Raw genomic sequence first — 115,343 nt, forward strand, 5'->3', positions numbered from 1 at the left:
TCTTAATAATTATTATAAATTCAATAGAAATACTGCTCTGAATTTTCAACTATTCATCTCACTTTTATATTTAAATATGTAATAGAAGAAATACTATTTGTTTTATTCCTAGGCTCTGTTTATTATTAGGAAGATTATTTAGTTTACCTTGATGGAAAATATCATGTCTGAATTAACAAAAACTCTATTAAATATCCGCAGCCTTCGTGCGTTCTCACGTGAATTAACTCTTGAGCAACTTGAAGAAGCGCTAGACAAGCTGACTATTGTTGTACAAGAGCGTCAAGAGTCTGAAGCTGAAGAGCGTGCTGCTAAAGCAGAGCAAGAAGCTAAGCTTTCTGCTATTGCTGAACAAATTGCAAAAGACGGAATTGATGTTGCCGATCTTATTGCTGCACTTTCTGGTGAAGCAAAATCTAAAACAACAAAAGCTAAACGCGCTCCTCGCCCAGCGAAATACAAATACGTAGACGCAAACGGCGACGAGAAGACTTGGACAGGTCAAGGCCGTACGCCTTCAGCTATCCAAGAACAGCTAGATGCTGGTAAATCTCTAGAAGAGTTTGCTATCTAAACATTTAGTTTACTTAGTGAGTAATCAATTACACGCTAAGCGATAGAATTAATATTTAAGTCGACCAAAGTATTATTTACGACTTCAATATATTCAGAAACAAAAAAGGCTCCTTTCGGAGCCTTTTTTATATTTGTACTATCAGTATTAGAAACCAACTGATACTGATAGTACTACTGATTAAAGAAAGTAACTTATCTTTCCCAGTACGCTTCTTCTAGGCTATCTTCTCTTTCAGGAAGGCCACGAGATAAACGTGGAGAGTGTTGAACCAACACTTCATAGCTAGCACGGTTAGAATATTTACAAACTTGTGAGAACGAAGAGTACGTCAAGAATGAATGTTGGTGTTTACTTGAGTTTGGCACGTTTTCTTTGTGGTACTTATTAGCAGCCATATCATGTAATAAAGCTGATAACGCAGCATCACCTGCACCATTGGTATTTTTGATCTTTTCTGGTCCACCCATGTATGGCGCAATGTGCGAATACACTTTAGTTGGGTTTTCACATAAATCTTTATGCGCAGGACGGCTAAATTCAAAACGGTTGAATTCCGCAATTGAACCTGGAAGTAAAGGCAGTGACGTTTCACGCTTAGCTGCATCTTCTGTATAACCAGCCATAAATAGGCCAACAGGTCCCGCAGTACATAGAACAAGGTCTACCCAGTCTAGCGCTTTATCTGATGCAGCCAGTGGATCGCTTTCACCCGTTAACGCTTCAGCTTCGTCTTCATTCATTGCAACAACCGTTACGTGTTGCTCAAGGAAATCTTTCCAGAATTCTGGATCATCTTGAATAACGAACTTAGTACCTAGTGTAAGAACGACTGGCACATCGTATTTCTTCGCGTATTCGATCGCTTTCATTGTTGCTTCAGGCATCGGGTCGCCTGGCTTACAGCGAACTAAATAAGCCGTTAAAACTAAAGCAGAAGCACTTTTGAAGATTTTTTCAGGAATGCTTTCTGGTTTTAATTGGTTCATTTGTCCTTCGCTAATTGCGAAAGTACGTTCACCGTCTTCTGTAATTAATGCAAAGCAGCGACCAATTGCGCCATCTACCCCTTGTAAATGGTTCAGATCCATTCTGCTTGATGTATTACATAAATAGCGATAACCGTAACTACCAATCTTAATATCTTGGCTCATTACACCTAACAGTGTAGAACGGTCATCCGCTAGCACTGAATAGTTGTGTAATGTGTTACCAATTGTGCCACCAGCGTATTCATTGGTAATCAGGCACTGCTCTTTTAATTCTTGATACAAAGATTCAGCGGCTGCGTCGCCAATAACCAGTGAATGTCCCTTGCTCAAACCATACTTCTCAATAAGTTCAGAACTCACCTTTGCTTCAATATCCACCAATGTTTGGTCAATACCGATAATATGAGTGCGTGACATTCTTTTACTGCTTTGAGCTTGGCTCACTAGAGGATCACGAGCGTGAACCGGAAAGTAGTGCTTTGATTTACGTTGTCCAGGGAATTTCATAGGGCTAGTCTAAGTCAAGGGGAAATAGGTGGCGGATTCTACCGCGCTATATTTAACGCGGCAATCTTTCAAACTATAGCAAACGTTTGCTGAAGGTTTTTTTTATTCGCCTTCCATAAAGCTTAAATCAGGCAGCATGCCCAAATGCTCTGCGTAACGTTTTTGATTAAACTCCGCGCCGTTTTTCATAACGTCAAATACTTCAATTGCCAGTGCACATGCCATAGCCGCAATTGCTTCTTCACGTGGAGTGCCTGTCATCATTAAACGCATCAACGTCTCTTTCACTTTCACTGGTTCGCCATCTTCAAGCTGGTTCTCGATGATCTCAATCAGCTCTTCTTCTTGCATAAATTCATTTTGTTCAGACATTTTTTTATCTCAGGTCTTGGATTTCGAGCGACTATGCCACATATACTTCTGACATCATAGCGACTCACCTCGCTCTCATGCGATTCTCTAACAAAGTCAGCGCACTATTTGTGCAAATGAAACTGTGATTCCGGTCTCGGATCTGTCACGGCGTTTCTCTTTCTGTTAGAATCTGCGACCAAGTAATAGTAACGGTGTTTAGACATGTCAGATATCAGCTCTGGAAACAGCGAAAAGAAAGTAATTGTCGGTATGTCCGGCGGTGTAGATTCGTCAGTATCGGCGTATCTTCTTCAGCAACAAGGCTATCAGGTAGAAGGCCTTTTCATGAAAAACTGGGAAGAAGACGATAACGAAGAATACTGCACGGCAGCTGAAGATCTTGCTGATGCTCAAGCGGTATGTGACAAACTAGGTATCCACCTTCACACTATCAACTTTGCTGCAGAATACTGGGACAACGTATTCGAATACTTCCTTGAAGAGTACAAAGCAGGTCGTACACCTAACCCAGATATTCTTTGTAACAAAGAAATCAAATTTAAAGCATTCTTAGAGTTTGCGGATGAAGTGCTAGACGCAGACTACATTGCGATGGGTCACTACGTTCGTCGTACTTTCCCAACTCAAGAAGAGCTTGATGCTGGCGTAAAACCAGAAATGCTACGCGGTCTAGACAGCAACAAAGACCAAAGTTATTTCCTATACACGCTAAGCTCAGATCAAGTGGCACGCAGCCTATTCCCTGTCGGTGAATTAGAGAAGCCAGAAGTGCGACGTATTGCTGAAGAGCAAGACTTGATCACAGCTAAGAAGAAAGATTCAACAGGCATCTGCTTTATCGGTGAGCGCAAGTTCACTGAGTTCCTAGGCAAATACCTACCAGCACAACCGGGTAACATCGAAACACCTGAAGGCCAAGTGATTGGTCAACACCAAGGTTTGATGTACCACACGCTAGGTCAGCGTAAAGGCCTTCATATTGGCGGCACTAAAGGTGGTGGCGGTAACGAAGAACCATGGTTTGTTGGTGAAAAAGACCTTAAGCGTAATGTACTTATCGCAGTACAAGGTAAAGACCACCCTCTTCTGAAATCAGAAGGCTTGATCGCATCTCAACTTCATTGGGTAAATCGCACACCAATTACTGAAGTTATGACATGCACGGTAAAAACACGTTACCGTCAAACAGATATTCCTTGTACAATCATCCCAATTGATGATGAGAACATTAAGGTTATTTTTGATGAGCCACAAATCGCAGTGACCCCAGGTCAATCTGCAGTGTTCTACCAAGGCGAAGTATGTCTTGGTGGTGGTATCATCGAAAAGCGCATCTAATCAATCAAACGACAAACGATAGAAGACAACTAGGAGTTACTACGTGGCTAATACACTTTATGACCGTACTATTGCTTTCGCCGGAATTTGCCAAGCTGTGGCTTTGGTTCAACAAGTAGCGAAAGACGGCCATTGTGATAAAGATGCCTTTGAAGCTTCACTCAGTGCCATTTTAAATACCAACCCATCGAATACCGTGGGCGTATTTGGACGTGAAGCGAACCTAAAGCTTGGCCTTGAGTGCTTAGTAAAAGGTATCGATAGTACTCCAGCAGGTAGCGATATCACGCGTTACATCATCAGCTTGATGGCGCTTGAGCGTAAGCTGTCTTCTCGCAACGACTCTATGTCTCAGCTTGGTGACCGCATTCAAACTGCAGAGCGCCAAACTGAACACTTTGATCTGTTTGACGAGCAAATGATCAGCAACCTTGCAAGTATCTACCTTGATGTCGTCAGCCCTATCGGCCCTCGCATTCAGGTTTCTGGTACTCCGTCTGTACTTCAGCAGACATCGAGCCAACATAAGGTTCGCGCACTGCTTCTATCAGGGATTCGAAGCGCTGTGTTATGGCGTCAAGTTGGCGGTAAACGTCGCCACCTTATCTTCGGTCGTAAGAAGATGATCGAGCAGGCTCAAATCCTACTAGCTCGAATGTAGTTTATTAGCTCGCGCCTCGTCGCGAGCTTGTTTTTTGTATCAACACAACTCTCACGCAAACGATTGCGCAATGTGCGTGACAATTGAGATTGTTACTGGTATAAACCTCTCAAAATTTAGAAAACTCAATTCAGGAGAACACCATGGAACTGTCAGCATTGACTGCTGTTTCACCAGTAGACGGCCGTTACGGAAGTAAGACTATTGCATTACGCAGCATCTTTAGTGAGTTTGGACTACTAAAGTACCGCTCTATCGTTGAAATTCGTTGGTTACAAAAGCTTGCAGCAACTGATGCAATCAAAGAAGTACCAGCGTTCAGTGCAGAAGCTAACCAGTTTCTTGATGAACTAGCCGCTAACTTCAGCGAAGAAGATGCTCTACGTATCAAAGAGATCGAGCGCACGACTAACCACGACGTTAAAGCGGTTGAGTACTTCTTGAAAGAGAAAGTTGCTGGCGTTCCTGAACTTCACGCTGTAAACGAATTTATTCACTTTGCATGTACTTCTGAAGACATCAACAACACCTCTCACGCGCTTATGCTTAAAGAAGCTCGTGACACAGTGATTCTTCCAGAAATCCGTAACGTAATTGATGCTATCAAAGCACTTGCGAACGAGTACCGTGATATTCCATTACTGTCTCGTACACACGGTCAGCCAGCTTCTCCTTCTACTATGGGTAAAGAGATGGCTAACGTTGCGTACCGTATGGAACGTCAATACAAGCAAATCGAAAACGTTGAGATCCTAGCGAAAATCAACGGTGCTGTAGGTAACTACAACGCACACCTTTCTGCATACCCAGAAGTTGAATGGCACCAGTTTAGCGAAGAGTTCATCACTGAATCTCTTGGCGTAACTTGGAACCCGTACACAACTCAAATCGAACCTCACGATTACATCGCTGAGCTATTCGATGCAATTGCTCGTTTCAACACTATCCTTCTAGACTTCGACCGTGACGTTTGGGGCTACATCGCTCTTGGTCACTTCAAGCAGAAGACTATTGCTGGCGAAATCGGTTCTTCGACAATGCCGCATAAAGTTAACCCAATTGACTTCGAAAACTCTGAAGGCAACCTTGGTCTAGCGAACGCAGTATTCAGCCACCTTGCACAAAAACTTCCAGTTTCTCGCTGGCAGCGTGACCTTACTGACTCTACGGTTCTTCGTAACCTAGGTGTGGGTGTTGGCTACGCAATCATTGCATACACTTCGACTCTGAAAGGTATTAGCAAGCTTGAAGTTAACCGCGCTGCGCTACTTGCTGAACTAGACAAGAACTGGGAAGTATTGGCTGAACCAGTACAAACAGTAATGCGTCGTTACGGCATCGAAAAACCATACGAGAAGCTAAAAGAGCTAACTCGTGGTAAACGTGTAGATGGCGAAGGCATGCGTGCATTCATCGATGGTCTTGAGATCCCTGAAGACGAGAAAGTTCGCCTGAAAGAGATGACTCCAGCGAACTACATCGGCCAAGCAATCGAGCTAACTGACAAACTGTAAGGTTCGAATTTCGAATCACAGAATAGACTAAGGCTTCCCATGTGGAAGCCTTTTTGTTGAGCGGAACAAAGTGTATTGAGCACAAGAGACGTCAGCAAAATAATACAAAGCAACCCAGTATCATTACCCTACTCATCTCAATCCGTGCGATATCAACCAATCAATATCGTAATGCTTCATCACCAGTAACCCTCTATCGCCAGACACCTATTCCTCGAATACTTACTGTCTTAGATGCCAAGATCAAAAAAGACCTCCCGAAGGAAGCCTTTCAAATGTATCTTGTCGATTAGCGACTGAAGAATACGTAGCGATTACATGTTACGTAGAGAAGCAATACGCTTGTCTAGCGGCGGGTGGCTCATTAGAAGCTCTGTTAGAGACTTCTTACCGTTGATACCAAATGCCATCATAGAACCTTCTAGTTGTGGCTCATGGCTCACCTTTAGACGCTCTAGCGCTGCAATCATCTTCTCTTTACCAACCAAGTGCGCAGCACCTGCATCAGCATGGAACTCACGGTGGCGGCTGTACCACATGGTAATGAAGCTCGCTAGGAAACCAAATACCAGTTCCAGCACCATAGACACACCAAAGTACACCATCATGTTGCTGCCACCCTCTTCTTCGTTGTCATTCGACGCAACAATGTTGGCGATGAAACGAGATAGGAAGATAACGAACGTGTTCACAACACCTTGCATTAGGGTCATCGTCACCATATCGCCGTTTGCGATGTGGCTAACTTCATGCGCTAATACCGCTTCAGCTTCGTCACGTGTCATGTTGTGCAGAAGGCCTGTTGATACCGCTACCAATGAATCGTCACGCTTAGCACCTGTTGCGAATGCGTTGATGTCTGGCGAATCGTAGATCGCCACTGTTGGCATACCAATACCAACTTGTTGAGCTTGACGGCTTACCGTCTCCATCAACCAATGTTCTGTTTCATTACGTGGGCTCTCAATGACCATGCCGCCAACTGAGCGTAGCGCCATTTTCTTTGACATCATTAATGAAATGAATGAGCCGCCAAAACCAAATACCGCAGCCATTAACAGCAAGCCTGAGAGGCTTCCTGGTTGCATACCTGTAACTGCGTATACAATATTAAGAACAACACTTAGTACCAATACAACCGCAAGGTTGGTTGCAAGGAACAACATTACTCGCTTCATTACTTATCTCCGCATGAAAGCTGTTTTTATAAAACTTATTGTTATAGACAAGGCAGACAGCAATTTATTCCAACCTTGAGACTTATACTTACTTATACATATAGTCTTAGATTAAGAAAACAAGGTTAAGCATTAAATTGCAACATTTGATTACGGGAGTGGTTCATTTCTCAATCGTCCATTAGACCTAAGTAGTATGGTTAACCACCAACGATCCGTTTAGAGTGTCAGTCAATTACTGTATTGGCTAGTTCATGGAACAAAAGGAAAGGATCATGGTTGAAGGTACTAACACTCAAATGGCTATCGATTTACTGTGCTGTCACCTAGGGATTACTGAAGAAGAAGCAAAGAAACAGATCGGTATTCTTACGCCACAAGCAGCGCAAACCAATATAACAGAGACACAACAAGCACTAATGGGACTTACAAAAGAACATTGATCCCAAGCTTAACTCTACACAGGCTTAAAATAGCAAAAGGGCTGCAATCGCAGCCCTTTTCTTATTTCTCGTATAACTTGAGAATTAAAGCTCAAGCAATGGCTGTACATTAATGTACTTGCCAATATTCTTAGACTTCGCTTTTGGGACGTAAGGGATCTCACCTAACTTTGGTGCACCTAGCTTATCTTCAAGCATCGCAATAATATCAGCGTAATGTTCAGTGCCTGGATTAATACGGTTTGCTACCCAACCAACTAAGTTTAGTCCGTCAGCACGAATCGCTTCAGCAGTTAGCAGTGCGTGGCTCAAACAACCAAGCTTAATACCCACAGTCAGTACCACTGGAAGCTGCTCTTTTTTAACCCAGCTAGACAAGTATTCATCATCTGAAACCGGTACACGCCAACCACCAGCACCTTCAACTAACACGATGTCAGAGTTTTGCTTATGCTCTTCCAGCTTTGCAGATAATACGGCTTCATCAATCACCACGCCGTCATGCTTAGCAGCGATGTGAGGCGATGATGGTAGCAACAACGCGTATGGATTGACGTCTTCGTAAGCAATATCTTGCGTCGCCGCTTCTTGAAGATGCAGTGCATCACTATTACGTAGTCCTTCAGGGGATTTTTCACTCCCTGCAGCAACTGGCTTGTAACCAATTGTTGATAAATCTTGTGCGGCCAAAGCTTGAAGAATCGCTTTTGAAACCACAGTTTTTCCCACTTCGGTATCCGTACCTGCAATGAATAATGCATCAATCATAATTGAATAACCCCTAAACAAACTTGATATGTTGCTGGTAAGAAACCTTGATGGTTCTTAAACTCTCGATATTCCCGATCAACAAGCTGCAACATGCGACGACTTGTTAAACCTTGTGAGCGACCACTTACGTGATTAGCGCCGATACCTTTAAGGTCGCGCATCAGTTCAAACGCAGTGTCGTACCAAACGGTGATGGTGGGCAAGTCTAGTTGATGAACGGTACAGCTAGATTGCGCTAACGCAATTTTTACCTTATTGATTGTAATAAAATGGTTAACGTGTTGATGTGCGTCAATTTTGGACCACGACTTTTTCAGTTCAAACAGCGACCCATCAAGCAAAGTTGAGAAAATAACACGCCCACCAGCCGCTGTAACACGCTTCATCTCTCTCAAAGGCGACGACAAATCGTCACACCATTGCAACGCAAGGCTAGAGAAAACGATGTCAAAGCACCCATCTTCAAACGGCAATTGTTCGGCATCGGCTTGTTGATATAAAGATACAGATGCACCACACCGCTTCTCTGCTGTTGCTAGCATTCCAACAGAAAGATCAGCGCAAACCACTTCGGCGCCTCGTTTTACAAGTTGCTCGGAGAAATAGCCAGTACCACAACCTAGATCCAGCACCTTAAAGCCTGACAGATCGCTGGGTAATTTATCCAGTAATCGGTGGCCAACATCGCGTTGAAATTCAGCGTGTTTGTCATAGGTTGTTGCCGCTTTACCAAAGGCTTCGGCAATCGCACTCTTATCTTGGCCAACGTAATTATGCACTACTGCTTCTTGTGACATTTACTGAGCCTCTTTATTTGATTCAAAGCTTGGATGGATACCCGGTTCAGTGCTTAAGTCGATGTTTCGTTCAATGGCTTGATGCAACGACCTGGTTAACTGGAGAATCTGTTTTGGGCTATGGTTAGCTGTTAACGTGATTCGTAATCGAGCAGTTCCAGCAGGTATGGCTGGCGGCCTTATTGCGGTCACCCAAACTTGGTTTTGCTTTAACTCTTCAGCTATTGATAATGCCGCTTGTGCTTCACCTATCACAAATGGCTTAATCGGAGTCTGAGTATCCACAAAGCCTTTCAAGCCGCTCACCTGCTCTGCATAGAGAGACCCTAACTCAGTCAGCTTTTCTCGGCGCCACTCTTGAGTTTGAATCATCTGACACGCATGAGATAAAGCCACCGCTTGTGAAGGTGGCATCGCCGTCGAGTACACATGATGACGAGCAAACTGAGTTAAGTAATCACCCACTTCTGACGAACAAAGAATCGCAGCACCAGAAACGCCAAATGCTTTGCCAAAGGTCACCACCAAAATATCGGGGGAGATTTGTGCTGCACTGCAACTCCCAGCTCCTTTATCACCTAATACGCCGATACCGTGGGCATCATCAACCGCCAACCAACTGTCGTATTGATGAGTCAGGTTAGATATCTGGCTGAGAGGCGCTTGATCGCCGTCCATGCTGAATACGCCCTCAGTGACGACCAAGGATTGTAGAGATCGGCTTAATAGAGACTCTAGATGCTGCGTGTCGTTGTGTTTAAAGCGTTTCATGGTTGCATGAGAAAGCATCCCCGCTTCCATCAAAGAGGCGTGATTAAGCTTGTCTTGCAGCAGAGAGTCGTCTTTTTCGAGCAGAGAAAACAACAAGGCTTGGTTCGCACTGAAACCAGAACTAAAGAGAATCGCACGTTCAAAGCCCAACCATTCACACAGCTGAGCTTCTAAATTTCTATGAGCAGGACTAAAACCCGTGACCAATGGCGATGCCGCACTGCCAGCACCATAAAGGGAAAGCCCCGCTTGCCACGCCTCTACCAATTCAGGGTCGTTCGCCAAGCCTAGGTAATCATTACTCGAAAAATTAATAAAGCGAGAACCTTCGCAATTAAGCAAAGGACCATTACTGTTTTCGAGCACTTTAAGTTGACGAGTTAGCCCCTGCTCACGGCGTTGAACAAGGGCATCTTTGATACGGGATTTAAACAGTGGCATCGTAGAACATGTCATCTTTCGTTGGACGAGCAGCAACGCGCTCCACTACTTGATCTAACAGTTCGTTTTCTTGAATTTCATCAGGCTTCTGAGCCACTTGTTGGCTGTTGATGCCTAACTTCTTAAACAGCTGCATGTCCGTGTCTTCATCTGGGTTTGGCGTAGTCAGTAGCTTACAACCGTAGAAGATAGAGTTCGCGCCAGCCATGAAGCACATCGCCTGCATATGTTCATTCATATTCTCGCGACCTGCAGATAGACGAACCGCTGACATTGGCATCATGATACGAGCAATCGCAATCAACTTAATGAAGTCAAAAGATTCAACATCATCGACGTTTTCCATCGGTGTGCCTTTCACTTTCACGAGCATGTTGATTGGCACACTCTCAGGGTGTACCGGAAGGTTCGCTAGCTCTACCAGCAGGCCTGCACGGTCATTGGTACTTTCGCCCATACCAATAATGCCACCAGAACAGATCTTCATACCGGCATCACGTACGTGAGATAGCGTATCTAAACGATCTTGGTAAGTACGAGTGGTGATGATGCTGCCGTAAAACTCGGGAGACGTATCAAGGTTATGGTTGTAGTAATCCAAGCCTGCATCCGCTAACTCGCCAGCTTGATCAGGGGTTAACATGCCTAGTGTCATACAGGTTTCTAGACCCATACCTTTCACACCTTTGATCATATCAGTCAAGTGAGGCATATCGCGTTCTTTCGGGTTTTTCCACGCCGCGCCCATACAGAAACGAGTCGAGCCCGCGTTCTTGGCTTTTTGCGCCGCATCCAAAACACGCTCTACTTCCATTAGGCGTTCTTTGTCGACATCCGTTCGGTAGTGAGCACTTTGAGGACAATACTTACAGTCTTCAGGACAAGCACCAGTCTTAATCGATAGAAGCGTACTCACCTGCACGTGGTTGTGCTCTTGGTACTGTCTATGAACCACTTGAGCTTCAAACATTAAATCCATAAACGGTTTTTCAAGCAGTGCTGTTACTTCAGCAACTGTCCAGTCATGACGAACTTCCACGTGTCGATCCTTTTTTATTATTTGATGTTTCATCTCTATCAATAGAGATTGCATTTATGCTTGGCTAGTCTACCGACAAGCTTTAGACTGTCAACATATTGATAATATCAAAAGTTTACATCTGGTTATTTTTTAATCACACCAAGAATGGAAGTTACTATGGATCTCGCCTTTGATCGCCAGCATATCTGGCATCCCTACACATCAACGTTAACACCTCTGACCTGCTACCCAGTCACCAACGCAGACGGTGTTTACCTAGAATTAGAAGGCGGAAAACGAATTATTGATGGTATGTCATCTTGGTGGTCAACCATCCACGGCTACAATCATCCAGAGCTAAACGCTGCAGCTCATAGTCAAATCGATAAGGTTTCACACGTTATGTTTGGTGGCATCACCCACCAGCCCGCTATCGATCTATGTAAGAAGCTTTTGAATCTCGCGCCAAGTAATCTTGAGCATGTATTTTTGGCCGATTCAGGTTCAGTTGCCGTAGAGGTTAGCCTCAAGATGGCATTGCAATATTGGCACGCTAAAGGACAACCTCGTTCAAAGTTCCTCACACTAAGAGATGGCTACCACGGTGATACCTTTGCGGCGATGTCAGTGACCGACCCTGACAATTCGATGCACAGCCTCTACAAAGGCTTTTTGCCGGAACATATTTTCGCTGATTCGCCAAAAACAGGCTTTTGGGATGAGTGGAACTCAAGTGACATCGATAGTTTTAAAGAAAAGCTAGCAGCACACCATCAAGAAGTCGCAGCGGTGATCTTAGAGCCAATCGTTCAAGGGGCTGGTGGCATGCGCATCTACCACCCTGAGTTCCTAAAACAAGTTCGCTTACTGTGTGATGAATTCAACGTATTGCTGATCTTGGATGAGATTGCGACCGGGTTTGGCCGTACAGGGAAACTATTCGCTTGTGAGCATGCCGATGTTCAACCGGACATCTTATGCGTAGGCAAGGCTTTAACTGGTGGTTATATGACATTGTCAGCGACGCTGGCGAGTAAAGAAGTTGCTGACACGGTATGTGGCGGTGAAGCGGGCTGCTTTATGCATGGGCCAACCTTTATGGGCAACCCATTGGCTTGCGCAGTCGGTGCGGCAAGTTTATCCATCATCGAGCAAGGCCATTGGAAAAATCAGACTCAACAGATTGAACAGCTCTTTTCTGAGTTGTTACCACCGTTGCGAGAACATGAACTGGTTAAAGACGTGCGTTGGTTAGGCGCTATTGCCGTCGTTGAAACTCACACACCCGTCGATATGGAAGCCATTCAAGCTCACTTTGTAGAGCAAGGCGTTTGGATCCGTCCGTTTGGTAAGCTAATTTATATGATGCCTCCGTTTATTATCAAACCACAACATATTGAGCAATTGGTCGCTGCTATCGACACTGCATTACAAAATACTCATTGCTTTAAATAAGGCGTTTATTGCTCTAAACAAGAGCGACGATTATTTCTATATATCTTCATTAATAAATCATTTAATTAAACTAAAAGGCCTTACATAAAAGTAAGGCCTTAACTGCTTGAAGGTAACCGTCAGTTTAACGTAATTGGCTATCTTTACTTGCTCGACGGTTAAACAATGAATGTCGATGTGCGTCATGCTCTAATATTGACTGACATTCTATACACAAACGAACGCCTTTGATCGCGCGTCGTCTTTGTTCCGGAATCTCATCACCACACTCATCACAATAACGCAAACCCTCACCACCTCGAAGGTTTCCTCTTACACGAGAGATCTCATCATCAATGGTATTTTGTATTTGCTGGCTGACACTATCGTCACCAGCCCATCCTACGGCCATAAGCCCTCCTCAGTATTTGAACGAGAAAATCTATACCTACCGCGGTAAGAGCATATTATAGCCACATTTAAGGATTGTAATAATTATCAAAATCAATAAAACACTATTACACATAGGTAACAAAAATTATTTATTTCTCGCCACTGCACTATTCTATAGGCAATAAAAAACCCAGCCTGTTGGCTGGGTTTTATAAGTAACCTAATGCTTAATCAATCTAATTAACCGATGTGCGTTACGCCACCCATGTATGGCTGAAGTACTGCTGGGATAGCAATACGGCCATCTGCTTCTTGGTTGTTCTCAAGAATCGCAACCATAGTACGACCAACAGCAAGACCAGAACCGTTTAGTGTGTGCACAAGTTCAGGTTTCTTCTCGCCTTTACGACGGAAACGAGCTTGCATACGACGAGCTTGGAAATCCCACATGTTTGAACAAGATGAGATTTCACGGTAAGTCTCTTGTGCTGGAACCCATACTTCTAAGTCGTAAGTTTTCGCAGCGCCGAAGCCCATGTCACCAGTACATAGAACCACTTTACGGTAAGGAAGCTCTAAAAGTTGAAGTACTTTCTCAGCGTGACCTGTTAGCTCTTCAAGAGCAGCCATAGAGTCTTCTGGCTTAGTAATTTGTACTAGTTCAACTTTGTCGAATTGGTGCATACGGATAAGACCACGAGTGTCACGACCGTAAGAACCTGCTTCAGAACGGAAACATGGAGTGTGAGCTGTCATCTTAAGTGGCAGTTCAGCTTCGTCTGTAATGGTATCGCGAACCATGTTCGTTACCGGTACTTCCGCAGTAGGGATAAGTGATAGCGTCTTAAGAGGAACATCACTTACTTGCTCAGTTAGCGGGCTTGTGTGGAACAAGTCTTCGCCAAACTTAGGAAGTTGACCTGTGCCATATAGGCTATCGTGGTTCACTAGGTACGGTACGTACATTTCTGTGTAGCCGTGCTCATCAGTGTGAAGGTCCAACATGAACTGAGCAATCGCACGGTGTAGACGTGCAAATTTGCCTTTCATCACGATGAAACGAGAACCAGAGATTTTTACTGCGCTAGCAAAATCAAGACCGCCAGACATTTCGCCAAGATCAACGTGATCTTTTACTTCGAAGTCGTAAGTCTTAGGTTGACCCCAACGAGAAACTTCAACGTTATCATCTTCGTCTTTACCTTCTGGCACAGACTCGTCTGGCAGGTTTGGAATAGACATAGTGATTGTTTCTAGATCAGATTGAAGCTCAGCCAGTGCTGCTTTAGCTTGGTCTAGTTCTGCGCCTAAGTTGCCTACTTCAGCAAGGATACGCTCAGCTTCTTCATGGTCGCCTTTTGCTTTCGCTTGACCAATGGACTTCGATCGAGAGTTACGTAACGCTTGTAGCTCTTCAGTTTTCATCTGAAGGGACTTACGTTTTTCTTCAAGTTCACGAATTGTCTCTACATCAAGGGCGAAGCCTCGACGTGCTAATTTTGCCGCTGTTTCATCCAGCTCAGCTCGAAGTAATTTAGAATCCAGCATTGCTAATCCTATGCTTTAGTTATTTGAATATTCAGTAGTTTGTTACTGAATCACTGCTAAACCCCTAAAACTGGTGCTATTTCGACCAATTTATAACGATTTAATTTAAATTTTATGACTAGGTAACGATATCCAAAAAAGACTACTTTTCATAGCGTTTTTGTGGGCTTTTTGCGTCCAAATCCGCCAGATAATCTAGCTTCTCGCCAATTTTGGTCTCTAAGCCTCGTTTTGTTGGGAAATAGTATTGCTTCTCTCCCATTTCAGGAGGCAAGTACTTTTCACCTGCCGCGTAGGCTCCCGGTTCGTCATGAGCATAACGGTATTCTTGTCCGTAGCCCATGTCCTTCATCAAGGTTGTTGGTGCATTTCGCAAATGATGTGGCACTTCGTACTCAGGAAGGTTATGAGCATCGGTTAACGCCTGCTTCCAAGCCGTATAAACCGCATTACTCTTTGGTGCACACGCTAAATAAACAACTGCCTGTGCAATCGCGCGCTCACCTTCCGCTGGCCCAATGCGTGTAAAGCAATCCCAAGCTGACATCGCAACCTGCATGGCACGAGGGTCAGCGTTACCGATATCTTCAGAAGCAATCGCCAGCAAGCGTCTAACGATATACAAAGGATCACAACCCGCAGCAATCATTCGTGCTGACCAGTACAAGGCCGCATCAGGGTTTGAGCCACGAATTGACTTATGAACCGCGGAGATTAGGTCGTACCAAATATCACCCTTGTTATCGAAACGAGCGACTTTCTCACCAGCCACTTCAGCCAACAACTGCAAGGTTATCGCTTTCTCGCCTTTATCGTTGTCTTCTGCCATGTCATACAGCAGTTCAAGGTAGTTAAGCGACATACGCGCGTCGCCGTTAACCAGTTCTGCAAGGCGATCTAAAACATTATCAGCAAAATCAACAGGCACATCACCTAACCCACGTTGCTTATCTTCAATCGCTTGGCGAATGACAAGAGAAATATCATCTGTGTTCAGGGACGTCAGTTTGTAGACACGCGCACGTGACAACAAAGCGTTGTTCAGTTCAAAAGATGGGTTTTCTGTCGTCGCACCAATAAAGGTCACGGTGCCATCTTCGATATGAGGCAGAAAAGCATCTTGCTGACTTTTGTTAAAGCGATGGACTTCGTCCACAAACAGGATGGTTCTGCGCCCTGCTTGCTTGTTCTCGCGCGCTTTTTCAATTGCAATACGAATGTCTTTTACGCCCGAGGTTACCGCCGATACGCGTTCCACTTCAGCATTCGCATAGTTTGCTGCAACTTCGGCTAACGTCGTTTTACCGGTGCCCGGAGGCCCCCACAAAATCATCGAGTGGATATGGCCCGCTTCCAACGCTCTGCGAAGTGGTTTACCTGGGCCTAATATATGCTGCTGACCGATGTACTGTTCGACAGTTTCCGGTCTCATACGAGCAGCAAGGGGACGAAAATCTTCGTCCCCCGCAAAATCTAAGCTGTAATTACTCAATTGCAATCTCTTGATTCGTTGATGGCATTAATGCCTATCGACGTACTACCAAACGATCTGCTTGTTTAGATCAGTTTCTTTGGTCGTCGACCTCGACACCTTCCGGTGCCACAAAAGTAAAGCGGTCTGCTGCAGGTTTACCCAAATCAACATTGCTAAAGGTAAACTCACCTTTTTGACCGTCTTGTTCAATCACATTAAAGCCCTGAACAATGCCCTTTTCGGTGATATTAATCTGGAAGTCGCCCTGATTAGAATCGACAGCAGTTGGCGTTAGCGTGAATTGGTTACCCGTTTGCGCCACATTATAGTTATCCCAATCACTTTCTTGGTTACGTGTAAGCAGGACAAAAGGTGTCTGTGATGTCGCTTGCTCTTGCCAATAAATGCTCACTTGCTCAATGAACGGGCTGTAGTACCACAAGCTTTGGCCATCAGATACCAACAAGTTTTCATCAGGGAACGTGGTCTCCCAGCGGAACAGGCTTGGGCGTGCAATCTCTACCGTGCCCTCACCTTCCATAACAACATCACCATCAGGGCTGGTCACGACTTGTTTAAAGTCAGCGCTGAAGCCTGCGTTTAATGCCAAGCGGCTACTCAACTCTTCTTTCGGAGAAGCAAACACTGAGAAGCTCATAAATAAAAGTGCGAATACTTTTTTCATCAATAATCCTGTTAGAACATAAGTCGGTCATATTTTCGATTTGACCGACTGAATAGTTATGAGTTCCTACCGGAACTAATCTTTTGGTGGCGCTGGTGCTAAGACTTCTCGGTTACCGTTATGACCTGGAGCACTTACGATACCTTGAGCTTCAAGTTGCTCGACAATACGTGCAGCACGGTTGTAGCCAATCTTGAATCGACGCTGTACGCCTGAAACTGAGCCACGACGTGAATGAACAACGTGTTCTACCACTTGATCAAACAGAGGATCGACCTCTTCATCACCTTCCATCTTCTCACCCGGAAGCAAGGTTTCTGGGGTTTGTTCGCCGTTGGTGATTTCATCAATATAGTTTGGCTTACCACGCGCTTTCCAGTTATTCACGACTGCGTGTACATCGTCATCAGATGCAAAGGCACCGTGAACACGAGTTGTATGGCTAGAACCAGGAGGCAAGTAAAGCATATCACCCATGCCCAATAGTGATTCCGCACCACCTTGGTCAAGGATAGTTCGTGAATCCGTTTTAGTTGATACCGTAAAGGCCACACGGGTTGGAATGTTCGCTTTAATAAGACCAGTAATAACATCCACTGATGGACGTTGCGTCGCTAGGATCAAGTGAACACCCGCCGCACGTGCTTTTTGTGCCAAACGTGCAATCAGTTCTTCAACCTTCTTACCAACCACCATGATTAGGTCGGCAAATTCATCAACGATAACCACAATGTAAGGCAGTTTCTCAAGCAATGGCGCTTCTGGGTCCATGCTGTCGCCCGGCTTCCACAGTGGATCGTGAATTGGGTGACCCGCTTCCGCTGCCATCTTAAGCTTATCGTTGTAACCTTTAATGTTACGAACGCCTAATGCTGACATCAGCTTATAACGTCGTTCCATCTCGCCAACACACCAACGAAGGGCGTTCGACGCATCTTTCATGTCGGTTACCACTTCAGACAATAGATGAGGAATACCCTCATAAACCGATAGCTCAAGCATTTTCGGGTCGATCATGATGAAGCGAACATCTTCCGGTGATGCTTTGTAAAGCATACTCAGAATCATTACGTTCACACCTACCGACTTACCAGAACCGGTTGTACCTGCAACCAGAACGTGAGGCATTTTCGATAGATCAGCAATAACGGCTTCACCAGCGATGTCTTGTCCTAGAACCACTGTCGTTGGCGATTTCGCTTCTTGGAACTGAGGGCTAGCAACCACGTCTGAGAAGAATACCGTTTGGCGACTCATATTCGGCAGTTCTAAGCCAACATAAGGTTTACCCGGAATCACTTCTACGACACGTACTGCCAATGCAGAGAGCGAACGCGCTAAGTCCATAGAAAGGCCAGAAATACGGCTTACTTTCACACCTGGAGCCAGATCAAGTTCGAATCGAGTGATTACTGGACCTGGGAAAATGTCGACAACGTCTGCTTTGATCTTGTAGTCCGCTAGCTTAGATTCAACAAGACGAGCAATTGCCTCTAGCGCATCACGGTCAATAAAGGTTTCACGCTTTTCAGGGTGGAATAACAATTCAAGCGTGGGTAATGGCTCAGCAGGCTTAGGTAAATTAACATCTTGTTGAACCAAGAACGGATTCTGCGCCGCTGCCATATTCGCTTGGGCTTCAGAAACAATGCTTTGGAATGCGGCGACATCTTGATCTTGATCTTGATGCGCAGGTTCTTCTTCCGTTACTTCTTCCCAAGGAAGATCAACAGTTGGCTCTAGGTTTTGTGCTGTTGGCTGTTCAGGTTCTGAATGTTCTTCTTGATAAGGGAAAGGTTCAAACTGTTCTTCGATTAATGCTGCGTCAGCTAATTCAGCTTCAGCCTGTTCTGATTCAAGCTCTGAGCCCTGTTGGTAGCTTTGCTCTTCCGTAACATCAAACGGTGAAGGTTGTGCAGAGAAATCGTCTTCCACGGTTGCTTCTGGCTCGCCCATAGGTGAAGCGTATAAAGATTCAGGTTGAACATCTTCAGAACCAAATTCGCCATTTACTTGTGGTGAGCTATCTAATTCTGGTTCAGCACTTCTAAGGTCAGCATGAGCAGGGCCAACTTCTGGTTGTTCGTTCTGCATGTATTGTTGGTAAGCAACCTGAGAATCATGCGCGTCAACCTGATCTTGTTCTGCTAGGTCATCTTCATACATGGCCGCATTTTCTAGCTGCTCTATCGTTGCATTCAACTGTTTAGAGCGCTCAATACCTTCTTCTAGCGGTTCTTCTGGCGCTTGGTAAACAGCTGCTGCAGGGATCGTTTGCTCTGACTCAATTACCGCTTGAGGCTGAACCTGAGGTTCTTCATGAACAGGAGCTTCTTGTTTCGCAGGAGCATCGACAGGCATATGAATATTGTAATGACGCTTCGGCGATGCAGCATTGTCTCGCGCATTTGTCGCCACGTCTGCCGACTCATTGGTCGCAGAAAAACTCATCGCAGGATCTAGCGGATCATGCTCTGTTGATTCTTTGTTGCCTTCTATAGCAGGAACATCGCGGTAAGTTGGCGCTTGATGCTGCTGATGACGTTCTTCGATTAAATCGCGGTCTGCTGATTCTCTTAATTGAGGCTCAAGCAGCTCTTGGTCTTGGCCACGAGCCTTATTAACAGTAGACGTGAAAAATTTGATGGCACATTCACCCAACCATTCCACAATGCTTAGCCAAGAGATACCGGTTAATAGAGTGAAACCAGCACCCCATAAGAAAAGAAGAACCAGCGTACTACCAAGAATATTCAACGTTGGAAGTGCAAGGCTTGTTAAAACGTCACCTACCACGCCACCGGATGAAAAGTACCAGATGTCGTCAAAGTTGATATCCGCTAAACCACAACTCGTAAGAATTAGGATAGTCAGGCCAAGTAAGCGAGTGCCCCACAGCATGAAGTCGATCTGCTCGTCTTCATTACGTTTGCGGAATAAAACCCACGCAGCAACCGTCACTAAGATAGGCAGAGGGTAAGCCAAAGAGCCAAATACGAAGAAAAGCGTATCCGCCAACCAAGCACCTAGGTAGCCACCCGCATTTTGAATGTCACCACCCCACGCCGTTTGCGACCATGATGGGTCTGCAGGACTAAAAGTTAATAACGCAACGGCAAGTAGAATAGAGAAGAGAACACCGAGAATCAGACTGCACTCTTTGAGACGTTGAGAACCACTCAAACGAGGAGACTGAGGCTCTTCACTCGTTTTAATGATTGTTTCTACTTTATTACTGCTCTGCTTGAACATAAACCAACTTAATAATTAAACGGGATAAAAACATCTCGAGCGGCCAAAGCCGCTCGTTTCAATGAAACTACTGTTGATTTAACCATATCAAACAGAAAAACCCAATTCCAGAAAGCAAGAAAGCGGAACAAATGTCCGCTTTCTTTCATTTCACCAATTGTGACTAACGAGTTTTAATCACAAGTTGATTGGTTTGTTTCACTTCTTCCATTACTACGTAAGTTCGAGTGTCGTTTACGCCCGGTAGACGAAGTAACGTATCACCCAGTAGCTTACGGTAAGCACCCATATCAGATACACGTGTTTTTAGAAGATAGTCAAAATCACCCGACACTAAATGACACTCTTGGATGTCATCCAGTTTCTGCACAGCGGTGTTGAATTGTTCGAACACATCTGGCGCACCACGGTTCAACGTAATTTCAACAAACACTAAAAGTGAAGCATCAAGGTACTGTGGGTTCAGCAACGCTGTGTACCCAGTAATGTAACCTTGACGTTCTAAACGACGAACACGTTCAAGACATGGAGTTGGAGAAAGTCCTACTCGTTTTGAGAGTTCAACGTTTGAGATACGACCGTCTTTTTGCAACTCATTAAGAATGTTGCGGTCAATACGATCTAGTTCCTTGGACGGCTTCTTATAATTGTCTGCCATTTTTTATTCCACCTTATTACTTCCTTGCAAAAAAATATACTACAACTTTTTAATATTCAGTATCAAATTTTACCTAAACCTATCTATACTAGATATTAATTCGACAGAATTACCCTACACATAGATAAAACAACCAAAATAAAATGAGGAGTCAGGATGATCATTGGCGTACCTAAGGAAATCAAGAACCACGAATACCGCGTTGGTATGACCCCAGCTAGCGTGAGAGAACTAATCTCACACGGCCACCAAGTTTTTGTAGAAACCAATGCCGGTACTGGTATCGGTTTTTCAGACGATGATTACATCGCTGTAGGCGCATCCATTCTTCCTACTGCTGCTGACGTTTTCGCGAAAGCAGAGATGATTGTAAAGGTTAAAGAACCTCAAGCTGTCGAGCGAGCTATGCTTCGCGAAGGGCAAATATTATTTACCTATTTACACCTTGCACCAGATTTTCCACAAACTGAAGAGCTTATCAAGAGCAAAGCTGTCTGCGTAGCCTATGAGACTGTAACAGATAATATGGGTCGCTTGCCACTATTAGCACCAATGTCTGAAGTAGCTGGTCGTATGTCTATTCAAGCAGGTGCACAAACATTAGAGAAATCTAACGGTGGTTGTGGTCTTCTTCTTGGTGGCGTTCCAGGTGTTGAACCAGCAAAAGTTGTTGTTGTTGGTGGCGGTGTTGTAGGTGCTAACGCAGCACGTATGGCTGTAGGCCTTCGCGCTGATGTTACAATTCTTGACCGTAACGTAGATACACTGCGTCGACTTGATGAAGAATTCCAAGGTCGCGCAAAAGTGGTTTATTCTACTGAAGACGCCATTGAGAAGCATGTTCTAGAAGCAGACCTAGTAATTGGTGCAGTACTAATTCCTGGCGCAGCAGCTCCAAAATTGGTTACAAAAGAGCACATCGCTAAGATGAAGCCAGGTTCAGCAGTTGTTGATGTTGCAATCGACCAAGGCGGTTGTTTCGAGACTTCTCACGCAACCACTCACGCAGACCCAACTTACATTGTTGATGACGTAGTTCACTACTGTGTTGCAAACATGCCTGGCGCTGTTGCTCGTACTTCAACTTACGCACTAAACAATGCAACACTTCCTTACATTGTTAAGCTAGCGAACAAAGGCTACCGCGAAGCACTTCTATCTGATGAAGGCTTCCTAGAAGGTCTAAACGTTATTCACGGTAAAGTAACTTGTAAAGAAGTTGCAGAAAGCTTTGACCTTGAATACGTAGACCCAGCAGAAGCAATCGCAATGTTTAACTAATGATGTAATGACTAACTGAACGCAATAATCTTCTCGTTGAAGCGTTTAGTTAACTCATACACATTAAACAAAAAGCCAGTACGACATTATGTCGCGCTGGCTTTTTTGCATTAATGGATTTAGTTCGTAAAAACACGTAACAGTACGGTTTACCACTAGCGCTCGATTTTAACCCCATGAATCAATAGATTTCTTGGCGTAATACTGCGTTCACAGAACTCTTCAATCGTAGCTTCATAACCTTGCTCTTGCAGATAGATAGCGCGATCTAAAGCCAGCCATATCTCTAATGGTCGTCTAAAGACTTGTTGAACCAAACTCAGCTTTTCCATTTCCCAGAAAAGCGCTTCGCCTTGAATCAAATAAGAGTCAAAATCAATATCTGAGCCCAGCGATAGCTCTTTCACTTCAGATGCCCAACGGCAGAAAGATTCAAAACCCTCAGCTAACTCTGATTTTTTGATGCTCGGTACAGGAATGTATTCGTCAATGTTAAGTTCAGCCTTAAGCAACTGGCTGAAGCCTAGACGATAGCTCATCTCTAGTTGACGATGTCTTTTTACTCTTTCACCACCAGTAACGGTTTCTTGAAGCGGGATTCTCAAGTCGCTCTTACTTAACGTTAATGCTGAGCTTTTCGCGATAGAAGACATCGCTTGATAGTTTTCGTCTCGAATAAGATGATAACAACAAGGAGAAATAGTGACCGCTGGTAGCCCATGTGACACTGACTTTTTAACTAGCTCAACATGAAGATCACCACAAGCATGAAGGGCCACGGCATGTTGGTACGAATTAAACACGTCATCGGCCTTGTCTAAAAACGCATCTCCTTGAACAAAATCCATCGCTAACTTCTGGTCATCCGCAATCTTTTGTCCGCTTTCGCATAACGATTGCTGCCATTCAAAGCTAGTGACTTTTTGATCCGATTGCTGAGATAGGATTCGACCAAGAAAGCCTTTACCAGAACACCATTCGAGCCACTCTTTGCCATGGTGATGGCCTAATGCAGCCTCGCCCATTGCGACAATTTGATGTAGCTTTCGACCAGGAATACCATCAGCAGTACCACGTGGGAGGTCTAAACCAACCAAAGCAGTGTTATCGAACTGGATGTTTTGGGTAGCAGTTTCTAATTCAGGTAGGAAACGAGTCAGTTCCTCAATCAAAAGCTGAGGCTGCTCTTTTAAGGTTTGAATGCTTTCATTATCTAAGCTTTCTAACCAATCAACGAGTGGACGATTGACCTCTTTCCACGGCTGCTGTTGAGTTTGGCATAGGTGAAAAGGCTCTGAACGCCAGTAAATCTGGTGCTCTAGCAAAAATGAATCGAGTATTTTAAATCGTGAATGCATGCTTCCCCCTATGATGCGTGGATTGTAGGGGTAAGAGGTCGAAATGGAAAGGCTCGATAAAGAAAACGAAAACTAAAAGCCCAAAAGAAAAACGGCCTGCAAATACAGGCCGAATAAGAATCTAGATTTACACGACGAGATTAACGAACTGGCAGCTCGATATCTTTAAACATCTCTTCGATCTCTTCATTCGATTTCAAAGAAATAGCTTGCTCAACCACAGGGCGAGTTAAGTGCGGTGCAAAACGCTCCATGAAATCAAACATGTAAGAACGCAAGAAGGTGCCTTTTCTAAAACCAATGCTGGTTGTGCTCGCACCAAATAGATGGCTCGCATCAATCGCAACCAAATCAGTATCTTGCTCGTGGTCAATAGCCATACTTGCAATTACACCAACACCAATGCCCATACGAACGTAGGTTTTAATTACGTCTGCATCGGTCGCAGTAAACACAACACGCGGTGTTAAACCTACTTTGTTAAACGCGGTATCAAGCTCAGAACGGCCAGTGAAACCAAATACATAAGTCACGAGAGAGTAAGCCGCAAGATCTTCGATCGTGATATTACGCTTCTGTGCCAGAGGGTGATCTTTGGTCACGACGATCGAACGGTTCCAGTGGTAACAAGGCAGCATAATCGCATCTTGGTAAAGGTGTAGCGCTTCCGTTGCAATCGCAAAATTCGCTGTACCTTTAGCGACGGCTTCTGACATTTGGCTTGGCGTACCTTGGTGCATGTGAAGCGATACTTTTGGATAGCGCGCCGTGAAACCTTTAATCACATCAGGCAGTGCATAACGAGCTTGAGTATGAGTCGTTGAAATATTCAATGTACCCATCTCTGGATGTGTGTGTTCACCCGCTACCGCTTTAATGCTTTCAACGCGCGCCAAAATCTCTTGAGAGATACGAATGATATCCTCACCCGCTTGGGTAACCTGCGTTAGATGCTTGCCGCTACGCTCAAAAATCTGAATGCCTAGTTCGTCTTCAAGTAATCTAACTTGCTTACTAATGCCAGGCTGAGATGTGTACAAACTCTCTGCTGTAGCTGAAACATTTAGGTTATGGTTTACAACCTCAACAATGTACTTCAGTTGCTGTAACTTCATATCTAACCTCGTAATCCTTTACTCATTTCTGTGCTAACTTATTTGCAAAGAGAGCGTTATAGTCGCGTGTAATATAATTAATAGTTATAACGCTTCGAACACAAAAATGACAGGAAAATTGAGTTTTTCTAGCTTAACAAACAAAAACATCACTAACGCTTTGCAACCCAACCCTCATTCTCATACATTAGTTGGTAAGTTTTGATTGCCGATTTCGCTCAACAAGAGATAATCAGAAATTGCAATTTACGAGTGCCGATACACAATGGAATCGTGTATCCTCTCCAGTTAGCTATAGAAAATAATAAGCAGACTCAAATATATGAATATTGGTTTAATAATCGTCTTAGTAGCCGTTCTTTTGGTGTTAGTTTTAGGCTACAACATCATGCTTCAATATAAAGTTAAGGTAGAAACAGCGAAGAAACAGGAAGCTTCTCGTTATCTAACCATTATTGACGGTACAGAAGAACTGATTGGCAACGCTCATCACATGCCGTTTAGCCAAGATCTTCTTGTATGCTTAAACAATCGAATTCTTGATGCATTAGAAAACATGTATCAACTCGATCCAAAAAATAAGCAGCTTGCCCAACGCATTGAAAGCGTAAAACAACAAATCACTCAGCTAAAAGAGAACTACAAAGGTGGCGAGAGTACCGCTTTCCGCGTACCAAGTAGTGACAAGCAAGCGATCATGATGCTTAAGTTAGTTAAACGCCTGCGTGATACGGTGCGCAACGAGCACAATAAAGGCCGTTTCGAGACTCAAGCTTATGTGGTTGAAAATGCTCGCCTAGAAACAATTCAAATCCGTATTAACATTGAAAATGTTATCAAACGTGCAAACGATTCGATTTCTCGCGGACAACCGGGAACAGCGATTCAGCTATTACGCAAAGGTATTGATGCTTTGGCGACTAAGAACGACTCGTACTCTAATCAAGCCAAAGAAAAGCTTCAACAGATGCTTAACGAGCTTGACCAGAAACGCCAAGACAAAAACGCTCAAGATTTGCAGCAGATGGAATCTAAAGAACGAGAAGACGATATGGATGCCCTCTTCGGTCAGAAGAAGAAATGGTAACAGTCTAACTCAACACTTAAAGGCCGCCTTATTTACATTAAATAGGCGGCCTTTTTTGTAGCTGTTGAATTTCCTTTCTCTGTATAGGGAGATCTCTTGAGCTGTGATAAAATCCCCGCATTATCAACAAACTTTCCCTGACCATGTATCAAGAATTACTCGCTCCAATCCACTCTTTTCTTAAAGCCGAAACGCCAGATTCATGGATAGATGAAGCCAAAAAGCCAGAAAATCTTCACATCATTCTACGCGATCACATGCTGTGTGAACTTAAGGCGGCACAGAGTGCTTTATTCCTTATTCGCAAGTACGCCGTCGATAAAGAAAGCGCGAAGCAACTGAATGAATGGATTTTGCCATACGAGCAATTTGCTTACCGTCGTATCGGAGACTTAGAGTCTCTGCGTGGTAAAAGCAACGTATCCAAGCAAATCACAGCGAAAGAAGGCTGTAATTACGGTGCTGACCTAATCGATAAGATGGTTTTACTGATCAAAGAAGAGCTGCATCACTTCTACCAAGTCATGGAGTTGATGGAGAAGAAAGGCGTGACTTACCAGCCAATCGAGGCGGGTCGTTACGCTAAGGGCTTGATCAAACAAGTTAAGACTTACGAGCCTGATGCTCTGGTTGATAAGCTTATCATCGGTGCGTTTATTGAAGCTCGCTCTTGTGAGCGCTTCGCTAAATTGGCTCCTTTCTTGGAAGAAGACATGGAGAAGTTTTACGTGTCTCTACTTCGTTCAGAAGCTCGCCACTACCAAGATTACCTTGAGCTAGCAGAGCAGATCGCAGGGAAAGATATTTCAGAGCGTATTTCGCATTTTGCTCAAGTAGAAGCTGATCTTATCACTTCAGAAGACAGCGACTTCAAATTCCATAGTGGTGCTCCGGTTTAGGCTCCACACAGAACATTCAGTCCAGTTTAGACTAATCCAGACTAAAAAATTAAGGCCAGCAATTTGCTGGCCTTCTTTATTTATATCTCAATCCAAATATAGACTTAAGCAAGCGTACCGTTGATCTCTGCAAGTACAGCAGCAGGGTCTATCGCTTGCGTAATCGGACGACCAATAACAAGGTAGTCTGAACCTGATTCAATCGCTTTAGAAGGCGTCATGATGCGCTTCTGGTCACCAACATCTGCGCCGACAGGACGAATACCTGGAGTAACTAGCTTGAACTCTTGACCAAGTGCACCTTTAAGCAAAGAAGCCTCTTGTGCAGAACATACAACACCGTCTAAGCCAGAGTTTTTCGTTAGAGAAGCCAAGCGCATCACGTGTTGTTGTGGTTCAAGATCCAGACCGATACCCGCTAAGTCAGATTGCTCCATACTGGTGAGTACCGTTACACCGATTAACAGTGGACGATCTTTGCCATAAGGTTCTAAGATTTCGCGAGAAGCCGTCATCATACGCTCACCGCCACTTGCGTGTACGTTCACCATCCAAACACCCAGTTCAGCGGCAGCACGGACTGCTTTTGAACATGTGTTCGGGATGTCGTGGAATTTAAGGTCTAAAAATACTGAGAAACCACGCTTATGTAATTCACGAACAAATTCAGGGCCAAACAGGGTAAACATCTCTTTGCCCACTTTTAGGCGGCAAGATGCTGGGTCAATTCGATCGACAAAGGCTAACGCATCCGCTTGATTATCATAATCCAAGGCTACAATGATTTTTTGGTCGTTCATTTCATCTCCTAACGCAGTTAACTTTCTAAAAATTTCTAATCACCTAAGCAGGTGATAAATAACAGTCATAAAAATGCAGCCCGAAAGCTGCAATTAATAATTTGGTCTTAAAGTGACCACAAATCTATTCACCATCAAGCCCACGAATAGGCTTGATCGTCCCCCACCCTTTACATGAAGGGCAGTGCCAATACAAAGAGTGTGTCGAGAAACCACACTGACGACAACGGTAATGAGGCTTAACCTTAAGCTGTTCACCAACCATAGATTGAAGTGTGGTTAAGCTGTCTTTTGCTCGGCCTTCTTCTGCTTCCGCTAGGTGGTAATCGATTAATCGATAAAAACCTTTCATGGTTGGATTTTTAACAAGCTGCTTTGTCAGTAACTCTTGAGCAGAGCCTACATCTTCATGGTGAGCAACCAATTGCGCCAGCATCAGTTCGGCAGATACACCGGCTTTCTTCTGAATACACGCTTTGAGGAACTCGACCAATTGAGCTTCTTGTCCAAGCTTGTGGTAACACTCAGCAAGGGTTGGCAACACCTCACTGATAAAATCGATATCTTGTTCAAGTACCGATTCAAGACAATCAATTGTCTTTTGGTAATCTTCGTTCGCTAAGTGGAACTTCCCTAGTGCGATACTTGCGCGAACACATTTAGGGTCTTCAGAAAGCGCCTTCTTAAAATGCTGAAGCGCTTTAGAACGATTACCATCGGCTTGTTCTTGCATTGCAAGCTCACACCAGAAATGCGCGACTGTGGCACGCATCTTCATTTTTTTCTTGCCGAGCTTAACTAAGATATTTCCGTAATGGATAGCCTTGTTCCACTCACGGGTCTGCTGATAAATAGCCACCAACTGCTGTAAAGCGCCCTCTTTATGGTCAGGTTCTTCTACAAGTTGTTCAAAGATTTTTTCAGCGCGATCAAGGAAGCCAGAGACCATGTAGTCTTTAGCTAATTGTTGCAGTGCGAGATTTTTCTGATCGAGGGTAAGCCCCGAACGAGAGATGAGATTTTGGTGAATACGAATAGCGCGGTCGACTTCGCCTCTTGAGCGGAACAAGTTGCCCAAAGCCAAGTGAGTATCGATGGTTTCATTGTCTACTTGAAGCAGTTCAATAAAGTGATCAACCGCTTTGTCAGATTGATCTGACAGTAATAGGTTCAAACCCGTCACGTATTGACGGGAGATCTGGTGTGATTGCTTTTGTTTTTCTTGCTGAGCGTTACGATTACCCATATACCAGCCATAAGCGGCTGCGATGGGCAAAAGTAAGAACAGTAACTCTAACATCAAATATAGCCTTTAAGCTTGAGTATCAGCAGGGACCTGCTTTGATTGCTTATTGAGTTGCTTCTTCAAGCGATGAATTTTTAGCTGAGACCGCATGTGCATATTACCAAAGACTAACCAAGCAAGGGCGAAGCCTGAAACGAATACAACACCTAATAAACTTGATAGGTGGAAGTCACCTTGCGCTAGCAGATAGTTGAAATTCACAGTTGTTTGGTTTTGAGAGCCTAAAGCCAGTGCAATTAGGAAAAGTGCGATAACGGCGACTATTTTTATAATTTTCATAGTTCATCACTCATTGGTTGGTTAGCTGTACGATTATGCAGGAAAATTACTAATCAGACCACCATATTATGGTCATAAAAAAGCGGCATACATTATAGTATGCCGCTTTTCTTAATTCCGATAAGTAGGCTACATTCCTGAGTTTACTCGTTCACGCAGCTCTTTACCTGGTTTGAAGTGAGGAACGTATTTACCTTCTAACTCAACCTTGTCACCAGTCTTTGGGTTACGTCCAACACGAGGCTCACGATAATGCAGAGAAAAGCTGCCAAAACCGCGAATTTCGATTCGATCACCACTTTCTAGTGTTGAAGCCATATGCTCTAAAATGTCTTTTACAGCGTCTTCAATTTCTTTTGCAGAAAGATGCGTTTGCTCAGCGCACAGTCTCTCAATCAATTCAGACTTAGTCATAGTTACCCTCGTTGGTTTTCTTTTTAGAAATTATAGACCTATCGGAAAAATAAGCAAAAAAAAAGGAGCCTTACGGCTCCTTTCTTGGCTAGATAGCTATAATTCTCTTAATGAGAAGCTATTATTCGCCTTTAGCAGCTTTGAATGCGTCTGCCATTGCGTTACCGAACGCGCCTTCTTCAGACTTGTTCAGTGAAGCCATTGCTTCTTGCTCATCAGCTTCATCTTTAGCTTTGATAGATAGGTTGATTACGCGGTTCTTACGGTCTACACCAGTGAACTTCGCTTCAACGCTGTCGCCAACGCTTAGGATTAGAGATGCATCTTCGATACGGTCGCGAGAAACTTCAGAAGCGCGGATGTAACCTTCAACGCCTTCGATTAGCTCGATAGTAGCGCCTTTCGCGTCAACTGCAGTAACAGTACCGTTTACAAGAACACCTTTCTTGTTGTCAGCAACGTATGCGTTGAACGGGTCGTTTTCCATTTGCTTAACGCCAAGAGAAATACGCTCACGCTCTGCATCTACTGCTAGAACAACAGCAGAGATTTCGTCGCCTTTCTTGTATTCACGTACAGCTTCTTCGCCGGCAGCGTTCCAAGAAATGTCAGATAGGTGTACAAGACCGTCGATACCGCCTTCTAGACCGATGAAGATACCAAAGTCAGTGATAGACTTGATCTTACCAGTAACTTTGTCGCCCTTAGCTTGCATTTCTGCAAATGACTGCCATGGGTTAGCTTTACACTGTTTCAGACCTAGAGAGATACGACGACGTTCTTCGTCGATATCAAGAACCATAACCTCAACTTCGTCGCCAACATTAACAACTTTAGAAGGGTGGATGTTCTTGTTAGTCCAATCCATTTCAGAAACGTGTACTAGACCTTCAACGCCTTCTTCGATTTCAACGAAGCAGCCGTAGTCAGTTAGGTTTGTAACACGACCAGAAAGCTTGTGACCTTCTGGGTAACGCTTAGCGATTGCTACCCATGGATCTTCGCCTAGTTGCTTAAGACCTAGTGAAACACGAGTGCGCTCACGATCGAACTTAAGAACTTTAACTAGGATTTCGTCACCAACGTTAACGATCTCTGATGGGTGCTTAACGCGCTTCCAAGCCATATCTGTGATATGTAGAAGACCGTCAACACCGCCAAGGTCAACGAATGCACCGTAGTCAGTAAGGTTCTTAACGATACCTTTAACTTCAGTACCTTCTTGTAGAGTTTCAAGAAGTTCGTCACGCTCAACACTGTTTTCAGATTCGATAACAGCACGACGAGAAACAACAACGTTGTTACGCTTCTGGTCTAGCTTGATTACTTTGAACTCTAGCTCTTTGTTTTCTAGGTGAGCAGTGTCACGGATAGGACGTACGTCTACTAGAGAACCAGGAAGGAAAGCACGGATACCGTTAAGTTCAACAGTGAAACCGCCTTTAACTTTACCGTTGATGATACCAACAACAGTTTCAGCTTCTTCGCAAGCTTTCTCAAGTACGATCCAAGCTTCGTGACGCTTAGCTTTCTCACGAGAAAGTTGAGTTTCACCGAAACCATCTTCAACAGCGTCTAGAGCTACGTCTACTTCAGCACCAACTTCAACTTCAAGTTCGCCAGCAGCGTTCTTGAATTGTTCAGCAGGGATAGCAGATTCAGACTTAAGACCAGCGTCTACAAGAACGAAACCGTTCTCGATAGCTACTACAGTACCTTTAACGATGCTGCCTTGTTGGAATTCAGTTTCAGATAGAAACTCTTCAAAGAGTTGAGCAAAAGATTCAGTCATTATTTAATCTTCAATAATTAAACGTCCATGGGTATCCTACCGCATGGGGTTGATAAATTCGCCGGTCATCATCCTTGCGACCAACGTTCGTACTAGCTCGGCGAAATTACCCAGCCAGTTTCGATTCAATATAGTGTAGTGCTTTTTCTACTACCTGCTCAATATTCATTGAGGTGGAATCAAGCACTAGAGCATCCTCTGCAGGGCGAAGTGGCGCCACTGGGCGATTACGATCTCGGTCGTCTCGCTCTTGGATCTCGCTCAAAAGGTCGTCAAATTTAACATCTAACCCCTTCTGTTGCAACTGTTTAAGGCGGCGACTCGCACGCTCTTCAGCACTTGCATCTAAAAATATTTTCGCTTCAGCTTCAGGAAACACAACCGTTCCCATGTCACGACCATCTGCAACCAAACCAGGCGCAGCGCTGAATGCACGTTGACGACGAAGCAGTGCTTCGCGAACGCGAGGTAAAGCAGCAACTTTTGAAGCCGCCATGCCTGTCTCTTCTTTACGAAGTTCACCAGACACATCTTCACCTTCTAGGATAACCTTAACTAAGTCGCCTTCAGCAATAAACTGCACGTCTAAGTGTGTAGCAAGCGGTACTAAAGCATCCTCTGATTCAGTATCCACACCATGGTGAATTGCCGCTAAAGCCAATACGCGATAGATCGCGCCTGAGTCTAGAAGATGAAAGCCTAGCTTATCTGCTAGCAACATACACAGGGTACCTTTACCTGCACCACTTGGTCCATCAACCGTAATCACTGGGCTTTGAGAAGGCATCTTTTACTCCACGTTTTGTCGTAAGTTTTATTCTGTACTAGCGATTCGCCACTACTTTATAGGCGGCATATTATAGAGAAAAATTGGAACTCGAGCGAGGTAAATCTCAGATAATTCCGTGTTGATGATGCATAAACCAATGCAACTATCCCAATATCCGTTTGCTTAGGTCAATAAGACACACACGCGCTTTTCGATAGCGCACTTTTCGGTAGATAGAAAAAAGCCTCGCAATAAGCAAGGCTCATGATTTTTCATTTTGTAGAGCAAAGAAGAACTCGCTCAAAGAAGCTTAGCCAATAATAGCTCGAACCGCTTCTAGGTCTTCAGGCGTATCAACACCAGCAGCCGGTGCTTCCGCCGCAACGTCTACGTGGATTTTTTCACCGTACCAAAGTACTCGTAATTGCTCTAGGCACTCAATACGTTCAAGAGTGCTTGGTTCCCAATTAATGTAGGTATTGATAAAACCCGCTCGGTAAGCATAGATACCAATATGACGAAGCAAAGGAGATTCCGCAGCTGTACCGTTGTTCGCGTAAGCATCGCGATCCCAAGGAATCGTCGCACGACTAAAATACAGTGCGTAACCGTCTTTATCCGTCACGACTTTTACAGCGTTAGGGTTAAACACTTCATCAGCATGAGTAATTTCCACACCTAACGTTGCCATCGGGGCTGTACTGTTAGCAAGATTGTTGGCAACCTGATTAATGATTGAAGGTGGGATAAGTGGCTCATCACCTTGAACATTCACGATAATATGATCATCAGGAATATTCATAACTTCAATCACTTCAGCTAGGCGTTCAGTGCCCGATTCGTGATTCGGTGATGTCATACAAACGGTCGCGCCAAATGCTTTAGCCGCTTTTTCAACTCGAGCGTCGTCGGTAGCGATAATAACGTTATCGGCACCCGCTTTCATTGACTGTTCGTATACCCATTGAATCATCGGCTTTCCACCAATGTCAGCAAGTGGCTTCCCTGGTAAACGGCTCGATTGGTATCTTGCAGGTATAACAACCGTATAAGACATTACTTACCCTCATCCATAGAAACGGTGCGAGCTTCAGGTTCTAAAAGAACAGGAATACCCTCTTTAATTGGGTAAGCAAGGCGATCAATTTTACAAACAAGCTCTTGCTTATCCTTGTCAAAAGTTAGTTTACCTTTACATACAGGGCAAGCAACGATCTCAAGTAGACGGTGATCCATAGTATTCCATAACCTCTTTTATTCTTTTTAAAATTTGCTGTTGCGAATCTTCATCAAACTGCGCAGAAACTGGAAGATACCACCAGTTATCTTGCGCATATTCTTCGCATTTTACAGCGTCTTTTTCTGTCATAATCAGATTCATACCTTTATTAGCTAAGGCATGAAGTTCATCTTTATCAAAATCTTGATGGTCGGCGAAGCCCTGTGTGAAAACCACATCACCATCAAGATCTTCCAATGTTTTAAAAAAGCGCGGTGGGTGGCCTATACCGGCAAAAGCCACCAGCTTGTGTAATTTTGCCACAGACCTTTTCTGACCAGTCTTTAGGTTAACTGCTTGGCTTGGAAGCAAAGACATCGAGAACTCTCGACCGTGCGCTTTACCGCCATTGTTTACCAAAAAGTCGACTTCATCTAAACGAGAAACCGGCTCTCGTAATGGACCTAAAGGAATCAAACTCTCACTACCAAAGCGTCTTGCGCCGTCGATAACTGCAAATTCAATGTCGCGTTCAAGCGCGTAATGCTGAAGGCCATCGTCAGTGATAATCACATCAACGCCTTTGCTCAGCAATGCTTTCACTGCGTTAGCTCGCACAGGGTCGACTGCGACTGGCGCACCAGTTCGCTTACGAATCAAGCGAGGTTCATCACCCGAATGCTCAGCTGGGGTATTTTCATCCAACACCAACGGATAGCTTGGTGCTTTTGCACCGTAGCCACGAGATACGACTCCGGGTTTAAAGCCGTGAGCCTGAAGCATCTCAACTAACCAAATCACAACCGGTGTTTTACCATTTCCACCAGCAGTAATATTGCCCACAACAATAACAGGTAAAGGCGGGCGGTAGGTCTCTTTATTCCCTGAGAGATAAGCGTCACGACGCCGACTACTGATCATTTTGAACAGCAGACTAAGTGGCCACAAAAGCGGCCAGAGAAGATATTTCAACGGGTGATTGTTAAACCAAATCTTTTCGATCACAACAAGACCTAATTTATCCGCTGAACTGAATTCGGTGTAATTGTGCATAAGCACCATCATGCGCGATTAGCTCAGCATGTGCGCCCCTTTCTACAATATGTCCATCATCAACCACTAGAATTTCATCAGCTTGCTCGATGGTAGAGAGTCTGTGTGCGATAACTAATACTGTTTTGTCTTTCTGCAGTTCTTCTAGTGCAGATTGAATAGCTCTCTCTGACTCTGTATCCAGTGCAGACGTTGCCTCATCAAGAATCAAAACCGGTGCATCTCTCAATAGCGCTCGTGCAATCGCAATACGCTGTCTTTGACCACCAGATAGACTCGCGCCATTCTCGCCCACAACCGTATCAATGCCATTTTCCATACCATCGATAAACTCACTTGCATGAGCAAGCTTAGCCGCGTATTCGATCTGTTCACGTGAATACTGTTCTTCTGCTGCGTAAGCGATGTTGTTAGCCACCGTATCGTTAAACAGATGTACATTTTGAGAAACGAGCGCAAAGTGCTCACGCAGATTTCTCAATTCGTAATCACGAATGTCGTGGCCATCAAGCTCAATTGAACCAGAGTCTACGTCATAAAAACGAGTGAATAGGTTGGCAATGGTACTCTTACCCGAACCCGATCGCCCAACAAGCGCAACCGTTTTACCTTTCGGTATATTGAAGCTGACCTTATCAAGTGCTGGTTTCTCTGCACCGTCATAAGTAAACGTGACATCTTTTACTGCAACTTCACCCATTACAGTTTCAGGTTTCAACGTTCCTTTGTTTTGCTCGGTATCTAGATCCATCAAGCCAAATAGAGTTGTACTCGCAGCCATACCACGTTGGAATTCAGACGTTACGTTAGTTAATGCCTTTAGCGGACGTAATAGACCAAACATTGCAGAGAAGACAACAGTAAACGTACCAGGAGTAAGCTCGGCTTTAATAGAATCGACACTAGCAAGGAATAGAACAACAACAATCGCCACTGATGCAATCATTTGAATAATCGGGTTAGCGGCCGCTTGAGCAGTGATTAGTTTCATGCTTTGTTGGCGCATTTGGTTACTAACTTTATCAAAGCGGTGTTTTTCTAGGTCTTGACCACCGTAAGTTAGAACCACTTTATGGCCTTTCAGCATTTGTTCAGCTGAAGAAGCAACGTGACCCATACTGGTTTGCATGTTCTTAGAGATCTTTCTGAATCGCTTCGATACGATACTGATCGCCCACGCAACCAAAGGCGCTACAGCAAATAGCACCAAAGACAGCTGCCAACTATTCCAGAACATCAGCGTCAACAAGCCAATAATACTTGCACCTTCACGGACAATACTGACTAACGCTTTACTGGTTGCTGCAGACACTTGCTCTGAATCGTAAGTAATTCGAGATAGCAATGCGCCTGTCTGTTCTTTATCGAAGAAAGAAACAGGCATGTGCATGAAATGGCTGAAAATCTTACGACGAATTTCCATCACCACATTGCCAGAGACCCAACTCAAGCAATAGGTTGAAACAAAGCCACTGACGCCACGAACGAACATCATGGCAAAGATAATAAGTGGAAGTGTACGTAAAAAGTCAGATTCAGCATTACCAAAGCCTTCATCAAGTAACGGCTTTAGTAAGGAAATCATATAGGTATCAGAAACGGCATTTATAATAAGCGCAATTACCGCAACACCTAGGCCGGCCTTATATAATCGAATATAAGTCCAAAGTCTTTTAAATGTGACCCAGGTAGTTTCATCTGTTTGTGTTGACATAGAATCGCTTAATTTTCTCACAATAATCTATCTATTCTACTCCCTTACGGAGCATCTGCCTATACCACTGCCCGCCTTGTTGTTCTCTAATCGCATGATATTGCCAACCTTCTTTGCTAAGAGTGATGGTTATTTGTCCGCTTTCTCCAGTATCTAGCCAAGTACTCCCCGCTTCCTGATAACGTTCAATAACAAACTCACTCGGCATTCCCCACTGGTTGCCTTTGGCAAGAGAAGCTATCGCCAGCTGAGGAGACACCGCCTCAATAAACGACTTAATCGATGACGAATCGCTGCCATGATGCGGAACCAACATAACATCACTCCTTAGCTGTTCTCCTTCACGAGCAAGTAACCACTCACTTACCAGTTCAATATCACCAGTGAGCAACATTGAGAAATCAGCACTATGATCTGAGATCTTGACCACACACGAATGTGGGTTATACGCCCTCTTTACTTGCTTAGGCGGCCACAACACCTCAAAAACAACATCTTGCCAGTTCCAAACCTCTCCAATAGTACATGTTTGAATATTAGACGGGGCTTGAGTGATAGATTGGCGTTCTTGAATAATGTTCTGACTGGTTCTTATCCACTTTGGCGTATAGTTCTCAAGTAATGCCGGATAACCACCAGCATGGTCAGAATCGAAATGACTCACAATCACGCCTTCTAATTCATAAATCCCCCGCTGATTCAAAGTAGGAATCAACAAAGACTCAACAACCGAGCCTCCTGGCCACGCATTGCCAAGATCATAAACAACAATCTGATTGTTCTTTTCCAAGACCAAAGACAACCCATGCCCAACATCCAAGATATCAATAGTTAGTTTGTCTTGCTGGGGTTTGCTGAACTCCCACCACAGCACAAACACTGCAGTTACCAATATCGATAATGTTCGCTTGAAATACCGACTAACAAAGCTCAAAAACAAGATAAGGAATACTGATAATGCAATCGTCTGATTATCGACTTGGATCCAAAATCGCTCAGAGAAAGGAAGACTAAATACGAGAGGCTCAAGCGATAAGTCGACTAACTTCCACAGCTGACTGACCAAATCATTGTCTAGCGCTGTTATACCAACCACGCCAGACACTGACTCCGATATTAAGCTTAGAAACATTGCCAGAAACAACAGCGGGATCGTCACCATCGATACCCAAGGCAAAAGGAACAAGTTGTAGAAAACAGAGACTAAACTGACTCCTTTGAAAAACAACATCGAGGAAGGCGCGATAAGGAATGTCAGCATCAGTTGAAGCTTAATAAGTTGGAGTGCGTAGTCGATAGATGTAAAGCTTGAAGCTGAGCGCTGAGTATTACAGGCGATATAGAAAACAGCGCCCAATGCACCAAAGGACAACCAAAAACTGCTCGACAAAGCTGAAAACGGCCAAATCAGCAGAACCACGCACACACTTAAAGTAACATACCGAAGCAAACTGATATTTTGCCCACGCCACAAGAAATAACTCGCGATAACGCACATCACCAAAGCTCTCAAAGTTGGCAGCGTGAATCCAGCAAACCAACTATAGAAATACGCCAAGCCGAGCCCGAATATTGTAGGTAACCAAAGAAATGAAGGGGAAAGTAACCTTAATATCTTGCCAATCTGATAGCCGATACCAAAGGCAATCCCAATATGCAGCCCCGAAATAGCCATCAAGTGAATCAGGCCACTGCTTTTAAGCATATCCCACCGCTGAGGCGGAATAAGGTCTCGATATCCAAAACTCAAAGCGATAATGAGATCTTGATTTGCCAGCAGACTTAACCTTTCAAGGCTGGCTTCAAACCATTGGGCGCGTAAGTTGGTGCTAGAATGAATTCGGTACTTGGTATCTGCTCTGTAAGTTGCATTGGCAACCACGCCAGCACTAAACAAGTACTTTTCTCGGTCAAAGCCGGCTTCGTTGAGTTTGCCCCATATCGGCTTTATTGAGGCCGATAAATAGACATCATCTCCAAGCGTTAGCTTGAAAGGAGTAAACAAACGCAATTTTATCAATTGAGGAAAGATTAATTTTTCGCCGCCAATTGATCTGACTACTATTACGCTTTCAAAACCGTGGCTATTTTCACTAAAAAGGCTAACAACCGACGCATTTATGGTAGTATTCTGCCCTGATTGGAATAAGCGACTCGTTTGTATTTCAATCGCATTCCCTAGGCAGATAACTAGTATCAATGCTGTTACTGGACCTCTTGCACTCCGGAAAACGCTATACTTTGTTGGTGCTAGCAGTAACAACAGCATCAATGGTGCCCAAACCCAATGTGGCATCACAGGCCAGAAGCTGGCAGACACAACTGTCGCAGCAAATGAAATCAAGAACCAAGTGTTAAACAAGAGAGTAGCTTCCTCCTATGCCAAGAAAGTTTATCAAACGATTTATGCCTGACCATGATCTAATCAAGCGTCAGAAAGCATTGAAAGTTTTTGGCAATGTTTTGTACAACCCCAACTTATGGTGCCTTAATCGTCGCTCTGCGGCTGGCGCGTTTGCTGTTGGGTTATTCATGGCGTTTGTCCCTCTACCAAGTCAAATGATTATGTCTGCAGGCCTTGCTGTTGCATGTGGCGTTAACCTGCCTTTAGCTGTCGCACTTGTTTGGATCAGTAACCCGGTTACCATGCCTGTTCTCTTCTACTTTGCTTATAAAGTCGGGGCGTTTGTTATGCATGTGCCACCGCAAGCCTTCCATTTCGAATTGTCTTGGGACTTCATCTTGGCGCAAATGAGCACTATAGGGCCTCCGTTCTTATTGGGTTGTCTGATTTGTGGCGTGGTTTCAGCAATGATTGGCTACTTTGGTATTCGCGGTTTATGGCGCTACTCAGTAGTAAGAAGTTGGAAGAAGCGACAAGCAAGGCACTGAACGCCATTTCTTGTTATTCAATCTAACCTTGTATGCGCTTCACTTAAAACGTACACAAGTTAAAATCGGATGAGCTACTTACCTCTGCAAGATTGGCATGTAACGAAAGTCGTAAAGAACACGAATTGAATTCAATAAAAAAGGATCCCACTGGGATCCTTTTTTGTATCGACTGAAAACTGACGGCCTGTTATTTAGGCGAATGCTATTTAGAACTCAGCACTGAGGCTGGATTCAACTTCGCCGCGCGTGATGCTGGGTACCATGTCGCCAGTAAACTCAGCACAATCGCAGTGCCGGAAACCACAACAACATCCGTCATATCAAGTTGTGATGGCAAGAAGTCGACAAAATAGATATCACCGGACAAGAACTGGTGATCGACCAACTTTTCAAGTCCTTTGATTAGTGTCGTGAGATTAAGAGCGACTAGCACACCTATTGCACTGCCCACTAAACTGCCTAACACGCCTGAGAATACGCCCTGCCAAACAAAGATGCGCTTCACAAGGCCGTCTGATGCACCCATGGTTCTTAAAATCGCGATCTCTGATGCTCTGTCTTTTACTGCCATCATTAGCGTCGAGACAATATTGAAACAAGCCACACCAATAACCAGTACCATCACCAGATACATGATGGTACGAACGAGTTGGATATCTCGATACAAGAAACCAAACTTCTGCTGCCAGCTTCGTAGATACACATACACATCAAGCTGATTGCCCACTTCACGCACAATAGAGTTCGCGTTCAGCACATCGGTCACTTTTAAAGAGACTCCAGTTACCGCCTCACCTAAGTTGGCGTAGACCTGAGCATCACCAATCGGAATCAGAGCCAAGCTGTGGTCAATCTGGCCATTAAGCGTCAGCAAGCCAACCACTTTCACTCGAACACGCTTTGGCGCCTGAACCTTCACAGAACCGTTTACCGCTGGAATCATCAAAGTCAGATAATCACCGACTTTCGCACCCAGCACATTCGCTACACCAGAACCTAAGATGATTTGTTGTTGCCCTGCTTTAAACTCACTCCAAGCTTGCTTATCGATAAAACTCGACAGGCTCGATACTTGTTGCTCAAGTTGTGGGTCAACGCCGCGAACTTCAATTGCTTTGAGTTCTTTGCCCTTTTCAGCAAGCGCTGTAATTTTTACATAAGGCGCAGCAGCAACGACTTTATCGTGCTTAACCGACTCCTCAATCACGTGCTCCCAACGAGTCACAGGCTCATTCACGCCTTCAAATTCACCATGAGGAATGACAGAAAGTACTCGTGATTGAAGCTCTCGCTCAAAGCCATTCATCGCAGATAAGCCGATAATGATCACCGCGACACCAACCGCAATACCAATGGTCGAAGACAATGAGATGAACGACACCATCTTGTCTCGTTGTTTCGCACGGCTAAATCGGCCGCCTATCAATAGAGATAAAGAGGAAAACACTTAGCTCTCCTCTTTTTCTACGTTGACCAGTAAACCATCTTGCATGTGAAGTTGGCGATCCATCTTACCGGCAAGTTCACCATCGTGAGTCACGACCAAAAAGGCAGTATCGTATTCACGGTTCAGTTCACGCATTAAGTCGTAAATAGACAGTGCGGTGTTATGGTCAAGGTTACCGGTTGGTTCATCCGCCAACACTAGCGCAGGCTTATTCACCAATGCACGAGCAATCGCCACACGTTGCCTCTCGCCACCAGAAAGCTCTGAAGGTCGGTGGTCCACGCGGTGACTCAATCCAACTTTGTCCAACAAACGTTGTGCTTCTTGCTTTGCTTTAGCGGGCTTTTCGCCGCCAATCAATAACGGCATCGCCACGTTTTCTAAAGCTGAAAAGTCAGATAGAAGATGATGGAACTGATACACAAAGCCAAGATGCTGGTTGCGAAGCTTCGCCTGCTTATTCGAACTCAAAGATGCTAAATCTTGACCAAGAAAACTCACACTGCCCGCAGAAGCATCGTCTAATGCGCCTAAGATATGCAGTAAGGTACTTTTGCCCGAGCCAGAGGTACCGATGATTGATACTAGCTCACCCTTTTCGATGTCAAAGCTGACTCCCTTGAGCACCTCAGTATCTAACGAGCCTTCACGGTACGTTTTACGGATATCATTACATTGAAGAAAATTACTCATAACGAAGGGCCTCAGCAGGTTTCACAGACGATGCACGATAAGAAGGGAATACAGTGGCAATCAGGCTAAGTGCAATAGCCAGAACCACAACAACAGCGATTTGAATTGGGTTAATCAAAATTGGTAACTGTCCACCAAAGGAGAATAGAGCAACGCCCATCGCCTCTAAAATAGTATTAAGGTTCATCGCTAGAGCAACGCCTAACACACCACCAGAGAGCGCACCAATCACGCCACTACTTGCGCCTTGAACCATGAAGATCCCCATGACTTGACCATCAGTCATGCCTTGGGTCTTAAGAATCGCGACTTCAGACTGCTTCTCCATCACCACCATGATAAGTGCTGAGATAATATTGAAAGCAGCAACACCGATGATAAGCCCAAGCATTAAACCCATCATGTTTTTTTCCATACGAACGGCTTGGAATAGCTCACCTCGTTGGTCTCGCCAGTCGCTCCACAACCAACCTTCCGGTAATGGCTGAGTTGATAACTCTGCGACTTCAAACGGGTCTTCAAAAAATAGTCGCCAGCCTGAAATAGTGTCTGATTTATAACGCATCAAACGCCCAGCGTCTTGGATGTCTGTCACCATCAGTTGAGCGTCGATATCAGAACCTGTATTGAAAATACCGGCAACGGTGAAATTTCGTTGGCTTGGAATACGACCTAACGGGGTGTACTGGCTCGCGCTGGTCACCATCAGGCGAACTTTGTCACCCATAGATACCTTCAAATTTCTCGCCAAGGTGTGACCAAGAAATAGCTGATATTGCCCAGCTTGAAGTGAAGACAATCTGCCCGCAATCAAGTGGTTTTGAAGAGGGTCATCTGAATTAGGTTCAATACCGATTAATAGCCCCGCAGATAACTGAGCCGGACTCTGAATCACCGCCTCACTGCGGACAATCGGTTCAACGTGACCATTAAGCGAGATTTGCTCTGCAAAATTAGGCGCTTGGGCAGAAAGAGAGGTGGTGCCACCTTGCTCATAAACCACCGCTTGAGGAAGAACACCAAGAATTCGATCTTTTAACTGCGCTTCGAATCCATTCATTACCGATAAAACAGTAACCAAAGACAGCACACCAATGGTGATACCTGCCGTCGACATATAAGAAACAAAACGGCTAAAGCGATCACCTGAACGGCCTTTCAAATAGCGTAGGCCAACAAACAACGAAATAGGATGAAACATACTTTGAACCATCTAAAGGGGATGCGGGTTAATGTAACGGGTATTGCTGTTACTGTGTAGGGGGTAATTGAAAATATAGAGTGAATTAACTCAATTAGTTAGGCTTGAAAAACAGAACCTTGTCAAATAGCCAAATTTCAAACAACTATTTGAGACTTTCAATTAACTGACCTTGATTACTGCGGCCACATAGCGATAATCAATAGATCACTTCAAGGAACTAACGCATGACAGAACAAGAGTTTTTCACCGTTCACCATAGCCTTACCGCTAATATTGAACCAATGGACAGCGGCTTCACTTTACCTTCTCAAATTCAATTCGAATCTGAGATCCCAGCACCATTTGTGGTGGCAAGTGAATTTAGCCAATTGGATCTGTTAGCTGACAGCGCTCGAGCGGAACTGAAAAACAGCGACTTGAAGAATGTCACCAGTTTATTGGATGCACAAAACTCAAAATTAAACCTCTTGTTGAGCTTTATGTTATCGCAGCAAGATGATGAACAATTTCGTACCCACACGTATTCATTTGGCGCGAGTCAGTTCTCTTGTTTTTCCAAAACAGATATCGAAGCGGGTCGCTTAGTTAAAGCTAAGCTATTTATCGAGCACCCTGCCGCCGCTATTTATTGCTACGCGGAAGTCTTCGCTAGTGAACCTAAAGATTCAGGTTTCGAAATCAAATTCAAATATGCTCATCTTCGTGATACTGACCAAGACTTGCTGATCAAAGCTGCGCTTCATCAACAACAAAAGCTCTTACGTCAACGCTCTCTAGAACGAGATAACAAGTAAATAGACATGACAAAACAATCCATTTTTACACTACCTAAGCTCAAAGGTGCCGGTGATAAAAAACACATCGGTAACCTAGTTGGTTCATCTCTCGCGCTTGCTATCGCTAGACTTGCGGAGCAGCATAACAGCCATACTTTACTTGCAGTGCCCGATCCTCAAATCGCACTCAAGCTTCAATCAGAAATTGAACAGTTTACGTCACATGAAGTGGCACTATTCCCTGATTGGGAGACTCTGCCATACGACAGCTTCTCACCGCACCAAGAGATCATTTCTGACCGTATCGCTCGCCTTTATGCACTGCCAACGTTAAAAGATGGCATCACGATCGTACCGATCAGCACGCTACTACAACGTCAGTCGCCACGTGACTTCTTGTTGCAGCACACCTTAATGGTGAAAACGGGTGATCTGTACTCGTTAGAGAAGCTGCGTCTTCAACTTGAAAAGTCTGGCTATCGTTATGTAGACCAAGTGTTTGGCCCGGGTGAGTATGCGAGTCGAGGTTCAATTCTCGACTTGTTCCCAATGGGCAGCAAAGACCCGTATCGTATCGACTTCTTCGATGACGAGATCGACACCATCCGTACTTTCGATCCTGAAAATCAGCGCTCTATTGAAGACATCTCTGAGATCCGTTTGCTGCCAGCTCACGAGTTCCCAACCTCTGAAAGTGCTATTGAAGATTTCCGCATTCGCTGGCGCCAACAATTTGATGCGCGCCGTGAACCAGAATCGGTTTATATGCAGGTTTCAAAAGGCACTTGGCCCGCAGGTATTGAATACTGGCAGCCGCTGTTCTTCGACCATACTGAAACCTTATTTGATTATGTTGCCGATGAAGCGCAAATCCTCGTTCTAGGTGATGTCGAGACCGCGGTAGATTCATTCCTAACAGACGTTTCTCATCGATACGAACAACGCGGTGTTGACCCGTTACGACCACTGCTGAAACCAGAACAACTTTGGCTACAAAAAGACGAACTGTTCGCACATTTCAAACAAAAGCCACAGGTCAATCTGAGCTTAGATTCAATTGAAGAAAAAGCCGGACGTACCAACCTTCCGGTTGTGTCTCTGCCTGATCTCAGCGTTCAACATCAGAATAAAGAACCTTTGTCTAACCTAAGAAAGTTCACTGAAGCCTTCGACGGCAAAGTAGTCTTTTCGGTTGAATCTGAAGGTCGTCGTGAAGCGCTGAGTGAACTGCTTCGTGGTATTAAAGTACGACCAAGCGAAGTTGAAAACCTCGATGCCTCAATTAAAGGCAAAGACAAGTTCAGCCTCATCCTTGGCTCTGCTGAACACGGTTTTATCCATGAAGAGCAAAACATCGCCCTTATCTGTGAAAGCGACCTGTTGGGTGATCGCGTTGTTCAGCGCCGTAAGAAAGACAAAAAAAGTGTTAACAGCGACACTGTCATTCGTCACTTAGCCGAACTTAAACCAGGTCAACCTGTAGTGCACATTGACCACGGTATTGGTCGCTACATCGGCTTGCAGACACTCGAAGCCGGTGGCATGAAAACCGAATACGTGACACTTGAGTACCAAAACGATGCCAAGCTGTACGTGCCCGTTGCGTCTTTGAACCTTATTGGACGTTACTCTGGTGGCGCCGAAGAGTCTGCACCGCTACACAAACTAGGTGGTGAGGCGTGGCAAAAAGCGCGTAAGCGTGCCGCTGAAAAAGTACGTGACGTTGCTGCAGAGCTGCTGGATGTTTACGCCAAGCGTGAGCTTAAACCTGGCTATAAATTTGTTTTAGATCGCGGGCAATACGCAACCTTCAAATCTGGCTTCCCATTTGAAGAAACCGATGACCAAGCGATGGCAATCAATGCGGTGATGTCTGACATGTGCCAAGCAAAAGCCATGGACCGCTTAGTGTGTGGTGATGTTGGTTTTGGTAAAACAGAAGTCGCAATGCGCGCAGCATTCGTTTGTACGGATAACAGTAAACAAGTGGCGGTGTTAGTTCCTACTACCCTACTTGCTCAGCAACACTTCGAGAACTTCCGTGACCGTTTCGCCAACTTGCCTATTCGTGTTGAGGTTCTATCCCGATTCAAATCAGCTAAAGAGCAGAAGTTGATCATGCAAGATGTCGCCGACGGTAAGGTCGATATCTTAGTGGGTACTCACAAGCTACTTTCGAGTGATATTAAGTTTAAAGACCTTGGCTTGCTGGTTGTCGATGAAGAACACCGATTTGGTGTGCGTCAGAAAGAGAAAGTGAAAGCGATGCGTGCGGATGTCGATATTCTAACGCTTACTGCGACACCGATCCCGCGAACGCTGAACATGGCAATGAGTGGCATGCGTGACCTTTCGATCATCGCTACACCACCCGCACGACGCTTGGCAATTAAAACCTTCGTTCGCGAGAGTGATGATGCCATCGTCAGAGAAGCGGTGCTGCGTGAAATCATGCGTGGTGGCCAGGTTTACTTCCTACACAACCAAGTCGACACGATTGAGAAAACAGCAGAGTCATTGCAAAAGCTGATTCCAGAGGCGCGCGTGACTGTAGCTCATGGCCAGATGCGAGAGCGCGAACTGGAACGCATCATGAATGACTTCTACCACCAGCGCTTCAACTTACTGGTGTGTACAACCATCATTGAAACCGGTATCGACGTACCAACGGCAAATACCATCTTGATGGACAGAGCCGATAACCTTGGTTTAGCACAGCTGCACCAATTACGTGGTCGTGTAGGTCGTTCGCACCACCAAGCTTATGCTTACTTGTTAACGCCACACCCTAAAGCAATGACCAAAGATGCGATCAAGCGATTGGATGCGATTGCTTCGCTCGAAGACTTGGGCGCAGGCTTTACCTTAGCAACTCACGATTTAGAGATTCGTGGTGCGGGTGAGCTGTTAGGTGATGAACAGAGTGGTCAAATCCAGTCAGTTGGTTTCACCTTGTACATGGAGATGCTTGAACAAGCGGTTGAAGCATTGAAGGAAGGTCGAGAGCCATCGCTTGATGACCTACTGCGTGAACAAACTGAAATTGAGATGCGTTTGCCAGCACTATTACCAGATGACTACATCCCAGACATCAATACACGTTTGTCTACCTATAAGCGTATTGCGAGTGTGAGTGACTCCGACGAATTGGCAGAGTTGAAAGTCGAGCTGATTGATCGCTTCGGCCTTCTGCCTGATGCAACCAAGAACTTGTTATCAGTTTCTGAGCTAAAATTAGCCGCAGCGTCTATCAAAGCGAAGAAAATTGAAGCCCACGATAAGGGTGGATTCTTAGAATTCTACCCGGATGCTGACATAAACCCGACCTACCTTGTTAAACTGTTGCAATCTCAACCGCAAAAGTTTTCAATGGAAGGACCAACAAAGTTCAAGTTTACGATACCATTGATCGACAGACGGAAACGAATTCAATTTGTTAGTGATTTATTGGGCGAATTCAGACAAAACTTGCTGCCTTCAGCATAAGACCCAATCCACTTGCACATATAAATTATCCAGCCGGTAGTTCGGCTGGAAGACGGAGTAAAAATGAAAAGACTGATCCCACTGCTACTATTGTTCGTCTCACTGCCAAGTTTGGCGCAGAGACAATTTGATATAGAAGTGATCATTTTTAAGCGCGCTGTTGATGCAGAGAAGGTGAACGAATCTTGGCCAAATACACAGCCTAAGATTTCACTTGAACGCGTTGGTTCATTTCAAGATACCCAATACCGAGCAAAGAAAGGCGTTCAAATGCTACCTTACTCGGAATACAAGTTAACGCCTCAGAAAGACAAGCTACGTAAACACGCTGGCTTTGAAGTTCTGATGCATACCGCTTGGCGTCAAGGCGACCAAGGTAAGAGCTCGGCACCTGTTTTCCATATTCAAGCAGGTAAAGATTTCTCTAAACAGTTTAATGCTGATGGCTCTGAAAAAGGCGCAATCACTGCAGGCAGCGCTGATGGGTTCCAAGAAGAGACCATTGATAAGCCACTCTACGAATTAGACGGCAAGCTGCAAATCTACGTTCAGCACTACCTATACGCTGAAACGACATTAGATTTAAAAGCGCCAAGCGTTCGTGAAGTGACTCTACAAGAGCAACAAATTGAGCTAGATTCACCAGTAAGTGGCGCAGAAAGCAACGTCCAGGTGGGCAATCTAACTGAAATTTCTCCGACGGTTGAAGTCCAAGAGTTCCTTAAGAGCTACCGCATGGACCAAAAACGTCGTATGCGCAGTACAGAAACTCATTACCTTGACCACCCACTTCTTGGAATGGTGATTCAAGTTAGACGTGTAGCGCAGTAAATTACTTGCCGATTCGGCTATAATTATATAAATAATTCAATCCGCCCTCCTAGTGAGGGCGTTTTATTAAGTGCTATCTATCTTTATTCTGTACTGACTCTCTTTGCTCAGTACTTACACGTTACTTGGTACGCTCTATGAGCCCTGAATTTCAGATCAACACACAAAATCTTAGCCTTAAAATCATTGAGGCCTCAGATGCTCAAGAATTTTCTCAGCTGGTTAAGTCCTCCCCTAGCTTGCTGCCATGGGTCGACTGGTGTCATAAAGAGTTTTCTATCGTCGAGGCCGAGAAATTTATTCTGGCAACTCGCCTGAACTGGGTGAAAGCCGATGCGTTTGGCTTTGGCATCTTTGAACGAAAAAGCGATAAGTTAGTCGGTATGGTTGCCATTAATGAGCTTTACCACACCTTTAATATGGCGAGTTTAGGTTATTGGGTCGGTGATGACTTTCAAAGGAGAGGGATCGCCAAAGAAGCGATGTTCGCCCTATTTGAATTTTGTTTCGCGCAACTCAAGTTAACGCGTTTGGAAATTGTCTGCGATACCGAGAACCTACCCAGCCAAAAGTTGATCGAGAAGTGTGGCGCTGAGCGAGAAACCATTGCCCAGAATCGATTTCTGTTTAACGGTAAGCCGAAAGATGGCGTGGTTTATTCTGTGCTACCTCCAACGTCTTAACAGCAGAAATGAGTTCAACACCTGCGATAATCCATAATCGACACGATCAAAAAAGAGCTCCGAAGAGCTCTTTTTTATTATGAGCGTAATGCTCTGAGAAGGCTTACCTGATTAGTGAAGCTTTAGGTTTGGACGAAGTACACGGTTAATACGACCAACCAGCATCATCAGTGATGTTTTGATTAAGCCGTGAAGCGCCATCTGGTGCATGCGGTACAAAGAGATGTAAACCACACGAGCAATACGACCTTCGACCATCATCGAGCCTTTCGTCAGGTTACCCATCAAACTACCTACCGTAGAGAAACGGCTAAGTGAAACTAGCGAGCCTTTGTCTTTGTAGATGTAGTCTTTCAGGTCACGACCGTTCAACTTAGCAATGATGTTGCTGAATGCACAGCTTGCCATTTGGTGAGCCGCTTGTGCACGTGGCGGAACGAATGAACCGTCTGCTTGTGTACATTGCGCCAAGTCACCGATTGCAAAGATGTTGTCATCCAGTGTTGTTTGCAGCGTGTTCTTCACAACCAACTGGTTGATACGGTTGGTTTCAAGACCACCGATATCTTTCATGAAATCTGGTGCTTTGATACCTGCTGCCCATACCATGATTTGAGCTGGGATCTTGTCACCATCTTTGGTTGTTAGGCCGTCAGAATCCGCCTGAGTCACCATCGTATTCGTACGAACGTTCACACCAAGCTTGGTTAGCTCAGAGTGTGCTGCACTTGAAATACGAGGAGGTAGAGCTGGAAGAATACGCTCACCCGCTTCAACTAGGTTTACGTTCAGCTTGCTTGAATCTAGGTCGCCGAAGCCGTAAGTACGAAGTTCTTTAACGGCGTTGTGTAGCTCTGCAGAAAGCTCTACACCAGTTGCACCAGCACCAACAATCGCGATGTCTACCGTGCCTTGACCGTTCTTAGCGTGAAGCTTTAAGAACTGATTGTTCATTTCTGTACGGAAACGGTGTGCTTGCTCTGGGCTATCAAGGAAAATACAGTTGTCACGAACGCCTGGAGTGTTGAAGTCGTTTGACGTTGAGCCTAGCGCCATCACTAGAATATCGTATTCAAGTTCACGGCTTGGCATCAGCAGTTCACCGTGCTCGTCTGTAAGCTCGCTTAGTGCAATCACTTTACGCTCACGATCGATGTCGTTCAGGCTGCCCATTTGGAAATCGAAGTAATGGTTTTTTGCGTGCGCACGGTAGCTTAATGCATCAACACCTTCATCCAGTGAGCCCGTTGCTACTTCATGAAGTAATGGTTTCCATAGGTGGCTTGCTTTACGGTCTACCAGAGTAATCTGGGCACGTTTCTTACGACCTAAAGTGCGGCCTAGCTTAGTTGCTAGTTCTAAACCACCAGCACCGCCGCCTACTACGATAATTTTTGTCACAATGACAATCCTCTACAAAATGAATAAATGGGGTTCGGCTCGATTACTCCAACCGATAAATTCTATGTATCTACTCGGCCTTGAATGCGAAGGCTGTTACAAATTGGGTTACCGCGAAAAAGAATAACGACAGCTCACCGAGTAGTTAGAGGGGTTACAAACAACAAATAATGGTTTGTTGCTTTGCTCACGTGGATAAAAAAGGTGACTACCTGAGAGGCAGAACACAAATTATGGGCAAGTTTTTTCACTCGCTCTCAATTTTTTTTGATATTTGTCAAAATGTTTTGCTTGGGAACATTATATATAGCAAAAAGATGACCGCAACAAAAAAATCCTTACCCTCAATGAGGATTCGCGACTAATTAGTTAACGTTTGCGCAAACTGATCTATAAATGCACAAACCGACCGATAAAACATATACAACTACTTTATCAATACCAATCTCTAAGATTCAGATGTGAAAAAGCAGCACTCATTGAGCACTGCTTTTATAAAACATCTGGATTGATTAAGCGTTTTTGAACGCTTTCATTGCTTGAAGATGTTGAGAGATCTTTTTGAATTTATGACTCTCTTTCTCATCCCAGATTACATCATAGTAATCTTCTAGCGCGGCAGCTGTTTTGGTATTGTCGTGAATTTCATCTTCACGAGAAAGCACCACTAAACAGCGTCCTTTGTTTTTCATACGGTACTGAGCAACACATTTAGTTGCGATGTCTTCGTACTCTTCTGGACGGTCAATTCGACCTACCATGTTGTTCTCAGGGTGCAGATTAGGGTTGAACACCACCTGCTTAATCCCACATAAGAAACCAATACGCTCAGACCAAAAACCACCTAAACCTACACCACAAATAATGGGATGCGGATCATCGGATTGCTCTATCACCTTATGCACTTCTTTTAGCAGATGCTGCATATCGTGTTTTGGATGCAAAGTACTGTAGTTGATGAAACGAACGTCATCATCAATGAATTGCAACTGCAGTATTTTTTCGTGATTGCCCGGGCTTGTTGAGTCGAAGCCATGTAGATAGATAATCATTGTACCTCCCCCGTTGAATATTGGTACGTTTTGATCAATCTAACACGAAAAACAAGGTTTTAAAGGTAACAGCTGAGAAATTATATTTTTCACTTCCTAAACGTGATCCTAGCTACATAAAGTGTGACTCAGAGCCTCCGCTTCACGCAGATAACTTTCATCGCCCCAAAGCTGATGAGCAAGTAAATACCATAGCATCGCCATCATCTGGCTTCTTGGTAACCATGCTTCTACACCATCAAGCCAAGGCTGAACATCATGGATTCCTCGCAGCTGACAGTACTTCTCAACCGCTTCTGTGACTGGCGCGCCAGCAACCGCAATGGTTAATGTTAAATCGAGCCTAGGGTCTGCGAGCGCAGCGTATTCCCAATCAATAATCTTAATGCAGTCACTGTTTCTCACTAGGTTATAACCACCTAAGTCAAAATGGCACAAAGACAGGTCAACATTGGTAATACTCGGAGCCACGCGCCACTCTTGATAAATCTTAGTGCAGGCTTCAGTCTTATGAATCGCATCAAGCTGCAGCCAGTAATGGTCGACTCGCGCCGTGAAACTGAATGGTTGCAGTGGTAATCGCGCAGTATTAACCAGATGAACAGAGATCAGCGTTTTCAACAGGTCATCGAGTTCTAGATCTTCGTAAAGTGTCTCACCCGCAATCCACTCAACCAGTAACCCCTGCTCATTCACTACCATTGGGCTTGGCCCGATACCGAGTCGCTCAATGGCAGACAGCACTTGGTACTCTTCATGGCGAGAAATGAAGAACGCTTTGGTGATAGGTGTGGTTGGCCGCCAAACATACGCAGTACCATCGGCATCGACCAACTTCCAACATCGATTGGTCAAACCGCCTGTTAATGTCTGTGCTCTAACTGGAGGCTCAGAAAAGTAACCGTCAAGCGAACTCAAACTGGTATCAAGAAGCTTAGCCTCAGACCAAGAAAAAATTGCCATATTTACTCCCTATAAACGTCTTAACTGCCCTATAAACGTCTTCATTCCCTACAAAAAAGACACTGACCAAAAGCCAGTGTCTCTTCATAAACAGCACATCATGCACTGCATTGGCGTGTGACCAAGCTATACGCTGTCAAGATTAAGCGCTGCCAATACTAGACATTGTCAAATCCGGCTGCGCATAGTTGGCAAGTAAGCGAAATTAAAGGCCTAGTAGGCTCTTAGATTGTTGCTTACGGATTTCAGTCTCGTCAGCCCATTCAATCAAGCCAGACTCAAGATCCATTAGACGCATCGTCATTTTGTAGTATACGTCTTCATCGCTACCCGCTTTCTTAACGATGCTTGATAGGTTGCCGTACAGCATGTACTGAGCACCAACCATTTTACCGAATTGAATCGCTGAACTTTGGTTTACAAGCTCATCGTTGTTTTGGAAGTTCAATTGGTCACGAACAGACTCTACACGGTCCATATCAACGAAACGGAACTTACCAGAGTTCAGCATCTTAGTACTGATAGTGTCAGTGATTGACTCAGTATCGATGTGCTCACTTGTTTTGTTCTTGATTCGCTCTACAAACACGATTGGACGCTGTTCACGAGTAATGTAAGACACAGAACCAGACGCCATCATGCTATCGACCATTTCACCCGCAATCGTTTGAAGGTCAGTTGAACCGAAATCGATTGTCGTGGTTTCTACTGCTTGTGCATCACCGTAGCTTACCTTGTTTGAACAACCGCCTAAAATAACCGCTAAACCTAGTAGCGCAATGACACTCTTTTTCATTTTGTTTCCTCAACTTATCACTGAGCGGGGTTACCCACACTCTTAAATTCTTGTATTTACGAATCATGAGACCCGTTTAATCTAACTTACTGCTCTCGGAACTGGACTCTGAACTGAGTCGCTTTCGGGTTTACCGACACTTCCGACAACGAAATACTTTCAAAACCACGAACAATCGCTTGCTTCCAAGGACCTTGTTTAAGGTTGACCTCAAGCCCGGCATCGTCGTACCAGTAAAAACGATAAAGAATATGTTGATCGCCTTTATAGTTACTGTTTAAACGAACGATTCCTCGCGTATGACCGTCGACCAGATCGGTGCGAATATCTTCAACCTGTAAACGGCTGCCCAATACCTTGTCACCAAAGAAAACGTTCTGAGTCAGACTATCGACCCTTACGCCAGCTGTATTATCAGCACAACCAGCCAGAGCCATAACCGCTGCTAAGCTCACTAACCACTTTTTCATTACAGCCTCCCTAGCTGTTTATGCCACATTGTTGCATTGTTTCCTTGTCGAGAAATCCACACCAAGGTGGTCTGCCCTTCTCGAATATCAAAGTCGTACGTTTTAGCGCCCGCTTCCAACGTATATTGACCGCTATTTGCTACAAACGTACTGCTCTTAATCTCTGCAGGTAATGATTGCCAACTGCGAGTGTCTGGTTGCTCTGTCAGTGTGTTCCACACGTTGAACAGAATATTACCGACATCATCGCCTTTGGTTGCTTCTTTTCGAATGCGATCTTTCGCGACTACACGTAGCGCTTGGCGAATAACAATGCTTGTCATACGTTCCGATAGATCGTTCTGCGCCATCGCGTTTACATCAGTGATCAAATGTTCTTGTAGCGGCTGTCCGCTGATTCGCAAGGCAGAAAAACGCTCTACGTTTTGACTTGGGTAATATGGCAGCGCAAGAGAGTATATTGCCCCCTGATCGCGACTGTCATAAACAGGCAAATCCAGTCGCCAACTGTCCATAGCTTGCACAGCGCTCTGCTCTTGAAGAACAATCACTCGCCCTTCACCTGCACTAAGTTTAGAAGATTGCTTATAGCGTTTTTCTAATGTTGCTAAATCTTGTCGCATCCCTAAACGAGCGGCTGTTGCCATGGTTCTATCGATGATTTCTTGGTTATCTGGCATCACAGCCAAAGCACGACGATAGTCAACGTAGGCGCTGTTTAAATCATTTGACGCTTCATAAAGCAGACCAGACAAGAACATCAGATACGCATTCTGTACTGACTGCAGTTTCTTACCCGCATCAGGGTAATTGGCAAGGATGCTACCCACATTGGCAGACAAGCCTTGCTTCTTCGCATCGCTGGCTGCTTTGTCTAACTCAGCCTCGCGTTGCTTCTTCGCTTGTTCTTGAACTTGGTTGGCGCGACGCATTTCAATCACCGCACCTTCTAAATCGTTTTTCTTGAGGTAATTTAAACCGAGATACAGATGAAGAAAGCCCAACTCGTAATCGGCTGGCACATACTCGGTAATATTGTCATTCACAGCCAACGCACCCACACTGGTTGCACTGTCTGAGATTGAGATCACGGCTTTGCGTTGCTGCTCAGTAACCGCCTGATCAGCCACTTCAAACGAAGCCTTACTCTCAGGGTATTTTTGATCCAGCAGATTAATTCTGCCTCTTTCAAAGTTATCAAGGATGTCGCCTGCCGCGTAATCTGGTAGCTCTTGCTGAGCCTCTGAATAATCTCCAGATTTAACGGCTTGGTAGATCGCTTTGTTTTGTGCGCTGTAATGACTGAACAGGCTTCCTGCAGACATACTCGCACAACCTACGGTCAACGCCGATAACAGGGCAATGGAAGCGAATCTAAACTGTTGCTTCACTTATCGTCTCCGTGCATGTTTAAAATGCCAACTTTATTAGGGTCTGCTGACCTTTAATGGTCTCATTATCAAAACGAAACGCGTTGTAAAAAGGATCTCAAGCCAGTTGAAACCCTACTTATTTAGCCTCTGCCTAAGCGATGCCGACATTCAGACAACAGATAGAACTTAAAGTTGGCATACAAACTACAAATTTTCCAACTAACTACTTGTGTTAAACCACTAATGAGCGCGTTTAAACTAGCTCATTAGCTTTCATTAACTCGTTAGCTTTTCATTAGCTCATTAACTTTTTATTAGCTCATTAATAGGGGGCCAAGTGGACGGCCGCCAACCAAGTGCATGTGAATATGATAAACCTCTTGGCCACCGTGAGAGTTACAGTTCACGATAAGACGATAGCCATCTTCTGCAATGCCCTCTTCTTTTGCTAACTTGCGAGCAACAGTAAACATGCGCCCCATCATCGCTTCATCTTCGACTTCAACATCGTTAGTTGTCGGAATCAGCTTGTTTGGGATGATTAGGATATGGCTTGGCGCGCGAGGGTTAATATCGCGAAATGCGGTTACTAAATCGTCTTGGTATAGTAGATCTGCTGGGATTTCTTTGTTGATGATCTTAGTAAAAATGGTTTCTTCAGCCATGTTTCTCTCCGATAAAACATTTATTTTTTAATGCTTTGAGTATGCGCTATGCCGCATCAAACCACAATAAATCTGCTTTAAAGCATAATAAAAAACACCGTTCAAATCAAAGAAAACGAGCCTTAGCTCTCAAGAATGGCATGTTGGTTATAACTGAGCGCTATTTTTGACGTGTGCGTCATAAAATGCGTAAGCCGAGCTCAATAGAATGCTGATAATTTTGTTAGTTTTACTTTGACCTGACATTAGGTCTGCATTTTTATTTAGGGAGAAAGCCATGAAGGGATCTGTGATCAAGCGTATGTACGCTGGTTTCGCACTGATCATCATCATGTTCGCAGTCACGATAACCATCATGATGAACAGCATGAATCAGATACACAGCAATTTTGAGAGTGTCTCAGAAACCTCATTACCACTTGTCGCGCTTTCAAATCAAACGAGTGTTCAATTGCTTTCTGCTGATAAGTCATTCAAAGATTTCTTAACCACACAAAACGCTGAACGCATGTCTGCAATGCGTACAGAATTTGCTGCATCACAAAACTCGTTTTCAGAAGTTCTCGGTAGTTTAGAAGCGGCAAGCCAAAACAATGCTTCACTTGTTGAACGTATCGCGCAATTAAGAGCAATGGAAGAACGCTACTTCGCCGAAGCTGACGAAGCGATGAACAACTACGTCGCGATGTTCGAAGCACAAGAACAAGTACAAAAAGCGTCTCGTGACTTCCAACGCTTACATTCAGAATTAACCGTTGGTATGAAAGAGTACGTTGCCGACCAAAAAAGCATCTCTGTAAAAGTGATGGCAAAGAGCTACTTCATCAAACTGCAAGACGCAGAAGTTATTACCTCTGATGCACTTGCTAGCTCTGATGTTGCCTTCGTTCAAAAAGCCGTTAACCAAAACAAAAAGGCCGTTACTCATCTTAACTACGCTTATCGAGGTCTATCAACACAACTACCAGCACTTAAAAATGTCTTTGATGAATCAGTTCAAAAGTTCACCAAAGATGTTGGTCAGAAAGGCGGTGTCTTGGACAAACACAACAACTACTTGAAAGCGAAAGAAGCTCTGTATATCAACATTGCAAACCTAGCCGTAGAAGTTGACCAAGCGATGGCTGTTTTGGACTCATTCAACGTGACCGCTGAAGAGCAACTCAACTCATCACTAGCAGACGCAAGCAGCATCTACGACAAAGGCCTATTCAACGCGATTGCCATTGGCATTGTTGTGACTGTGTTCGCTGCTGCGATTGGTTACCACATTGCACACAGCGTACGAGAGCCATTAACTCGCATCCTCGGTACATTAGAAGGTCTAACTGAAGGTGATATGACTCAGCGTATCGATATTCGCTACGACAACGAATTCAGCCGCGTGAGCCGTCACATCAACACCTTGGCTGACAACCTGCACAATATCCTTGTGAAGTTGAATGATGCTTCAGATGACTTAACTAAGACTGCAAGCGTCAACCAGAAGACGTCATCTGAAACGCAGGCTCAATTGAACAGCCAACGTGAGCAAACCGCGACTGTTGCGACCGCAATGACAGAGATGTCTCATTCTGTACAAGAAGTGGCGAACAGCGCGCAAAGCTCACTCACCATGGTTCAACAAGTAGAATCGGCTTCTGAGTCTGGTCGTCAGATCATGAACACCAACATCAGCACCATTAATCAGCTTGAAGTTCGCCTTACTGAATCAGTGGGCGCTGTAGGCGAGCTACAACAGATGAGTAGCCAGATTGGTTCAATCCTTGACGTTATTCGTGGTATTGCTGAACAGACCAACCTACTTGCACTTAATGCGGCAATCGAAGCAGCGCGTGCAGGTGAACAAGGTCGTGGTTTTGCAGTCGTTGCCGATGAAGTACGAGTGCTAGCACAGAAGACCACTCAATCAACCTCTGAAATCGAGACTATGATCAGCAATCTGCAATCAAGCTCGAAAACTGCAAGTAACGTAATTGAAAGCTGTATGAGCGATATGGACATGTCGGTTCAACAAGCTTCAAGTGCAAACAGTGCGATGGAAGAGATCCAAGCCTTGATTCTAGAGATCAGCCACATGAGTACACACATCTCTCAAGCAGCCGCTGAGCAGAGTGAAACGTCTGGTGATATTGCACGCAACATCGAAGACATCAACCACATCGCAGATAAGAGTTACCAAGCGATGTCTTCAATTGCGGAGGCAAGCCAAAACCTAACAATTTTGGCGAATCAGCAAGGTGATTTAGTACATCAATTCAAACTATAGATAAATGAAGAATCGATAGATATTTAGTGAGATTGTTGAGACTTCTTACCCAATAGTGGTGACTAATTGAGCTAGGGCAACTTTTATCAAGGGTTGCCCTTGTTTTTTATGAGCTTTGTCATTATATGATTATTAAGGCTTGCTGCTTCCCGTTTTTTCTTTCACCTTTATGAGCGAGCCGCTATTAAGGAATTTATATGGCTGTTCATGTTGGCATTATCGATCAAGACCCCATTCGCTTGCTCACCCCATTACTTGATAACCGAACGGTCAGCACTCACATCGTGTTTATCGGTGACAAAAATCAAGTCAGTATGTACAAACGTTTAGACAGCGTTTTGCACAAGCGCGACATTACGAGTGAGTTTTTCGAAATTCCGACCATCGTAAATACATCTGTCATTAAAGAATCTATCCAAACCCTTGCCGAAGACCTCAAAGCACGCGGTCAAGAAGTGAAGCTCAACGCAAGTTGTGGCCTCCGTCACCGCCTACTTTCTGTGTACGAAGTATTCCGTACTTACCACTGGCCAATCTTCGTGGTTGAACCAAATAGCGACAAGCTTTGCTGGTTGTACCCTAATGGTAAAGAAGACGCACAAGTTCAAGACCGCATCACTATCGACGACTACCTAACTGTGTTCGGTGCTCGCGGTGAATTCAGCGATGTTCAGCTGTCTCCGCAACTGGATCAGAAACTTTATGAACTGGGTGAACGTTGGGCAAGTAACGCACTCGAACTAGGCCCTGGCCTTGCGACATTGAACTACCTAGCAACGACCTGCCGTAAAGAACAAAAACTTGATGTAGGCCTATCTGAGAAGCAACAAGGCTATCGCGAGCTCAACATGCTGCTGAGCGATTTGGTTGAAGCTAAAATTGCGACTTACGACAATGGTATTTTGACCTTTGCCAACGAAGACGCGCGCCGCTTCTCAAACGGTGAATGGCTTGAAACATTGGTTCACAGCACAGTTAAGCAGATCCAAGATGACATGCCGACCATTCAAGACCGTTCTTTGAATGTTCAGGTATACCGTCAACTGGGTGAACGTGAGGTTCGTAACGAGCTTGATGTTGCCTCTGTGGTGAACAATAAGCTGCACATCATCGAATGTAAGACCAAAGGCATGCGTGATGATGGTGATGACACCTTGTACAAACTGGAATCGCTTAGAGACCTGCTAGGTGGCCTACAAGCACGTGCAATGTTAGTGAGCTTCCGCCCTCTTCGCCATAACGACATCACACGAGCTGAAGATCTTGGCCTTGCATTGATTGGCCCTGACGAATTGAAAGATCTTAAAACACACCTAACGGCATGGTTTACAGCTGCGGGTGGCAGTGAAGATCTAGAGTACTAAAAACCAATAAGCTCATGAGAGCTCAATGCTCTTAAGCAGATTGTTAAAAAGGCGAATGACGATTAAATCACTCGCCTTTTTTGTTGTCTGTTTTCTCTATTGATTACTTTCAGACGGCACAAAAAAATGGCCGCATCATACGATGCGGCCATTTTCAAAATTTAATGTCACTTGAAGACTTAATGCTCTCTAAAACTCAGAGCACTTTAAGACTTAAAGCATTTTACGAGCGGCTTCTACAACCACTTTGATTGAACGTGCTTCTGTTACTTTTAGAGTGTCGTGATCAGGCGTCTCTTTTTGAGTACGGTTGATGATTACACCAGCAACACAACCTGCTTTCAGACCAGAACTTGCACACATAGTTAGCAGTGTTGCAGATTCCATCTCGAAGTTTAGAACGCCCATGTCTTGCCATTCTTGCATAGAGCCTTGGAAGCGCTTAACAACGCGACCAGAGAACGTGTCGTAACGCTCTTGACCTGGGTAGAACGTATCGCTTGATGCCGTTACGCCCATGTGAACTGTTGCACCTGATTCATCAACTGCCGCTTTCATTGCTGTTGCAACTTCAAAGTCAGCCACTGCTGGGAACTCCATAGGAGCAAAGTGTAGGCTAGCGCCGTCTAGACGAACAGAACCTGTAGAAACAATCATGTCACCCACGTTTACGTGAGGTTGGATAGCACCAGTCGTACCAACACGTAGGAAAGTGCGAACACCAAGTTGAGCAAGCTCTTCAACTGCGATAGAAGTCGATGGACCACCAATACCTGTTGAACATACAACAACTGGTTTGCCGTCTAGCTCTGCGCGGTAAAGCGTGTATTCACGGTGACTAGCAAGGAATACTGGGTTCTCCATCTCTTCTGCAATTTTTTGCACACGAGCAGGATCACCAGGGATGATCGCAAGAGTAGCACCGTTAAGATCTGCTTCAGTAACACCTAAGTGGAAAACAGCTTGAGACATAGTTCGCTCCTTTTGGCTTATTGGGCTTTTTACCCTTATTTAAGCTCATAGTAAATTCGTGGGGTACGAACACACTCTAACCAAGCTCATTACAAAATGAAGTGACACATGTCACATGAATGATCGCAACAATAATTCAAGTTTCACAAAAAACCGATTGGCATCACAAAAATAAGCAATCCGCACGCCTATGTTGCATACTAATGAGACAAAAAGCGCCTTTAACGTATTACCGCTAAAGGCGCTTTTATATTAAGAATGCTCTATGTCGGTGAGCTCGATTTAGTCCGCTTTAGATTTAAATCGAAGCAGACGCAATGCGTTCAATGTCACCAATGCAGTTGCACCACTATCCGCTAAAACTGCCACCCACAAACCGGTAATACCTAACAAGCTTGTCACCAAGAATACGACCTTCAAACCAAGCGCAAGGGCTACGTTTTGACGGATGTTGTTCATGGTCGCTTGCGACAGTTCAATCATCGCTGGCAGCTCAGTTAAACGGTTATGAGTCAGTGCTGAATCCGCCGTTTCCAAAGCGACATCCGTACCACCACCCATTGCGATGCCGACATTCGCCGTTTTCATTGCTGGTGCATCATTAATGCCATCACCGACCATCGCCACGTGCGACTGTTGAGATAACTCCTCAACGTAAGATACCTTGTCGCTTGGCAATAGGCTTGCCTTGTACTGCATACCAATCTTGCTACTGATCGCTGCTGCACTGCGCGGATTATCGCCGGTCAACATGATAGATTGAATACCTAATTCATTAAGTCGTTCAATCGCAAGCTTAGCGTCACTGCGTAACGTATCTTGCCAAGCAATCAGACCAATCACCGTCGTAGCTTGCTCTGTTGATTCTTCTTGATCTTTAACCTCAAGAGCAACCACAACCGTCTTGCCCTCACCTTCTAATGCTTCTACCTGAGAAACCACATCGGCACCAAGTTCGAACGTGACTTTAGACGGTGACAGAACCTGATACTTAACACCATCAACATCCCCTTCAACACCACTACCAATCAACGCTTTCTTGTTGTGTGATTCAGGAATCTCAATATTCAGGTCTTTTACTTTAGCGACAAGTGACTGCGCCAACGGGTGAGTAGAGCCAACTTCAATCGCCCCAACCACACGCAGCATCGCGTCTTGTTGCCACCCCGATAGAGGTTGAATATCCGTAACCTGAGGCTTACCTTCGGTCAGTGTGCCTGTCTTATCGAAGGCGATGGTTTGGATTTTACCAAGCTGCTCTAGCGCTGCGCCGCCTTTAATGAGCGCGCCACGTTTCGCTGCTGCTGCTAAGCCAGAGGTAATCGCTGCAGGAGTCGAGATAACCAAGGCACACGGACAAGCAATCAACAATAGCGCTAGGCCACGGTAAACCCATGTTTCCCATGGCTGCGCAAACAACAATGGTGGTGTGATGATGACCAACAGAGCCACTACCATCATTAACGGTGTGTACCAACGGCTGAACTTATCGAGGAATCGCTCTAGTGGTGCTTTACGAGACTCTGCTTCTTCAATCAGATGAAGAATGCGATCGATCGCGTTCTCACCCTGTTTTGAAGTGATGGTGATACGAACCACTTTATCGACCACCACAGCGCCAGCCATGATGCTATTGCCTTCGATGTGTTCAACAGGAACAGATTCACCGGTTAACGCACTTTCATCAAAGCTTGCCGCGTCTGTAATCAATTGGCCGTCAGCAGGTAAACGAGAGCCCGCGGCCACTTCAATCACATCACCTGGAACCAGTTCACTGACTGCTACTTCTACACGCTCGCCGTTGATGATCTTAGTCGCGTTTTCTGGTACCAATGCCATTAGCGCTTGAACGCCACTTCTTGCTCTTGATGAAGCAAACGCTTCTAAGCGCTCACCAATCAAGAACAACAATAGAACCATCGCTGCTTCCGCAGTTTCGCCAAGGTACAAAGCACCCAGCGCGGCAACACTCATTAAGGTTTCAATAGCAAACGGTGTACCTGAACGCGCCAGCTGAACCGCTTTCTTCGCCACCGGATATAAACCAAGCAGACAAGTTACCGTAAACAAGCCTTCGCTTAATTGAGGAGAGGTACTTTTCAGAAGCGCCGCAAACAGCATTGCCGCTGCAATCGCGATAATCTGTAAATTAGGTTGGATATAAGCTTGCCAAAAAGTCTCAGGTTGTTGTTTTTCTTTCTTTGAACCGACTTCCGTAAGAGGGAAACCCGTTTTGATAGAGACCTGTTCAATGGTGTCAGCAAGGCTTTGATTATCGAATTTCACAACCAGCTTTTCGGTAGCAAAGAGAACCTTCGCTTGAATAACACCGTCAATATTGCTAATCGCGTTTTCTATTTTTCTTGCACAAGCTGGGCAGTCCATTCCGGCAACCAGCCAACTTTTCGAAAATTTGGCGTCGAGAGATAAAGTTGAGGACTGACTGTCTTCTTCTCCACTGTCCGACGAACTACAACAATCATCTCCAGACGATGACGAAGTAGCAGAAGAGCTACAACAACCAGATGAAGTACCTGCTGCTGTGATGCTTGAAATTTTAGGGCTAGAGCAACTTGCTCCTGCCGCTTGAGGTTGAACGTCCACTTTTGCTGAGCGGCACGCTGCATGTTTTGCGCACATAATGTATCTCCTTAATACTCAAAAGCCTTGAGGTTGTTGCTAACTCACGAGCAACAGAACCTTAAGTTCATCAAAAGTATAAACCTTGGAGGCTACTCCAAGGTCAAGAAGAAGTTTTCAAGAAAACAAAAATATTATGCCAGCGCCGATGGCTTACTGAGATTTAAGCTCCGCACACTCTTCACGGTTCGCCGATACATCATCAATAAGCACCGCATCGTGTGAACAGAATGGCTGTGTGTTTAGGCTGACAATCGACACATCGTCTTCCACTGGATCAACTTGAGATCCTTGCATCAGTTCAGCGATATGATGTCGAAGCACCAAGATACCTAAAATCCCGAACAGAACATTACCCAAAGCTTGACCATAAAGAACACCCAAAGCGCCATACCACTCCGAACCTAGATAGACGAACGGCAGAGTACCTAACGTGGCTTTGCCCAAATTCAATGCTGTCGAATAAAGCGGTTTGCCTAAGTTATTAAAAGAGGTGTTGGCAACAAATAGCGCACCGTTAAAGGTGAAGGTTAACGCCACATAGGTACAGAAAGCTGCCACAATGATTGCTGCATCACCTTGTAGACTAAAACCTTGAATGACATAACCTTGAACGAAGTACAACAGAATACAAACAGCGATAGTGTATGCCGTAGTAACCAGCAATGAGTTATTGAGTGTTTCCTTCACTCGGTCCATGCGTTCAGCACCAAAGTTCTGACCAATGATTGGCCCCACAGCGCCAGACAAGGCAAAGATAACCGCAAAACAAACTGGCGTCAGACGACCTATCACGGCAAAGCCCGCGACAAAATCCTCACCATATTGTGCGATACCCGTTGTTACAATCGCATTACCGATAGGCGTTGCGGTATTGGTGATAATCGCAGGCAGCGCAATCGCCAATATTGGTCGAATATTAATGCGCCATTGCACAAAAGAAGGCGGAGCTACCAGCTGATGGCTGCGAATAAGAGGATAAAGCGAAAAGAATAGCACCGAGAAACGAGCGACAACCGAAGCGATAGCCGCCCCTTCGATGTTCCAACCAAAACCAAAAATAAACAGAGGATCGAGAATCGCGTTAACAATGCCGCCAGACAAAGTTGCCCACATCGAACGCTTAGCATCACCTGCCGCTCTTAAGCCCGCACCCGCTGCCATCGCTAACGCCAAAAATGGACCACTAGGTAGCAAAATCTGTAGGTAAGCTTGAGCGCGTTCGGCTGCAATGCCTTTGGCGCCTATCGCGGCTAGCAGCTCTGGAATATAAGCGAACATGATTGCAGTTATGGTTGAACTGATAACAAACGCAGTCAGCATGATACTGGTGCTTAGGTTTCGAGCGTGCTCGTGATTCTTGGAGCCGATGGCTTTGGACACTAATGCGCCCATGGCAATGGAAGTACCGATAGAAACGGAGGTAGAAAAGAAAGTCAGCGTACCTGCAAAGCCTACCGCAGCAGCCAATTCAACCTGTCCGAGCATACTGATAAACAGCATGTCGAGCAGATCGACCACAAATAACGCCATCAAACCGACAGAGCCAGCCCCCGACATCACCAATATGTGGCGCATCGTTGAACCTTCAACAAACTTTGCCGTTTGATTTGACATGAAACCTCCAAAAGTTGGAATACCCAAGAGCTAAAGTCCAATTAGCTGTTCAACAGGCTCGGGATCCACAAAGAGAGGATCGACCAAGAAAAGCGCTATACAGAAAAAAGGCGCTAGTGCGCCTTTTTTCAATTGAGGGTATTGAGAAAAATAATCGTTCTTAACACGCTACTATACCTGATGTTTGAAGCATTCTTCCAAGTTCTTGCCGATTGCTCTCAAAACATCGGTTCTGGTGATAATACCCACCAGTTTTCGATTATCGATCACAGGGTATGCTTTAGGTTTTCCAACCTGCATCATGTCCGCCAATTCAATAATGGATAAGTCAGGGGACACCGACAGCACTTCTTGGTACATGCAGTCACCCACAAGGTGTGTGTCTTGGCAGAAGTAACTGACCTTCACAAGTTTCTCGAGTAAATCCTGCTCTGAAAGGAAGCCAATCACTTGTTCATTATCGTCGATTACGGGTCCACCCATGTGGTGACTACGCATCACTTTGTCTAACGCTAAACTTAACGGCATATCAGGAGTAAATGTCACAACCTGCTGCGTCATGTAATCTTTCACTTTAATAGAGTGCATTGCGTTCTCCCTAAATACTTTGCGTCATATATTTTTCTATCTTGTTAAGTTAATTGTTGTCTAAAATCTTGATTTTACTAAATGGATTTCAACAATTTTATTGATAGGCAAAACCTAACAAGACAAAAAAGTGAGACAAACAAAGGGTTGAGCACGTTTTCGAACACCAGAAAAAAGAAAAAAAGAGCCCTTACAAAGCCTTACTTTCCCTTGCTTAACCTTACTTAGCCGAACTAGCCTGCGTAAATAAACCCTGTAATCTTCATCGCACTAATAATTAGAAATCCCGATTTAAGAAGTTTATGCAACACGACAACAACATGTACGCGTATGTTTATGCAGGTTACGATGGTACAGAAAACACACTCATCGCCACTATTGACAATCAAGAAAAACCGCTTATATCAAGCTGCGTTGATGAGATAAAACGCATGTCATGCTTAGCCATTGATTTAGCAGCAAAACACGACCTAAAAGTGAAGCTAGTGAAGTATCAAAGAGAACAAGAGATCGACTTCGGCCTATTCGTTAAATAGTGAATCCGACACTGATTTGGTTAATCACGAACTGGCAGCCACATTAGCAATAGCAAAGCATTAGCGTGAATGGCTGCCGAATTCGACCTGACAAGCCTAACGGGTAAAGGCTATAATGATCAGACGGCGCCCTTGCCGATTTTCATTGTCCAAATACGGTTTACTATGTCTTCTCAAACCTCACCTAAAACGTATCTAACGAATTCCTTATCTAAGTTAAAAAGCTACTTTAGCGAGTTATTGGATTTCCAATCACGAATTTGGGTGGTTCATATCTTTGAAGACTCCATTACCGATCAGTCGTTTGTGATTAATGAAGATGGATTTAAAGAACCGCTAGAGTGGATGAAGAAACGTGATTATCAAGCGAGAATGCTTGATCGTGTTGATAAGATGAAAATCTCACAGGTGATCGAGATTCAGTTCGAAGACAAAATGCATCGCTTGATGCGAGTGAAGTAGCGCTATTGTTTGGACACGCACGAAAAGCCATTACTAGAAATCAAGTATAAAAAAGGCCAGCGCTCGCTAACCTTCTCTCATTGATTACAAACCACCATCTAACGCGCACAATACTCATGCCACAGGCGCACCGCTTTCTGGTATGCCTCAGTTTTATCGTGCGTTTCTGCAAAGAGAATGGTTGTCATGCTGTCGACAACGGTATTCGCCATTAGCGCCATATCTTCAGCCGATGTGCCAAGTACACATTGACTAGGAAGTGGCAGCTCTAGGTTCATCATCTCTTCCCAGTAGAACGATTCGACTTTGTCAGGAGAGCTCATCCATACCGTTTGGCTAACTTTAGGATTATATTCCGACTCACCGTTCATCCCTTTGAATGAAATCACCGAGTGGGATTTATTTCCGATAACATGCTCAACTTCCGCATGAAGTTGTGGAAAGCCAGGATGGAAACTGCCACGCAGACCTAAACGGCCACCACCAGGATTCAATGCTCGAACTACCGTGTTAATTGGTGTTCTCAAACCGTAGCGGTGTTTCCAACCAATCATGGTTTGTGCTTCGGGCGCAAAGTTAGCTAGCGGTAAATAAGCAATGCCGTCTTGTTCAAGAATCGACTTAGCATGTTCAGGGCTCTCAGCACTTTGCACACCGACATCTTGCAAATGGCTTTCAACGTGCGTCCTACCGCTCGGCTTATCCATATAGCCATGCATTAACACTTTATAGCCATTGTCAGCTAAGATTTTTGCCGCCAACAAGTTCCAAGGCTTGCCACTGGCGTTATCGTTACGCTTACCTGCATAACACGGCCAATCAATATCAGCGCCTAAATCTGGCACTCGAGATTGAAACGCTTTTACAAAGCCAGCGATCTCTTCATTGGTTTCATTCTGCACACGAATCAACATCAGTAGCATAGCCATTTGGTCGTCACCGACTTCTCCGCTTAAATACTCATCCATGATGCGGTAGGCTTGTTCGAACGATAAAGGCTTACGCCCTCTTTCTCCTCGTCCAACTGTACGAATACACTCTAAAATACTACTCATTGATTGTTTATTCTCTTCCGTTGATATCAATAAAATTCGAATACACTTTCGATTCTATGATACCCACCGTGCATTGCAAAGCGATTCAGTTGCTCTCGACCGAATTACCAATACGCGGATTGGTGTTCTAAAAGTAAACTTACTGGTGTAAAATTAGCGTATGTAATGCTAACCGCGACATATTGAGTAGTATCCCGATGACTGTAAAAAAAACGCTGAGCCAAAGAAAACGTGAATCGATCGTTGCCGCTGCTATCGCAGAGTTTACTGAGCATGGCTACAAGGCCACCAGCATGGATAAAATATCGAGCCGCGCAGAAGTATCAAAGCGAACCGTATACAATCACTTTGCCAGCAAAGAGCTGCTTTTAGATGAGATTCTGGACAGCATTTGGAGCAAAACTCTGGCCGCGACGCATTTCCCTTATCAAGCAGAACTACCACTTGAAGAACAGCTTTCGTCGATAGCCAATCAAGAACTTGAGTTACTTGAGTCTGAAGGCTTCATCGACCTGTCACGCGTGTTGTTCTCAGAGTATTTCCATAACGCCGAACTGGCGCATCAAGCGATGGAAAAATATTCCCAAGCAGAAAGTGGACTTACAACCTGGATTAAAGCCGCGTTGGCAGACGGTCGTTTAGTAGAACTAGACCCACAATTCGCCTCCACGCAGTTCATTGGTCTGCTTAAGTCTTTTGCGTTTTGGCCGCAAATCATTGGTCATGTGCCGTCACCGGATGCTGCGCACAAACAAGTGATCATTACTTCAAGTGTCGAGATGTTCCTTAAACAATATCAGGCGTGATTTTGGTGGTTGATGAGAATTCAACCACAATAAAACCATCACTAGTATCTGCTGTTATTTTCCCTATACTGCAACCCACTTTCGTCATTACGACTCAGTAAAACTTCAACTTTAGGTAACCCTATGATTACTTTCACCACCAACTTTGGCGATATCGAGATTGAACTGAACCTTGAAAAAGCGCCAGTAACGTCGAAAAACTTCCTTAAATACTGCCAAGACGGTTTCTACGAAGGCACGACATTTCACCGTGTTATTGAAGGTTTCATGATTCAAGGTGGTGGTCACACTATCGACATGACAGAAAAACCAACTCGTGCCCCAATCGTCAACGAAGCAAACCGTGGCTTGAAGAATGTGATTGGTTCTGTGGCAATGGCTCGTACTGATGCACCACATTCTGCAACGGCGCAGTTCTTCATCAACCTTGATGACAACGATTTCCTAGATCACACCTCAACAACCAATGCTGGCTGGGGTTACGCGGTATTTGGCAAGGTTTCAGCGGGTATGGATGTGGTAAACAAAATCGCTGTCGCACCAACAACCATTCGTTGGGGACACGAAGATGTGCCTTGCGAAGATATTGTGATTACTAAAGTCACCATCAACGAGTAATTCATTCACGTCCTTTCCCGCCCCTAGTGCATTCGAATTGATAGCACAAAGAAAAGAAGGCTGTGCGATAGGACTATGGTGGTAAGGGTTCGACTTTACCACCTGTATTCAAAGCTCGTTGTTAAAATCGTTACCAACGAGAACGATAAGTACGGTGACACCCTTTGCACGTCTTATTCGCAGAATTTAACCCTTGCTCTGCACTCGACAAGTCTTGTTCAACACTCGCCTGATAAGGCTCAGAAAAGCACTTGAAGAACAACTCGTTCCTATCCCCGTTCGTTTAAACAAAGAGTTGATGAACGAGTTAGATGCTGAAGAGCAACAACAAATGCTCAAGCTACTTCAGAAAGTAGTCGCGGCAATCTGATCTTACCGCGTTCACTGCTTAGCAAGCTTAGTGCTTAGAAATTATTACACTCTGAACGTGTATTGAAAAACAACCCACACTCGGCCTTGCGCCGAGTGTTTTATTTTCGTCTCGACCATTTGATATAGCAAAATAGTGAAGCAATGATCACCGCCCCACCGAGCAGCTTCTGCATCTCTACACTTTCGCCAAGCACACTCACACTTAACAGCAGCGTCCACACAGGCTCAAGAATCATGATCAATGCCGCCACTTCCATGTTCACGGAGTGCTGACCGACCGTTTGTAGCAAGTAACGAATAGACGTTGCGATCACCGCAGAGACAATAAACCAGAAGACTAAGGTTTTGGTGATTTCGAACTCCGGCTGAGCAGTCATAGAAGCAAAGGCTAAACCACTCACCCCCACCACAAACAGTTGCACACAGATTGATGCGATAGGCTTGATATTGGTAATCACACGCTTGTTCATCACAAAGTGCACGGACAACAACATCGATGCTAACAAGAAGTAAATCTGACTTTGCTCAACATGCCAGCCGTTGCCCAGAGTCAGCAGAAGCATGCCAATAATCGCGATCGGGAAAGACATCCAAAACGCACGATTAGGCTTAACTCGAAACAAAATCCAAGACACAAACGGTGCAATGATCATGGCTAAGCTCATGATGAATGCCCCTTCCGACAAGCTTTCCGTCACTGAAACCGCAAACACCCATACCTGCAATGAGGCAGACAACAACAGACCCACGCCGCAAAGAGACAGAATCTGCTTAAGCGAAAGCTTACGAATATGGTGAATACAAAATGGCAGAAGAATAAAACTCGCGACGAGGAATCGCACACCAATGAACACCGGCCCAGGCATTTCTAATACCACCAGCTTAGATGCAATCCATCCCACCCCAGCTAGCAGGGTGGCAAATAGAAGGTAAAGCTCTCCGCGCATCGCTTTCACGTTCATCATTTTACTTAGTCCAATAACAAAAAAAGCAACCCGACTCTGCAAGGTTGCTTTTTATAAACATTCAACAGGAGCGAGATACTATCTCAATACTCTGCTTCAGGCAGCTGTTTTTAGCCTGCGTATTCTGGGTAATCCGTTAAACCTTTTTCAGCACCACCGAACAATGTGTTTGGATCGTGCGCTGCAAGTGGGTAACCATTTTGAATACGAGCTGGTAAATCTGGGTTCGCAACGAATGGACGACCAAAGCCAACCATGTCAGTTACGCCTTCAGCAACGGCTTTTTCGCCACGCTCGCTATCGTATTTACCCGCATAAATAAGGACACCATCGTAAGCTTCACGAACTGCCGCTTTAAATGCTTTTGGCGTTTCAGGTGCATCGTCCCAATCAACTTCTGCAATGTGCAGGTAAACAATTTTGTATAGGTTAAGTAGTGCTGCAGCAGCTGTGTAAGTCTCTACTGGCGTAGCGTCAACCGTGCCATTCAACGATGTGAATGGAGCAAGGCGTACACCAACACGGTCAGCACCAATCGCTTCAACCATAGCTTCAACCACTTCACCAAGGAAACGTAAACGGTTTTCAATTGAACCACCGTATTCGTCAGTACGGTTGTTTGCTTCAGAATCGATGAATTGGTTGATTAAGTAACCATTCGCGGCGTGAAGTTCGATACCGTCAAAGCCTGCTTCAACTGCATTCAAAGCCGCTTGGCGATACTGTTCAACCACTTCTTTGATGTCTTCTTTCGTCATTTCACGAGGCTCAACCACATCAACAAAGCCCGGTTCATCAGTGCCGTTATCGATAAATACTTTTACGTTTTCTGCTTTAAGTGCAGAAGACGAGATTGGCTGTTCACCGCCGATGTTATCTGGGTGTGTTACACGGCCTACATGCCAAAGTTGAGCGAAGATAACGCCCTCTTTTTCATGTACGGCGTCAGTCACTTTTTTCCAACCAGCAATTTGCTCGTCAGAATAGATACCCGGAGTCCAAGCATAGCCTTGACCCATAGGTGAGATTTGTGTGCCTTCCGCAATAATCAAACCTGCAGAAGCGCGTTGAGCGTAGTAAGCCGCCATCATGTCGTTTGCTAAATTACCAGGTTGCGTTGCGCGAGAACGCGTCATCGGTGGCATAACAATACGGTTTTTAAGCTCGATATTACCAAGTTGAATTGGTTGAAATAGTGCGTTTGTCATTGTTATATCCTCGATTAACCTAGTTGAATCAGTTCGATTTGGTAGCCGTCTGGGTCAGTAATAAAAGCTATATGAGTTGAACCGCCTTTCACTGGACCCGCTTCGCGAGTGACGTTGCCACCTAGCGATTTGATTTTGTCACATGCTGCGTAAATATCTTCTACACCCAATGCCAGATGACCAAACGCGCTGCCCATCTCGTACTCATTCGTATCCCAGTTGTACGTTAGCTCGATAGTCGTGCCGCCTTGCTCATAGCCAACAAAAACCAATGTGTAGCGGTAGTCTTTGTTTTCGTGGCGTTCAAGTTCCTTCATTCCCAATACCTTGGTGTAGAACTCGATAGACTTGTCTAAATCAGTAACTCGGATCATTGTGTGTAGGAATTTCATATTTCGCCCTTTTTAGCCCAGCAACCTGAGCCGATATAATCGTGAGTGGAGGTTACCCACTTCTTTGTTAGGGTTAATATACGAGCTGACAGCAAATAAATGAAATTATCATAAATTCTCATTGTGATAATTTTTTATTATAACTCACTTAATACAAGTGATTTGTTAAGAAGATATTTGGCAAACAAAAGATAGGGCGACGATCAGAAAGCGGAGCGCCAACTGTTTAGTGATTTAGACATGTCATTAGTCGTATTGATGATCTGCTCTCTCAACCACTTATGTGCCGGATCGGTGTTCTGTTTTTTCAACCAAATGAGGTAATGAGAGATAGGCTGATAATCGAAAGGCGGTTTGAACAACTGTAACCCAAGACGTTCCTGATACTGGTTCGCCATAGAAAGCGGCACAACAGTGATGTAATCAGTCTGGCTACACAGCATTAGGTTACTGGCCATAGAGCTGCCGTGAATTACAATTTTACGCGAGGATAAGTCTAACGAAGTGTAGTGAGTCAAACTTCTTACTTGGCGACGTGTTCTGGCTAAAACCGCATGTTGCTCACTGAGATATTGCGCCTCGGTGATCTCACCTTTGATCCTAGGGTGCCCATTTCGGCAAACAATCACAAACTCACTGTCGTAGAGCTTTTCGCTCATCATGCTTGAATGCTCAGGCAACACAATGTCGATCATCAAATCAAACTTCTGAGTTAATAGATCCTCATGGACTTGATCATCACTATCTGGTTGGTCATACACCTCAAGAGATAAGCCTTGGTTAGATAACTGAGAAAATCGATCGAGCAACATCCACTTTAAATGTTCGGGAACCGAAGCCACAAACCTGCGCTCTGTACTCGCTTCATCAAACCCAGCCATACCTTGAAACACGCCGTTGAGCTCGTGTATTGGCGCTTTGATTTGCTCATACAAGCTTTGCGAGTAAGCAGTAGGCACAACCCCTCGCCCACTGCGCACAAACAACTCTTGGCCAATTTCATTTTTCAGTCGGCCGAGCGCAGTGCTGATCGTCGATTGATTGGTATTCAAATGATCGGCAGCCTTACTCAAACTGCCCTGCTCCATCACCGCTGAAAACACAGCCAATAAGTTAAAATTCGGAATGTCATTACTCATGATTCAGTGCTCATTTGGCGATAGATTTAATTATCTTATCGTAAAAGCGATAGAATGAAACAACGGATGCTCATTGAGAAAACAAAACTGAGAAGGAAGCATCATATGGTAAAGAGCAAAAATGTCAGAACAACTCACTCTTTCGAATAGCTGCCACATTCGCCAGATTGGAATCTAAATCTCTTCGCTGTGCCAGTAACGCTTAATCCACCCAAACTCACCCTAGACTGGTCGGAGTATTCAATATTTCCGTCCTGCCTTATTGATACTTTTATAGCCACTTCTATGATCCAGGCTAATTAAATAGACATATTTTATAAGCCGAGTTTGAGCCTGTTCAAATAAACCCACCTCACGTTTAAGCAACCACTCAATTCATCGTAATTACGATAATTCAATATCGCAATAATGCGTAGATAGCACCAGTTACACTTCCTATTATTTCGCCAACAAATCAATTCTTAACCTAAACAGAAAACCTAAAAATGTGTAGATGATGGTGTTGCACACATCACGGAAGACGGCCTTAAAACCCAATGCAGCAAACGAACCTATCAATGGTAGACGTTACTTAAGAATGATTTCGCCAGGTGTTTTTAACACTCTATTCGCGAGAATGCGTTGTCTACGTGGTCAAAGCGATTTTTAATTGTCATCTAGTACTTTTGACTCAGTAGGTCTATACGGTTACGTGAGTTCAACACCTCTTTCAGATGTCTTCTAAAAGTCTTGTACCAAGGCTGCACTTTCTCTCTCCCTATTTAGGTTGAGATATGAACTTTATAAAAATCATTTTCCAGAAAATCTGGGCCGTTGTGATGGTCTTGATTAAATTCTGCCTGTTTATGGCGGTAATGTTTGCTGGTGCATGGGCTCTTGCACCGTTAGGCACAATCCATTCTAAAGACATCGACATGTCTCAATTCAACAATCATCCCAATGAAATGATGATGAACTTCTTCCAGATGGAGTACTTCTCTGGTTACTTGTTCTCAGTGACCATTGCTGTGGTTTTAGCCGGTGTTTACGGCATGTGGCAGTTGCATGAACTGGGTGTGCATAAAGCAAAAGAGCACAAAAGCGCTCACGTTCAAATCGTGTTTGCACTGTCACTTTGCGGACTCTTCATCAGCAAAACATTCTGGGTTATCGCATTGGTTATCGCATTGGCGAACTGGAAACATATTGGTCAATCACTGAGTGATGTGATTCGCCGTGGTGTTCAGCCTAAACAAGACGCGACCAATACAGAGACAGCCGCAGTCCACGTATCACCTGAACAACCGGTAACAGAGCCGTCTTCAGTAGAGCAATCTTCAAAAGAACAGGCTTCAGAAGAAAAGACTCCAACAACACCATCCGCTACAGAAAAAGAGGTCGCATAATGAAAGAGATGATGATTCCATACATCCTAATTGTATGGTCACTGTTTGCGACAGGCGCACTTAAGAAGAACTTCAAGAACTACACATGGGCTGCCATTGGCGGCGTAACGATTCTTGCGGTATTAGCGGTTATCTCTCGCTTGTGGGCACCCGTTGATCTAACCAACTCAACCACAGTGAAAGCACCACACGCGGTAATGTCACCGATCTTTGGCCAGCAGATCGACCAAGTGCTTGTTGAACACAACCAAATGGTTAAAGAAGGCGACGTAATTTACACACTCGTCGACATTGACTCAGCCGCAGACAAAGCAAAGATCGAATCTTCAATTGTTCAGAAAGAAGAAGAAATCAAGCAAATGACTCGCGACTTAGAGCGTGCTGAAACGTCACCTGAAATCTTCAATATGCGTGACGTAGAAAAGTACGACTCAGATCTTCGAGTGCTGCACGCTGAACTTGTGTCGTTAAAAGCCGATCTACAAAAAGTGAACTGGGCGCAAGAGAAGAAAACCATTAGAGCTGAGTTTGATGGTCAGGTATCGATAGTGAATATTGCTGAAGGTTCTGTCATGGGTAACATGCACCTCTACAACACCAGCAAAAAGTTTCTTGAGATGCGTATTTCAGACCAAACTTATGGCTATGTTCAAGTAGGAGACTTCGCTGAGTTCTTCGTTGATGCATACCCAGGCCACGTGTTCCGAGCAAAAGTACACAGCTTTAATGCCGGTACCGGTGAGTCGAGTATTTCTCCACTTCAGGGGCCACAAAGCGTCGGTCAACACGTGGTAAGAAACGGCAATGGTTTAGGTCGTACTATCGTACTTGAGATCATTGAACCAGAAGGTTACAACATCCCTATTGGTTCAACTGGCGCGGCTTGGATCTCAGCTGAGAAGCCACATCCGTTCTGGGGCTTCATCGATGTAATCGGTGCAGCAACGGTTCGCCTACAATCTTACAAGTCATACTTAGGTGCTTGGTAAACGATTAGCTCTTGATAAGCAATTAAATATTCAATGATTTGGCTGTTATTCACTCGTATCACAGCCACTCATGAACTAGCGACTAATTGTAAAACAAATGCCCTGAATTTCAGGGCATTTTTGTATCTGTTGCAAGCTCATTTACTAATTGATTCAGATCAAAATTAATCGCTAATACAATCGTTTATCAAACAAATCATCGAAAAAACGATAGATTGAAATATTATTAGCGCGTAGATAGCGACCTCCCCCACCTCTATCATTTGGCTCAAGAAATCCAATTCCTGTATCCAAATATAAGGTCACTACCATGACTAATACATTCAAAAAAATGGCGCTTCCTGTTGCTATTGCGAGCACTCTACTTGCTTCTGGTTTTGCATCTGCAACGCCAACTGTAGAAGCGACATCGAAAGTCGGCCAAGAACTTCAGACGGCAAATGCTGCGCAATACCAAAACATTGATCTTGATGCTCGCTACAAGAGCGAGGTTCTATTCGAACACAAATCAAACATGTTCTGGGGAAAAGGCGAACGTATTCAAGTTGTTTCTAAAACAGGCGATTCTCTAGCTTACACTGCTGAGTCTGACCATGTTCACCCAATCCTCACCAAGCATGGTCGTAAAATGGACCAAGCAATCATCAAAGTAGATGACAACGTATATCTTGGTTACGGTTTCGGTCTAGATACACCCGTCATGATTGAAGGTACGGACGGCATCATCATTGTTGATCCAGGCGAGTCGGTAGAAATGGCTCAATCGGTTAAAGAACAGTTCCGTCAAATCACCGACAAGCCGGTTAAAGCAATCATTTATTCTCACAACCACATCGACCACATCTCTGGTGTGCGTGCGTGGGTGACTGACGAAGAAGTGGCATCAGGTGAAGTAAAAATCATCGCTGAAGAAGGCCTAACCGCTGCAGTGGCTAACTGGTCTTCAAACCTAGGTACTCTATTTGGTCACCGTACTTCTTACACAGGTGCTAAGCACGTAGAAGAAGGCGAGCACGGCACAGTAAACGACGGCCTTGGTCCACGCTTCATGCAAGGTGCTATCTCGTTCATCGAACCAAACCTGCTTGTACCAAGCCAAAGCCACATCGAAATCGAAATTTCTGGCGTGAAAATGCACATCGAGAACGTGCCATCTGAAACTAAAGATGAGTTAGTGGTTTACTTCCCAGACCAGAAAATCCTGCACGCGGCTGAAGTACTTCAAGGTGAGAACTTCCCTAACCTTCACACCATCCGTGGTACTAAATTCCGTGACCCATCAATGTGGTTCAAGGGCATCGACGTAATGCGTAAGTTCGACACTGAGATCATGATTAACTCTCACGGTCGTCCTGTTGAAGGTAAAGAAGCAGTAGCTGACGTACTAACGGCTTACCGTGATGCGATTCAATACACTCATGATCAAACTATCCGTTACATGAACAAAGGTATGACGCCAGACGAGCTAGTTGAAGTAGTTAAACTTCCTAAGCACCTTGCAGAACACCCTTGGTTAGGTGAACACTACGGTACTGTTGCACACGCCGTGCGTCAGATTTACGTAGGTTACAACGGTTTCTTCGAAGCGGATCCATGGCAGCTAGAGCCAATGGCTTACGAGCAACGCGCTAAAGCATTCGTAGAGATCATGGGCGGTCGTGACAACATCCTTACGACTGCACAAGCAGCAATTAAGGCTGAGAACTACACATTTGCAGCAGAAATTCTTTCTTACCCAATCACGGTAAACAAGCAAGATATGGAAGCTCGTGAGATGAAAGCACAAGCTTACAAAGCATGGGCTGCAGACCAAGTGAACATCAACTGGCGTAACTGGGCGCTCAACGCGGCGGCTGAACTAGAGAACAAACGTGACTTCTCTAACATGATCAGCTTCGCTTCTGTTGACGTTCTTACTGCACTACCAAGCAAGCAGATCTTCGACATGATGACTTCAACGCTTATCGCAGAAAACTCGTTAGACGTGAACATGATGCTAACGTACAACTTCTCTGATACGAACGAAGCATTCACTATCGAAATTCGCAACGGTATTGCTCAGTTACACGAAGAAGCAGTGAAAGGCGCAGACGTTCAAATCGACACCACTCGTGCAGTATTGAACCAAATCTTGATTGCAGGTCCAAACGCTCAACAAGTGATTGGTACCAACCTACAGTCTGGTGCATTCAAGTTCTCGAATGGCGACATCAAAGGCTTCGGTCAATTCATGAGCTACTTCGATAAGCCAATGACTCCAGAAGAGATCATGCTCATCGTTCGCTAATAGCGAGCTCGAACGGTCACTCTTTGGCGATAGATCTTCGACGATGGCTCTTTGACGAAAGCTACTTAGCAAACAATCTCGCTAAATAGCTATCAATCGATTCGCTGACCGTTACATGGACGACAAACAAATACAGGGACCCTTTGTGGTCCCTTTTTTATCGTCAGGTTCGGCTGCTGCCGTCAGATTCTTAATCCTTTTACAGGTCTCGATAACCATTATGTTAAAACGATTTGCTTTGACTCTTTCACTCACCTCTTCACTCACGTTTGCCTGTGGCCTTCACCAAGATACCGGGTTTAGTTTGGTGACAGAGCCCGGTTCACTAGAGGTGTTTGGCAACGTCATCACAGCCAGACAAGACAATGAATTCAACAACCTCAATAAGCCAGATCACTTTCGACTCTTTGCCATCAAAGCTGCGCTTTCAAAACCCCATCCAAGCAAAATTGAGTTCAATTTATTCGAAGCAATTAAAGGTCATTACAGCCAAGTGAAGTTTGAGAAAGGTGTCGATGTGTCAGGCAGAGATACTTTGCCTACCGAGGAAGATCTCTTACTGATTACGGAACTCGATGTGTTCGATGCGCTAGCAACTGGCACCATCTCTTGGGATCACGCGATACTAAACGGCTTAGTGATCATCAACGGCCCACAAGATAAACGAGAACAGCTTGAAGATTGGCTTAGTGATATTTTTGAAGGGTAATAGCTTAAAGCGGGACAGATAAAAAGTCGTCAAACCCTCGGACTTCAGAACATTGAGGGTTCAACGACAAACTTAAATCAAAAAAGCGTAGGCAGCGGAATCAGTTCGAGCCCTAGTACGCCACTGATGCCCATCACCACCAGCAGAGAGACCTTGAAAACGGTCTTTGACCACTGAATGTAGTTGAGGCAATCGACCTTGCGGAATGTCACTTTGGTCCACATAAAGCAAACAGCCGCCGACACCGCTAGGTATTCATAACCCGCCTCTCCGAGTAAGAACAACGCCAGAGCAACTGCGCCAAACGCTACTACATACGCTTTCATGTGCTGATGTGCTTTGTCGACGCCCTCTTTCACCGGTAACACAGGTATACCTGCATCGCGGTAGTCTTGAATGCGGAACATCGCGATCGCATACGAGTGTGGCATCTGCCATAAACAGAACATGATGAACAATAGAACGGCTTCTAAGCTCAGGTAGTTAGTCACGCCAAGGTAGCCAACCAATGGAGGAACCGCGCCAGAGATACTGCCAACTAAGGTGCCGTAAACCGAATTACGCTTGTACCACATGGTGTAGAAAAAGACGTAAAACACATAGCCAAGCAACACCACAACCGCAGACATCGGATTAACAAATTGAAACAGCAGCGCCGTGCCTGCCAGCAACATAACTAACGCATAGATAAATGCGACGTCTGTGTTGATATTGCCCTGAACCAATTCACGGTTCTGGGTACGTTTCATTTTCTGGTCGATATCTCGATCAAAGATGTTGTTCACCACGCAACCTGATGCAATCACAAGCCCTACACCCGCTAAAGTCGTCAGTAACAACATCGCACTGGCTGGTTCTGTTTTTGCAGCGAGGAAGAACCCCGCCGCAACAGAAATCAGGTTGCCGAAAATGATGCCCGGTTTGGTAATAGACAAATATTTTTTCAGCATACCTTGGCCTACAACTTCATGTTGACGTTCATGTTGTAGATGATCCATACCGAGCCAGCGATAAGAATCAATACAACAATGGCGGTAAACATCAGTGACACCAAGTTCCAACGCCCATCGGAAGATTTCGCTTCCATATGTAAGAAGTACTTAAAGTGCACAAAGATTTGCACCAGCGCACAACCGAACAAGATCACGTAAGTTTCCGTGTTTGGTAGCGCATGTGCCCACACAATGTAGAACGGAATAATGGTGAGAATTAGTGAAGCAATAAAGCCTTTCACGTAATCCGTTGCACCGCTGTCTAGATGCTGTTCCATTACATCACCCCCATTAAGTACACGATGGTAAATACACAAATCCAAACGATATCAAGGAAATGCCAGAACAAACTTAAGCACTGGAAACGCATCGACATGTTGTCGTTCAAGCCTTTGGTTGAAAGTTGGTGATACGCCACCGCCATCCAGATAAGACCGAACGTTACGTGCAAACCGTGTGTACCAACCAAGGTAAAGAACGCTGAAAGGAACGCACTCTCTTGAGGACCATAACCTTCTGCAATCAAGTGGTGGAACTCATACACTTCCATACAGATAAAGGCTAAGCCCAATACGAAAGTCACTTTGATCCATCGCTTCAGTCCGGTCACGTCTTTGCGCTTCATTGCAATCATGCCAAAACCAAAGGTGATGCTACTGAACAGCAGCATCATGGTTTCGACAAACACGAACGGCAGTTCAAAGATGTCTTTACCTGTCGGCCCTGCAATTGATCCACTCTCAAGCACGGCATACGTCGCGAAAAGCGTGGCAAACAGGACACAGTCACTCATCAAGTAAACCCAGAAGCCAAACAACTTATTCCCCGCAGCTTCGTGGTGATGATCATGCGAGTGTGCAAGATCATAAGTGTGTGACGGAGTATTAGCTTGCATACGTCGTCTCCAAGTCATCTTTTTTGTCGTTGTTATCAGTGTCAGCGCTGTTACCACGACCAGAATGGTCGCCTTTCACTGACTGTTTCTTCGCTTCTGCAAGCTGTGCACGTCGAGCCGCTTCAATCGCTTTGATCTCTTCAACTTCCACGTAGTAGTCCACATCGTCGTTGTAGCTGTGTTGAATACACGTCACCACGATGCCTACTAAGCTTGCAGCCGCTAGCCACCAGATGTACCAGATCATTGCGAAGCCAAATGCCAACGCCCATGCAGACACATAAATGCCTGTCGGTGTGTTCTTCGGCATGTGAATACGTTCGTATTCTTCTTCCTGAGTTGGATCAAACTCACCACTTTGCTTTTGATACCAGAACGAATCGATCTCATCGCCCTTAGGCAATTTTGCAAAGTTATAGAACGGTGGTGGTGACGATGTCGCCCATTCGAATGTACGTCCGCCCCAAGGGTCACCGGTTAGATCTCGGTTTTGGTCGCGGTCACGAACACTCACGTAAATCTGAACGAACTGACACACCACACCCATCGCAATCACGCCCGTACCTGCAGCCGCAACCGCCAATAGTGGGAAGAACTCAGGGTTAATGTCTTGGCTCAAACGACGCGTCATGCCCATAAAACCTAGAGCGTAAAGCGGCAAGAACGCCATCAAGAAGCCGATGATCCAGCAGTAGAACGCGCGTTTGCCCCAAAGCTCGTTCAGAGTGAAACCGGTCGCTTTCGGGAACCAGTAACCAATCGCAGCGAAACAACCGAACACTACGCCACCGATGATTACGTTGTGGAAATGCGCAATCAGGAATACTGAGTTATGCAGAATGAAGTCTGCACCCGGTACTGCCATTAACACGCCCGTCATACCACCAACGGTGAAGGTGATAAGGAAGCCAACTGTCCACAACATAGGTGTTGTGAAACGGATACGACCTTTGTACATGGTGAACAGCCAGTTGAAGATCTTAACCCCGGTCGGGATAGAGATAATCATGGTTGCGATGCCAAAGAAGGCATTCACATTGGCGCCTGAACCCATGGTAAAGAAGTGATGCAGCCAAACCACAAACGCTAAAATAGTGATAGCCACCGTCGCCCATACCAGTGAGGTATAACCAAACAGTTTTTTGCGAGAGAAGGTTGCAGTCACTTCAGAGAACACACCGAAGATAGGCAAGATTAGGATGTACACCTCAGGGTGTCCCCATGCCCAAATCAGGTTCACATACATCATCACGTTGCCACCAAGGTCGTTGGTGAAGAAGTGCGTGCCGATGTATCTATCCAATGTCAGTAACGCGATGGTCACCGTCAGGATTGGGAAAGAGATGATGATCAGGATGTTGGCACACAGCGATGCCCACGTGAACACTGGCATCTTCATCATTGGCATAGACGGAGTACGCATGCGCAAAATGGTCGCGAAGAAGTTCACACCCGTTAATGTGGTACCCACACCGGATATTTGCAGCGCCCATATCCAATAATCGACCCCGACTCCCGGGCTTGCCTCAATACCAGAAAGCGGCGGATACGCCAACCAACCCGTACGGCCAAACTCACCTAAGCCAAGTGACATGTTGGTTAGGATGATACCCACCACAAACAGCCAGAAGCTCAGGTTATTCAGATAAGGGAATGCAACATCACGAGCACCGATTTGTAGCGGAACAATGATGTTCATCAAACCGATAACCAAAGGCATCGCGACGAAGAAAATCATGATCACGCCGTGGGCCGTGAAGATCTGGTCGTAGTGATGTGGCGGTAAATAGCCCGTCTCACCGGCTGCAGAAAGCAATTGCTGGCTACGCATCATTACCGCATCGGCAAAGCCACGAACTAACATCACCATCGCTACAGCAATGTACATGAAGCCCAATTTTTTGTGGTCTACAGAAGTAAACCATTCATTCCAAAGGTATTGCCACTTACCGGCTTTTGTTACCGCATACACCACTAAACCACCCACTAAAGCGATCATGGTTAACGTGAACAAAATAATGGGTTCGTGGTAGGGAATTGAGTCTAGAGTTAATCTTCCAAACATGACGATTATCCTTGGGTTTCCGGCAAACAGTTCATTGAACCAGGGTGCTGGGTCACGACATCAGTGAATAAAAATGGAGGGATACTGGAGAACAGAGTCACAGGTTCAGCGACACTTGGCGCAGCCAATGAACGGAATTGCTCCCAATCTTCAATACGGTCTGGGCTAGCTTTCACTTTTTCCACCCAGTTTAGAAACGCCACTTGATCAGGCATGGCTGATGCGGTGAATTTCATTTGAGAGAACCCTTTACCACTGTAGTTCGATGCAAAACCTTTGAAGTCACCTTCATGATTAGCAATCAAGTTCAGCTTGGTCACCATTCCCGGCATCGCATAAATCTGCGAACCAAGACGCGGGATAAAGAACGCGTTCATGATGTTGTCTGAAGTCAGCTTAAACGTCACCGGTACATCTTTCGGGAACGCCACATAGTTAACCGTCGCAATGTTTTGCTCCGGATAGATGAACAGCCATTTCCAGTCCAGAGAGACCACTTCGATCACCATAGGTTGCACATCACTTTCCAGAGGCTTGGAAGGCTCCAGTTCGTGTGTTGTTCGCCAAGTGATGGTGGCAAGAATCGCGATGATGATGATTGGAATCGTCCATACCACCACTTCGATCTTGGTTGAGTGCGCCCAGTCAGGTGCATACTCTTCCGTGGTATTGCTCTCGCGGTATCGGTAAGCAAAGTAGATGGTCATCAGAGTCACTGGGATGACGACAATCAACATCAGCAACAGAGCCGTGATAATCAGCTCTTTTTCCTGAACGCCAACGCTACCTTTTGGGTCGAGCAATGCGGAGTTACATCCTTCGAGCATCAGAACGGTTCCCAGCAAACCAATCTTCGACAAATTTGTCCTCGATAAAATGCGTTTATATCTTGAAGCTTCCATTAACTTTCTCGATGGTTATCCAGCCTCAGAACGAACGTCTGAGTACTGGTTGTCATGGTCATTAGAATATTTATGTGTTGAGCATGTGAAACGACACATCTCAAAGCGAAACTGAATTAAGCCCATTTCTGCATAGTTAAAACTGCCAAATTCAAACGACAGCACAACGCGGCCGAAACATTGCCGCGCGGTTAAAACCACACAAAAAATATGACTTAATTGTTACACTTTGAAATGCATTGTTACATTTGGCGCATTATGAGGAGTCGAAATTGAAAGCTCACCAAACAAACTTGGAAACTAACCTTCCAATTATGAAAGTGAAACATGGAAAACAGAGAAGGAATTAGCTACACGACATAGGCGTGCTACACATGCAAAACCAACACTGATAAGGGATGAGTAAGAATCGGGAGAGTCGGCGACCAACAATGATGAAGCGAAGTGATGTTTGGGTACATTAGAAAGCGTGAATTAAACAAAGCGTGATGAACATCAAATTTATGAATTCACATAGGATTTTAATGGTATTTAGAAAAGATATTGCTCCAATCAGAAACCCATTAGATATTCGAATAACACACTACTTTTCATTCGCAATAATGTCAGTGAGGTGCCGAAAAATAGTGTCAAAGATCGACCTGAAAAGCCGATTTGATGAGTATTTTTATCTGTTTTAAGTGGGTATTACTCCCCTCAAAGGAGAGGAGTAATCGTCCTTAAGAAAGGGATTATGCTGATGCTATGACGACTTTCTTACGCTGGTTTTTAGTCATTAAATAATAAACCACAGGCACAAAGTAGAAAGAAATAAGCGTGGTTAATACCGTTCCGCCCACAATCGCGACCGCAAATGGAGGCCAGAAGCCACCACCAGCAATGATCAGTGGCATAAAGCCGCCAACAGTCGTTATCGTGGTTGAGCTGATATGGCGAGTACACGACATCACAGCTTCAACGACTGCATCTACATTCCCGGAGGAAGCCTCTTTATCGAGTTTCAATTCGGTCAAAATCACAATGGCCGCGTTAATCGCTAAGCCCGCAATCCCAAGCATCGCGATAATCACCGTAAAGCCGAACGGATAACCGAAGAACCATACCGACAACAGCCCTAGTCCACCAGCCAACCCTGCTACCATGAAGATGATGCTGCTCATTCGGAACGAGTTGAATGACATCACCACCACCAGCACCATCAATACCACCACGACTGCGACATTCGAGATGAGGCTGTTGACTGAATTGTCTCGCTCCGCTGATTCACCACCAAAACCAATCGTATAACCCGATGGCATCTGATAGCTTGCTAAGCGTTTCTGGAATTCATTAAGGACGGTTTGAGGTAAAACACCCGCTTCAATGTAACCTTCAATGGTGTTCACTCGTTGCCCGTTACGACGAGTAATCGCGCCGCGGCTGGTCGTCAATTCCAGTTCTGCCAGAGTCGAAACATTAATTCCCGTTGAGTACACCTCAGAGCTAATTGGCAAACGAATATTGCTTAAATGCGCTAGGTTTTCACGCGCTTCATCCGCGACACGAACACGGATTGGTACCGACTCACTGCCTTCAATCACAGAGCCACTTTCACGACCTGTCAGCGTAGTTTGCAGCATACCTGCGAACTGGTTCAATGAAATACCGTTCAGCTTTGCGGTGTCTTCATCGACCTTCAACCACACCTTAGGTGTACCCGGTTGCAGCGTTTCCCTTGTGTGCGTCACATGAGGAACACCCGCCAAAATCAATCGCACATCCTCACCAATCGCTTTCAACGTATCGAGGTTTTCACCATACACTCGCAGTTCAACGGGCGCGGTAAATGGAGGCCCTTGGTTAAGCTTACGTACCAAAATTTGTGCTTCCGGCACCTCTTCATCCAACACCTTTTGCAACTGTGGAATTAGCGCATTGGCTTGGTCAAAGTTCTCTGTTTTCACCATGGCTTGCGAGAAGTACGGCGCGTTATTTTGCCTTGCTTGCAGGTTGTAATAGAAGGATGGGAAGTTTGCGCCCACTAGCCAATCAATGCGTTCCACTTCAGGGTAACGATGAATGATATCGTCGATTTTTTCAGAGGTGTTTTTGGTGGCGTAAATGCTCGCTTGCGGCGGCATGTAAACCTGAATCTCAAACATGTCTCGGTCTGATGGCGGGAAGAATTGCTCAGTCAGCTGAGACATACTCCAGTAACCGGTAAACGGTACCAATAACACCAAAGCAATCGTGATGGTTGGATGCGTGACGCCAAAGCGAACAGAAGACGAAAACCAACGCGTCAAAGCCGGGATTCTCAAACCCGTCATGTACCAATGGTGCCGCCCTTTCTTATCAACGTCGCTGAGTTGTTTCGGTAATAACTTGGTCGCTAAGCCTGCGATTAAGGTGTGCGAGATGATGTAAGAGCCGATCAATGAGAAAGAAACGGTAATCGCAATACCACCGACAAATTCACCCGATGCACCCGGCATCAAGATAATCGGAGCAAACGCCAACACGGTAGTTAAGGTTGAGCCTAATAACGGCACCCATAAATGCTTCAATGCATTCATGGTCGCTTCAGCGCGCTGTTGCCCTTTCAAGCGATAAGCTTGAATGGTATCGACCATCACCACCGCGTTATCCACCATGATCCCGAGCGCCACAATTAGGCCTGTCACCGACATTTGGTTAATCGGTACACCGGTCATTTTCATGATCGACAAGGTCAATAATGAGGTTAACGGCAGAGAAATGGCGACTAAGATCGCGGCACGCACGCCTAAAGTGACAAACAGCACAATCAAAATCAGACCGAAACCGATCATCAAGCTTTTGCCTAAATCGTCTAAGCGAGTCTCGGTATAACCTTGCTGATTAAAGAGCACGGTCACCTTAACGTTACTTGGTAACTCTTGCTCAAATTTACCAATCAGAGCATTAGCTCGCGACGTCCAGTTATCAACTCGCAGATCAGGGTGCATTCTTGCCGCGACAATCACACCCGGCTCACCATCTACAATAGCAATCTGGTCTTGTGGGGTTTTCTCACCACGTTTCACCGAAGCAATGTCTTCCATACGGATGATGTGACCTTTGCTATCAGTGGCTATTGGCACTTGCTTAATGCGTTCAATGGAATCCAGTTCAGATTTAATTTCTAAGCCAAAGCGAGAATAAGCACTGACCAGTTCACCCGCCGAGTTCTTGGCGTCTGCCCCTTCGAGCGATTCAGCGATATTGGCGCTTGAACGCCCTAGAGCAGCGGCATCGGCCGTACGTAAACTGATTTGAATCTCTTCTTGCGGCATCCCGTATTCATCAACGAATTCAGTACCCGACAAAGTTCTTAGTCGCTTGGCGAGCTCTTTGGCATAACGGCCCAGCGTTAACCTATCAGGCTCGCCTGCACCAGACCAAGTTAGAGATGCGATGGTCGTGAAAGCATAGGTATGGTCGCTATCGAGATCAGGCGATTGAGCACCCGCAGGCAAAATGGATTCGATATCAGATAACTTGTCGCGAGCTTGGGACCAGACGGGTTCTGGCTCGGTGATGGTGTCATTCAATTCTAGCGTGACAATCGATACGCTCGGCCTAGAGGTTGAACTCACCAATTTAACTTCACTCAGCTCACGCAGCTTGTTCTCGATTACCTCAGTAACCAAGGTTTCAACACGCTCGGCACTGGCGCCGGGGAAGCTGGTTGTGATGTTCGCGTAACGGTTGATGATTACTGGGTCTTCTGCACGTGGCAACGTCATGAACGCCGAAATACCACTGACCATCAGCAGCGCGGTCATCAAGATAAGCAGTCGAGTGTTGGAAATAGTCTCTATTATTTTCATACTATTACCTACTCAGCCGCACTGACTGGTTTCACGATTTGGCCCGGAACTAAGCGATGTAAACCACTGGCGATGACCTGTTCACCGTCTTCAATCGCCCCACTCACATACGCTTGTTGATTGTTGGCAAACAACACCTGAACACTTCTACGTTCAACCTTATTGTCTTCACCAATCACAAAGATGTTCCACACACCGCGCAATCCATCAATCAAACCCGTTAATGGCACCCAGTAACCTGAGTCATCAATCTGCTCATCAAATTTAAGGTAGGCAAGTTGCCCTTCCAATACCGATGATTGTTCAGGGAATAGGTAACGCAAACCGACACTGCGAGATTGGGTGTCGACCATTGCGCCGGGATTCAATAGCTCCACGGCATAATCTGTTCTCCCAACTCGGATGTTAGGCGAAGAAAGTGAGGTGACTTTTTGCATTTGGTGAGCAGGAATACCGATGAAGGCCTCTTTGCCCTCAGAAGCGAGCAGTGTAAGAGTTGGATTACCCACATTCACCACATCTCCGAGCGAAACAAAGCGCGTCGCGATGGTTCCAGAATAAGGCGCAAGCACTGTCGACTTCACCAATTTCAGTTCGTTGCCTTTTACCGATGCATCGATGCGCAACAAGTTCGCCTGCAATACGCGTTGCTCACTGGTGAGAGAATCAATCTCCGCTTCGGCACTGAAGCCTTTCGCTTTCAATGAACGTTGACGTTTAAGGTTCGCTGCCACCAAACTCAATTGAGCTTTGACTTCTTCAGCCTGCGCTTTCAGTTGGCTAGACTCGGTTTCCAAAAGTTGAGTATCCAATCGGATCAATGGCTGACCCGTTGTGACTGTGTCACCGACATCCACCAGAATCTCATTGACCTTACCCGCCAATTCAAAACCCAAATTCGCCTGCTGCCCGGCCTTTACCACACCGACATATTCACGCTGTACCGCATACGATGGAGAGCGTTCCAAAGCGACAGTTTCTACTGTTAAGACTGTCGACGCTGCACTACTCGATTCCACTGCAGCATTATCTGCATCGGATGCTGTCTCGGCTTGTGTATTTTCACCACACCCGACAAGAAGAGTCGACAACGCCACTGCTACTGCGCTTCCCTTCATCAATTTATACATACTTCCTGTTCCTATGCGGTACTCAATTATGTTCTTTTTTTAGACTAACCAAATCAAACTAGACTGTCTAGTTTGATTGTGTTAGAAATAAGTTTCATCGTTAATGATTGATAAAACCATCACAAAAAGCATAATGCTTAGCGTAAAACGAGACACATAGAACTGAGCACCAACAGGCACCAAGCAAAGAGACAAACTAGGTAACGAGACAACACTAAGTAACGAGAAGCAAGCACGTGACAAAAATCATCAAGAGTGAACAGAAGAGATCGCAGATCTTAACCGCAGCCAGCCAACTTTTCTCTGAACATGGCTTCAAGATCAATATGGATCAAATAGCCAAAGCAGCGAACGTTTCCAAGCAAACGGTCTACTCTCACTTTAAAAACAAAGACGAGCTTTTCGAAACCTGCATGCAAACTAAGTGTGCCGAGCGCGAACTCAGCCCTTCTGCTTTTGATATGAATGCCACTTTGGAAGACGAATTGGTGAAGTTTGGTGTGAAGTTTCAAGATTTGTTACTTGATGAGCAGTCCAGACAGACCTTTCAAAATGCTGTGAGCCAATCCAACACGCACCCAGAGATCGCCTCTATCTATTTAGAAACTGGGCCTCAGAAAACCACCAAATTACTTGCTGATTATTTGCAGTCGAAAATAGACTCTGGTGATCTCACACTGTCGACATCAAGCTCACCAGTCATTGCAGCACGCCAACTGTTGCTGATGTTTCACGGCAAATCGGCGTATTGGTCATTCTTCGGTCACGATAGCGGAGAATCCGAAGAAGAAAGGCTTCACTACACTCGCGAATGTGTCGCGCTATTCTTGAACGGCAACCAGCCTCGTTAATTGTAGCTCTATCTTTGAATAAAAAAGGCACAGAGAAATTCATCCTCTGTGCCTTATCAATCATCAGTCACTCTCAGCAATAACAGCGATCGGTTTATTGGGTATGTTCCACAACGATCAGCTCATCGGTATTGAAGCCACGCTCTTTCGACATGGCTTTAAACTTCTCCATCACTTCTGGTGCGACTTCAGGCGTTCTTGCGAGTAGCCATAAGTAATCAGTGTCGGGCCCAGAAACAAACGCGTATTGGTAGCCCTCTTTGTCTAATTCAAACACGACATAAGCGCCGTAGAAAGGGCCAAAGAAAGACACTTTCAAATAGCCTTGTTCAGAGCCCTCAACGAAGTACGCTTTTCCTTCCGCTTCGTTCCACTCACCTTCTTCCGCCGAATAACCACGGTTAATCACCTTCACGCCGCCATCATCACGAAGGCTGTATTCAGCGCTGATGTTGTCTAAGCCACGCTCAAACGAGTGATCCAAACGAGCCACTTCGTACCATTTCCCTAGGTATCGTTCCAACTCAAACTGTTGAACAGGCTTTACCGTTTCGGGCATGCCAACACAACCACCCAATAAGATCACGCTAAGCAGCAATAATATTTTTTTCATCCTAACCTCGACTTGTTTTTATTAGTAATGCGAGTAAGTCTCTTGAAAACATAAACTTACATCCTTGGTAATACGTTAAATCCATTTTTATAGCTCACTTAACTGTAATTTATTCAGAACCTTATGTGAATTGTTTAGTCTGCGAATGGATTCGCAATCCTTTATTGACGAGCTGTATTCCCACAACCACCTCAAAAGGCACTGGAATTACATTCAAACAAGAGAGCAACCAAGGACACTTTATTATTAAAAATTCACGATATGATTCTCGCCACTCGCTTTCTATACTTACTAAACCGTGGAACATGGAAGACATAATAATGAATAACAAGCTCACTCTGCCACGTACTGCATGGATAGCATTACTCACAAGCTTATCGGCCGTAGCGCCGGTGCTTGCACAAGCCAACACTATTGTTCAAACACAAACACCAGTTCAAGCGCAAACATCTGTTCATAACCAAAGTGCTGACCAGATCTTTATCAATGCTGATATATACGGGCATCGTGAGTCGGACTCGATCGTTACCCACAAAGGCAAGATCATCTTCATTGGTAACCAATCACAGGCGCAAACTTTTCAAGGGCAAAGCACTGATGTCATTGATTTAGACAATGCCTTTGTCCTTCCGGGATTTATTGATAACCATAACCATGTGTTTGAAGCCGCCTCAGAGCTGGGTGGCAATTGTGAACTCGACTCTGAAGCAACGTTAGAAGAGCAAATCCCCTACTTAGAAGCGTGTAAGATCAATGCTGATACCGATGGCAGAGGTTGGCTTATAGGCTATGGTTTTTCTTTGGAAGCGACGCTCGATAGCGACTCTGACTACACGCCACTAGAGATCATCGACAGTGTCTTCCCTAATCGCCCCGTGGTGCTTATGGAGCAGACTTCACACTCGATGTGGGTCAACTCAAAAGCACTAAAAATCGCTCGAATCAGCCAACAATCTCCAGACCCACAAGGCGGTGTTTATTTAAAAGACCAAGACAGCAGCAAGCTCAATGGCATCTTGCTAGACAATGCTGGCGATCAAGTGATGGAGATGGCTTGGAATAGCCAAAGTGAACTGTTTGAGCAAAACTACCAAGGCTTAATGTTCGGGCTTGAGGAAGCGGCAACCCACGGCATCACCACCATTGGCGACGGTCGCATGTATTGGAAACGAGGTTGGTATGACGTTTGGCTAGAGGCCGAGCAAAATCAAGACTTAACGGCGCGAGTATCGCTACGCCCTTGGGTGTACCCATCGATGGTGATGTCTTCTCAATTAGAAGTCTTTGAGAAAATGCATTCCGACGATAAAAGCCATCTGTTACTTGTCGATCAGGTGAAAATGTACAGTGATGGCATCTTTATCAATGGCACCGCCAAAACACTCGCGCCCTACTTAGATACTTATCTACCCCAGTCTCCTAATGGCTTGAACTATATTCCGCCAGAACAAATGAAAGAATGGTTAACTGCGCTCGAGAAAATCGGCTTTAGCGCCCACATTCATGCGATTGGTGATGGAGCGGTTCGTGAATCTCTTGATGCGATAGAAAGTATTCGCAAACAAGGTTCAACCAAACCCTACACCCTAACCCATGTCGAATTAATCAATGATGAAGATGTGCCACGCTTTCGCCAGTTAGATGTAACTGCAGATTTCCAAGTTGGCTCTGATTACGTTGCAAGGCATCAACACCAATGGGCTGAAGCTTTTCTTGGTGCTCGCCGTGCCAAAGCCATGATGAACCTCGACGCGATACTCAAGACCGACGCGAATATCACCTTAAGTAGTGATTGGAATGTACACGACATCAACCCTTTGGTCGGCATCGCGAACAGCTTAATCATGGGCAAAACCGGCCTAACTGATATTTATACCGCGATTGATGCTTACACACTCAATGCCGCCAAAAGTCTTGGAATTGAAGACGTAACAGGTTCTATTGAGGTGGGGAAATCCGCTGACTTCGCCATTCTCGAACGCGACATCACCACAGTGTCAGCAAGACAAATCGCTAAGACTCAGGTGTTGATGACGGTGTTACGCGGGGATGTGGTTTACGAAAAATAAAGCCAATTAGCGTATCGAATTGGTTATCGCAACTCAAACGAAAACGAGCCAGCTTATTCAACTGGCTCGTCTGTTATTCACATCTGTATTTTAGTTCTGTTACGCGTTGGTCTCTTTAAGCGCTTTCACATGTGAATCTTGTTTGTCATCCAGAGCAAAGTAGATCTTCGATACAATCACTTCAGCAACCAGAATCGTAAATACCACAGCGAAGAAAGCAACCACGCCGCCCCAAGGTCCTGTAAAACTCACCTTATCTCCGAACAGAAGGTTAATCGCTTCTAGCATCACGAATTTTGAGCCCACCAAGATAATGTAAGTGGTGATTGCTCGGTACACCTTAGGTGCAGTGCCCGGCTTGCTTTTGAAGTGTTCAGCAATCTTGTGCTCTAAACCAATAGAGAGCTTCAATAATAGCTGCAACAACAACGCCGCAATCAAAGATATAGTGAAAGACTCAATGTTGACGAAGTCCCAGTACTCATCGAAGAAGTTAAGCACTACTAAGTCCACCAGCACGGCTAACGTGTAACCTACGAATAGACGTTGTGGTGTGTTGAACCCGTAAACTTTGTCTGATTTAGTCATTCTGTCTCTCTCTAATCTAATTTGATAAGTCGCCTTGATTTGAAATACATCTTAGCGTTCGAATCGAAGCAAAACTTACCATTTCATGACATCGCCAACATTCATTCCTCAAATTAATGATTCGACAAAAATCCCCTTTGCCTCTCTTATAGCAATAGCAAAAACACGCCCAATTCATCACTGTCACCAAATGGCCATTCATTAAATGCTGCGCCCCATAAGATGACTCCATCAGCGACACACACTCATTTCCAAAAGGTGCAGACTATGAAAAAGCTAATCACTAACGCGAACGTATTTAACGGTGTTGAGAGCAACTTAATCGAGAACGTATCGATCCTCATCGAAGATAACTTGATCACTCAGATTGGAGAGATTGACCCAACGATTGCCGATGAAACGATTGATGCTCAAGGTGGCACGGTCATGTCAGGCCTGATTGATGCGCACGTTCATATCACTTTATCTGCACCATTCAATGTCATTGATACCATGACGCGTGAAGAAGTGGCGATTCGCTCAGCAAAGATTTCTGAAGAGATGTTAATGCGTGGCTTTACCACCATTCGTGATGTAGCAGGTAACACGCTTGGCCTTAAAAACAGCATCGACAACGGCTATGCCACTGGCCCACGTATTCTGCCTTCAATGGCAGCTATCTCACAAACCTGTGGTCACTCCGATTACCGTCAAAACCAAGCACAAGAGCGTTTAGCAAACGGCCATGAAGACTCACCTATGAGGAAGCTTGGCGCAATGAAAGTGGCAGATGGTCGTTCAGAAGTCTTAAAAGCGGTTCGCGAACAGCTATTTATGGGCGCATCCCAAATCAAGATCATGGCGGGTGGTGGCGCATCTTCAACGTTTGATCCGCTAGACACATTGCAGTTCACATCTGAAGAGATGAAAGCTGCGGTTGATGCCGCTTCAGATTACGGCACTTATGTCGCTGCGCCGAGCCGCTGAAGCGGGCGTGATGTCTTTCGAACACGCCACCATCATGGACGACGACATTGCCGAGATAATTAAAGAGAAAGGCATTTGGGTGATTCCTTCTTACTTTACCTCTTCATTGATTGCAGAGCGTAAGATCCCACTACCAAACGAAGAGACATACCGCAAAACAGAACGCGTAGGTAAAGCCATGTTCAAGTCGGCAGAACTGATTAAGAAATACGATATCCAAAACATCGCCTTTGGTACCGACTGTGTGGGTGAAACCAACGTTCATACGACACAATTGAATGAACTTGGTGCGATTGAGCAAGTATTCGATACCATCACCGCGCTTCGCATGGCGACATCAAACTGTGGACGTTTGTTCGAGATGTCGACTTATCAACACCCGTACCAAGAAGGCAAACTTGGTCAAGTGGTTGAAGGCGCGTATGCCGACCTATTGATCATCGATGGCAACCCACTGGACAGTGTTGCTTGTGTGGCAAACACAGAGACACAAAAACTGATCATGAAAGACGGCAAGGTGTACAAAAACACGCTTTAGTGTTCAATATACTCACTAAGTAATGAAACCTCTCAGGCAAGCAAGCGAACTTTATAGTCGTTTGCTTGCCTTTTTATTAAGCGCTGTTTTATTGCTACTATTAAACTCAGGTTATTGATTTATGGATAAATCGGGGTGGGATAAGGATGAAATTAGAATGAAGCTATTACTTACTGCACGCTTAATCAGCACAGTGCTATTACTCAGTTCACTGCTGTCAGGGTGCGGTAACTTTAGAAATCTATCTAATGAGATACAAGCCATCGACTCCATAACCAATCAATACATGGTTACCTTGAATCAACATGCCTCCGGTTCTGCCGTGGTGATTGAACAAATCAAAGACATTAACAAAGGCGAGGTTGATGGCTACGATGGCATCATAGACAGTGACAGTATTCACTTACATGTATCGAATAACATCCACTACCTACTTATCTTTGAAGATAAGAATCAAGACCTTACCCTACAAGCCGATGAAGCTTTCAGTGTAATCAACCTACATGATCACCAAGACAGATCAACAATAGAAGTCTCACTAACGGTTAATGAGAGTGAAGCCCCAAGAGCGTTTGTTGATCGTTCACTATCTTCACTGTTGAAAATCGAATTGGATTTGATCGACATAGGCACAGTCGTGAGCTTGGAAGCTCCACCTTTTGACAGAAAAAATGGCAAACTCGGCATGTGGCAGCCGCTGACCTTTTTGCTCGAAGATAACGCTGGGCTCTACTTTCTGTCAGAGTTCGACCCAAACAAAATCCCGATCTTGTTTGTGCATGGCATCAACGCCACTGCGTTAGATTTTGCCCCACTGATTGAAAAAGTCGACCAATCTAAATATCAGATCTGGGTCTTTAACTATCCTTCAGGCTTGTCTCTGGCTTTGAACTCCAAAGGCCTGAATAACCTCATGCACACGGTGTTAACGGAATACAAAATCCAACAATTACATGTTGTGGCACATAGTATGGGCGGGCTTGTCGCCACCAACAGTCTTCGCCAGTGCCGTATTGGGCAGCTATGCGATTTTGTAAGCAGCGTAGCCACCATATCTTCGCCGTTTGGTGGTGTCGAGTCTGCTAAACAAGGGGTCGAGTACTCTCCCGTAGTAATGCCGGCATGGGTTGATTTAAATCCAGACGGGAAATTTATCGCTGACTTATTAATTGACAGCAGTAAGATTCACATTCCCCACTTTTTAGCCTTTGGTTATAACTCGGGCGACCTATTTAATACCAACAGCAACGATGGTGTGATCAATTTATCAAGCCAGTTATCACGACCGGCCCAATTGAATGCGGACCAAATTCGTGGTTACAACGAAAACCATCTGAGTATTTTAGATAATGATGATCTGTTTGAAGACCTGTCCAATTTTTGGTTAAGAGCAGAACAAGAAAATTGATCTACCTTTAGCCGCATAATCAGTTTTTGAGCCATGGGCGCCGCTCACCTTTAGAGTGCAGGCTCGCTAAAGCACTGCCCCCTGGCGCATTAGAGGACGTGGGTGAATCTACTTCAAGCATCTCTGACCCTTACGCAAGTGAGCGAATGTGGGGACACCCAAGCGAGCAAGTTTAAGGTAAATCAGATACGAAAAATGGAACGCTCAGGCGTTCCATTTTTTTGGATGAAGCGAAACTCGTGTCTGAGTTGAGAGCGTTGATATCGCGTGCGCTCGGTCTGATTTCAAATACCCTCCCCCTCTAACTCCCCCTCATGTTAAGTTCATCAACCCCTTTAGATCTGCGACCGAGGGGGAGAACCTTCTTTAGCGCTGAACGTACAGCTGCACATATCACGATCGGTATTCTGTTCCTCCCCTTTCCACGAACCACAATGGATCGAAGATGCTGATTAAGGGGAGGCTAGGAGAGGATTTAGTTTTGCAGATAAGGTGTCGCACCAAGAATTTCTGGAGCCTACTTACCAGTAGGTAAATCAGAATAATGTTAGCGTTCGCCTTTATATGGATAACAGCTCATCGCAAATTTCGAAACAGTCTTTTTGACTAATCCTACAGCCTGTTATGGGGCGCACGTAGTTCCTCCATTTACACTCTAAAGTTCATGTTCATTATCGAAATGTATTTGATTGTTATATGTCCCTAACATATTAGCTAAGCGCACCTTATATTGCTGTTTTTTGACTTGTAGTCCAACTTGCTCAAAATAATCATAGTCGAACGGAAAAATACCCAATTTCAGTATTTCACAACCTAGCTTAGTCACCTTGTAGACACTTAACTGAAGATCTATTGGTTCATCCTTCTCAATCAAGAGGATTTTTCCACCATACTGCATATTTTGTACATAACTTTCTTTTGCATATGTCCCTAGCGACCATGACAGACCGCCGACTTCAACACCACTGAGTATGCCTAGGTCTTCCATCTCTAGTAGGTAATCAAACTCTAAACCTTTGTTTTCTAAGTCTGGCAACTTGAATACTTTTTTATTTATTACAAAGGGAGCTAGTTTAGATATTTCCCTAGCTTCTGCTTGAGATAGATTTTTCAGGAACTCCAACGTTCGTAATGAATAAGAGCCTGGAGTAGCAACCTCGCCAGCTAAAGCCTTTGCCCACAAGCTTTGAAGGTCTTCATTTGATACCTTTTCAGCACTATCTCTCCAACGAGTGAACCAATCTTGGTCAATGGGTTCTTCATTCGATTCATACTCACTGTTCAAAAGATCATGCTCTGCCATTAAAATGGCTTTAGTTAGGTGGATTTCTTCTTGGATATCCTGAGCATACTTTCGAGTGACTTTTTGTTTCTCAAGTAATTCGAAGTTAATATATGGTTCAACCTTATCTTCTTTACACTCGATCAGAGGTACCCCACAAGCAGATTCGACTGTGATGAGCTTCCGATCTTCAGTGTATTTCTTCTTACCAGATTTGATATCTGCAACATCATTCTCAGTTTGAGCAATCATCAGCATTTCATCACGCTTAGCATCAATAAGTGCTTTGCCTGTTCTTCTTGTCTGCATTGGCTTGAGTGCACCGCTAGTCCCTTTGTCCACACTAGCCCAGAACTTCTCAATTAGCTTAGTTGGAAACATACCTATACCTTTGATTATGTTGGAGAAACCAAATCTTACCCAACATAATCATTACAGTAAATATGACTATTCACATAAATGATATCCTGTAGTGATAGAATGAACCTGGTCACTAACATAGAGGCCTTAAGATACCTGGTATGATCTTTTAAATACTAATGTAGAAAGTACTACTCGCTAATGTCACACCCAAAACAAAAAGGGATTGGTATCTCTACCAATCCCTTCCAAAGTTCTCTAATACTTACAAGCTCTCAATTGCCTTTTGAACTGCAGGGTCAATCTGACGCTTACGTGAGGTTACGCCTTCCAAAGTCAGCATGTCGCTTGTTGGTTCAGCATTGAACGCCGATTTGATGACTTGATAGTCACTTTCATCCACCCACAGTAGATTCGCTTCTTTGTTCTTCGTGTCTGTGATTGAGAAGAACAAATGGTCTAAGCCGTTCTCTTCTTTATAAGACTTCATCGCTGCCAAAAGCTCGTCTTTACGGTCAATCAGTTGTTGAGCGGTTAGCGTTTCAGCGACACCGATGCCCACATGTTTGCCGCCGTACTTAAAGTTTTTGTAATCCAGCGTCAGAATGGTTTCAGAAGAAAGGTGGCTAAGATCTGATTTAGCAATCAACATCTGTTGACCGAAGTCTTCTATGTCTGAAATGCCTGCGACCTTCGCCAACTTCTCTGCGTATTCACGATCGTGCTCAGTCGTGGTTGCAGATTGGAATACCACAGTGTCAGAAAGAATCGCACCCAAGCCGACACAAGCGAGGTGTTTAGGTAAGGTCACTTCGAGCTTTTCAGCGTTGTCAGCCAGTATAGTTGCAGCTGAACCCCAACCTCGGATATCCATCTCGACAATCTGTGGGGTGTTAATTGGAGAGCCACCAATCGCGTGATGATCAACCACAGCAACAATGGATGATTGATCGATGGTTGGCGCTAGTTGAGTCACTTGGTTGAAATCCACCAGCCCCACTCGATATGAAGAGTAATCTGTCTCTACGCGTGGTGATTCTGCATTACAGTAGTTCAAAATAAACGTCGATTCAGGATTGATAGGTTCAGGCACTGTCGCCGTACCACCATAAATATGAGCCGCGAGCATTGCAGACATGACTGTGTCGCTGTCTGGGCTAAGATGCCCGGTCCTACGAGGTCTTCACTATTTTCATTGGCAGCTTGTTGCAAGCTAAAAGCAAAACTTGCTGAACTGAAAGACATGATTACGGCGGCAACGACAGGTGTTAGCTTCACGGGTATTTCCTTATGTGGGGTTCGTTTTAGAACTCCATACGCTAGCCCTCAAAAATTTCAGAACCGTGTCAGCGATGTTTCAGATTTACTTCAATAAGTAACGAAATGTAATTCGCCTACCCCTACCTTTTCTAGCAAAATCATCAATCATTTTCGGATTAGCTCACCTTTTCATTATTTCACAATGAATTTTAATGAAGCTTGGTGAACTGACATTTAAGCCACTGAATTATTGATACATAAAAGATCCAATTCAAATTCTAAGAATTAAATAATCTAATTTAAAATTAACGATAGGAAGGTTCAAAAAAGGCTGCAAAGCAGCCTAATCAAGTAAGCATAAATATACTACTGTACATTCATAAAGATCGATGGTCAGTTCCTCCCCTTTCCATTGCTGGTAAGGGATCGGAGATGTAAACCAAGGGGAGGCTAGGAGGGGATTCTAGTGCTTGTACCTAAAGGTATTGCTGTCATCAATAATCTCGATTTCAACAGGCACAGTGCCTTGCTTAACATTGCCTATTTTTGCAAATGCTTTGTGCGAGAGGTCAATAACTCGGCCTTTTACGTAAGGGCCCCGGTCGTTAATTTTCACATCAACAGACTTGTTATTGTCTGTATTGGTCACTCTCACGATAGTCCCGAATGGCAAAGTTTTATGAGCCGCAGTATTCGCATTCATATTATACGTTTCACCACTTGCTGTGAGCTTTCCATGAAACTTATCGCCATACCAAGAAGCTTTACCAGTCAAAGCATGTGACTTGGCATATTCCTTTGTTTTAGAACTGCCGACCGCCGACGTTGAGGTGCATCCGGCTAATATCATAAGAATAAGAGCGGTAAAGATGATATGTAGTTTTTTCATGTAACTTGGGTGCGCTAATCTGTGCATTTTCTCTGTTTTCGTTGTGTTTTGGTTCGCCATACAATGCTGAGTATAGTCGCTGCTCAGCAAAGGCTACCATCCGGTATGAATGCACAATGTTTTCATGAAGTACGCTTTCTTCCGTCATATCCATGAAAGGTTTTATCTTAGAAACGTCAAATTTAACAACACCTTAAATCTGTATCTTTCTTAATCACTTGATGCAGGTAAGTCACCCAGCCAAACATCCAAATACAAAAAAAGGATTGGTATCTCTACCAATCCTCTTTAGGGGGTGTTTCGGTTTATCTACCTTATGGAAGGTAGTAACGCGATTACTCGTAGTCAGTCGCGTACGTGTCTTCGTATGTGTGCGAGTAGAATTCGAACAGGTTGCCAAACGGGTCTTCTAGGTAAACCATTTGTGCTTGTTTTAGTTCGTCTTCTGGGTGGTAAGGCATGATGTCCATACGAACCTTACCGCCAAACTCTTCAACACGCTTAATCGCTGAATGAAACTGCTCTTTTGGAAGTTGCAGACAGAAGTGGAAGATACCTAAGCGAGAGAAATCAACTTCGTGACGCTCTTCACGGTCAACCATTTCGAACATCTCAACACCGATACCATCAGATGTTACTAGGTGAGCAATGTTGAAACCTTTAAAGCCTTCACCAAATACTGCAATACACATGCGGCCGATTGCTGATTCGCGCTCTTCCATCACTTTAGTGTTGTTCATTACGATTCTTAGACCTAGCGCTTTTGTGTAAAACTCGACTGCTTTGTCCATGTCGCCAACCATGATGCCTACGTGATTCATTTTCATAACTTTCTCCAAATTCTCTTTAATTCTGTATTTTTCGAAGACTCGCTTCGGTGTTTCGTTTCGATGGAGAGAGTATATGGAGATACGACGATTAACTTAAATTATCATAATTTATATTAATGATAATTTTATGTTATTTACCAAGTTAAGTAAGATGCCAACACGTCACACAATAAGTTAAAGTTGAGAGCCACATATGTCATGTGGCTCTAGTTAAACATCCTTAGTTCAGCACGAAGAAGCCCGTTACGCTTTACTGGTCTGTACGACGTTCGAAATCTGCTTGGCTTTTGTTTCAGGCACCAAAGACATCAACCCGGTAGTCACAAGCGCGGCAATACCAGACATGGTTACAGGTGAGCCAAATATGCTTTGCACTAGCTTGGGCGCTTCTTTCAATAAATCCGGCACTAGCATCACCCCAAGCCCTAAGCCTAGTGAGATGGCAATCGTCATAATTCTGCGGCGATCCAGTTTTTCATTGGCGATGATTTTGATGCCCGCCGCAGCAACCGTACCGAACATCACTAATGTCGCCCCGCCCAATACTGGCTTTGGAATCGTCATTAAAACCGCACCTAAGATGGGAAATAACCCTAACAGAAAAAGAATCGCGGCAATGAAGTAGCCGATGTAGCGACTCGCGATCCCCGTAAAATGGATCACACCGTTGTTCTGGCTGAAAGTCGTGTTCGGAAAAGTATTGAATACCGCTGCGATGAGCGAGTTCACACCGTCACCTAGCACGCCAGCCTTGAGTCGATTGATGTATTTTGGCCCCTTAACTGGCTGCCCTGAGAACATACTGTTGGCGGTAAGGTCGCCCGTCGTTTCAATAACGGTAATCAAGTAAATAAAAGCGATAGGCAGGAAGGCTTGCCAATCAAAAGCGAAGCCATATTTAAATGGGACAGGAATACTCAATAGCGGTTGAGAAGCAAAAGAAACCATAGACGCTTTACCCATCAAAATGGCAACGCCCCAGCCAACTACCAACCCAACTAAAATCGACGACAGCCTAACCATATTATTGTTACTCAGGTTAAGCACGACTATGGTTCCGAGGACGATGGCACCCAACATCAGATTGCTTCCAGAGCCAAAATCTTCTGCGCCAACGCCACCAGCAATATCTGTGACGCCAACTTTAATCAAAGAGATGCCAATCGTCGTGATAACGATGCCAGTAACAACGGGCGTGATCACTACTTTGAGTTTTTCGATAAAGCGCGATAGGACGATTTCGACAAATGCACCAAAGAAGCAGACACCAAAAATGGTGGCGAGCATTTCATCCGGCCCACCTCCATTTGATTTAACAAGAAAACCCGCACCTAACACAGAACCTAAGAACGCAAAGCTGGTCCCTTGGACACAGATCATCCCTGCGCCAACTGGCCCTATTTTCCTAGCTTGTATAAAAGTGCCGACCCCAGACACCATCAGTGCCATGCTGATCAAATAAGGGATGTGTTCACCCAACCCTAAAACACCGCCAATAATGAGCGTTGGTGTGATAATGCCAACAAAGCTGGCTAATACATGCTGCAGCGCCGCGTAACTGGCTGCTTTAACTGATGGTCGATCGTCTAATCCGTAGATCAATTCACTGTTCTGTTCCATGTGACTTCCTTTATGTATTTTTTATTGTATACAATTTACATAAAGGCAATAGAGCAACATATATGCCAATGGTTTAACATCATACTTATCAATCAGTTAAGTTTTCAATCAGTCCAACGTGCACTATAGAGCAACAATGTCGGCTTGTTTTAGTGCAACCGATAGTTTATCCGATGTTCCCAAATTTAGCCCTACAGACACAAAAAAGGATTGGTATCGCTACCAATCCTCTTTAGGGGGTGTTTCGGTTTTTCTACCTATGGAAGGCAGTAACGCTATTACTCGTAATCAGTCGCGTAGGTGTCTTCGTATGTGTGCGAGTAAAATTCGAATAGGTTGCCAAACGGGTCTTCTAGATAAACCATTTGCGCTTGTTTTAGTTCGTCTTCTGGGTGGTAACGCATGATGTCCATACGAACCTTACCGCCAAACTCTTCAACGCGCTTAATAGCTGAATGAAACTGCTCTTTTGGAAGTTGCAGACAGAAGTGGAAGATGCCTAGACGAGAGAAGTCTACTTCGTGACGCTCTTGACGATCTTTCATTTCGAACAGCTCAACACCGATGCCATCAGATGTGACTAGGTGTGCAATGTTGAAGCCTTTGAAGCCTTCGCCAAATACTGCGATACACATACGGCCGATTGCTGATTCGCGCTCTTCCAAAACCTTAGTGTTGTTCATTACGATTCTTAGACCCAGAGCCTTAGTGTAAAACTCGACTGCTTTGTCCATGTCGCCAACCATGATGCCTACGTGATTCATTTTCATAACTTGCTCCAAATTCGTTTTTAATTCTGTGCGTTTCGAAGACTGGCTTCGATGTTTCGTTTCGATGAAGAGAGTATATGGAGATGTGACGATTAACTGAAATTATCATAAATTATATTAATGATAATTTTTTGTTATTTACAGATTGGTATAACAACTCAACTCAACTCGCGTAAAGAAACCGTACTTCCCCTTACCTACATAGATACTGAACCAAATACTGCTTACCTAAATAGAGAACAACCTAAAAAGCATAGCTACTCAAATTGGGGTTGCTGATGTTTGATGGCTTTTGTTAATCGTTTTTGTTGATAGCTTTTACCGATAGTCCTTTCCTTTCGAAGATAGGATTCGCCTATTGAATCTATAGAAATGTCCGATTTCACTAATTTTCGGTGGCAATGCAATATATCTACATCGACGCGGGATAGCGTTAAACACTATAAATTAGAAAGAGAGTCAAATCATGATCAACACAGAAATCAAACCATTCAACGCAACAGCATTCAAAAACGGCGAATTCGTAGAAATCACTGAGCAAGACGTTAAAGGCAAGTGGGCTGTATTCTTCTTCTACCCAGCAGACTTCACGTTTGTATGTCCAACTGAGCTAGTTGACCTACAAGACAAATACGCAGAGCTTCAATCTCGCGGCGTAGAAGTTTACTCAGTATCAACTGACACTCACTTCTCTCACAAAGCATGGCACGATACTTCTGACAAAATCGGCACTATCGAATACTTCATGGTAGGCGACCAAACTGGCAACATCACAAATAACTTCAACGTTATGCGTGAAGGTCAAGGCCTTGCAGACCGTGCAACGTTCCTAATCGACCCTGAAGGCGTTATCCAAGCAATGGAAATCACAGCTGAAGGCATCGGCCGTGACGCAGAAGACCTACTACGCAAGGTTAAAGCAGCACAATACGTAGCCGCTAACCCAGGTGAAGTTTGCCCAGCTAAATGGAAAGAAGGCGAAGAGACTCTAGCTCCATCTCTAGACCTAGTAGGCAAGATTTAATCTAAGACTAGCTAACAAGAATAGCTAAACGGTTCTACAGGCGCGCTTCGGCCCCCCTCCTAAAGGGCAGTCGCGCGCCACCCTTTCAAAACATCAACACCACAATATTTGCCGACTTGCGCCCCCTTTTTATTTTCCTTTTTCAGCAAGAAGGTATTGGTCAATACCAAGACACAGAATTTAAGAGCAGGCACGATTATGTTAGATCAAGCAATGAAGCAGCAGCTAAAAGCATACCTAGAAAACCTAAAAACCAATGTTCAGTTAGTGCTTAGCCTGGATGGCAGCGACACCGCGAACAAACTTCAAGATCTGGCGAATGACATCTCGTCTTTAACCGATAAAATTGAAGTGACTCGCGATGACAGCGCAAGCACTCGCAGCCCTATCATGCAGGTCGTGAACCAAGAGAAAGGCACCGCGATCGGTTTTGCCGGTTTGCCAATGGGTCACGAATTTACGTCACTGGTTCTAGCACTGCTTCATAGTGGTGGTCACCCTATCAAGCTTGAAGCGGACGTAATCGAGCAAATTAAAGAACTCGATCAAGAGCTTAATGTAGAGATTTTTATCTCGCTCTCATGCCAAAACTGTCCAGAAGTGGTTCAAGCCTTCAATATGATGTCGGCGATTAATCCTCTGGTTAAGACAACGATGATCGACGGCGCAGCATTCCAAGATGAAGTGAAGTCTCGCGACATCATGGCAGTACCAAGTGTATTCGTTAATGGTGAGCTATTTGGTCAAGGCCGTATGTCACTGGCTGAAATCCTTAACAAGGTTGATTCAGGCGCAGCGGAAAAGAAAGCAGCAAACCTAAACCAACAAGCACCGTTTGATGTATTGGTTGTCGGCGGCGGCCCTGCAGGTTCTTCAGCGGCAATTTATGCTGCACGTAAAGGCATTCGTACTGGTGTGGTTGCTGACCGATTCGGCGGCCAAGTGATGGACACCATGGCGATTGAGAACTTTATCTCAGTAAAAGCGACAACTGGCCCTAAATTAGTGGCAAGCCTTGAAGAGCACGTAAAAGAGTACGGTGTTGAAGTAATGACTGAGCAGCGCGCTGCAAACATCATTGCGGCAGAAGACACTGAAGACGGTTACATCCACGTTGAGCTAGAGAGCGGCGCAACACTACGAGCTCGCACGGTTATCACAAGTACCGGTGCTCGCTGGCGTGAAATGAACGTTCCGGGCGAGCAAGAGTACCGCAACAAAGGTGTTGCTTACTGCCCACACTGTGACGGTCCATTGTTCAAAGGCAAAAAAACAGCGGTTATCGGTGGCGGTAACTCAGGTATTGAAGCGGCTATCGACCTAGCAGGTATCGTGGAACACGTAACTGTGCTTGAGTTTGCGGACACACTGCGCGCTGACCAAGTACTTATCGACAAAGCGAACGCAACGCCAAACATCGAAATCATCAAGATGGCTCAAACCACACAGGTATTGGGTGATGGAACTCGCGTAACTGGTCTGGAATACAAAGACCGCAACACCGATGAACTTAAACAGATCGAACTCGCAGGTATCTTTGTACAAATCGGCCTGATGCCAAACAGCGAATGGTTGAAAGGTTCAAAGGTAGAGCTTTCACCACGCGGTGAAATTGAAATTAACGCTCATGGCGCAACATCTATGAAAGGTGTGTTCGCAGCGGGTGACGTGACAACCGTACCTTACAAACAGATCATCATTGCGATGGGTGAAGGTGCGAAAGCAAGCTTAGGTGCATTTGACCACCTAATCCGTAACTCAGCTCCAGTTAAAGAGGCTGAAACCACTTAACCTTTACACTGAAAAGCTTAAAGCTTTTAACTCAAGTTCCTTAAATATTTGTTAACTTAATTCTTTACTGTTAACGACTTAGTCGACATTTAGACGCCACTCCTATGGATTTAGGAGTGGTTTTTTTCTTTGTGATTTATGCAGGTTGATAAAGCATGAAGGCAACCACCATCGCTAAGCTTCCACCCAAGCAACGGTTCACAAACATCATCTGTTTTGGTGATTGCAGCAACTTTTTAAGCATGGTGCCGCAATACGCCCACACCAACATGCACGGCACACCAGTAATCACCATGCCCGCGATAATGGTCACGACTTGAATCAAGTAATCGGCATTCGGAGTAATGAACTGTGAAAACACGGTTAATGACGCTATCCAACCTTTAGGGTTTAACACCTGCACCAACACACCCGACACAAAGCCTGAACGATTGTCGGTGGTGCTTTCTTCGATCTGCATGTTCGCAATCGACCACGCCATGAACAGCAAATAAGCCGCACCCGCGTATTTCAAAATGCTGTATAGCTCTGGGTAAAGGGTAAATAGGCTCACCAAACCGACACTAGAACCCGCCAATACGATGATGATGCCAACAGCGTTCCCAGAGATAAAAGGTAAAGTCGCAGCAAATCCATAACGACTTGAAATCCCAAGTAATGCGATATTGCCAGCCCCAGGGGTAATTGCAATTGATGTTGAAAATAGCAAGAACGCCAGCATTAATTGAGAGCTCATTTCCTCTCACTCCTAATAAGTAAAGTATTTATAGGGGGAGAGTTTACAGATTCGACTAGGAATTAAATTGCTATATAGGCTAATATTAATCCAAATTTGAGCAAGATTTTTCTAAAATAGCCATGAAACAGAAAGAATCCACCAAAGAAGTGTTAGATGACACAGATATCGCCATCTTAGAGCATATCCAGCAAGACGGACGCATGAGCAACAGCAAGCTCGCAGAGAAGGTCAACCTCAGCGAAACCCCATGCTGGCGTCGTTGGAAACGCATGGAGGAAACTGGCTATATCGATGGTTACGCCGCTAAGCTGAATCGTAAGAAATTAGGCTTTCATGTGGCTGGTTTTACCCTTGTAACACTAGGCAATCATGAAGTTGAAAACACAGAACCGTTCGAAGAGTTTGTCGCGGTAACCGATTGGATTCCAATGTGTCACTGCATTGCAGGCGGCGCCGATTACATGGTGCAAGTGTTGGCGAAAGATTTAGAAGAGTACTTTGAGCGTATTAGCTCGATCAGACGAGTCAAAGGCGTGAGTGCGATTCAGTCGAACATCTCAGTAAAAGAGTTGAAAAACAGCTATCAGCTTCCTCTTGAGGACTAGTTCACTTCTTCTGATAGCCTTTTTCTTTTAGCAAAACAAAAGCCCAACACCCTAGGTTTCTAAAACTTAGGGGCTGAGCTTTGTTTATTTAGGTTCTGGAAGTGAGTGTACGCTAATTCCCCACACCACCGGTATTGTCTGGCTGAGTTTCTGGCGTCTTAGGTGGCCACTCTTTGAAGGTCGCTAGGTGTTGCTGTACCGCCGCTTGAGCAGGGCCAAATGCCCACATCTTCTGCCCCATCCATTTCAAGTACATACCCGACTCTTCAGCTGCTCGCTCGTAAGGATCACGACGCAGGTTGAACAGCAATGGCGCGTTAAGTTCTTCTTTCGGGCCACTCCAACCGTGATTCTGAACCACGAAATGCGCTTTCCAATCACCAACACGAACCGCTTGCAGCTTGTCTCGTTCGTAGTAGTAGATCTCTTTACGGTTTGACTCGCCTTTCTCAGTCAGCATATCCACTTGGTTGTAACCATCAAGGTGCGCTTTAAAGCCATCGTGACCTTTCAGCAGTTTTTCTTTTAGATCCGTTGGACCACCAGCCGCAGCGACCAGAGTGGGTAACCAGTCCATACCATCAAAGATGCCATTGCCTACAGTACCCGCAGGGATTTTACCCGGCCAGCTAACCAGAGCAGGGGCTCTTACGCCACCTTCCCAAGTTGTGCCTTTCTCACCGTGATAAGGTGTCATGCCGCCATCAGGCCAAGTCATGATCTCAGGGCCGTTATCGGCAGTGAAAATGATGATGGTGTTGTCGGCAATACCGAGTTCTTCCATCTTCGCCATCATCTCACCGACGTGATCATCAAGATCTTTCATGACCACTTCTTGAAGGCCCCAACCGTTTTGGCCGAGCATCGCTTCGTATTCAGGTGAAAGGTGCGTCCAAACGTGACCGCGTGATGGACAGTACCAAGTGAAAAATGGCTTATCCGCTTCAACCGCCCTTTCGATGAAGTTGATCGCGTGCTTATTTACTTCATCATCTAGTGTGCGCATACGCTCGATAGTTAGCGCGCCATCGTCTTCAATGGTTTGTCCGCCTTTGCCATCGGATTTCGCGTAAATCACATTGCGAGGCGCAAAAGCATCCAACGAACCGTCTTTTGGCCAGTCTGGATCTTCGGTGTATTCCATCGCATTCAGGTGATACAACCAGCCCCAATACTCATCGAAGCCGTGCATTGTTGGTAAGAATTCATCACGGTCACCCAAGTGGTTTTTACCAAACTGACCAGTCACGTAACCCATGGTTTTGAGAATTTCTGGTAGTGTTGGCGTATCCGCATGCAGCCCAACAGGCCCACCCGGTAAGCCCACCGTATGCATACCCGTTCGCACTGGTAACTGCCCCGTTAAGAATGCAGAGCGCCCGGCCGTACACGATGGCTGCGCATAATAATCTGTGAGTAGCATGCCCTTTTCAGCAATACTATCGATGTTTGGTGTTTCACTACTCATCACACCATTGTGATAAGCACTCAGGTTTGAGATCCCAATATCATCCGTGAAGATAACAAAAATATTCGGTTGCTCTTGTGCTGACCATGCCGATAGCGAAAAGCTACTCAACACACTCATCACAACAAGGTGGAAAATCCTTTTCATAGAATGTCCTTATACTGTTTCAGATTGCTCTTTATGAATCATTTTTAAACCAACTAAACCAAAGCCCAACTCCAATATTAGATAAACAAAAAGTAGCCAATGCGGCATGCCATCCACCACCAAACTGATGACTCGTCCGGCAGCTAAACCCAACATGAATACCACCAAACTATAGAGCGCTGGCAGTCGATACTTTTTGAACAGTGCGCCAAACACCCAAAACAACGCCAGAGCCAAATAAAGCCCCATCACTGCACGAAAGATATGAGTAACGTTGATGGGTGTGGCGTCGATACCAAATAGATAGTCAAGAGAGACTACGGGGGCATAACCATAAGACAGTGCAATAGGTGTTAAACCTAAAACTGCAACGAACAAGAAAATACTCTGTGGCTTCATACCCTAACTCTTTTAACTTGGCTCATTTCAAAAAACATAGTCTACAATCAGCAATATACAAGTTGCATATATGAAAATTGCCCCCCGCAAGGCACATTCATAAACTTGCTACTTCACACAAAAGATAAGGATATCGATATGGCTAAATGGCGTTACCTAATCGCATCAGTATTAATGGCTAGTTCAACCGTAAGTGCGCAAGAAGCAAGTACACCGATGGATACAAAAAAGTGGCAACATAGTTTCGAAATCTACGCGCTCGCACTCAATATTCGTGGAGACAGCACCATTGGTAATTTGTCAGCAGATGTTGATGTTGATCCTTCATTCATCATGGATCATCTTGATATGACCGCAATGGTGCGTTTAGAGGGTGACTATGACAATCAATGGGGCTATTACATTGACTACAGCTTCATGAAACTAAGCGGAAAAACAAACTCGGTATTAGGATCCAACGCAGAGTTATTAAGAGGCAACCTTGATATCCGACAAGGTGTTTTAGATGTGAAGGGTTTTAAGCGCTACCAATACGATTTTGGCACGATTGATTATCTGTTTGGGCTTCGTTGGTGGGATAACGACATTGATACCAAGCTTTACGGTTCAGGTGGTAGGTTAAGTGTCGACCGATCACTTGATGAAGATTGGGTTGACTACCAAGTAGGTGTGAGATGGATAACGCAGATCAATAAGGATTGGAAGTTTCACGCAACCATTGATGCAGGGCTTGGTAGTGACACCAACTTTACCTCATCTCTGTTAACTGGCGTGCGATACCAGATAAACAGTTGGTCTGACTTAAATGTTGCCTACAAATCGACCTGGGTTGATTACGAAAACAAGGGGACCTTTGAATACGATACCGCATCGCAAGGGTTCCTGATTGGTTGGGCTGCTCATTTCTAGTCAAACAATAAGAGGTAAGCCTGATATCGTTAGGCTTACCTGACAATGTCAATCTTTCAAGAGTTAATGCCGGTTTTAACTAACGAACAAGCAAAACTACCCATCAACGACCTAGTTATTCACAGTGTTTGGAACTACGCACTCTTTCTTCATGATAGTTAAGCCGGCCTCGAGAGTTTCTGTCCAAGCTTGTTCGACGCTTTCATCGTAGTGAGGGTCATATTTTTTAACTGTATTGAGTAACGAATTGAACCACTCGTTGAGCTCAATCTCGGAAATATCCAGCCCTAGGTCTTTATGCCTTTTACCCAATTTCTTTACTGAGTTACGCACGCTTGGTAGACCAGCAGAGTTATAGATAAGAATGATCGAGGCTTTAAGCATCTTGGTTTGATGCTCTAATCCTATCTTTTCAAAACGTTCTGAAAATCTTGGATTATGCTCGCAAAAATCCGCCAAAAACGTTTCGAGAAATTCTTGGTCAATCCGGCAGCGCTCAAAACTTTCATAAAACAGTTCGTTCGGTTTCATCTAGCCAGTCCTTTGCAAAATTTTGAGTTATCGGGAAGCTAACAAGTCCAGAGCCGTAACTTAGCCAACTCCGAACCATCAATATGATCTAAGTATACGCCACTGTGGCATAAAATGAACGATGGCATAACGTAAACTACGGCATAAAGTGCGTTGCACAGATCTTGTTTCCATCAGGATCTCGCAAATAAGCCATGTACAAGCGACGCTCGTCAGAACCTCTCGCTCCGGGACCATTTTCAATGCTGGTACCGCCATTTTCGACGCCAACTCGATGCCACTCATCTACAACTTCAGGAGAAGGCGCAAGAAAACCCACCGTCATGCCGTTGCCGTGCGTTGCTGGCTGACCATCAATCGGTTTGGTTAAGCCCAACACACCCGTTTGGCTAACGTAAACACAGCGCCCTTTAGGATCCACAGAGCCTTCGCTATAACCAAGCACTTTCATGATTGGGTCATAAAAAGCCTTTGCGCGTTCAATATCTTCGGTACCGAGAAAAACATGGCTGAACATAACTAACCTCTTCTTTTATTGAAAGAACCACCTAAACTAGACCTATAATTCGTGTTTGTCTAGGCACGCTATTCGTCGCAACTGTTGCTTAACCCATTGAGCAAACACCTGAAACTTAGTTCGCTGCTCCATGCCTTTCGGGAACTCAGTTAGTCTGATCAACGATCCGTTGTGCGCCCTGCCCTTGGTCATGCAGAATATCTTCAGGGTTCAACAAGTGGCATTTCTGCATACTCAAACACCCGCAACCGATACAGCCTGTTAAGTTTTCTTGTAGCGATTTAATCTGCGCCATTTTGCTATCAAGTTGACCCTGCCACTTCTTAGCAACGCGCTCCCAATCTCGCTTAGTCGCGGTATGGTTCATCGGCAGTGTCGATAACTCTTCGGTGATCTCTTCCAGCGTGAAGCCAATCGACTGTGCGACTTGTATCAAAGCAATTCTTCTCAACATCGCCGACTGATAACGGCGCTGATTTCCGTTAGTACGAATTGAAGCAATCAACCCCTTGGTTTCGTAAAAGCGTAAGGCCGAAGGAGCCACGCCACTGCGCTCAGCCAACTGGCCTATGGTGAGGTATACGATGTTTCTCATGATCTTTCACTTCCTGTTTGAATAGCCGTTTCTTCCTGATAATAACCAGTATAATAGAGTTCACTTTAACTTAAAGTTTGCGTTCAAACTTAGGTTTGGGCTAGATTACAAAATACGCGCAACAAAGCAACCTAACGTATTGATTTTTTTGAGCTATGATTTTGTTCGCTGATTGCCATACATGTCGTCAAACCCGGGAATGCCTTGCTCCCACACAGGTTTATCTTCACCGACAATGGTTTTCAATGTATCAATGAAGAGCTTGGTTTTTATGGGTGCATCTCGATGTGGGTACACCGCATAGAAAGTGCCAAAATCATCCAAGTTTAAGTGAGTCATAATAGGCACTAACTCTCCACTGAGCACTTCATCTTCAATCATCTGCGCCGTGACAACCGCGAGAGTACTGCCAGTTAGCGCGCTCTTGGAAATCATCTCAACGTCATTCACTTTATAAGCGGCATTAAGCTGGAAATGCTGCGCTTGCCCCTCTTGATCGACATAAGAAAACTTATCAATCAACAAACCCGGAGCGGCATAGATAGTCGCAGGTAATGACTCTAACTTTTCGATGGTGTTGATCTCGCCATGCTGAGCAATGAACTCAGGTGAAGCGACAATCAGCAATCGACTTCTGGCTATCTTACGGCTGATTAGGCTGGAGTTTTTGGGCTTACCAATACGGAAACCAATATCAAACCCTTCTTTAACCATATCGACGATTCGGTCTTCGAGTCTCAATTCAAAATCAACATCTGGATACTGCTTCTGGAAAACCGCAATCGCCTGCTGAACATATTGTCGACCGAACATGGTCGAGCTGGTGATTCTTAATAACCCTCGAGGCTCTGCATGATAATTTTGCGCCAAGCGTCGAGTATCGTTCAACAGTGCACGAAGCTGATGCGCTTGATTGACCATCTCATTGCCTGCAGCTGTCAGAGATAACGAACGAGTGGTTCGATTGAGTAACCGAACATCCAGCTCTTCTTCAAGACGGCTGATCTGTTTAGAGATAACGGAACGGTCGACGTTTCTTTGCTCCGCCACTTTGACAAACGAACCCAGCTCAACCACTTCAAGTAACAATAATAAACGACTCGATATATCCATAACGCCCTTTGTTGCATTTAAGGCACCAATCAAGTGCCAATATGACTATTTTTCTCATCTTATTACAAATCTATAGTAGCTGCACATAACGGAGACAACATTCAGTCCCGACCTAATAGAGGAACACCCCATGACACTACTATCTGTGACTAACCAAAATGGCATCGCAACAGTATCGATCAACAACCCACCAGTGAACGTGCTGACTTTCGACTTGATCAACGAGATCAATGCCTTTGTACTTTCATTGAAAGATGATCGTGATACTAAGGTTGTGGTCTTCAAATCATTACATGAGAGCTTCTTTCTGGCTCACCTAGATCTCAATGTGATCAACGGTACACAAGGTGGACAAGCTGGTTCGATTGAATTCAACCACATGATTGAGAACATTAAAGCGATGAAACAAGTCTCTGTCGCGGTAGTTGATGGCGTAGCTCGTGGGGGCGGTAATGAATTTGTGATGGCGTGTGACCTTGCTTACGGCACTGAAAACTCGGCGTTCGCACAACCAGAAATTCATGTAAACATCCCAACGGGTGGCCAAGGCGCAGTTCAATTTGCAAGACGCATGGGCAAAAACAAAGCGCTACAAGCTTTGCTGCTTGGTAACGATTTTACGGCTCAACAAGCAGAAGAGCGTAACATCATCACGCAGTTTGTACCGAAGGCAGAGCTAGAGGGTTTCTTAGCAGCGACACTCGGTGTAATCAGCCAATTAGAAGTACGTGATATCGTGATGTACAAAGAGATCATCGCTGCCTCAATCAAAGATGAGCAAGCGGGCGCTGAACTAGAACTTCGTTACTTCTTAGAGCGCGCAAAAGAGCAGAAAACCGCAGCAATTATCGGTGCGTTTCTAAAACACGGTGGTCAAACTGAGCGTGAAGCGAAAGACATTCAAGGTATCTTCGTTGACACCGCAGCAGAGTTATCACAATAGACAATGACGCAATTAAATGGCCATCGCTTGATGGCCATTTATGTATGTATCTACTTATTTATCTATTTATCTGTGCACCGATGTAGTAATTCTCTCACTCACTGAAGCAGTTAGATCTGACTCATGATCGATTTCAGGCTCTCGGCCATTTCGGCATTGATGATCTCACCCGTTTCTACATTAAAGTTGTCGTAGAAACTTGGTACCGACATCGAGCCCTTCACATCAGCATCAAAGTAAGGTGCAGAATGTACCGCAGACGACAACACAGAGCTTGCGCCACCTGGGCCTAGTGATGTGGAGAGCATCACAACAGGTTTGCCTTGGTACACTTTCATGTCGATTCGTGATGTCCAATCAAACACATTCTTAAAGGCTGCGGTGTATGAACCGTTGTACTCTGCAAAAGAGATGACCACAGCATCTGCTTCGCCAATCTTGCTAAAAAAGCGCTGCGCGTGTTGATGAACGCCAGACTCTTTTTCTCTGTCTTCACTATAAATAGGCATCTCGAAATCATTAAGATCGAGCACCTCTACTTGTGCGCCCTCAACTAAGCTTGCGGTGTACGCTGCCAATTGTTGGTTAATCGATGCTTTACTGTTGGTCGCGCCAATCGCTAATACTTTCATTGTTGATCCTTGTTCATTTTTCTCACCTTTATGCACTCATGACTTCAATTACGGAGCTCAAAATTCATAACTGAAGATTCGTAACGTCTGTTTGATAACATCAAAACCTGCACTAGGCGACAAGGTGATAGATTGTGTTTTTAGATTGGGGATGATGATAAAACCTCAAGTTAACTTGAGGTAAAGCGATATTTTCAAAATATAGGAAATAGTTTAAAAACACTTATAAAGCAGTTGATTATGAAAGGTTTAACATAGGTTGGCATTACACAGGAAAAAGTCAGCACACCCAAAATACATTGAGTGTGCTTTATCGAAGTATTATTTACTTAAAGTGATTTAATGGACAGACACCAGAGTAAGCGACACCGGATAGCTCGGCCATTTCGCGATTCCATGTAGCCAAATCGTGAGGATTAAACTGATTCAAATGGTCATGACCGCACGCTCTCGCCATCACTTGCATCAATTCAGTCGAGGCTTCGAAGAAGTTCTTCAATTGATTCGAGGCCTTTTCGACATTTAAGCGTTGGCGTAAATCGGCTTTTTGAGTCGCGATACCCGCAGGGCAATTATTGGTGTTACACATTCGGGCGGCAACACACCCTATCGACTGCATGGCACTGTTTGAGATAGCGATACCATCAGCACCAAGCGCCATCGCTTTTACGAAATCCATCGGCACGCGCAAGCCGCCCGTGATGATCAATGTGACTCTGTCACTGACCCCTTGTTTATCGAGATACGCTCTAGCGCGAGCGAGTGCTGGAATAGTGGGAACACTGATATGGTCACGGAACATTTCTGGCGCCGCCCCTGTACCGCCACCACGCCCATCTAAGATGATGTAATCGGCACTGGCATCAAGCGCGAACTGAATGTCTTCTTCGATGTGATTGGCACTTAACTTAAAGCCAATCGGGATACCGCCTGTCACCTCTCGAACACGGTCGGCGAACTTTTTAAAATCCTCGACCGTGTTAAGGTCGACAAAGGTGGGTGGAGAAATCGCTGCCGTGCCCGCTTCAATGCCACGCACCTCCGCGATCTTGCCTATGTTCTTCGCGCCCGGTAAGTGCCCGCCCGTTCCGGTTTTGGCACCCTGCCCGCCTTTAAAGTGGAAGGCTTGAACGTTTTTGAGCTTAGCTTCATCGTAACCAAACTGAGCACTGGCTAATTCATAAAAGTAGCGAGAGTTCGCCGCTTGCTCCTCGGGTAACATACCGCCTTCACCGGAGCAGATACCCGTCCCTGCGAGTTCGGCACCTTTCGCCAATGAGACTTTTGCTTCTTCAGATAGCGAGCCAAAACTCATATCAGACACAAACAAAGAGATGTCCAATTTGAGTGGCTTCTTCGCTTTGGGGCCAATAATCAGTTCAGTTCCAACGGGCACATTCTCCAGCAAAGGCTTGGTGGCCATTTGCGCGACCATCACTTGAATATCGTCCCAGTGAGGCAATAGATGTCTTGGAACGCCCATGGAGGTCATTGGCCCATGATGTCCAACCTTGGATAAACCATCACGCGCCAGTTGATGAATAAACTCGACGGTAGGTTCTTCTTTGGTTGCGCTCGCAGCTGGCGACAAATCTGGCGCAGCCGCTTGAATGTGAACCTCCGGGCCTTCTTGCCCAACTTGTTCCGCTGTGAACTGTTTATGAGTGCCATCGCAGAAAGGAAGGTTGTTGGAATACTTACAGCGACAAAGGTAGGCGTCTCCGCTCTCTTCGGCGACAAAGCTTTTCGGTTTGAACCCCGTACCAGCATGAGAACCGTCACAAAACGGTTGGTTTTTCGATTTCCCACAGGTACAGAAGTAATACTCCTCCCCTTCTGTTAGCTCCACTTTGACTGGCTTGGTATCCGCTATCACTGGATTCTTCATAGTTCGCTCACCTTTTCTTTCTTATGATTTGATGACTGAAGCGATGACTTGCTCACAAGAGTAAAGTAAAGGTGAGATACGCGGCTAATTCAATAAACGGATGAAGTAAAGCGACTCCAGTCGAAAGCCTGAATCACCATCAAACCGATAGCCATCGTGCTGATATTCATATCTTGGTTTTATGCCTCAACAATATCTATTCTGTCTAAATAATGGAAAACCACTTTTAAAGACCAACACCAAGGCTCTCATCATTAACTCAAGTTTTAAGTTTGTAGGGTTAGATCAGACAAACTGAAATTTTGTTATATAAAAATTGAGCTAGAATTATCTCAGCTTCCAAAGGTAAGCCAGAAATACAAACGGCAGTACGACAATTAATTTCAGCTGAAATAGGTAAACACTTTAACCTTTCCAGCAACAAAGAGAGAAATCATGAAAGAATCATTCAAGAAAGGCCGCATAAGCGGACTTGTTAGTATCGCATTGTGCCTAGGTGCGTCAGGTGCTTTTGCCGCGGATTACGACCTAGTTATCGAGAATGGACGAGTGATGGACCCTGAAAGCATGCTGGATGCTGTATTAAACGTCGGGATCAAAGATGGTCAAATCATCAAAATCACGGCAGAAAAACTCGACGGTGATGAGACAATCGATGCAACAAATCAAGTGGTTGCCCCAGGTTTCATTGATACCCATTTTCACTCGCTAGATGGTTTATCTATCAAGCTTGCAGCCCTAGATGGTGTAACATCTGGTATGGATCTGGAAGTCGGTGCGATTCGCGTCGGTGAGTGGTATGAAGAAAAAGCGGGTAAATGGCCACTGAACTACGGTACTGGTGTCAGCCACGAAGGAGCTCGTCTTCAAATCCTAGATCCTGAAGTGAAAATTACAGGCCCACATGATGCAACTACGATTCTTGGCTCGCTTCGAACTGAAGCGGCTAAAGACGGTGTGAGTGGCTGGTCTGAGACCAAAGCTGATATCGAGCAGATGAACCAAATCCTTTCTGTTCTTGATCAAGGCTTTGCAGAAGGTGCATTGAACCTAGCTTCAACAACCGCTTATATGAAAGATGGTTTGACGGCATTTGAGATGTACGAGTCCATGAAAGTCGCAGCAAACTGGGACCGATTTGTATCATCACATACCCGTTTTCA

101 protein-coding genes and 4 pseudogenes (1 of these 105 running past the window's edge) are annotated in these 115,343 nt (G+C 44.9%); 35 read left to right on the top strand and 70 right to left on the bottom strand.

Annotated elements, in window-relative coordinates; translation table 11 throughout:
- Nucleotides 1–163: 163 nt before the first annotated feature.
- On the top strand, nucleotides 164–574 hold the full coding sequence (locus AB4138_RS01660) for an H-NS family nucleoid-associated regulatory protein (RefSeq protein ID WP_017060262.1): 411 nt from the start codon (nucleotides 164–166) through the stop codon (nucleotides 572–574).
- A gap of 194 nt (nucleotides 575–768) precedes the next feature.
- On the opposite strand, the gene AB4138_RS01665 is transcribed toward AB4138_RS01660, so the two are convergent.
- Nucleotides 769–2,073 (bottom strand): inosine/guanosine kinase, encoded by a 1,305-nt coding sequence (locus AB4138_RS01665; protein ID WP_017060261.1) that lies wholly within the window; start codon nucleotides 2,071–2,073, stop codon nucleotides 769–771.
- Nucleotides 2,074–2,175: 102 nt separating this feature from the next.
- Nucleotides 2,176–2,445, bottom strand: a complete 270-nt coding sequence (locus AB4138_RS01670; RefSeq protein WP_010439986.1) for a hypothetical protein — start codon at nucleotides 2,443–2,445, stop codon at nucleotides 2,176–2,178.
- Nucleotides 2,446–2,649: 204 nt separating this feature from the next.
- On the opposite strand from AB4138_RS01670, the gene mnmA reads away from it, so the two are divergent.
- From mnmA to purB, 3 genes are all read left to right on the top strand, one after another.
- Nucleotides 2,650–3,786, top strand: a complete 1,137-nt coding sequence (gene mnmA, locus AB4138_RS01675; RefSeq protein WP_017060260.1) for a tRNA 2-thiouridine(34) synthase MnmA — start codon at nucleotides 2,650–2,652, stop codon at nucleotides 3,784–3,786.
- Nucleotides 3,787–3,829: 43 nt separating this feature from the next.
- A complete protein-coding gene (hflD, locus tag AB4138_RS01680) occupies nucleotides 3,830–4,447 on the top strand; it encodes a high frequency lysogenization protein HflD (protein WP_017060259.1) in 618 nt (205 codons plus the stop codon).
- Between the two features lie 143 nt (nucleotides 4,448–4,590).
- Nucleotides 4,591–5,961 (top strand): adenylosuccinate lyase, encoded by a 1,371-nt coding sequence (gene purB, locus AB4138_RS01685; RefSeq protein ID WP_017068077.1) that lies wholly within the window; start codon nucleotides 4,591–4,593, stop codon nucleotides 5,959–5,961.
- A gap of 314 nt (nucleotides 5,962–6,275) precedes the next feature.
- Here the strand turns inward: purB and htpX are convergent, their stop codons facing one another.
- A complete protein-coding gene (htpX, locus tag AB4138_RS01690) occupies nucleotides 6,276–7,139 on the bottom strand; it encodes a protease HtpX (RefSeq protein WP_102344686.1) in 864 nt (287 codons plus the stop codon).
- A gap of 275 nt (nucleotides 7,140–7,414) precedes the next feature.
- Here htpX and AB4138_RS01695 point away from each other — a divergent pair, with 275 nt between their 5' ends.
- Nucleotides 7,415–7,582 carry a hypothetical protein gene (locus tag AB4138_RS01695; protein ID WP_017057057.1) on the top strand — a complete coding sequence of 56 codons (168 nt, stop codon included), beginning with the start codon at nucleotides 7,415–7,417 and terminating at the stop codon, nucleotides 7,580–7,582.
- 84 nt (nucleotides 7,583–7,666) lie between these two features.
- On the opposite strand, the gene bioD is transcribed toward AB4138_RS01695, so the two are convergent.
- From bioD to bioB, 4 genes are read right to left on the bottom strand one after another with little or no spacing between them, the layout of a single operon-like run.
- Entirely contained in the window at nucleotides 7,667–8,350 is a 684-nt protein-coding gene (gene bioD, locus AB4138_RS01700; RefSeq protein WP_017065314.1) for a dethiobiotin synthase, read from the bottom strand.
- Nucleotides 8,347–9,150, bottom strand: coding sequence for a malonyl-ACP O-methyltransferase BioC (gene bioC, locus AB4138_RS01705; RefSeq protein WP_017060254.1), 804 nt, complete (start codon nucleotides 9,148–9,150; stop codon nucleotides 8,347–8,349). Before bioC ends, bioD begins: the two co-directional genes overlap by 4 nt.
- Complete coding sequence (gene bioF, locus AB4138_RS01710; RefSeq protein WP_372304891.1) at nucleotides 9,151–10,362, bottom strand: 8-amino-7-oxononanoate synthase; 1,212 nt, start codon at nucleotides 10,360–10,362, stop codon at nucleotides 9,151–9,153.
- Nucleotides 10,349–11,401, bottom strand: a complete 1,053-nt coding sequence (bioB, locus tag AB4138_RS01715; RefSeq protein WP_372133380.1) for a biotin synthase BioB — start codon at nucleotides 11,399–11,401, stop codon at nucleotides 10,349–10,351. The genes bioF and bioB overlap by 14 nt, the downstream gene beginning before the upstream one ends.
- 159 nt (nucleotides 11,402–11,560) lie before the next feature.
- On the opposite strand from bioB, the gene bioA reads away from it, so the two are divergent.
- On the top strand, nucleotides 11,561–12,838 hold the full coding sequence (bioA, locus tag AB4138_RS01720) for an adenosylmethionine--8-amino-7-oxononanoate transaminase (RefSeq protein ID WP_372304785.1): 1,278 nt from the start codon (nucleotides 11,561–11,563) through the stop codon (nucleotides 12,836–12,838).
- Between the two features lie 124 nt (nucleotides 12,839–12,962).
- On the opposite strand, the gene AB4138_RS01725 is transcribed toward bioA, so the two are convergent.
- From AB4138_RS01725 to lrp, 6 genes are all read right to left on the bottom strand, one after another.
- Nucleotides 12,963–13,229, bottom strand: a complete 267-nt coding sequence (locus AB4138_RS01725; RefSeq protein ID WP_017060251.1) for a DksA/TraR family C4-type zinc finger protein — start codon at nucleotides 13,227–13,229, stop codon at nucleotides 12,963–12,965.
- A 221-nt stretch (nucleotides 13,230–13,450) separates the two neighbouring features.
- Nucleotides 13,451–14,758, bottom strand: coding sequence for a serine--tRNA ligase (gene serS, locus AB4138_RS01730; protein ID WP_004741995.1), 1,308 nt, complete (start codon nucleotides 14,756–14,758; stop codon nucleotides 13,451–13,453).
- A gap of 142 nt (nucleotides 14,759–14,900) precedes the next feature.
- Nucleotides 14,901–16,256, bottom strand: a complete 1,356-nt coding sequence (locus AB4138_RS01735; protein ID WP_017060249.1) for a replication-associated recombination protein A — start codon at nucleotides 16,254–16,256, stop codon at nucleotides 14,901–14,903.
- Between the two features lie 64 nt (nucleotides 16,257–16,320).
- The gene (lolA, locus tag AB4138_RS01740; protein WP_017060248.1) at nucleotides 16,321–16,917 is read right to left on the bottom strand and encodes an outer membrane lipoprotein chaperone LolA; all 597 of its coding nucleotides are present in this window, start codon (nucleotides 16,915–16,917) and stop codon (nucleotides 16,321–16,323) included.
- Between the two features lie 75 nt (nucleotides 16,918–16,992).
- On the bottom strand, nucleotides 16,993–20,169 hold the full coding sequence (locus tag AB4138_RS01745) for a DNA translocase FtsK 4TM domain-containing protein (protein WP_372304788.1): 3,177 nt from the start codon (nucleotides 20,167–20,169) through the stop codon (nucleotides 16,993–16,995).
- A 163-nt stretch (nucleotides 20,170–20,332) separates the two neighbouring features.
- On the bottom strand, nucleotides 20,333–20,827 hold the full coding sequence (lrp, locus tag AB4138_RS01750) for a leucine-responsive transcriptional regulator Lrp (protein WP_004734558.1): 495 nt from the start codon (nucleotides 20,825–20,827) through the stop codon (nucleotides 20,333–20,335).
- Between the two features lie 156 nt (nucleotides 20,828–20,983).
- Between lrp and ald the strand changes: the two genes are divergently transcribed.
- On the top strand, nucleotides 20,984–22,108 hold the full coding sequence (ald, locus tag AB4138_RS01755) for an alanine dehydrogenase (RefSeq protein ID WP_017060246.1): 1,125 nt from the start codon (nucleotides 20,984–20,986) through the stop codon (nucleotides 22,106–22,108).
- Between the two features lie 155 nt (nucleotides 22,109–22,263).
- Here the strand turns inward: ald and AB4138_RS01760 are convergent, their stop codons facing one another.
- Together AB4138_RS01760 and cysB are read right to left on the bottom strand one after the other, a co-directional pair.
- Nucleotides 22,264–23,466: a methyltransferase gene (locus AB4138_RS01760; protein ID WP_372304791.1), complete on the bottom strand. Its 1,203-nt coding sequence runs from the start codon at nucleotides 23,464–23,466 to the stop codon at nucleotides 22,264–22,266.
- Between the two features lie 140 nt (nucleotides 23,467–23,606).
- Entirely contained in the window at nucleotides 23,607–24,581 is a 975-nt protein-coding gene (gene cysB, locus AB4138_RS01765) for an HTH-type transcriptional regulator CysB (RefSeq protein WP_017060244.1), read from the bottom strand.
- Nucleotides 24,582–24,903: 322 nt separating this feature from the next.
- On the opposite strand from cysB, the gene AB4138_RS01770 reads away from it, so the two are divergent.
- Both AB4138_RS01770 and miaE read left to right on the top strand, forming a co-directional pair.
- Nucleotides 24,904–25,668 (top strand): hypothetical protein, encoded by a 765-nt coding sequence (locus tag AB4138_RS01770; RefSeq protein ID WP_017060243.1) that lies wholly within the window; start codon nucleotides 24,904–24,906, stop codon nucleotides 25,666–25,668.
- Between the two features lie 143 nt (nucleotides 25,669–25,811).
- Complete coding sequence (gene miaE, locus AB4138_RS01775) at nucleotides 25,812–26,567, top strand: tRNA isopentenyl-2-thiomethyl-A-37 hydroxylase MiaE (protein WP_017060242.1); 756 nt, start codon at nucleotides 25,812–25,814, stop codon at nucleotides 26,565–26,567.
- Nucleotides 26,568–26,671: 104 nt separating this feature from the next.
- Here the strand turns inward: miaE and pyrF are convergent, their stop codons facing one another.
- The 11 genes from pyrF to AB4138_RS01830 all read right to left on the bottom strand — a co-directional run bounded on the left by pyrF (nucleotide 26,672) and on the right by AB4138_RS01830 (nucleotide 38,275).
- Entirely contained in the window at nucleotides 26,672–27,367 is a 696-nt protein-coding gene (gene pyrF, locus AB4138_RS01780) for an orotidine-5'-phosphate decarboxylase (RefSeq protein ID WP_017060241.1), read from the bottom strand.
- A 124-nt stretch (nucleotides 27,368–27,491) separates the two neighbouring features.
- The gene (lapB, locus tag AB4138_RS01785; protein ID WP_017060240.1) at nucleotides 27,492–28,667 is read right to left on the bottom strand and encodes a lipopolysaccharide assembly protein LapB; all 1,176 of its coding nucleotides are present in this window, start codon (nucleotides 28,665–28,667) and stop codon (nucleotides 27,492–27,494) included.
- Nucleotides 28,668–28,679: 12 nt separating this feature from the next.
- Nucleotides 28,680–28,952, bottom strand: coding sequence for a LapA family protein (locus AB4138_RS01790; protein WP_372304793.1), 273 nt, complete (start codon nucleotides 28,950–28,952; stop codon nucleotides 28,680–28,682).
- A 129-nt stretch (nucleotides 28,953–29,081) separates the two neighbouring features.
- Entirely contained in the window at nucleotides 29,082–29,366 is a 285-nt protein-coding gene (gene ihfB, locus AB4138_RS01795; RefSeq protein WP_017060238.1) for an integration host factor subunit beta, read from the bottom strand.
- Between the two features lie 121 nt (nucleotides 29,367–29,487).
- Nucleotides 29,488–31,158 carry a 30S ribosomal protein S1 gene (rpsA, locus tag AB4138_RS01800; protein WP_010439921.1) on the bottom strand — a complete coding sequence of 557 codons (1,671 nt, stop codon included), beginning with the start codon at nucleotides 31,156–31,158 and terminating at the stop codon, nucleotides 29,488–29,490.
- A 106-nt stretch (nucleotides 31,159–31,264) separates the two neighbouring features.
- Nucleotides 31,265–31,945, bottom strand: a complete 681-nt coding sequence (gene cmk / locus AB4138_RS01805) for a (d)CMP kinase (protein ID WP_017060237.1) — start codon at nucleotides 31,943–31,945, stop codon at nucleotides 31,265–31,267.
- A gap of 292 nt (nucleotides 31,946–32,237) precedes the next feature.
- Nucleotides 32,238–32,984, bottom strand: coding sequence for a 3-deoxy-manno-octulosonate cytidylyltransferase (gene kdsB / locus AB4138_RS01810; protein WP_017060236.1), 747 nt, complete (start codon nucleotides 32,982–32,984; stop codon nucleotides 32,238–32,240).
- Nucleotides 32,984–33,163: a Trm112 family protein gene (locus AB4138_RS01815; RefSeq protein WP_004736429.1), complete on the bottom strand. Its 180-nt coding sequence runs from the start codon at nucleotides 33,161–33,163 to the stop codon at nucleotides 32,984–32,986. The genes kdsB and AB4138_RS01815 overlap by 1 nt, the downstream gene beginning before the upstream one ends.
- Nucleotides 33,144–34,151 (bottom strand): tetraacyldisaccharide 4'-kinase, encoded by a 1,008-nt coding sequence (gene lpxK, locus AB4138_RS01820; protein WP_102321280.1) that lies wholly within the window; start codon nucleotides 34,149–34,151, stop codon nucleotides 33,144–33,146. Before lpxK ends, AB4138_RS01815 begins: the two co-directional genes overlap by 20 nt.
- Nucleotides 34,152–34,164: 13 nt before the next feature.
- A complete protein-coding gene (msbA, locus tag AB4138_RS01825) occupies nucleotides 34,165–35,913 on the bottom strand; it encodes a lipid A ABC transporter ATP-binding protein/permease MsbA (RefSeq protein WP_372304795.1) in 1,749 nt (582 codons plus the stop codon).
- A 31-nt stretch (nucleotides 35,914–35,944) separates the two neighbouring features.
- Nucleotides 35,945–38,275, bottom strand: coding sequence for a DNA internalization-related competence protein ComEC/Rec2 (locus AB4138_RS01830; protein ID WP_372304798.1), 2,331 nt, complete (start codon nucleotides 38,273–38,275; stop codon nucleotides 35,945–35,947).
- 17 nt (nucleotides 38,276–38,292) lie between these two features.
- On the opposite strand from AB4138_RS01830, the gene AB4138_RS01835 reads away from it, so the two are divergent.
- Nucleotides 38,293–38,805, top strand: a complete 513-nt coding sequence (locus AB4138_RS01835) for a DUF2062 domain-containing protein (RefSeq protein ID WP_017060232.1) — start codon at nucleotides 38,293–38,295, stop codon at nucleotides 38,803–38,805.
- A 205-nt stretch (nucleotides 38,806–39,010) separates the two neighbouring features.
- Here AB4138_RS01835 and lolE read toward each other — a convergent pair whose 3' ends face one another.
- From lolE to lolC, 3 genes are read right to left on the bottom strand one after another with little or no spacing between them, the layout of a single operon-like run.
- The gene (lolE, locus tag AB4138_RS01840; RefSeq protein WP_017060231.1) at nucleotides 39,011–40,255 is read right to left on the bottom strand and encodes a lipoprotein-releasing ABC transporter permease subunit LolE; all 1,245 of its coding nucleotides are present in this window, start codon (nucleotides 40,253–40,255) and stop codon (nucleotides 39,011–39,013) included.
- On the bottom strand, nucleotides 40,256–40,948 hold the full coding sequence (lolD, locus tag AB4138_RS01845; RefSeq protein ID WP_372304800.1) for a lipoprotein-releasing ABC transporter ATP-binding protein LolD: 693 nt from the start codon (nucleotides 40,946–40,948) through the stop codon (nucleotides 40,256–40,258). It lies immediately after the preceding gene.
- On the bottom strand, nucleotides 40,941–42,149 hold the full coding sequence (gene lolC, locus AB4138_RS01850) for a lipoprotein-releasing ABC transporter permease subunit LolC (RefSeq protein ID WP_372304803.1): 1,209 nt from the start codon (nucleotides 42,147–42,149) through the stop codon (nucleotides 40,941–40,943). Before lolC ends, lolD begins: the two co-directional genes overlap by 8 nt.
- Before the next feature lie 227 nt (nucleotides 42,150–42,376).
- On the opposite strand from lolC, the gene AB4138_RS01855 reads away from it, so the two are divergent.
- The 4 genes from AB4138_RS01855 to AB4138_RS01870 all read left to right on the top strand — a co-directional run bounded on the left by AB4138_RS01855 (nucleotide 42,377) and on the right by AB4138_RS01870 (nucleotide 47,928).
- On the top strand, nucleotides 42,377–42,946 hold the full coding sequence (locus tag AB4138_RS01855) for a PilZ domain-containing protein (protein WP_372304806.1): 570 nt from the start codon (nucleotides 42,377–42,379) through the stop codon (nucleotides 42,944–42,946).
- 6 nt (nucleotides 42,947–42,952) lie between these two features.
- Nucleotides 42,953–46,414: a transcription-repair coupling factor gene (gene mfd, locus AB4138_RS01860; RefSeq protein ID WP_372304809.1), complete on the top strand. Its 3,462-nt coding sequence runs from the start codon at nucleotides 42,953–42,955 to the stop codon at nucleotides 46,412–46,414.
- A 63-nt stretch (nucleotides 46,415–46,477) separates the two neighbouring features.
- Nucleotides 46,478–47,245 carry a peptidoglycan binding protein CsiV gene (locus AB4138_RS01865; RefSeq protein WP_017065298.1) on the top strand — a complete coding sequence of 256 codons (768 nt, stop codon included), beginning with the start codon at nucleotides 46,478–46,480 and terminating at the stop codon, nucleotides 47,243–47,245.
- 137 nt (nucleotides 47,246–47,382) lie between these two features.
- Complete coding sequence (locus AB4138_RS01870; protein WP_017060225.1) at nucleotides 47,383–47,928, top strand: GNAT family N-acetyltransferase; 546 nt, start codon at nucleotides 47,383–47,385, stop codon at nucleotides 47,926–47,928.
- A gap of 111 nt (nucleotides 47,929–48,039) precedes the next feature.
- Here the strand turns inward: AB4138_RS01870 and AB4138_RS01875 are convergent, their stop codons facing one another.
- From AB4138_RS01875 to hinT, 7 genes are all read right to left on the bottom strand, one after another.
- A complete protein-coding gene (locus AB4138_RS01875; RefSeq protein WP_009847154.1) occupies nucleotides 48,040–49,329 on the bottom strand; it encodes an NAD(P)/FAD-dependent oxidoreductase in 1,290 nt (429 codons plus the stop codon).
- 512 nt (nucleotides 49,330–49,841) lie between these two features.
- Nucleotides 49,842–50,381 (bottom strand): alpha/beta hydrolase YcfP, encoded by a 540-nt coding sequence (gene ycfP / locus AB4138_RS01880; protein ID WP_009847155.1) that lies wholly within the window; start codon nucleotides 50,379–50,381, stop codon nucleotides 49,842–49,844.
- 108 nt (nucleotides 50,382–50,489) lie between these two features.
- Nucleotides 50,490–51,344, bottom strand: coding sequence for a phosphotransferase (locus AB4138_RS01885; RefSeq protein ID WP_017060224.1), 855 nt, complete (start codon nucleotides 51,342–51,344; stop codon nucleotides 50,490–50,492).
- Nucleotides 51,345–51,549: 205 nt separating this feature from the next.
- Complete coding sequence (gene lpoB / locus AB4138_RS01890; protein ID WP_017060223.1) at nucleotides 51,550–52,140, bottom strand: penicillin-binding protein activator LpoB; 591 nt, start codon at nucleotides 52,138–52,140, stop codon at nucleotides 51,550–51,552.
- An 86-nt stretch (nucleotides 52,141–52,226) separates the two neighbouring features.
- Entirely contained in the window at nucleotides 52,227–52,610 is a 384-nt protein-coding gene (locus tag AB4138_RS01895; protein ID WP_017060222.1) for a YcfL family protein, read from the bottom strand.
- Nucleotides 52,610–54,001 carry a COG3014 family protein gene (locus AB4138_RS01900; protein ID WP_017065296.1) on the bottom strand — a complete coding sequence of 464 codons (1,392 nt, stop codon included), beginning with the start codon at nucleotides 53,999–54,001 and terminating at the stop codon, nucleotides 52,610–52,612. Before AB4138_RS01900 ends, AB4138_RS01895 begins: the two co-directional genes overlap by 1 nt.
- 296 nt (nucleotides 54,002–54,297) lie before the next feature.
- Nucleotides 54,298–54,648: a purine nucleoside phosphoramidase gene (gene hinT / locus AB4138_RS01905; RefSeq protein WP_017065295.1), complete on the bottom strand. Its 351-nt coding sequence runs from the start codon at nucleotides 54,646–54,648 to the stop codon at nucleotides 54,298–54,300.
- A gap of 277 nt (nucleotides 54,649–54,925) precedes the next feature.
- Here hinT and AB4138_RS01910 point away from each other — a divergent pair, with 277 nt between their 5' ends.
- Together AB4138_RS01910 and AB4138_RS01915 are read left to right on the top strand one after the other, a co-directional pair.
- Complete coding sequence (locus tag AB4138_RS01910; RefSeq protein ID WP_372304812.1) at nucleotides 54,926–56,917, top strand: methyl-accepting chemotaxis protein; 1,992 nt, start codon at nucleotides 54,926–54,928, stop codon at nucleotides 56,915–56,917.
- A gap of 197 nt (nucleotides 56,918–57,114) precedes the next feature.
- Nucleotides 57,115–58,281, top strand: a complete 1,167-nt coding sequence (locus AB4138_RS01915) for a DUF1887 family protein (RefSeq protein ID WP_017065293.1) — start codon at nucleotides 57,115–57,117, stop codon at nucleotides 58,279–58,281.
- A 213-nt stretch (nucleotides 58,282–58,494) separates the two neighbouring features.
- On the opposite strand, the gene udp is transcribed toward AB4138_RS01915, so the two are convergent.
- The 4 genes from udp to AB4138_RS01935 all read right to left on the bottom strand — a co-directional run bounded on the left by udp (nucleotide 58,495) and on the right by AB4138_RS01935 (nucleotide 64,098).
- Nucleotides 58,495–59,253, bottom strand: coding sequence for a uridine phosphorylase (gene udp, locus AB4138_RS01920; protein WP_017065292.1), 759 nt, complete (start codon nucleotides 59,251–59,253; stop codon nucleotides 58,495–58,497).
- A gap of 282 nt (nucleotides 59,254–59,535) precedes the next feature.
- Nucleotides 59,536–61,893 (bottom strand): zinc/cadmium/mercury/lead-transporting ATPase, encoded by a 2,358-nt coding sequence (locus tag AB4138_RS01925; protein ID WP_029236439.1) that lies wholly within the window; start codon nucleotides 61,891–61,893, stop codon nucleotides 59,536–59,538.
- A 153-nt stretch (nucleotides 61,894–62,046) separates the two neighbouring features.
- Nucleotides 62,047–63,510, bottom strand: a complete 1,464-nt coding sequence (locus AB4138_RS01930) for an MATE family efflux transporter (protein ID WP_017060214.1) — start codon at nucleotides 63,508–63,510, stop codon at nucleotides 62,047–62,049.
- A 171-nt stretch (nucleotides 63,511–63,681) separates the two neighbouring features.
- Nucleotides 63,682–64,098, bottom strand: a complete 417-nt coding sequence (locus AB4138_RS01935; RefSeq protein WP_017060213.1) for a CBS domain-containing protein — start codon at nucleotides 64,096–64,098, stop codon at nucleotides 63,682–63,684.
- Nucleotides 64,099–64,400: 302 nt separating this feature from the next.
- On the opposite strand from AB4138_RS01935, the gene AB4138_RS01940 reads away from it, so the two are divergent.
- Together AB4138_RS01940 and AB4138_RS01945 are read left to right on the top strand one after the other, a co-directional pair.
- On the top strand, nucleotides 64,401–64,634 hold the full coding sequence (locus AB4138_RS01940; RefSeq protein ID WP_372304814.1) for a hypothetical protein: 234 nt from the start codon (nucleotides 64,401–64,403) through the stop codon (nucleotides 64,632–64,634).
- Nucleotides 64,635–64,799: 165 nt separating this feature from the next.
- On the top strand, nucleotides 64,800–65,096 hold the full coding sequence (locus AB4138_RS01945) for a hypothetical protein (protein WP_050622140.1): 297 nt from the start codon (nucleotides 64,800–64,802) through the stop codon (nucleotides 65,094–65,096).
- A 98-nt stretch (nucleotides 65,097–65,194) separates the two neighbouring features.
- Here the strand turns inward: AB4138_RS01945 and AB4138_RS01950 are convergent, their stop codons facing one another.
- Complete coding sequence (locus AB4138_RS01950; RefSeq protein WP_372304817.1) at nucleotides 65,195–66,181, bottom strand: glycosyl transferase family protein; 987 nt, start codon at nucleotides 66,179–66,181, stop codon at nucleotides 65,195–65,197.
- 167 nt (nucleotides 66,182–66,348) lie between these two features.
- Here AB4138_RS01950 and AB4138_RS01955 point away from each other — a divergent pair, with 167 nt between their 5' ends.
- Both AB4138_RS01955 and AB4138_RS01960 read left to right on the top strand, forming a co-directional pair.
- Nucleotides 66,349–66,957 carry a TetR/AcrR family transcriptional regulator gene (locus AB4138_RS01955; RefSeq protein WP_017065287.1) on the top strand — a complete coding sequence of 203 codons (609 nt, stop codon included), beginning with the start codon at nucleotides 66,349–66,351 and terminating at the stop codon, nucleotides 66,955–66,957.
- 123 nt (nucleotides 66,958–67,080) lie between these two features.
- Nucleotides 67,081–67,575 (top strand): peptidylprolyl isomerase, encoded by a 495-nt coding sequence (locus AB4138_RS01960; protein WP_048609354.1) that lies wholly within the window; start codon nucleotides 67,081–67,083, stop codon nucleotides 67,573–67,575.
- Between the two features lie 130 nt (nucleotides 67,576–67,705).
- On the opposite strand, the pseudogene AB4138_RS01965 reads toward AB4138_RS01960, so the two are convergent.
- Nucleotides 67,706–67,822: pseudogene (locus AB4138_RS01965) on the bottom strand (cytochrome c); the annotation flags it as partial.
- On the opposite strand from AB4138_RS01965, the pseudogene AB4138_RS01970 reads away from it, so the two are divergent.
- A pseudogene (locus AB4138_RS01970) lies at nucleotides 67,820–67,945 on the top strand (MarR family transcriptional regulator); the annotation flags it as partial. The pseudogenes AB4138_RS01965 and AB4138_RS01970 overlap by 3 nt on opposite strands.
- Nucleotides 67,946–68,045: 100 nt before the next feature.
- Here the strand turns inward: AB4138_RS01970 and AB4138_RS01975 are convergent.
- The 4 genes from AB4138_RS01975 to AB4138_RS01990 form a co-directional block, all read right to left on the bottom strand.
- Nucleotides 68,046–68,912: a DMT family transporter gene (locus AB4138_RS01975; protein WP_372090607.1), complete on the bottom strand. Its 867-nt coding sequence runs from the start codon at nucleotides 68,910–68,912 to the stop codon at nucleotides 68,046–68,048.
- Between the two features lie 110 nt (nucleotides 68,913–69,022).
- Nucleotides 69,023–70,120, bottom strand: coding sequence for an alkene reductase (locus AB4138_RS01980; RefSeq protein ID WP_372090605.1), 1,098 nt, complete (start codon nucleotides 70,118–70,120; stop codon nucleotides 69,023–69,025).
- 14 nt (nucleotides 70,121–70,134) lie between these two features.
- The gene (gloA, locus tag AB4138_RS01985) at nucleotides 70,135–70,512 is read right to left on the bottom strand and encodes a lactoylglutathione lyase (RefSeq protein ID WP_017084654.1); all 378 of its coding nucleotides are present in this window, start codon (nucleotides 70,510–70,512) and stop codon (nucleotides 70,135–70,137) included.
- A gap of 203 nt (nucleotides 70,513–70,715) precedes the next feature.
- Nucleotides 70,716–71,651 carry a LysR family transcriptional regulator gene (locus AB4138_RS01990; protein WP_017068098.1) on the bottom strand — a complete coding sequence of 312 codons (936 nt, stop codon included), beginning with the start codon at nucleotides 71,649–71,651 and terminating at the stop codon, nucleotides 70,716–70,718.
- Nucleotides 71,652–72,424: 773 nt separating this feature from the next.
- On the opposite strand from AB4138_RS01990, the gene AB4138_RS01995 reads away from it, so the two are divergent.
- From AB4138_RS01995 to AB4138_RS02010, 4 genes are all read left to right on the top strand, one after another.
- On the top strand, nucleotides 72,425–73,036 hold the full coding sequence (locus AB4138_RS01995) for a magnesium transporter (protein WP_372304820.1): 612 nt from the start codon (nucleotides 72,425–72,427) through the stop codon (nucleotides 73,034–73,036).
- A complete protein-coding gene (locus AB4138_RS02000; RefSeq protein ID WP_372174628.1) occupies nucleotides 73,036–74,025 on the top strand; it encodes an efflux RND transporter periplasmic adaptor subunit in 990 nt (329 codons plus the stop codon). Before AB4138_RS01995 ends, AB4138_RS02000 begins: the two co-directional genes overlap by 1 nt.
- A gap of 310 nt (nucleotides 74,026–74,335) precedes the next feature.
- On the top strand, nucleotides 74,336–76,312 hold the full coding sequence (locus tag AB4138_RS02005) for an alkyl sulfatase dimerization domain-containing protein (RefSeq protein WP_372148410.1): 1,977 nt from the start codon (nucleotides 74,336–74,338) through the stop codon (nucleotides 76,310–76,312).
- Nucleotides 76,313–76,532: 220 nt separating this feature from the next.
- A complete protein-coding gene (locus AB4138_RS02010) occupies nucleotides 76,533–77,021 on the top strand; it encodes a hypothetical protein (protein WP_372304823.1) in 489 nt (162 codons plus the stop codon).
- A gap of 77 nt (nucleotides 77,022–77,098) precedes the next feature.
- On the opposite strand, the gene cyoE is transcribed toward AB4138_RS02010, so the two are convergent.
- The 7 genes from cyoE to AB4138_RS02045 form a co-directional block, all read right to left on the bottom strand.
- Complete coding sequence (gene cyoE, locus AB4138_RS02015) at nucleotides 77,099–78,019, bottom strand: heme o synthase (protein WP_372304826.1); 921 nt, start codon at nucleotides 78,017–78,019, stop codon at nucleotides 77,099–77,101.
- Nucleotides 77,980–78,291 carry a cytochrome o ubiquinol oxidase subunit IV gene (gene cyoD, locus AB4138_RS02020; RefSeq protein ID WP_372103797.1) on the bottom strand — a complete coding sequence of 104 codons (312 nt, stop codon included), beginning with the start codon at nucleotides 78,289–78,291 and terminating at the stop codon, nucleotides 77,980–77,982. Before cyoD ends, cyoE begins: the two co-directional genes overlap by 40 nt.
- Nucleotides 78,291–78,926 carry a cytochrome o ubiquinol oxidase subunit III gene (cyoC, locus tag AB4138_RS02025; protein ID WP_080967339.1) on the bottom strand — a complete coding sequence of 212 codons (636 nt, stop codon included), beginning with the start codon at nucleotides 78,924–78,926 and terminating at the stop codon, nucleotides 78,291–78,293. Before cyoC ends, cyoD begins: the two co-directional genes overlap by 1 nt.
- Nucleotides 78,898–80,973 (bottom strand): cytochrome o ubiquinol oxidase subunit I, encoded by a 2,076-nt coding sequence (cyoB, locus tag AB4138_RS02030; RefSeq protein WP_372304829.1) that lies wholly within the window; start codon nucleotides 80,971–80,973, stop codon nucleotides 78,898–78,900. The genes cyoC and cyoB overlap by 29 nt, the downstream gene beginning before the upstream one ends.
- A 5-nt stretch (nucleotides 80,974–80,978) precedes the next feature.
- Complete coding sequence (gene cyoA, locus AB4138_RS02035; RefSeq protein WP_372304832.1) at nucleotides 80,979–81,875, bottom strand: ubiquinol oxidase subunit II; 897 nt, start codon at nucleotides 81,873–81,875, stop codon at nucleotides 80,979–80,981.
- 731 nt (nucleotides 81,876–82,606) lie between these two features.
- The gene (locus AB4138_RS02040; RefSeq protein WP_372110964.1) at nucleotides 82,607–85,705 is read right to left on the bottom strand and encodes an efflux RND transporter permease subunit; all 3,099 of its coding nucleotides are present in this window, start codon (nucleotides 85,703–85,705) and stop codon (nucleotides 82,607–82,609) included.
- Nucleotides 85,706–85,713: 8 nt separating this feature from the next.
- Nucleotides 85,714–86,835, bottom strand: a complete 1,122-nt coding sequence (locus tag AB4138_RS02045) for an efflux RND transporter periplasmic adaptor subunit (RefSeq protein ID WP_372110962.1) — start codon at nucleotides 86,833–86,835, stop codon at nucleotides 85,714–85,716.
- A 236-nt stretch (nucleotides 86,836–87,071) separates the two neighbouring features.
- On the opposite strand from AB4138_RS02045, the gene AB4138_RS02050 reads away from it, so the two are divergent.
- Nucleotides 87,072–87,686, top strand: coding sequence for a TetR/AcrR family transcriptional regulator (locus AB4138_RS02050; protein WP_102393158.1), 615 nt, complete (start codon nucleotides 87,072–87,074; stop codon nucleotides 87,684–87,686).
- Nucleotides 87,687–87,780: 94 nt separating this feature from the next.
- On the opposite strand, the gene AB4138_RS02055 is transcribed toward AB4138_RS02050, so the two are convergent.
- Entirely contained in the window at nucleotides 87,781–88,299 is a 519-nt protein-coding gene (locus tag AB4138_RS02055; RefSeq protein WP_017060193.1) for a lipocalin family protein, read from the bottom strand.
- 320 nt (nucleotides 88,300–88,619) lie between these two features.
- Between AB4138_RS02055 and AB4138_RS02060 the strand changes: the two genes are divergently transcribed.
- Complete coding sequence (locus AB4138_RS02060; protein WP_372304835.1) at nucleotides 88,620–90,368, top strand: amidohydrolase; 1,749 nt, start codon at nucleotides 88,620–88,622, stop codon at nucleotides 90,366–90,368.
- A 99-nt stretch (nucleotides 90,369–90,467) separates the two neighbouring features.
- Here AB4138_RS02060 and AB4138_RS02065 read toward each other — a convergent pair whose 3' ends face one another.
- Nucleotides 90,468–90,956 (bottom strand): hypothetical protein, encoded by a 489-nt coding sequence (locus AB4138_RS02065; protein ID WP_017068109.1) that lies wholly within the window; start codon nucleotides 90,954–90,956, stop codon nucleotides 90,468–90,470.
- Nucleotides 90,957–91,223: 267 nt separating this feature from the next.
- Between AB4138_RS02065 and AB4138_RS02070 the strand changes: the two are divergent.
- Nucleotides 91,224–92,460, top strand: a pseudogene (locus AB4138_RS02070) (amidohydrolase family protein).
- Between the two features lie 157 nt (nucleotides 92,461–92,617).
- Nucleotides 92,618–93,868, top strand: a complete 1,251-nt coding sequence (locus AB4138_RS02075; protein ID WP_372304838.1) for a lipase family alpha/beta hydrolase — start codon at nucleotides 92,618–92,620, stop codon at nucleotides 93,866–93,868.
- 655 nt (nucleotides 93,869–94,523) lie between these two features.
- Here the strand turns inward: AB4138_RS02075 and AB4138_RS02080 are convergent.
- The 6 genes and pseudogenes from AB4138_RS02080 to AB4138_RS02105 form a co-directional block, all read right to left on the bottom strand.
- Nucleotides 94,524–95,531: a DUF2806 domain-containing protein gene (locus AB4138_RS02080; protein WP_372304841.1), complete on the bottom strand. Its 1,008-nt coding sequence runs from the start codon at nucleotides 95,529–95,531 to the stop codon at nucleotides 94,524–94,526.
- Nucleotides 95,532–95,775: 244 nt separating this feature from the next.
- A pseudogene (locus AB4138_RS02085) lies at nucleotides 95,776–96,788 on the bottom strand (manganese-dependent inorganic pyrophosphatase).
- A 445-nt stretch (nucleotides 96,789–97,233) separates the two neighbouring features.
- Nucleotides 97,234–97,686, bottom strand: a complete 453-nt coding sequence (locus AB4138_RS02090; RefSeq protein ID WP_372089981.1) for a septal ring lytic transglycosylase RlpA family protein — start codon at nucleotides 97,684–97,686, stop codon at nucleotides 97,234–97,236.
- Nucleotides 97,687–97,994: 308 nt separating this feature from the next.
- Entirely contained in the window at nucleotides 97,995–98,486 is a 492-nt protein-coding gene (locus AB4138_RS02095) for a VOC family protein (RefSeq protein WP_372304844.1), read from the bottom strand.
- Between the two features lie 246 nt (nucleotides 98,487–98,732).
- The gene (locus tag AB4138_RS02100) at nucleotides 98,733–100,109 is read right to left on the bottom strand and encodes a uracil-xanthine permease family protein (protein WP_372304847.1); all 1,377 of its coding nucleotides are present in this window, start codon (nucleotides 100,107–100,109) and stop codon (nucleotides 98,733–98,735) included.
- A gap of 278 nt (nucleotides 100,110–100,387) precedes the next feature.
- The gene (locus AB4138_RS02105; RefSeq protein ID WP_017065982.1) at nucleotides 100,388–100,879 is read right to left on the bottom strand and encodes a VOC family protein; all 492 of its coding nucleotides are present in this window, start codon (nucleotides 100,877–100,879) and stop codon (nucleotides 100,388–100,390) included.
- A gap of 466 nt (nucleotides 100,880–101,345) precedes the next feature.
- Between AB4138_RS02105 and ahpC the strand changes: the two genes are divergently transcribed.
- Nucleotides 101,346–101,903, top strand: a complete 558-nt coding sequence (ahpC, locus tag AB4138_RS02110) for an alkyl hydroperoxide reductase subunit C (protein WP_016798107.1) — start codon at nucleotides 101,346–101,348, stop codon at nucleotides 101,901–101,903.
- 198 nt (nucleotides 101,904–102,101) lie between these two features.
- On the top strand, nucleotides 102,102–103,694 hold the full coding sequence (ahpF, locus tag AB4138_RS02115) for an alkyl hydroperoxide reductase subunit F (protein WP_372304850.1): 1,593 nt from the start codon (nucleotides 102,102–102,104) through the stop codon (nucleotides 103,692–103,694).
- A gap of 136 nt (nucleotides 103,695–103,830) precedes the next feature.
- On the opposite strand, the gene AB4138_RS02120 is transcribed toward ahpF, so the two are convergent.
- Complete coding sequence (locus tag AB4138_RS02120) at nucleotides 103,831–104,430, bottom strand: LysE family translocator (protein ID WP_017071831.1); 600 nt, start codon at nucleotides 104,428–104,430, stop codon at nucleotides 103,831–103,833.
- A 122-nt stretch (nucleotides 104,431–104,552) separates the two neighbouring features.
- Here AB4138_RS02120 and AB4138_RS02125 point away from each other — a divergent pair, with 122 nt between their 5' ends.
- On the top strand, nucleotides 104,553–105,038 hold the full coding sequence (locus AB4138_RS02125; RefSeq protein ID WP_102320540.1) for an Lrp/AsnC family transcriptional regulator: 486 nt from the start codon (nucleotides 104,553–104,555) through the stop codon (nucleotides 105,036–105,038).
- A 112-nt stretch (nucleotides 105,039–105,150) separates the two neighbouring features.
- On the opposite strand, the gene AB4138_RS02130 is transcribed toward AB4138_RS02125, so the two are convergent.
- Both AB4138_RS02130 and AB4138_RS02135 read right to left on the bottom strand, forming a co-directional pair.
- Nucleotides 105,151–106,653 (bottom strand): arylsulfatase, encoded by a 1,503-nt coding sequence (locus AB4138_RS02130; RefSeq protein WP_372304853.1) that lies wholly within the window; start codon nucleotides 106,651–106,653, stop codon nucleotides 105,151–105,153.
- Nucleotides 106,654–106,662: 9 nt separating this feature from the next.
- Nucleotides 106,663–107,052, bottom strand: coding sequence for a DUF4345 domain-containing protein (locus tag AB4138_RS02135; protein ID WP_017071827.1), 390 nt, complete (start codon nucleotides 107,050–107,052; stop codon nucleotides 106,663–106,665).
- A 138-nt stretch (nucleotides 107,053–107,190) separates the two neighbouring features.
- On the opposite strand from AB4138_RS02135, the gene AB4138_RS02140 reads away from it, so the two are divergent.
- Nucleotides 107,191–107,961 carry a DUF481 domain-containing protein gene (locus AB4138_RS02140; RefSeq protein WP_102320542.1) on the top strand — a complete coding sequence of 257 codons (771 nt, stop codon included), beginning with the start codon at nucleotides 107,191–107,193 and terminating at the stop codon, nucleotides 107,959–107,961.
- A gap of 111 nt (nucleotides 107,962–108,072) precedes the next feature.
- Here the strand turns inward: AB4138_RS02140 and AB4138_RS02145 are convergent, their stop codons facing one another.
- The 4 genes from AB4138_RS02145 to AB4138_RS02160 all read right to left on the bottom strand — a co-directional run bounded on the left by AB4138_RS02145 (nucleotide 108,073) and on the right by AB4138_RS02160 (nucleotide 110,717).
- Complete coding sequence (locus tag AB4138_RS02145; RefSeq protein WP_102320543.1) at nucleotides 108,073–108,492, bottom strand: globin; 420 nt, start codon at nucleotides 108,490–108,492, stop codon at nucleotides 108,073–108,075.
- 136 nt (nucleotides 108,493–108,628) lie between these two features.
- Nucleotides 108,629–109,009 carry a VOC family protein gene (locus AB4138_RS02150; protein WP_017071825.1) on the bottom strand — a complete coding sequence of 127 codons (381 nt, stop codon included), beginning with the start codon at nucleotides 109,007–109,009 and terminating at the stop codon, nucleotides 108,629–108,631.
- A gap of 145 nt (nucleotides 109,010–109,154) precedes the next feature.
- Nucleotides 109,155–109,604 carry a redox-sensitive transcriptional activator SoxR gene (gene soxR / locus AB4138_RS02155; RefSeq protein ID WP_102320544.1) on the bottom strand — a complete coding sequence of 150 codons (450 nt, stop codon included), beginning with the start codon at nucleotides 109,602–109,604 and terminating at the stop codon, nucleotides 109,155–109,157.
- 153 nt (nucleotides 109,605–109,757) lie between these two features.
- The gene (locus AB4138_RS02160) at nucleotides 109,758–110,717 is read right to left on the bottom strand and encodes a LysR family transcriptional regulator (protein ID WP_012604456.1); all 960 of its coding nucleotides are present in this window, start codon (nucleotides 110,715–110,717) and stop codon (nucleotides 109,758–109,760) included.
- A gap of 130 nt (nucleotides 110,718–110,847) precedes the next feature.
- Here AB4138_RS02160 and AB4138_RS02165 point away from each other — a divergent pair, with 130 nt between their 5' ends.
- The gene (locus AB4138_RS02165) at nucleotides 110,848–111,660 is read left to right on the top strand and encodes an enoyl-CoA hydratase/isomerase family protein (protein ID WP_136975921.1); all 813 of its coding nucleotides are present in this window, start codon (nucleotides 110,848–110,850) and stop codon (nucleotides 111,658–111,660) included.
- 110 nt (nucleotides 111,661–111,770) lie between these two features.
- Here the strand turns inward: AB4138_RS02165 and AB4138_RS02170 are convergent, their stop codons facing one another.
- Together AB4138_RS02170 and AB4138_RS02175 are read right to left on the bottom strand one after the other, a co-directional pair.
- Nucleotides 111,771–112,292 (bottom strand): NADPH-dependent FMN reductase, encoded by a 522-nt coding sequence (locus tag AB4138_RS02170; RefSeq protein ID WP_372304857.1) that lies wholly within the window; start codon nucleotides 112,290–112,292, stop codon nucleotides 111,771–111,773.
- 325 nt (nucleotides 112,293–112,617) lie between these two features.
- Nucleotides 112,618–114,180, bottom strand: a complete 1,563-nt coding sequence (locus AB4138_RS02175; RefSeq protein ID WP_372304860.1) for a glutamate synthase-related protein — start codon at nucleotides 114,178–114,180, stop codon at nucleotides 112,618–112,620.
- 435 nt (nucleotides 114,181–114,615) lie between these two features.
- Between AB4138_RS02175 and AB4138_RS02180 the strand changes: the two genes are divergently transcribed.
- Nucleotides 114,616–115,343: the start of an amidohydrolase family protein gene (locus AB4138_RS02180; protein ID WP_372304863.1), read on the top strand. It continues 934 nt past the right edge of the window; the window shows 728 of its 1,662 coding nt (coding positions 1–728); its start codon is at nucleotides 114,616–114,618; its stop codon lies beyond the right edge, outside the window.

It is taken from the genome of Vibrio sp. 10N.286.52.C3 (genome assembly GCF_041468865.1).
Lineage (GTDB): Bacteria > Pseudomonadota > Gammaproteobacteria > Enterobacterales > Vibrionaceae > Vibrio > Vibrio crassostreae_C.

What these genes read in the sequence shown, in the direction of transcription:
- AB4138_RS01670 (WP_010439986.1), bottom strand. Translation starts at nt 2,445, where the DNA reads ATGTCTGAACAAAATGAATTTATGCAAGAAGAAGAGCTGATTGAGATC.
- AB4138_RS01930 (WP_017060214.1), bottom strand. Translation starts at nt 63,510, where the DNA reads ATGTCAAATCAAACGGCAAAGTTTGTTGAAGGTTCAACGATGCGCCAC.
- AB4138_RS02080 (WP_372304841.1), bottom strand. Translation starts at nt 95,531, where the DNA reads ATGTTTCCAACTAAGCTAATTGAGAAGTTCTGGGCTAGTGTGGACAAA.
- hinT (WP_017065295.1), bottom strand. Translation starts at nt 54,648, where the DNA reads ATGGCTGAAGAAACCATTTTTACTAAGATCATCAACAAAGAAATCCCA.
- bioF (WP_372304891.1), bottom strand. Translation starts at nt 10,362, where the DNA reads ATGCCACTGTTTAAATCCCGTATCAAAGATGCCCTTGTTCAACGCCGT.
- udp (WP_017065292.1), bottom strand. Translation starts at nt 59,253, where the DNA reads ATGTCTCAAGCTGTTTTCCACTTAGGTGTTACTGAAGCAGATCTTAAC.
- AB4138_RS02140 (WP_102320542.1), top strand. Translation starts at nt 107,191, where the DNA reads ATGGCTAAATGGCGTTACCTAATCGCATCAGTATTAATGGCTAGTTCA.
- AB4138_RS01695 (WP_017057057.1), top strand. Translation starts at nt 7,415, where the DNA reads ATGGTTGAAGGTACTAACACTCAAATGGCTATCGATTTACTGTGCTGT.
- AB4138_RS01945 (WP_050622140.1), top strand. Translation starts at nt 64,800, where the DNA reads ATGTCTTCTCAAACCTCACCTAAAACGTATCTAACGAATTCCTTATCT.
- AB4138_RS02005 (WP_372148410.1), top strand. Translation starts at nt 74,336, where the DNA reads ATGACTAATACATTCAAAAAAATGGCGCTTCCTGTTGCTATTGCGAGC.
- kdsB (WP_017060236.1), bottom strand. Translation starts at nt 32,984, where the DNA reads ATGTCTTATACGGTTGTTATACCTGCAAGATACCAATCGAGCCGTTTA.
- AB4138_RS01745 (WP_372304788.1), bottom strand. Translation starts at nt 20,169, where the DNA reads ATGTTCAAGCAGAGCAGTAATAAAGTAGAAACAATCATTAAAACGAGT.
- soxR (WP_102320544.1), bottom strand. Translation starts at nt 109,604, where the DNA reads ATGAGAAACATCGTATACCTCACCATAGGCCAGTTGGCTGAGCGCAGT.
- AB4138_RS02090 (WP_372089981.1), bottom strand. Translation starts at nt 97,686, where the DNA reads ATGCACAGATTAGCGCACCCAAGTTACATGAAAAAACTACATATCATC.
- bioD (WP_017065314.1), bottom strand. Translation starts at nt 8,350, where the DNA reads ATGATTGATGCATTATTCATTGCAGGTACGGATACCGAAGTGGGAAAA.
- mnmA (WP_017060260.1), top strand. Translation starts at nt 2,650, where the DNA reads ATGTCAGATATCAGCTCTGGAAACAGCGAAAAGAAAGTAATTGTCGGT.
- serS (WP_004741995.1), bottom strand. Translation starts at nt 14,758, where the DNA reads ATGCTGGATTCTAAATTACTTCGAGCTGAGCTGGATGAAACAGCGGCA.
- AB4138_RS02065 (WP_017068109.1), bottom strand. Translation starts at nt 90,956, where the DNA reads ATGACTAAATCAGACAAAGTTTACGGGTTCAACACACCACAACGTCTA.
- cysB (WP_017060244.1), bottom strand. Translation starts at nt 24,581, where the DNA reads ATGAAGTTACAGCAACTGAAGTACATTGTTGAGGTTGTAAACCATAAC.
- purB (WP_017068077.1), top strand. Translation starts at nt 4,591, where the DNA reads ATGGAACTGTCAGCATTGACTGCTGTTTCACCAGTAGACGGCCGTTAC.
- cmk (WP_017060237.1), bottom strand. Translation starts at nt 31,945, where the DNA reads ATGCCTTCTCAAAGCCCAGTGATTACGGTTGATGGACCAAGTGGTGCA.
- AB4138_RS02165 (WP_136975921.1), top strand. Translation starts at nt 110,848, where the DNA reads ATGACACTACTATCTGTGACTAACCAAAATGGCATCGCAACAGTATCG.
- AB4138_RS01790 (WP_372304793.1), bottom strand. Translation starts at nt 28,952, where the DNA reads ATGAAAATTATAAAAATAGTCGCCGTTATCGCACTTTTCCTAATTGCA.
- AB4138_RS01910 (WP_372304812.1), top strand. Translation starts at nt 54,926, where the DNA reads ATGAAGGGATCTGTGATCAAGCGTATGTACGCTGGTTTCGCACTGATC.
- AB4138_RS01760 (WP_372304791.1), bottom strand. Translation starts at nt 23,466, where the DNA reads ATGCATTCACGATTTAAAATACTCGATTCATTTTTGCTAGAGCACCAG.
- AB4138_RS01940 (WP_372304814.1), top strand. Translation starts at nt 64,401, where the DNA reads ATGCAACACGACAACAACATGTACGCGTATGTTTATGCAGGTTACGAT.
- AB4138_RS02010 (WP_372304823.1), top strand. Translation starts at nt 76,533, where the DNA reads ATGTTAAAACGATTTGCTTTGACTCTTTCACTCACCTCTTCACTCACG.
- ihfB (WP_017060238.1), bottom strand. Translation starts at nt 29,366, where the DNA reads ATGACTAAGTCTGAATTGATTGAGAGACTGTGCGCTGAGCAAACGCAT.
- mfd (WP_372304809.1), top strand. Translation starts at nt 42,953, where the DNA reads ATGACAAAACAATCCATTTTTACACTACCTAAGCTCAAAGGTGCCGGT.
- lolC (WP_372304803.1), bottom strand. Translation starts at nt 42,149, where the DNA reads ATGTTTCATCCTATTTCGTTGTTTGTTGGCCTACGCTATTTGAAAGGC.
- cyoB (WP_372304829.1), bottom strand. Translation starts at nt 80,973, where the DNA reads ATGTTTGGAAGATTAACTCTAGACTCAATTCCCTACCACGAACCCATT.
- lapB (WP_017060240.1), bottom strand. Translation starts at nt 28,667, where the DNA reads ATGTTAGAGTTACTGTTCTTACTTTTGCCCATCGCAGCCGCTTATGGC.
- AB4138_RS01975 (WP_372090607.1), bottom strand. Translation starts at nt 68,912, where the DNA reads ATGATGAACGTGAAAGCGATGCGCGGAGAGCTTTACCTTCTATTTGCC.
- bioC (WP_017060254.1), bottom strand. Translation starts at nt 9,150, where the DNA reads ATGTCACAAGAAGCAGTAGTGCATAATTACGTTGGCCAAGATAAGAGT.
- rpsA (WP_010439921.1), bottom strand. Translation starts at nt 31,158, where the DNA reads ATGACTGAATCTTTTGCTCAACTCTTTGAAGAGTTTCTATCTGAAACT.
- AB4138_RS02000 (WP_372174628.1), top strand. Translation starts at nt 73,036, where the DNA reads ATGAAAGAGATGATGATTCCATACATCCTAATTGTATGGTCACTGTTT.
- AB4138_RS01835 (WP_017060232.1), top strand. Translation starts at nt 38,293, where the DNA reads ATGCCAAGAAAGTTTATCAAACGATTTATGCCTGACCATGATCTAATC.
- cyoE (WP_372304826.1), bottom strand. Translation starts at nt 78,019, where the DNA reads ATGGATCATCTACAACATGAACGTCAACATGAAGTTGTAGGCCAAGGT.
- AB4138_RS01925 (WP_029236439.1), bottom strand. Translation starts at nt 61,893, where the DNA reads ATGTGCGCAAAACATGCAGCGTGCCGCTCAGCAAAAGTGGACGTTCAA.
- AB4138_RS01870 (WP_017060225.1), top strand. Translation starts at nt 47,383, where the DNA reads ATGAGCCCTGAATTTCAGATCAACACACAAAATCTTAGCCTTAAAATC.
- AB4138_RS01935 (WP_017060213.1), bottom strand. Translation starts at nt 64,098, where the DNA reads ATGCACTCTATTAAAGTGAAAGATTACATGACGCAGCAGGTTGTGACA.
- AB4138_RS02170 (WP_372304857.1), bottom strand. Translation starts at nt 112,292, where the DNA reads ATGAAAGTATTAGCGATTGGCGCGACCAACAGTAAAGCATCGATTAAC.
- AB4138_RS01980 (WP_372090605.1), bottom strand. Translation starts at nt 70,120, where the DNA reads ATGACAAACGCACTATTTCAACCAATTCAACTTGGTAATATCGAGCTT.
- AB4138_RS02120 (WP_017071831.1), bottom strand. Translation starts at nt 104,430, where the DNA reads ATGAGCTCTCAATTAATGCTGGCGTTCTTGCTATTTTCAACATCAATT.
- AB4138_RS02045 (WP_372110962.1), bottom strand. Translation starts at nt 86,835, where the DNA reads ATGTATAAATTGATGAAGGGAAGCGCAGTAGCAGTGGCGTTGTCGACT.
- lolA (WP_017060248.1), bottom strand. Translation starts at nt 16,917, where the DNA reads ATGAAAAAAGTATTCGCACTTTTATTTATGAGCTTCTCAGTGTTTGCT.
- miaE (WP_017060242.1), top strand. Translation starts at nt 25,812, where the DNA reads ATGTATCAAGAATTACTCGCTCCAATCCACTCTTTTCTTAAAGCCGAA.
- ahpC (WP_016798107.1), top strand. Translation starts at nt 101,346, where the DNA reads ATGATCAACACAGAAATCAAACCATTCAACGCAACAGCATTCAAAAAC.
- msbA (WP_372304795.1), bottom strand. Translation starts at nt 35,913, where the DNA reads ATGTCAACACAAACAGATGAAACTACCTGGGTCACATTTAAAAGACTT.
- AB4138_RS02150 (WP_017071825.1), bottom strand. Translation starts at nt 109,009, where the DNA reads ATGTTCAGCCATGTTTTTCTCGGTACCGAAGATATTGAACGCGCAAAG.
- ahpF (WP_372304850.1), top strand. Translation starts at nt 102,102, where the DNA reads ATGTTAGATCAAGCAATGAAGCAGCAGCTAAAAGCATACCTAGAAAAC.
- AB4138_RS01770 (WP_017060243.1), top strand. Translation starts at nt 24,904, where the DNA reads ATGAATATTGGTTTAATAATCGTCTTAGTAGCCGTTCTTTTGGTGTTA.
- AB4138_RS01955 (WP_017065287.1), top strand. Translation starts at nt 66,349, where the DNA reads ATGACTGTAAAAAAAACGCTGAGCCAAAGAAAACGTGAATCGATCGTT.
- AB4138_RS02055 (WP_017060193.1), bottom strand. Translation starts at nt 88,299, where the DNA reads ATGAAAAAAATATTATTGCTGCTTAGCGTGATCTTATTGGGTGGTTGT.
- htpX (WP_102344686.1), bottom strand. Translation starts at nt 7,139, where the DNA reads ATGAAGCGAGTAATGTTGTTCCTTGCAACCAACCTTGCGGTTGTATTG.
- lpoB (WP_017060223.1), bottom strand. Translation starts at nt 52,140, where the DNA reads ATGAAAAAGAGTGTCATTGCGCTACTAGGTTTAGCGGTTATTTTAGGC.
- AB4138_RS02130 (WP_372304853.1), bottom strand. Translation starts at nt 106,653, where the DNA reads ATGAAAAGGATTTTCCACCTTGTTGTGATGAGTGTGTTGAGTAGCTTT.
- bioA (WP_372304785.1), top strand. Translation starts at nt 11,561, where the DNA reads ATGGATCTCGCCTTTGATCGCCAGCATATCTGGCATCCCTACACATCA.
- ycfP (WP_009847155.1), bottom strand. Translation starts at nt 50,381, where the DNA reads ATGATTATCTATCTACATGGCTTCGACTCAACAAGCCCGGGCAATCAC.
- cyoA (WP_372304832.1), bottom strand. Translation starts at nt 81,875, where the DNA reads ATGGAAGCTTCAAGATATAAACGCATTTTATCGAGGACAAATTTGTCG.
- AB4138_RS01815 (WP_004736429.1), bottom strand. Translation starts at nt 33,163, where the DNA reads ATGGATCACCGTCTACTTGAGATCGTTGCTTGCCCTGTATGTAAAGGT.
- AB4138_RS02145 (WP_102320543.1), bottom strand. Translation starts at nt 108,492, where the DNA reads ATGAAACCGAACGAACTGTTTTATGAAAGTTTTGAGCGCTGCCGGATT.
- AB4138_RS01990 (WP_017068098.1), bottom strand. Translation starts at nt 71,651, where the DNA reads ATGAGTAATGACATTCCGAATTTTAACTTATTGGCTGTGTTTTCAGCG.
- AB4138_RS01855 (WP_372304806.1), top strand. Translation starts at nt 42,377, where the DNA reads ATGACAGAACAAGAGTTTTTCACCGTTCACCATAGCCTTACCGCTAAT.
- pyrF (WP_017060241.1), bottom strand. Translation starts at nt 27,367, where the DNA reads ATGAACGACCAAAAAATCATTGTAGCCTTGGATTATGATAATCAAGCG.
- AB4138_RS01665 (WP_017060261.1), bottom strand. Translation starts at nt 2,073, where the DNA reads ATGAAATTCCCTGGACAACGTAAATCAAAGCACTACTTTCCGGTTCAC.
- cyoC (WP_080967339.1), bottom strand. Translation starts at nt 78,926, where the DNA reads ATGACTTGGAGACGACGTATGCAAGCTAATACTCCGTCACACACTTAT.
- gloA (WP_017084654.1), bottom strand. Translation starts at nt 70,512, where the DNA reads ATGAAATTCCTACACACAATGATCCGAGTTACTGATTTAGACAAGTCT.
- AB4138_RS01915 (WP_017065293.1), top strand. Translation starts at nt 57,115, where the DNA reads ATGGCTGTTCATGTTGGCATTATCGATCAAGACCCCATTCGCTTGCTC.
- AB4138_RS02125 (WP_102320540.1), top strand. Translation starts at nt 104,553, where the DNA reads ATGAAACAGAAAGAATCCACCAAAGAAGTGTTAGATGACACAGATATC.
- AB4138_RS02075 (WP_372304838.1), top strand. Translation starts at nt 92,618, where the DNA reads ATGAAGCTATTACTTACTGCACGCTTAATCAGCACAGTGCTATTACTC.
- AB4138_RS02175 (WP_372304860.1), bottom strand. Translation starts at nt 114,180, where the DNA reads ATGAAGAATCCAGTGATAGCGGATACCAAGCCAGTCAAAGTGGAGCTA.
- ald (WP_017060246.1), top strand. Translation starts at nt 20,984, where the DNA reads ATGATCATTGGCGTACCTAAGGAAATCAAGAACCACGAATACCGCGTT.
- AB4138_RS01960 (WP_048609354.1), top strand. Translation starts at nt 67,081, where the DNA reads ATGATTACTTTCACCACCAACTTTGGCGATATCGAGATTGAACTGAAC.
- AB4138_RS01725 (WP_017060251.1), bottom strand. Translation starts at nt 13,229, where the DNA reads ATGGCCGTAGGATGGGCTGGTGACGATAGTGTCAGCCAGCAAATACAA.
- AB4138_RS02095 (WP_372304844.1), bottom strand. Translation starts at nt 98,486, where the DNA reads ATGAAAATGAATCACGTAGGCATCATGGTTGGCGACATGGACAAAGCA.
- AB4138_RS02040 (WP_372110964.1), bottom strand. Translation starts at nt 85,705, where the DNA reads ATGAAAATAATAGAGACTATTTCCAACACTCGACTGCTTATCTTGATG.
- AB4138_RS02105 (WP_017065982.1), bottom strand. Translation starts at nt 100,879, where the DNA reads ATGAAAATGAATCACGTAGGCATCATGGTTGGCGACATGGACAAAGCA.
- AB4138_RS01660 (WP_017060262.1), top strand. Translation starts at nt 164, where the DNA reads ATGTCTGAATTAACAAAAACTCTATTAAATATCCGCAGCCTTCGTGCG.
- AB4138_RS02160 (WP_012604456.1), bottom strand. Translation starts at nt 110,717, where the DNA reads ATGGATATATCGAGTCGTTTATTATTGTTACTTGAAGTGGTTGAGCTG.
- AB4138_RS01895 (WP_017060222.1), bottom strand. Translation starts at nt 52,610, where the DNA reads ATGAAAAAGTGGTTAGTGAGCTTAGCAGCGGTTATGGCTCTGGCTGGT.
- AB4138_RS02135 (WP_017071827.1), bottom strand. Translation starts at nt 107,052, where the DNA reads ATGAAGCCACAGAGTATTTTCTTGTTCGTTGCAGTTTTAGGTTTAACA.
- cyoD (WP_372103797.1), bottom strand. Translation starts at nt 78,291, where the DNA reads ATGGAACAGCATCTAGACAGCGGTGCAACGGATTACGTGAAAGGCTTT.
- AB4138_RS01995 (WP_372304820.1), top strand. Translation starts at nt 72,425, where the DNA reads ATGAACTTTATAAAAATCATTTTCCAGAAAATCTGGGCCGTTGTGATG.
- AB4138_RS01865 (WP_017065298.1), top strand. Translation starts at nt 46,478, where the DNA reads ATGAAAAGACTGATCCCACTGCTACTATTGTTCGTCTCACTGCCAAGT.
- AB4138_RS02100 (WP_372304847.1), bottom strand. Translation starts at nt 100,109, where the DNA reads ATGGAACAGAACAGTGAATTGATCTACGGATTAGACGATCGACCATCA.
- AB4138_RS01885 (WP_017060224.1), bottom strand. Translation starts at nt 51,344, where the DNA reads ATGGCAATTTTTTCTTGGTCTGAGGCTAAGCTTCTTGATACCAGTTTG.
- lolD (WP_372304800.1), bottom strand. Translation starts at nt 40,948, where the DNA reads ATGAGTAATTTTCTTCAATGTAATGATATCCGTAAAACGTACCGTGAA.
- AB4138_RS02060 (WP_372304835.1), top strand. Translation starts at nt 88,620, where the DNA reads ATGAATAACAAGCTCACTCTGCCACGTACTGCATGGATAGCATTACTC.
- lrp (WP_004734558.1), bottom strand. Translation starts at nt 20,827, where the DNA reads ATGGCAGACAATTATAAGAAGCCGTCCAAGGAACTAGATCGTATTGAC.